This is a genomic window from Taibaiella helva (assembly GCF_003545695.1).
Taxonomy (GTDB): domain Bacteria; phylum Bacteroidota; class Bacteroidia; order Chitinophagales; family Chitinophagaceae; genus Taibaiella; species Taibaiella helva.
Window position 1 is genome coordinate 1 of the sequence record NZ_QUZZ01000012.1, and the last position, 115,343, is coordinate 115,343.

The window sequence follows — 115,343 nt, forward strand, 5'->3', positions numbered from 1 at the left end:
GGTCGTCATAAGTATAGCTGCCGGTAAGCAGCCAGGAGGCGGCATTGTCTACCTTGCGCCAGGTCTTGCCCAGGAGGCCGGTGGTGGCTTCATATTCATTTTTGTTCAGCTCGGTATGCTGGGTATAGCCGTCGGTACTTTTATTGTTGACCAGTACCTGCTTGCCTGCAAGCACCTGGCCGCTAAAGCCGTACTGGCTACTACTATAAGAAGCGTGTATTACATTATTATTCCCGTCCAGGTCCTGGCCGGCGCTGTAGATCGGCTGTCCTTTATCGTTGTAGAAAAGTGCGGTCCTGCGCCAGGCGGCAATGTTCGAGGAGCCGGGGGAAGCCAGCACTTTAACCAGGCTGCCGGTAGGGGCATTCAGGTTTTTAAGCGTGCGCTGCGGGGTTTCCGCGCCGCTGTTGGGATATTGTAATTCGCCGCTCTGCAGCTTGTAGCTGGTCCAGGTATTCCAGAGGTCACCGTTGGGATCGGCTTCCCTGTAATCGTCGTAGTAGTTGTAGCTCCAGATCTCGCAGTAATTTAAGGCTGCGGGATAAACATGATAGAGGTTGTAGTTTTTGGCATAATACAGCACGTGGGTAGATGGATAGGTGGAACCGTCCTCCATCAATACGGCAAACTGCTGCCGGGTTGTGCCGATTGCCTGGCCTTTACCGGTAACGATCGGACGGTCCAGGGCATCATAAAGTGTAAAGGACCACCATCCTCCGGCGCTTCTAAGGTTGCTATCCTGATAAAATACTAACCTGTCTCTTTTATCGTACACAAAGTATTCCCAGCCTTTGCCGGGTACTTTCTGCTCTACCTTGCGACCTTTTTCATCATAACGGTATTGGAAGCAAAATTGATCCAGCACAGTTTGGCTGATGCTGCCATTGTTGTGTGCTGCATCGGCTACGGCCGGCGGAAGGATATAACGGAGCTTACCCATAGCATCGTAGATATAATAGGTCTTGTTCAGGATGCCGCCCAGGGTATAGGGCGCTGTATTGATCACACCAATGGTATCGGTAGCCTGCTGCAGCACCACGCGGCCTTCGCGGTCCTTAAATGTCTTGGAATAGGGAACAATACTGTTGCTGGTTTCACCGGGGATGCGGGTCAGCTCACCAAAGAGCCGGCCGGCGCTGTAGTAGCCGCTGCTCACCGGAAACCCATTGGCATCCAGGCTCCAGCGCCGCACTTCGCCGGCGCCGTTGGTAATGCGTTGCTTCTCGGTACCCCGCAGCTGCCCTACCTGGCTTTTGCCGGGAGCGTAGCTTGTTTCGGTACGCTTACTTGCAGTAGAAGTATTTTCGGTATAGCTGTAGGCGGTGCTGCCTTCGCCGGGATAAAGGTTATTATAATAGTTTTGTTGCTCCGTAAAAGCGCCCGCCCGGAAGCCGAAGCCGGCGGCGCTGTAGGGCAGGTAGCCCACAGGGGTCACCCGGAAGCGGCTGTCGGCCGGGCTCACCAAGCTTTTGCCGGGGGTAAAGTTATGCGTTACGATCTGCATGTTTCTGGCAAAGCCGTCCAGGTACTGGGTGCTGACCTGCACATCGGCGGGCGCGCTGCTGGTCGTTAGTTGTGCGGGGTCTGCGATGGGTACTTTGGGTACGAAGCTGCGCTGGTAGTTGAACAGCCCAGAAGTATTGACGTTGATGGCCGGCGGCACCGGAACGGTATTGGTCTGCGTACCGGTGGGGGCAGACTGGCTCAGCTGCGGCTTGTTGACCGTCTGGGCATAGCTGCCAGGGGCTGCTGCGATGCAGAGCAGCGGAAGAAGAACTGGGATATAGCGATGCAAAAAGGATTGCATAAAATAAAGGATAAAGGGTGAGTGATGGGTTTTTTATTCTGCGCCTTTTACGGTGTACTGGGTCTTGCTGCGGATCTGGCCTTCCTGGTCGCGTACCAGGGTCTGCCGGCCCAGGGCATCGTAGCTGTACGTAGCGAAGCGGCCGTTGACGTCGGTCTCCGAGCTGAGGCCGAAGAGCGGTGCATAGGTCTGGCTGGTCATCCGTGCAGCAGCAGGGTACAGGCGTACTTCATCCAGGTAGCTGTTGGCAGCCGTGCCCGAGAAGCTGACGATCGTACCGCTGGTTTGCGGCGTAAAACGGATGATGTATTGCCGCCAGCTGTTGTTCACGGTGGCTACGGGCGCCGGCAACGTCTGGACAACGCCCCCGGCCGTTACCATCGGAACGGTGCCTCTTGCCCAGAAAGAGAGCACGTATTCTTTACCCTGCTGCAGGGGTTGTGTGCCAGCCATCTGGTTGGAGACATTGGTCACATTGTTCCACAGCGACAGGCAGCTGCCGCCGGTCACACCGCCGGCGGCCAGGGTCTTGGCCGTGTAAGTAAAATTGGTATTATAGGCATTGGTCTCGAAGCTGGTATATGCGATATCGGTATAGCGGCTATTTACGGCCTCTGCAATCTTCTGCCCGCTGATGCTGTCCCAGATCATGGCCTTGTATTGCTGACCTTCGGGCAACCAAGTCTCCAGGGGATTGCCGCGCACATCGAAGCGGGTCACTTCGCTGATACGCGTAAAGTAAGGTATATCATCCTGGCTGTTATAGGCCGCATAGGCCTTCTTGCCATCCGTATTGTAGGCGCCGGAGAGATACTGGGTATAAGTAACCGGCTCCAGGCCGCGGTACTGGTACATATTGCGGGTATAAGGCCAGGTCTGAGCGTTTCCGCTGCTTGAAGGAACACCAAAGCCGGTGAAATAGGCATCCAGCAATACGCCGTTCTGCGGCATGCTACCACTGGTTGTACGCTTCCATCGTTGAGCGGCCATTAGCCTTTCCTGTCCGAAAAAGGGTGTCCAATAGGTACTACCACCAATACTGGCAGTCAGATCGTAATTATACAGGTTGAATTGCCATATTTCCTCATCATTGCTATTGGTAGTGATGGTAGCCTTCAGGTTTTTGTGATCGTCGTATTGAAAGGTAGCTACATCGGTAGTGTAATTGGTATTGTCCAGGTATTTGTAGCTGGTAGAGCGGATCAGCTGCGCCTCTCCGTTAAAGGGCTTGTAAGGATCGGTAACCGGTACCCGGCTGACAGCGAAGTTAATACCTGGTCCGGTCCCGGTATGGGCAGGTACCGAGTTGTCCTGTACAAAGGAATACTTCGTATTCTGCACCGCACGGTCTATCGCAGAAGTAGAATCGATGATGAAGCTGTATTCATTCACAGAACGTTCGACCAGGTTACCATACCGGTCATAATCTTTGATCTCCAGGGGCAGGCCCATTTCCCATTCCCGCAGGTATTGCTTGTCGGCATAGGGAAATTCGAAAAAATGCTTACCGCCGCCGACACGCACGTATTTAGAGGAGGATAAAGCATCTGTAAAATTGGTAAAACGGATATCCCGGCGGGATGCGGTGTATCCGTCAACAATGACTGTAGTGCTAACGAAAGAGTAACCATGATTGGAACCTGCCACCAGGTGATGCGGGCTCAGGTAAGTATTGGTCAGGTAGCCGCCGCCGGGATAGGTTCCGGGATTGTTCACCTCCTGTATGCGCTGGGGATAGTGGAAATAGCCGCCCGTAAGAAAGCGCTGTCCTTCGATATAATTAAAGCTGGTCGTACGATTGTTGCCCTGGTGAAACTCATCCGTTTCAATGATGCTGGTCAGGCAAAGACCATCATTGGCATCTTTGCCCAGGAAGTAGTTGTCGGTAGGCAAGAGACTGCTCAGGGCTGCCGGTGTGACGAGCTGATGCGCGCCGTATACAAAATTTACAGTGCCGCCATAGGCATTGCGGATTGCCGTAAGCACGCCAGCCTTCATTTTACTAACATCTTCGGTACGGTTGGCGCCGAAGGTCATGCTACCCACCCTGGGAATGGAAATATTGGTATCGTTGGTGCTGCCGTAGGGCACGGGTGAACGGCCGTTATAATAGCCGAAGTAATCCTGACCGGCGCTGAAGCGCAGGGGCAGCTCCGTGGGATCGTAGCTGAAAGTATAGAGTGGTTCGCTGACCGTACCATCGCAGCTCAGCATCCTGATGCCATTAAGCCTTAAGCGATGGGAACGGGTAGACGGCACACTGGAAATATTGATACAGGGACTGCCATATGAAAGCTCGCTTGCAGTATTCCCCCCTGTTTTGACAACCGTATAGCTTTGGTCGAGCTGATAGCGGGTACAATTGCCTCCCGAACCGATATTGATTTCCCGCAGGACCATTCCCCCATTATAGTCACAGCGAACTCCTGTAGTGTCGTAGAAAAAATCGGCGGTTACGCCATTGGGGTATTGAATTTTCCGGATATAGGCGGCATACTGGCCCTGATCAACCTGGCCCACGCCTGGTGGCGACGCATAGCTGCCTGTACGGTAGGAATAGGACCAATAAACGGCAGCGCTGGCGCTGCTTCTGGTACTGTAAGTGTAACGGATCTGCTTACCATCTGCCAAAGTAACCCAATCGGCTACCCAGCGGGTGATGTTGTAATAATTGTCGATTGGGCCTTGATTAATATTGCCATCCATTTCAGCATAGAGCTGGCTGCTGGTATAGTCGCCGGCGATAAAATGGTACTGGTTACCCTGCAGGTCGGTGATGAGGAATTCGAGCTTCAGGGGATCGGGAATAGTACCGCCGGCCTGCTGCACTGCTGCGGCATAATCCTGGCCTTCCGACAGGATGGCCACCTTAAAGGCACGGTTGGGATTGGTATAGATCTGCCGGCCGGTACCGATATTGAAGCTGAAAGAAAGTCCGCCGGCATTCACGACAAACTCGTCGCTTTCCCGGTCACGGTAGATCGTCGGATCGTTCACATCGGCGCCCTGGTCGAAAGAAGAAGCCAGGCGCCCCCTGAAGCGGTTGTATTTGGTAGCAGCGCTGGCCCACACCGTATCATAAGGGAAGGCAGACAGCTCGTCAGGCAGGCCTTTGACTTGTCGTGATATCGAGAGTTCGCAATTTAACCCAAAATGAAGGCCAACACTTGAAGAAATTTCATCAACCTTAACCCCCTTGGTATTATAACCAAAAGAAATGCCGAAGCTGCCGGCTTCATTGCTGTAGCTATAAATGGGAATGCTGATGTTGGCGCTGCCGTCGTAAAGATTGGGGGTATACAGGCTGCTCATTCCGCCACCACCTGCGCTACCAGCCCCTATCATTTTACTGTCGGCGTAGTGCCGGCGAGCGGCGTTTTTTCCTGGGCGTGTACAGGATAAGAAAGCATGCCAAAGGCAGACAGCAGCAGGACCAGCACAAGACCGCACTGCCGGTGCAATGAACAGGGTATCATAGTCATCGTTAGGCTTTAAAAGATCTGTTAAGATTTTTACAGCTGCAAAAATGAGAATATTTTACATTTTACTAACAAAAACACAGATTTTTTTTGAAAAATAAGAAAAATAAAACATACAGTATTGTAAACGACAAAAACGGATAGCTGCAGACCATGGCCAGGAAGGCTCCCCTGAAATTATCACGGCTCTGGCCCCAGCTATTTTCACAGCAGCACTCCTTACCTGAGGAAAAGCAGCTGGTACTTTTCCAGCCAGAAGGAAAAGATATTTCAGGACAGCTCATGACCTGATGATCCGGCCGGATAAGGGAATGAAGCATAAGCGCGGAAAGCTTAAGGATGCCTGTGCGGCCATCATAACTTAAAAACGGATTTGGCCTGGAGAAAAACTGCAGCCGGTGGCTAATCCAAAGCGCCGGCATGGTTGCGGAAAACAGCGATCAGCTCGGGCAGGCTGGATACCTGTAGCTTTTCGTAGATTCGCTTTTTGTAAGTGCTTACTGTGGCGATATGCAGCTTCAGGATATTGGATATCTCCAGCAGGCCCATACCCTTGAGCAACAGGCGGGCTACTTCCATTTCTCTTTGCGAAAGGAGGTCCAGGGGATTGTCGGAGCGCTGCTTATGGGCGCTCAGCGCTTTGTGCAGCAGCTTTTCCTTCACCGCATCGCTCATATAGCGGCCTTCCTGGAGCACAGTGAGCACGGCTTTCCGAATCTGCTCGTTGTCGCCATCCTTATGCAGGTAACCATTGGCCCCGGCCTGAAGGTAACGCGGGGCATACAGGTCTTCCCGGTAGGCGGAGAAGATGAGGATCTTTACGCCCGGCTGTATGCTCCTCAGGTCGTCGATCACATGAAAGCCGTCGCAGCCGGGCATATTGATATCACAGATCACCAGGTCCACCGGATCCTTTTTCAGGGTCGAGATCAGCGTATCGTAATCATAAGCCTGGAAGATGACCGCCGCCGGCAGAACCTCCCTGAGGATCAGGGATACCCCGTGCCGCACTACTGCATGATCGTCTGCTATGAGAAAATTGAGGGGCATTGCGACAAAGGTTAGGCAAATTTTCAACTTTTGCTAACGAATCGCCCGCAACCGCGTGTGGCTTTTTTATTACAACATTCCCGCTAAACGGCCGGCGTCGAACGGCCAAAGGGTGACGACCGCTTCCTGATAAGAATCGTCGCTTAAACTGTAACTTGCAACCTTACCTTGACGTATGACACAGCTCCGTTTTTTTAACGAAGAAGAAGGCCCTTCTTTTCCCGGGCAGCTGCTCGACTATTATCCCGGCTTCCTCGGCGAAGAACGGGCGCTGACCCTGCTGGAGCAGCTCCGCCGCCACACGCCCTGGCAGCAGCAATCGATACGTATGTATGGGAAAGTGCTGCAGACGCCCAGGCTTACGGCCTGGTACGGCGATAAAGGCAGCAGCTATACCTTTTCCGGTACCCGCTTCGATCCCCTGCCCTGGACTGTGGAGCTGGCACAGCTGCGCCGGGAGATCGCCGGCTTTACCAGCATGCCGTTTAACAGCGTATTGCTGAACTATTACCGCGACGGCAACGATTCCGTAGCCTGGCACAGCGACGATGAGCCTGAGCTGGGCGACCAGCCCCATATTGCCTCCCTGAGCCTGGGGCAGGCCCGGCAATTCGATTTCCGCCACAAGCAGGATCGCCGGTGCAAGCATTCCCTCCAGCTGACCAGCGGCTCCCTGCTCCTGATGAAAGGCGATCTCCAGCATTCCTGGGAGCACCGCATCCCGAAATCCGCCCGGCCGATGGCTCCCCGTATCAATTTAACATTCAGAATGATCCATTAAGCCACAATATTGTTATCAGGTAAGGTTGCGCCGCTGAGCGCAACAACTACCTGTACCCATGCATTTTGAAAGCTTATATTTTACCGACGATGGCGTGATCCCCAACAGCAGGCTCCCGCTGCTGCTCTACAAGCATGCGCTGGACGAGCAGGAAGAAGCAATGGCCGCAGCGATGGAACAGCTCTTTGCCCGCAATGGCTGGATCAATTCCTGGCGTAACGGCATTTATCCCTTTCATCACTACCACAGCAATACCCACGAGGTGCTGGGCATATACAAAGGCTTTGCCCTGCTGCAGCTGGGCGGCGCCAGGGGCCGCAAGCTCATGGTACAACGCGGAGATATACTGGTGATACCCGCGGGCGTGGGTCATCGGCAGCTGGAAGATGAAGGATTAGGTGTAGTGGGCGCCTACCCCGGTGGCGCCGAGCCCGACCTGCTGAAAGGCGCTCCCGGCGAACGTCCGGAAGCTGACCACCATATTGCAGCAGTACCTTTGCCGGAGAAAGATCCTTATTTCGGCGCTGATGGCGGGCTGCAGCTTATATGGCAGGTGCCTGCTGCCCGATAGTCCTTTTGCGCCGGAGATGCGCTGCGGCATAACCTGCCTTTTTCCCGCCTGAAAGAGATGGGCGTTAAGATCGGATACCGGCTTCAGCCGCGACATCACCGATATCATCATCGAACGGCCGGGCCGGCATAAGACCGGCATACCCGATGTCAGTGTTGCCAGCGACGAAGCAGCCCGGGGCCGCTCCTATCCCGATTGGTGCTCAACATCAATACCCCAGTACTCACCTTGTCCCTTCGATCAACGATGTACCGGACAGGATCAGGGAATATACTTTCGCTGAAGCCTAGGCTTCCCCAAAAAAAATCACCGGCCGGGTACCTTGAAGGACCCGGCCGGTTTGCTTTCGATACGCTCTTCTTTTAATGAAGCTGCCCATCGTTAGGCAGACAGCCGAATATTTTTCTTTGCTTCGAAAGTAATCTTTGCCATCCCGTCAAGCTCCAGGGCCGGGCAGAACGGCCCGGAGCCTGGCGAAACAGCGCTGACTATTTCGTAACAACGAATCGTATAGCCCAGACCTGGTCCTTGCCGGTAATCCGCAGCAGGTAAGCGCCCGAGGCTATCGCTGGCAGGTCGAAGCTTTTCTTCAACTTGCCGTTAACGGTGTTCTCTTTTGTTCTGTAAACCACCTGTCCCGAATAGCTCAGGATATCGAGATTTACAGCAGTTTCCCCTACCGGCCCTTCTACTGTAAAGAAACCTTTGTTAGGATTGGGATAAAGCATAAATCCTGCGCCGCCGGTAACGGAAGGGATACCTGTAGTGCCGTCGCTGATGTGTACGATGATCCTGATCCAGGGAGAGTATTCTCCCGTACTGCACTGTGTACGCACATGCAGGTAATAGTCTCCGTTGATCAGCCCGGTAGCTTTGTAAAATGTATCGTTAGTTACGGTCCAGGAACCCGGATCGGAAGGAGATTGATCAAATTTATATTCGTAACGCAGGGCGCCGGGTACACTGCTCCAGACAAATTTCACAGCGGTAAAGCTTACGTCCATAGTGATCAGCGCAGCCGGTACTGCGCAGGGAATAACCGGAACAGTAACATTCATCATCACAGCAGCATTTGCGGTATCAGGCTGCGCACAGGTCTCACTGCTTTCCAGCGTACAGGATACGATATCGCCGTTGTTTAGTGCAGCATCATTATAGACAGGGCTGTTGGTACCTACCGCAACACCATTCTTACGCCAGCTGTATACCGGGCTGGCGCCGCCGTTTACCGGTGTGGCAGTAAAGGTAACCAGTGTTCCTGCTGTGATGGCTGTGCCCGGCACGGCTGAAATGCTTACGGCAGGCGTTACCGAAGGGTTGACGGTGAGGTTGAGCGTCACTACGCTATCGCATCCGCTGCCGGCGGTGAAGGTTTTTGTCGCGGCGGCAGGGCCGCCGGCCGTCACGACAATGCCATTCCAGGTATAGGGCAGCGCACTGCTGCAGATGGTACGGCTGTCCGTGGTCGCCACGGCGTTGTTCACCGTCATTGTGACCGCATTGCTGATCAATGTCGCAGGACTGGCACAGGCGGCATTGCTGGTGAGCTCCAGGGTGATCACATCGCCGTTGGCCAGCGTGCTGCTGCTATAGCTTGTGCCGGTGCCCACCGGTGTTGTTCCGTTCTTCCACTGGTATACCGGGCTGCTGCCGCCATTGGCGATCGTGGCGGAGAACGTAACATTAGTGCCGCTGCAGATCACATTGCCGGGCGTTGCTGAGATCACTGCGGTTGGCGTAACCGAGGGATTGACGGTAAGGGTAAATACCGGAGTAGAATCTTTTAAGGAACCGGCAGTACAACTGACGATCACTTTATAATAACGGGTACTGGTAATGCTGCCGGTAGCATAGGTAGTGCTGCTGGTACCTATATTGGTCCAGGTCACATTATCAGTGGAAGAGCGCCATTGGTAGGTAACCCCCGATGTGGAAGCGCCGTTCAGCGTGAGCGTGCTGCTCGCCGGGCTGCAGGCGGGGTTGGGGCCGGTAGCTGAAATGGTACCGGGAATGACCGTGCTGCAGCTGGCGGCTATTTTCCGGATACGGTTGTTCAGCTGATCGGCGACATAGATACTACCGGCGCCATCAAGCGCCAGGTTATAGGGCGTATTGAACTGTGCTGTAGCCGCGGGGCCGTCGGCAAAACCGGCAGTACCTGCTCCCGCTACTGTGGTAATGATACCGGTTATCGCATCGATACGGCGGATACGGTTCTCCGGTTGTGTAAAGTAGATATTATTGGCGGGATCAATCACGATACCCAGCGGGTGGATGTTGGCTGCAGTAGCCAATCCGCCATCACCACTGGCGCCTGCCACACCTGTTCCGGCAAAAGTAGTCATGATGCCGGTAAGCGCATCCACCCGGCGGATACGGTTGTTGCCGAAATCAGCAATAAACAGGTTACCTGCATTATCCAGCGCAATATCCCAGGGATTGGTCATATGCGCTGATGTTGCCGGTCCGCCATCGCCGCTGAACCCCAGGCTGGATGTACCGGGAACACCAGCAATGGTATTGACGATGCCGGTAACGGCATCTATTTTTCTGACGGTAGCCTGCGAAGCATATTCGGTATAGTAGATGTTACCGGCGTTATCGAGCACAATGCCCTGGGGATAGCCCAGCTGTGAAGCAGTAGCAAGGCCGCCGTCACCAGTATACCCTCCTGGCGCAGTGCCACCGATACCGGCAATGGTGCTGATGATACCGGTAGCCACAGTTACTTTACGGATACGTCCGCTGCCATCAGTAAAATAAACATTGCCTGCGGCATCGGTAGCAATATCCCGCACATCGGAAATATTGGCCGCGGTGGCTGGGCCGCCGTCGCCACTATAGCCGGCAGTGCCGGTGCCGGCAAAGGTTGTAATGATATTGGTACCCGCAGCCACCTTCCTGATCTTCGTGCCCAATACGCCGAAATACAGGTTTCCCGATGCATCTGACGCCACGCAGGGAGGGAACATGATCTGCGCTGCGGTGGCCAGTCCGCCGTCGCCGGTATTACCGAATGCGCCGGTTCCCGCAACAGTGGAAACAGTCTGGGCCTTGGTGACAATGCTTCCCATGCAGCACAGGGCGATGCTCAGCAATAATTGATTTAATTTCCTCATGGGGCTATTGTTTTTCCTCAGTAAAGATTTGTATTGGTAACCGGCCTAACGTACGAGCGTCAGATCGCCTTTAAGCTTTTCTACCTTGCCCGTAGGATCTTCAGCAGAGAAGGTATAGTAATAAGTTCCGGCATCGCAGAGATTACCGCTCATACGTCCGTCCCAGCCTTTCCCGATCTGGCTCAGGTACGGCACATGGTAGATCCGCTGGCCATAGCGGTTAAATATGGAAAAATCCAGTATCTTATAGTCACGGGTGAATTGCGGTCCGAAATAATCATTCAGCCCGTCGCCATTGGGTGAGAATGCTGTAGGCAAAAAGATCCGGGCCTTCGGAACCACCTCCATATAGACCATCCCGGTATCGATGCAACCGCTTTCACTTTGACCGATCACATAGAACCAGCCGGAGTTTTCCGCGGTAATGATCTGCGTATGAGCGGTGGGATCGGAGAAGCGGTTTTCAGGCAGCCAGCGCAGTACGGTATAGTCCATATCGGCCGAAGAGGTAAGCGTAACTGCGGAGCCGCGCTCTGCAGGCGCCGGGCTATAGCTGAGCGTTAGCCCGAGATCTTCTACACGGACCGTTGCCTGTGCGGTACCGATGCAATTCAGCGCATTCACCGCATAGGCAACATAATTGGTTGTCTGCTGCGGACGAACGGTGATCGCGTTGCCATTGGGAAATCCATTCCAGCTAACGGTAGCCGAAGGGCTCGATGCCATAAGGGTAATGCTGGCGCCACGGCAGATCGTGACATCGGAGGGATCGACGGTAACCACCGGCGTTTCCAGCACATCGAGCCATACTTTACGGTAAACACTATCGCAGCCGGTACCTGTTTTCAGGGTGTCGGTCACCTCCTGGCTCGTGGTATAGGAGGTTCCCTTGTAGGTTACAGATTGACAGCTGCTCACCGTATCCCGGACGGTAACAGGATTGGCCGTATTGATCTGGATAAACACGTGCCGGTATACGCTGTCGCAGCCGAGACTTGTGTGCAGCGTATCCTCCAGCGTAGTGGATGCGGTATAAGTGGTACCGTTGTACACGATCGCATTGCAGCCGCTGATCGACTGGATTTGCGTCACCGGCGTGACTACCGACAGATGCAGAACTTCGATGCTGTCACAGCCTGATGCTGCAGAAAAGGTATCGGCGTAGGTACCGCTACTGGTCAATGGTGTGCCGTAAAAGTTATAGCTATTGCCTTGCAGGATGCAGGCTGCTGAGGTATTGACCACATTGCCTGCGGGATTAGCAAGCATGCTGCTGATCCAGGCAGCGTTAGCGGCGCTGTTCGGCGCGCCGGGCGTTTCATCGGCCGGTGCATTACCTACGGTATAATCTGCCGCACTGGTATACAAGGCACTTGTAAGAAAATAATTGCGGCTGCCGCCGGATGTCGCTTTAAAGATAGTAGCACCGGCCGAATTGCTTACACCACCGTAAGCTATGGCATGAACAGCAGTACCCGGGTTTGCGGGAGATACGACAATGACAGCGTCGCCGGTGTTGGCAAGGCCCACCGTGCTCCAGTCGCCGCCCGCAAGATAGGCAGTGGTTGCGGGATAAGTGTAAGTGAGCGAAGACGGCGAGGCAGGTGTTGTATTCGTATGCTCCAATAGCGTCGATGTGGAAGGAACAATGTAAACATGGTCATTGTTGGCATCCGTCGGATCGTCGGTCTGTATGATCTGCAGGTTTTTATCCCCGCTGTTGTAGAGCAGGATGATGGAACCATAAGGAACGCAGGACCAGTTAGGGTCATTGGTAAAGCGCATATGGCCGATCGCGATCCCTTGTCCGCCACCGGCGCCGCACCAGCCGTTATTATCATCAATGATCCATCCCCGGATATCCATGCAGCTGTCGCCGGAGCAGTTGCGGGTACCGGCAACCACAAGCTCTATGTATTCCCTGCTACCACTATTGCCCTGGGAAAATTCGTTAATGATCAGCTGCGCCCGGGCTTGGTTCACAACAAACAGGCAACACAGGGATAATAGCAAAAGGCGCATAGTCGAGGGTAAATGATGGGTCTTATTGATGGTTTATAAAAACAATGCAAAGGTACTGGCAGGCCAAAGGGAGCGCAATAAGCCAATTGTTATGTATCGCACAATTACATGCGTATCTTACCAACTATCAATAAATTATAGAAATAAACTAACAATTTCTTAATACAAGAGCAACATTTCAAATACCCCTGGTTGCCCTCCAGCAACAACTCGTTCCGGCGGTTGGGCAGCAAGCCATTACCAAACGGTTAATTCTTCAAAGGCTACCCTTTATTCCCACTTCATTACGAATAAGGAATATACATACATAGCGATCGTATTAATGCTCCCCCTTTCTCCGAAGATACCTTTGTCGCTGTAGTATAACTTAACCATCCTAAACTAACGTTCCCCTTTAATGGGTCCCTCAAAAAAGACATTTATGAAAACGCTCTACACAAAAACCGGAAGCATTAAACGCATAAAACTTATCGGCGCTGCTGCAGCGCTGATACTGCTTCCCGGCTTTGCACAGGCACAAAGCACGATCTTATCCTGGAACCTGCTCGCGGCAACGGGCAATGAAACGACCTATAATTCCACTACTACGGATCCGCATCTGGCCACTTCTGTAATGGGCCGGTCCGGTACCGTTGCAGCAGCAACAGGACAGGCCAGCTGCTTTATGAATAACACGTACACACAAACAACGAAGGGAGACCAGGGTATTACTTTTCAGATCACACCGGCCTCAGGTTACCAGGTTTCCCTGAGCACCATCAATTATAAAGTAAGGAATCAAGGCTCTACCGGCGCTTCTGGTCCGCAAGGCAGCTTCCGCTGGCAGTATAGCCTGGATGGCGTTAATTTTACAGATCTCGGTCCCGCCGACTTACCATTACCCGCTTCCAGCGTGCGTGGCGTGATACAAACGCCCATCGATCTTACCGGAGCTTCAGACTTACAAAACACTACAGGCACCATCACCATGCGCCTGGTTGCCTGGAACCTGCTTAGCACTACTGCAATGTTCGGCATCGGCCGCTCCGTTAGCACCGGCACATTAACAGGCCCTACAGATTCCGTTGTTCTTGCACTCGTTGGTACGGTTACGCCCAGCGGCCCCCTTCCTGTAACGTTGCAATCATTCCAGGCCATTGCCGCTCAAAGCAATGCCGATCTGAGCTGGACTACTGCCATGGAAAAGAACAGCAGCCACTTCAACATTGAGCGCAGCAGCAATGGCAAAGACTTTACCAATATCGGTAAGATCGCTTCGAAAAATGAGGCCGCCGGCGCCCACTACACTTATACCGACGCCGGCGCCTTGCTGAGCAGTGACCACCAGTATTATCGTCTTCAATCCGTAGACAAAGATGGCACGGCCACCTACAGCAATGTAGTGCGTGTGAATGCCTACAACGCTGTATCAGCGGCCTTGCTGCTTTATCCCAATCCTGCCACTAAAGCGGTAACCATCGAGACGAACTTAGCTGAAGATGGCCTGCTACAGGTATTCAACACTATGGGCCAGATAGTGCTGGAGCAGAAAATAGAGAAAGCACATCTGAAAACCGAGCTGAATACGGCTTCCTTTGCCAAAGGAACATATATCGTCAGGCTGCGGAACGGGCAGCAGACCAGCACTCAGCAATTGATCATCCGCTGATATTTTTCCTTTCACCTGATCTGAATCATCGCCTCTCTTCAGGGAGGCGATTTCTTTTATTCCGCGCTATAGATGTTGCTCACAAAGGTGCAGCGGCACGAAGAAACAAGCGGCTCCCGCAAGCTGAAAACTTTATAACCAACAGTCACCCTGAGCGTAGTCGAAGGGTGAAAGGCATATCTGCCGGGTTTTACTAAAATGCCATATCCCGATGATTGCATGAAATGTATGGAACCTCGGCATGACAATGGTGTGTAGCTGCCTGCTAACACTCATTTGTAAAAACGCCCCGTTGCCATCCTGAATGTAGCTTGCGCAGCGCGGGGAATGAGGGATTCCGGCCGCTTTGCTTCCCTGATCTTTTTTACAATATTGCTCATCAAGAATAGTAAAGGCACCGAGTATATATTTTTCGCAGCGTCGCAGCGTTTTTTACTCAAGCTTAGTGACCCGGTGAAAACATAAAGAACATCCCATACACTCGTGGCGCCGCCGTGCCGCTGCGAGACTTATGTAACGCTTAATGCCTCGCCATCGTATCTCGTGAGAAAGCAAGAAGAGAGGTTTTGTTCAATGGCATGCAGGAAAGCTAACCGGCAGACAACTATAAAACGAAAGCCCCGGCCAGGAATGGCCGGGGCGAATATCAAAACCTTGATTAAGGCAGCAAGAGAACTTATTTACCTACAGTCACTTTACCAGACTGTACAGCACCGTTGCTGATTACCTGGTAGAAGTACAGACCAGGAGTGAAACCGGCAACATTGATGCTCACTTTATTCTTACCGTTAGCGCTCTGCTCGGCTACGATACGACCGTTCATGTCGAACAGTTTAACAGCAACTTCCTGAGCGGCGGGGAACTCGATGTTCAGCACAGCTTTAACAGGGTTGGGGTAAACTTTAACGTCAGTAGCGTTCAGGATAGCTTTAGCAGCCTCTTGCTGAACTGCAGGGCGTGCCTGAGCAGCACCGCAGCAAGGGAAATCTACGCTGCCGCTGGTCAGGTAATTGAACAGGCTGGCGCTATAGTCACCTACAGTCGCAGGAGAAGTCAGAGCAGCAGCTGTATCAAAGTTAGCGGGGTTAGCCAGCACAGAAGAAGAAGAGATAGCACCAGTGAATTTGAACAGGATCCTGTGGTTGCTACCGGCAGTGAAGTTCAGTGCAGGACCGCCGATCAGACCAGCAGCGCTGGCGAAAGCATTGGCGCCAGAGTTAGTACCGTAAGCGATGCCATGATAGAAGTCAGGAGCAGCGTTGTTCATATCGTTGCAGCCAGGGCAACGAACCTGGAAACCGTCGCCGCTATTACCCAGACCTACGGTAGAAGAGTAAGCAGTAGCAATAGCATAAGGTGTATTCAGACCGTTGGGGTTGCAATAGTTGCCGTTAGCTGAAGAGGGGAAAGAGTTGTAACGCTCGATGTCAGCGTTGGTACCGGGACTGTTTACGTCGATATAATAAACATTGTGACCGCCGATTGTAGCAGTGCCGGTAGGCAGACCGATACAGTTGTCAGCGCCATTGTACAGAACGATGCTGGAACCTACAGGTACAGCAGCCCACTTAGCGTTGAAAGCCAGGCGGAAGTGACCGGTAGTGATACCGCGGCTTGTACCGGCGCCGGCGGGATTGAATACACCGTTGTTATCGTCCAGGATCCATCCGCGAACGTCAACGTTTTCTTCCAGAGCAGAAGAAGAGCAAGGGGCAACAGCCAGTACTACGTACTCGCACTCGCCGCTGGGGCCATTGCTGATCTCAGTTACCACCAGCGCGCCTTTGGGCTCGGTCATAGGATCGGGCTGAGTGCAGGCAGTGTAACGGAAAGAGGTACCGGCAGTAGCTACGCTGGCAATGAAAGTACCGTTAGCAGTAGAGTTCTGAGCACCGGGAGTCTGAGTAGAGACAGTAGCCGTGTCAGCAGTCCAGTTAGCATTTACAGCGGGAGCGCCGCTGGCAGTACCGGCAGTCAGCTTAAATACTTTACCGGCGAAAGTAGTATAAGAAGCGCTGGTAGTGATTTTAGCGCCACCGATACCGCTACCGGTTACAGCAGACATAGCGCTACCGAAAGCAGCACCGGAGTAGAAAGAAGCACCACCTTGCAGGTTGTCTTTGCAACCGGGGCAACGGGTCTGGATACCGTCACCAGTCAGTTCCTGGGCCAGGGCAGTTACGTTGAACAGACCGGGAGCCTGGTAAGCGTTACCACCGCAATAACCGTTGTTAGCGGGGCTGCTGGCAGTAGGAAGATTGCTCTTGTAAGCAACATAGGGGCTCTTACCCACAGCTACATAGATAGCGCCGGATGCAGAGAAAGTTCCGTCAGCAGAGGCCTGCGCGGCAGCGATGTTAGCCAGGTTAGGCAGACCGGCAGCAGCAGGAGCAGCGCTGTTATCAAACAGCAGGATCAGGGTACCGGCAGGTACATTTGACCAGAAGGCGTCGTTTACCAGCATCAGGTGACCGGTAGTGATACCTTTACCCGCCTGGGCAGGACCGCCATTGAATACGCCGCTGTTATCGTCTACGATCCAGTTACGTACGTCTACGCTGGTAGCAGCTGAAGTAGAACCTACCAGCAGCTCGATATAAGGCCCTACGTTACCGGTACCTTTTGAAAATTCGTTTACCAGCAGAACGCCGGGAGTCTGGGCGAAAGAGCCGGTTGAAGCGAACAAGGCCGCTGCAGCAGCTGCAGAGAGAATTAATTTTTTCATTGTGTTTTTTTAGTTTGGTTTCTTTTGTTTGAAAAAATTCCGATAGGATTGGATTATACTTTTTTCAAAAAAATTTGAGGATCGTTGGTGAAAATGAGGATCGTTGGTGAAATGGACACAAAGAAACAAGTAGTCGTTGGTAGCTGGTTGGTCGTCGTATTTGCGCAAATACAGTGTAAAGTTGAAGAATAAAAGCCGTTCGGAAGGCATGCCAGTCTTTGTCAAATCATTAAGTAAACCTTATCCGGAAATTAATTCTGAAGCGACCTTGTGAGAAATAATATTGCGATAATAGGTTGATAACATTGATGTCCGTTTTTCAGGGAATGCGCTTCTGGCCAGGCTTTCACCTGGAATGTCTACATAAAAAAACAGGCTGTCTATTGACGGCCTGTTTTTCATTACAGAGATCGGTTAGCTTAATTTCTGATCATCCTGGTCTGGAACAGGATTCCATTATCATCTAGTATCGTCAGGTGGTACATGCCCTGGGGCAGACCGGAAAGACGCAAAGTATTTTTATTGTTTCCGCTGTGCAGGAACATTTCCTGCTGCAGCACCGGGCGACCGGTCATATCGATCAACCGCAGGGTGACAACGGCGTCTTTCACCGCATCGTGCTCAATGGTCAGCGCATCCCTGGCCGGGTTAGGATAACAGCTGAAAGAACGACCACCATCGAATTCAAGCGAACGGACTACAGAATAAGTCTGTTTACCATCACGGTCTTCCTGCAGAAGACGGTAATAATTGCTGCCGGCCAGGGGCGACTGATCGACATAGCGGTAACGGATAGGCGAGCTGCTGTTGCCGTTCTCTGCAAGTGTACCCACATAGCCGATCGCTGCAAATTGTTTGCCATCGCCGCTCCGCTCTACGACAAAACGGCTGTTGTTGCGCTCAGAAGCAGTTGTCCAGGTCAGTACTGCCTGGCCCTGCTCTTTAGCTGCGTCAAAGGAAGCCAGCTCAACCGGCAAGGGCGTGCCATTAGCATTGTTGGCATGGATAAAGAACTGGCTGAAGGAAGGTGTTGTGAAGGTAACCTTCCAATAGCTCATCGCAGCATCCCATACCACGCTGCCGGGCCTGATAAGACTGGCCGTTCCGCTGCCAAGGGTACCGCCGTCGATCTTGGTAATGACAAGGGTGTCGATACCTGCCTGGTCGTTGGGCGCCTGTGGCAGCAAGGGATAGCCATGCGTGCCCGCGTAAGTATTGTAAGCATCGAAATCGCCCTGGCGGAAATACAGCGTAACCTGGGCCGGGCCATTGTTCTGCGGTACGACTTCATACCAGCGGGCCACATACGGACGATCGCCGAATACCGGCACGCTGTTGATGACGGTTACTGTAGCAGTAACATTGCCCAGGGAATTTGTGGGCAACAGGGAAGCGATCAGGCCGCAGCTGCCGTTGTAGTATGAAGTAGTGGCGCCGCTGGTCTGGCTTCCGGTATTGGATGAAGTACCCGGGGCCGAAGTCCCGGCAGGATAGGTCTGAGCAGTATTGGGCGATACGGTAATCTCTACCGTATCCTTACCGGTACAGCCGATCGCATCGGTAGCGGTAACAATATAGCTGGTCGTTGTGTCAGGGCTTACGTTCTGAATCGATCCGTTCAGGTTACCTGGTTGCCAGGTGTAGGTAAAGCCTGGTGTCCCCCCGGACGCAATAGCGAGCAGCACGCTTGGCGTTCCGGCGCAAACCGAAGTCCCCGGCGCTGTATTGAGAATTATCTGTGTGGCTTGCCCCACAGCAGCGCTACCGGCAGTGTTGCAGCTATGGGCGTCGGTGATGGTACAGGTGTAGATACCGGCAGCAAGACCGGTGGCTGTAGCATTAGTGCCGCCGCCGGGCGACCAGAGATAAGTATAAGGCGGTGTCGCGCCGCTTACAGTCACTGTCGCGGTACCGTTGCTGCCACCGAAGCAGGATACATCCGTTTTGGAAGTGCTTACACTAAATGCGGCCGGCGCGCCTACTGTAGCCGAACGGCTGAGCAGGCAATTATTAGCGTCCCTGATCGTGCAGGTATAGGTACCTGCGGCGAGACCGGTGGCGCTGGCGGCGGTACCGCCACTGGGCGACCAGCTGTAGGTATAGGCGCCCGTGCCACCGCTTATAGTAACCGTTGCACTACCATTGGTACCGCCATTGCAGGAAACGTCCGTTTTGGAAATAGTCCCGGTCAGCGCTGTTGGCTCTGATACTATGACCGACCTTGAGGTCGAACAGGCATTGGCATCGGTGATGTTGCAGGTATAGGTTCCGGCAGCAAGGCCGTTGGCTGTTGCTGCCGTACCACCGCTGGGCAACCAGCTGTACGTATAAGCGGGTGTAGCGCCGGCCACAGTTACCGTAGCGGTACCGGTATTACCGCCATTGCATAGCACGTCCGTTTTGGAAGTGCTCACACTGAATGCAGCAGGCGCACCTACTGTAGCCGAACGGCTGATGGGACAGTTCCTGGCATCGGTAACATTACAGGTGTAGGTACCGGCAGCAAGGCCGGTTGCCGTAGCATTGGTACCGCCGCTGGGTGACCAGCTATACGTATAAGGCGTTGTGCCGCCGGTTATCGTCACTGTTGCAGTACCGTTGACGCCGCCATTGCACGATACGTCCGTCTTGGAAGCGGTGCCCGCCAGCGCTGTAGGCTCCGATACGGTGACCGAGCCTGAGGTCGGGCAATTGTGGGCGTCTTTGATCGTACAGGTATAGGGACCTGCAGTAAGGCCGGTAGCCGTTGCGCTGGTGCCGCCGCTGGGCGACCAGAGATAAGTGTAAGGTGTGGTGCCGCCGCTTACTGTTACAATAGCCGTGCCGTTGGTACCTCCGTTACAGCTAACATCCGTTTTATTCGTTGTAACCGAATAAGCAGCTGGCTGGCCGACCGTAGCGCTACCCGATTGGATACAGCCCACATTGTCCGTCACAGTACAGGTATAGGTGTTCTGAACCAGGCCTGTGGCAGTGGCGGCAGTGCCGCCGCTGGGCGACCAGCTGTAAGTATAAGGTAGCACACCGCCGGTAACGCTGGCCGTAGCCGTGCCATTGGTGCCGCCGTTGCAGGACACATCTGTCTTGGTAACATTGACACTCATATTGCTCACCGTGAGCGTTACGGTATTGGAAATAGCCGTACCGCAGGTGCCCGTCACCACACATTGGTATTGGTAGCCGTTCATGGCGCCGGTACCGCCGGTTATCGAAAGCGTAGCTGCAGTTGCACCGTTATAAGGTGGAGCATTGCTGATATTGGTAAAGCCGCTACCGGTATTCACCTTCCATTGATAGCTGATATTGGTGCCGGTTGCGTTGATACCGAAAGTAGTATTGTTGCCTTGACAAATTGCCCGGTTAACCGGCTGCGCGCTCACAGCGGGAGCATTACAGGTGGCGCAGCTGAAGCTATAGGGAATGGGCAGGGCAAAAGTAACGTTATCGTCTACATTCCAGTTCGCATCATTGAAGATAGCCGTTCTCAGGTTGGCCGGTGAATTGGATACTACCGTACCATTATATACCGCATTATTGACCTCGGGAAGAATAACCAGGGTATTCGAGGTGTTCAGGGTCGAAGGCAGCGTCGATTTGGAAGAGTTGAACTCACATTGGCCCAGGGAGGCATCCCAGCCGCCGTTCATATTGATGCCTGTGATCAGCGTAGGGCTCGTAATGGGTCCCTGGAAAGCAAATATCTCGTCGCCGCCGGTAGCCAGGCTCATATAAATGTTCGGATCGTTAAAGGTGGCCTGCAAAGGACTTACCGATCCTACCGATGCCCACAGGTTCGTCTGGCAGCTGACGGCTACCTGGGTACCGCAGGGTAATGCGGTACTGGTAGACCAGGTAATGGCGCCATCAGTGGCCGCACCGCTGCCGTTGGGCTGTGCCGGGCAGGGGTTCAGCTTTTGAAAGCCGATAATATCAGCGCCGGAACACCAGCCCAGGTCGGTAAAGTTGATCGAGGTTCCTGCTGCAACATTGGTCAGCAGAATGAAAGAAAAGCTGTCGCTGGCGCCGCCGGAGTTATAGCCGACGATAGCAAGATCGCCTACGCCCAGCGCTGTTTGTGCCGAGGCATTAAACCTCAGGCCGCAAAGCAGGAACAGCAGGATGCTTAATGAGTAGTACTTTTTCATAGTAAAGTTGAATTGGTCGTGATTAAATCTGGTATTGGTACGCTGAATTGGTTCATGAGAATTGCATTCCGGGACGTATGCCCCATCCCGCCAGTACAAAGCCGGGCAAAAAACCTTCTTCCGTATAAATGACATCCGCCCGCAGGATCGTATTATCCTTACAGGCGATCTGTAAACCTTTTTCTTCTTCGATGCATATGATGGTTCCTGGTACAGCTGCCTGTCCGTTCCCCGAAGGCAGCACTGTTGCGTAGCTCAGCCCCAGCGTCCATCCGTTCAAACGTGCCGGTGCGCCTTTGTTCCAGGGGTTGCAGGCATTGATCAGCCGTTTTACCGCGGGGGCATCCATATGTTTCCAGTCGATCCATAGCTCCTGTGGCCCGGGCCTGCGGTACCATTTCGCCAGGCTGCTGTCCTGCGCCGACTCCTTTATATTGCCTGCCGGCAATGCCCGCACCAGCGTATCGGCCAGCTGTGCTCCATGGAAGCCAAGCCCCGCTACGATCATACCGAAGGTGGCATCGGGCGCAATGGGCAAGCTGCTTTGCAGCAGTACCGGCCCTTCATCATACTCATCAGTCATCCGGTGAACGGTCACACCGGTAGCAGCAGCCCCATCGCGGATCATCCAGAAAAGCGGATTGGCTCCCCGGTAAGCGGGAAGCGGCGCATAATGAAAATTAATGAAGCCGAAACGGGGGCGGTTCAGCGCGGCAGCGGTAATCTTCCAGGGAAAAGTCTTGACCAGCACGGCATCGGGCTCCTCTGCCGAAAGCCAGCTGTCCAGCTCCTCTTTAAAAGAAGCCTTGGTAAATAAGCGCAACGGTGTATGGTGCTGAAGACACATCATTTTGACCACCTGCTGCACTTCGCTTTCCCTGGCAGGCATTCCCACACCGGCCACCTTTCCCTGCTGCAGCAGCTGGCTCAATGCCGGCAATGCCAGCCTGTCGTTACATAAGATCAGTAGTTTCATCAGGTGCACAAATAATTATTGAACCACCCGGAAGAGATGCCCTCCGGCTGATCCTGCAATACCTGCTGATGATCCACCGCAGTGATCTCTATGGTATCGTGAACCAGCAGCCGGGCTTTGCCTTCTTCGTCGCGCATCATTTCCGTATAGTACAATGGTGCGTAGGCAACGTGCGTCTCAGGATGAATACGCACCGTGCCCCTGGGACTTTCATAGGCGCCGTCATCCAGCAGGGTGGCCAGCGCTTCCAGCTCCTTTCCTCCTTCCTGCAGCAGGATACCGGACAGGATGCCGGCTTCCCAACCTATCAGGTGAAAAATATTGGCCTGCTTATTTTTCCGTGCAGCGATTGTCCGGACAAACGTTTCGTTGTGCTCATTAGACAGCGAAGAGGCCCAGGGTACATGTGCATAGAAACGGGCGTCGGGCAAACGGTAACCGGCCATGTTCTGCTCTTCGGCCATAAAAGAAGAGCAGTAGAATGCTGTATCCCCCGAAAGTCCTTCCGGCAGGTTATTGACAAAAAGAGAAGCCAGGTAGGTGCTGAAGCAGGCCATAACACCGGCGCCCTGTTTTTCTTTCATCGCTTCGACAAAGGGCTGCATGGTAAACTGATCTTCCTTATAGTGGCTGACAAAGTTGTTCACCACGGCGCCGCCGGAAGCTTTGGAGCCCCTGGAATAAGCCCAGGGACCGCTATAGCCGCCATCATAGAACGATGTGGCCATGATCATTTCTTTATGATGATCGCCTGCTTTCCTGCCCGACAGGTAACTCGCATGGATGCCCTGAAGGGAAATATGCAGCGCATTCTTTACCGGCGCCGCCGCTGGATAATTCATGCCGGCATCGAGCACGATAAAGGGTTTGCCGGCTGCTTCAAACAGCGGATACAGCACAGCGGCATTCACTGCAGACAGGTAAGCGATCACGACATCCACGCCATCCTGCATCAGCAGCTTCTCAGCCTTTGCATAGTTGTTTTTACGGTCTTCACCGAAGCCGATATTTTCGGGGATGACCTGTATCGTATCGTTGCCATCCAGACCCAGCCGGAGGCGCAGGCCGTCCAGCAGATCAAAGCCCATGGCCGGATAGTCGGTGGAACGCGGTAACAATATGCCTATCTTTCTTTCCATAATCGGTTCATTGGTTTTTAAAGAACCTGTTGCGGCGGTTACACCGCAACAGGTGGAATGATTAGCCTCTTGCAGGGAACACACCATACATACAGATCACATAGTTCAACCCCAGGAACGAGGGAACGATGCTGTAAGGTACCGACCCGCCGATGTTGGACATCTGCACCGCGCCGGTAAAAGGCTTCATCTGCCCGGTAGATGCGGAAGCATAGCCGGTTCCGTTACCGGCGAAGATGGCGCCGTCGGCAGAGGCCACAGTACCGGTATCGTCGGACGAACGGGGCGTCATGGTCACTTGCAGGGAGTGCACATGCGCCGGCATCTGGCTCAGGGTCATGGTTATATTTTCTGCGCCTGCGCTCTGCCCCAGCGAATAAGGCGACAGCCCGGGACCGCTCCCGGCGCCCACTACTTTGCGGCCACAAAGATTAGGCAGGCCGAAAGTGGTTTGACCATTACCGCCGTATACGGTACCGAGAATGGAGAATAGTGCAGTATTCTGGGCAATGGGAATGATCTGGCCTGCGCAGAAAGCCCAGTTTTTGGGAGCGAAGTTGCCCGCAAATAATGTCGTAAATCCGATTACGCCTTCCATAATTTTTTTGGTTTAAAGATTAGCTCCTGCTGGGGAATATGCCTTCCACGCAGATAATATAATTCATGGCCAGGTAAGGCGAAATGTTGCTTACCGGCGTGCTGCCACCAGCTACGGTAGTTACCGAATTGGAGATCATGGGCGCCATGCTGCCATCGCCGCCGCCTTTGGTATAGCGGTTGGTGAACTCGGCCGGTACATTGCCTACCGGCGAAGCCTGGTTACCGCCGTCGCCCAGTGCACCAGGATTCCCGGTGATTGATACCAGGGCATGGTTGTGCATGGGAAGATTGGAAGAGATCAGCGTCGTGTTCTCGGTGCCCGCCATCTGGCCCAGCACGTAATTGGGCAGGCCGGGGCCCTGGCCTGTACCGATGGCCGACCGGCCACGCAGATCGGGCAAGGCGAAGGTGGTAATGCCATCACCACCATATGTGGTACCGATCAATGCAAACAGGGCCTGGTTTTGCGCAATGCTCAGCAATGCTCCGTTGCAGAATGCCCAGCTCAAAGGCGCAAAGTTTCCCGCAAAAATGGTAACCGTCGCCAGGTATGGATTTATAAACATTTTCCTTGGATTTGATTGGTGAATAATTGGTTGTTGGTTTCGCCTATGACCGCGAAGGGAAAATACCGTACATGCAGATAATGTAGTTCAGGGCCAGGTAAGGCGATTGGCAACTATACGGAATGCTGCCGCCGGCAACACCGATCACAGCGGAATAACTGGGTGCAGCCATGGCCAGATCGGCCGAAGTGCCGTAAGCATTGTTGAGCATACCGGGGAAATTACCACCGGGCTCACCCGTACCACCTGCTGTGGCATTACCATTAAGGGCCAGCTGCACATTACCATTGTGGTTATGCGCCGGGATGTTGTTGATCGTAAGCGTAACGTTCTGGGTACCGCCTACTTCTCCCAGATCATAATAATTGCCGCCGGCCAGCTGGCCTGTGCTCAGGGGTACGCGCCCGCGCAGATCGGGTAGCATGAATGTTGTGCGGCCATCGCCACCATAAGTGGTGCCCAGCAGGGAGAACAAAGCCGTGTTCTGTGCAATGGACAGAAGCTGTCCATAACAGTACGCCCAGTTCCTTGGAGCAAAATCGGCCGCCCATGTGGTTACTACTGCCATAGTACCTTCCATAAGAAATCGTTTTAGGGGTTGAAAAAGTGGTTAAATTTTCGTTTGGTCGGTGTGCAGGATAAGTACCAGCAGCTGCTAATAGAATTACTACAACGACGATCCAAAAGTAGTCCCGTATTACATCATCCATGTGCGCAGAAGTACCTGATTCCCAAAACAGGTATTTTCACCTGGTTATCTAAGAAAAGCAATCCGTAAAGAGCTATTGGGTAACAGGCCGCCGCTGCAGGTCCTGCGCGGGTTTCAGGGTAGCTGATAACAGCGTCCGGAATCAAACGCTGAAAAAACAGGTGTTTTTACGGGTTGTCATGCGCCGGAATAAAGCCAATCTTTGCATGCAGGAAGAATAACTTAAGCATATGCCGGAGAGTGCCCCGGGCTTATATCCGATTAGCTGTTACTTTGCGCCTCTATTCTTAACCTCAAAAATAAATGCTCATGAGCGAATTCACACATCCGCCGGTTCCCGAGGCCGATGCGGTCGCATGGACCACTAACTGGAGAAACTACTACGGCTCCATCACCGGTACCAATCCCGACAATGCCTTGAGGGCTTTTAAAATTCCCCTGGAAGATCTGCAGACACTGGTGGACATGGCCAAAGGCGACGCCAATATCGACTCCGTAAGGGCCTATCTCGCCCTTACCGAAGATCGTGTGGGCGATGTAGTTAACGCCAGCGAAGTCCATATTGTTCTCGTTCCCGTAGCAAAGAACCCGAACATCCTGCCACCCGAGCCCGATCCCGGTATCGATATCCTGCAGGCCACCATTGTCGGAAAGACCGTTTCCACCATCATGGATTTCACCACGCCCTGTCCCGCGCTTTGCGACTTCCAGAGCCCGCTGTACGGTAGGATTAAATAATTATTTGCGCTTATGCCTGGAATATACACTAGTATCATCGTGCCGGGAACCATCCTGCTGCCGGTTACTATTGCTGTAATCAGAAAAGGCTATCGGAACGGCCCGGGCAGAATGATCTTCATCTACCTGCTTCTTGCCGGCTTCTTCAATCTCCTGGCAGCTGTTCTGGCTGCCAGGAGTATTAACAACCTACCCTTCCTGCACCTGTACACGGTACTGGAATTCGGGATCATTACCGCTTTTTTCTATACCGCCTCTTCCACGGCGCGGGAACGACAGCTGATACGATGGCTGTGGGCCCTCTTTCCTGTACTCGCTATCCTGAATATCCTTCACCTCAACTCTATCTATCTTTATAACCTTATCCCCCGCTCTGTCGAAGCCCTGATCGTTCTTATATTATGCATCTATTTCCTGATGAAGAGCCTCAGTTTTTCGGCTGCTCCTGTTCCTTTCTTTAATTTTGCCATAGTGGTAGCCCTGCTCCTGTATTTCTCAGGATCGCTGGCACTGTTTGCCCTGTCTGATTTTATTATCGCCAATAAGACCATCAACCGGCTGATCTGGACAACACATGCTACCTTTGTACTCATCATGTACCTTATTATTGCGGTAGCCTATTATAAAAACGGGAAAGAACAATGATCTACATTTACGTTATCGTGGGAATGTGCAGTTCATTTTTATTGGCCCTGGCTCTTTTGCTTTTTTACCTCCGCTACAAAAAAAACATCTTACAGCAGCAGTTCCAGATCCAGCAGAAGGAGCTGGATTACCAGAAAAAGCTCACCCAGGTGATCATCACCTCCCAGGAGCAGGAACGCAAGCGGATAGGCAAAGAGCTGCACGACGATGTAGGCAATGCGCTGGCATCGCTTCGCCTTTACCTGGACAAGTATATGTACCTGCCCAACCAGGACAATGGTGCTATCAAGGAAGAATACAAGAAAAGGATCGGCTCTATTTTCAATAAGCTCCGCACCATCAGCCACCAGCTTTCTGTTGCCGAGATAGAGCTGTTCGGCCTTCGCGAAGCCTTATTTATGCTGAGCGAGCACATCGAGCAATCGGGCGCCTTCACCATTAACATCGATGAATCCAAAACGAAAATCCCCGAATCGCTGGAGTACGATACCGCGGTAATCATTTACCGGGTATTCCAGGAGCTGCTGACCAATACCATAAAGCATGCCGGCGCTAATAAAGTGGATATCGTATTTGACCTGCACCGGGAGTCGGGCGAGCTCATGATCTCCTATGCCGATAACGGGAAGGGACTTTCTTCCGCCACTTTGCTTCACGGACTGGGATTTAAGAACATTGAAAGCCGGCTACAAACCGTAAACGGCTACTATGATATTGATAAAGAAACCAAGGGTGGATTCAGAATGAATATCTTTATCCCCCAGATGCAGCTGGAACCGGCCTAGCTTAACCACCGACCGGAAACCGAACCAATCTAAATAGTGCCTTTATGAACCAGATCAGTTTAGCCATTGTAGATGACCAGGAACTGTTCCGGCAGGGCATCATCGCCTTGATGAGTAAGATCCCGCAGGTGAAGCTCGTTGCCGATGCCGCTTCCGGAGCCGCATTGCTCCAATACCTGGCCAATACGCCCAACCTCCCCGACATTGTATTGATGGATATGGAAATGCCGGGTATGAACGGCATAGAGCTTAACCGTGCCCTGCACCTGCAATACCCCGACATCAAAGTGATTATGCTGACCCTCTACGACCAGGGACGTTATGTGTTTAAAATGGTTGAAGAAGGGGTATGCGGTTACCTTTCCAAAAGCTGCAGCATGGAAGAGCTGCAGGAAGCCATCACCAAGGTCTATACCTCAGGCTTTTTCTTCACCGACCTGATCAAGAATGCGCTGCAGCAATCGTCCGATTTCAGGAAAAAACAACCGCTGCATTTCAACAGCAATGTCGCCGACCTTACCGTCAGGGAAAAAGAGATTATGAATCTCATCTGCAAGGAATACACCAATACGGAGATCGCAGAGAAGCTGTTCATCAGCCCCCGTACGGTAGAGGGTCACCGGAACAACCTGCTGATGAAGACCGGCAGCAAGAACACTGCAGGCCTGGTGGTCTTTGCGATCAAGCATGGCATCTACGATGTAGTGATCCACTAGCACCGGCTTTGTATGGCTAGGGCAGCTTTATCTGCTCCGGCTCCGAGACGACGATCTCTGCCTTACCCTTGAATTCCTTTACCTTCCCGGTGACACAGATATCCTTACCCTCAAGATATTCTTCCGGCTTGTAGGAAAACCGGCTCCTGTCTTCTCCGAAGATGACAAGCGTAAAGGGGCTGGCCGGGTAAGCCGCCCCCATATTGATCAATGTGGGTGTGCCCTTGGATTGTGCCAGGTACTTGCCGCCGTATACTTTCCCGCATACGGTCACCTCTTTACCGATATACTGATGGGCGTCTTCGGGGCGGATACCGCGCTGCGTCTCCGCTGCTGCAGCCTTGCCTATACCGGATGTAGCCGTACCGGAGAAAAGGCTTTCCAGCAAAGCGCCCAGCCGGAGACCTGCGTACAGCAGCTGCTTCCGTATGAGATCGCTGTGCGCAGCACTGTATACGGCATCTATAGTATTACCTTTAAAGCTGTAGACTTCGGTAAGGTGTGCTCTTGACTCCGTCATCCATTGCACAAAATCAAGCCGGGTCAATGTCCTGACCTGCTGTTTATCCAGGCCGTCTTGAAGCCTCAGGCAGTCTTCGATCGTGATATGCTGCTGCTGTATGATCTGGTCGTCCCATATCCAATGCAGGCTGGAGGGCATACCTTCAAAATCCAGCTTAATGTCGTTGCCGCCCTTATCGGAGCTATAGCCGGTATGCAGCGGCTGGTGCAGGTCGCCCACCAGATGAAAGAGGATCATCAGGTCTTTGCGCGCCTGGTCGGCGCAAAGGGTATTCCGGTGACGCAGCTCACGGCTGGCCTGGGCCAGCATCGTGACAATATTTTCTTCATCGGAGGGGCTGTACGATTGTCCTTCAGGAATATTGATATAATGCCAGGGCTTCATAAAATCATAGTCACGACCGCCGCGCATCTCATCCATCCATACAGAAGCCTGTTCGGGGGAAACATTTCCCAAACATTGTATTACCTGCTGACGGGCTGCATCGCTTAACGAACGCATAGCGATCTCGGCTACGATCTCGTGACCCGTTTTACCCCAGGCCAGGGCCTGCACGGCAGAGAAGAAGAGTCCCATGAAAAAGGCGAAAAAGCAGGCAGGTAAAGGGCGGAAGCAGCCCCTGGCTAATCGTTTCATCCGGTGGTTATTGGTATTATTGGATTGGGCCTAAAGGTAAGTATTGCGCCGTCTTGCAGCAGTTACGTTGTTGTATATTTTTCATTTTCGTAACATGGAAGCTGCAATTCCGTAACATAAGCCGGTAATCTTTGCCGCTCAAATATTTAGAAATTTTACAAAGCGGGAAACCCGGGGTGAAATTCCTTGGTCACACTGCGATCAGGGTTTATCTTAGCTTCATGGAAGAACAATTACAGACCCTGCCCCAGCTCGACGACCAGGAGCTGCGGGTGCTCGGTTCCCTGATCGAAAAATCAAGGACCACACCGGAGTATTATCCCATGACCATCAATGCCCTTACTGCGGCTTGCAACCAGAAGACATCGCGCAGGCCCGTGGTACAATACGATGAGCAAACGGTAGTATTGGCCCTCGACCGCCTGAAACGCAGAGGACTGGTCGCCACCATGACCGGCGGCGGCAGCCGCGTAGTCAAATACAAGCATAATATAGGATTGAACTACCAGCTGCTGCCGGAAGAGCTGGCAGTGCTCTGCATGCTGTTGCTGAGGGGACCGCAGACGCCTGGCGAGCTGAACAGCAACTCAGGCCGGTTGTATGAATTCGACTCTCTTGAAGAAGTACAGGCAGTGCTGGAAAAGCTATCCGGCGCACCAGCGCCCTTCGTAGAGCAGCTACCACGGCAGACCGGGCAAAAGGAAATGCGCTACCGTCATTTAATGGGCGGCACGGCAGACTGGGATGAAACCGAAGCGGGACAGCCCGCAGCTGCAAGAAAAGAAAGCGAAGTGGAACAACGCTTATCAGTAGTAGAGCAGGAACTTGCCGAGCTGAAAGAGCAATTCGGCCGGCTGATGAAAGAGCTGATGGGCTGAGACCGTCATAAAACCGGGCCGCCTCGTCATTGAGGCAGCCCGGTCATTACAGAGATGGTACATCAAGAAATGGTGCTTACCATCTGTCGAAAAAACTAAGCGTTGGATTTAATGATCCAGGCCGCGGGAAGATTGATGCCTTTATCTCCCCTGGTCGCCAACCCGGAGCTCAGCGTGGATTGGTACCCGAACATATAGGTAAGGAAATGTGGCTTAATATTCGCGTAGGTCGTCTGTACGACAAGAGAAGAGGCATCACCGGATATATCTGTATTGTACACAGACATATCCAGTATAGAACCGCCGGGATCACTAAGACAAATTAACGCTTTACCGGGATCCAACGTTACAGAGCAGGCTTCAAAAGAAACACTGTTGGTACCGGTAGTGCTCCAGATGCAGCCATTGTTCCACGAGCCCGGAGCACTGTTGATAATCTTAAGATTATTAAAAACAAGTGACGCATCTTTCAGCTCCATCCAACGTTCTCCGAAGGTTATTGTTGCCTGGTTGCCGGTTATAGACAGCTTTTTATTACGCAGGTAAATAGCTTCGCCATCAAGTACATAGTTCTCCGTATCCAGGATCACGATGGATACCGCTTCAGTCTGTGGCCAGTTAGAGGTGCTGTATACATAACCCAATTGTCCGGTGGTTACCCGTTTCAGCGCTGCAGCCAGGGTCTTTACAGGGTAAATTTCAAGGAATCCGTGATTGTCATCATTACCCGGCAGGTTAGCAGGGTCATTTATATTTCCGCTTGCCTTTACAAACACCGTATTTTTAGCGATTCTGTGTACCAGGTTCCTGTCGGGGAAGTAAGCAGACACAGTGCCCGGTACAGAAATATGGCATTGGTATTGCGAAATGCTGTCGTGCATCGCAAATACCGTATTGCCCTGGTCTACGGTTCCAAAGAAGAGTTCGCTACGAGTACCCGCCCTCAGCGTTTTGCCATTGCCATATCCTGCAGCAAGGTCGAAGGTAGCCTTCGCTGCGAAGGTTACAATGGCTTCCCCGCAGGCTTCTGCATAAAAAGAACTGCAGGCATACGTAGCATTACAAACCGCGACGCCCACGTCCCAATGTTCGGTGATCAGGGATGTAGAAGCAGAGCCATTGCTGTAATTGTTGATGAATCCAAAAGTTTTGGCATCGTATCCGGCCGGAAGATCGGCGCTGGGATCAAAGACCCCTTGCAGCAAAGCAGTCGTCTCAGGGAGTGGTGTCGCGTTCTGTATACGGTCACAATACCCGTTGACGGTACAGTTATTGTTGGAATTCATAGCTATGATCCCAGCCTTGATCGTGATGGTCTGCACATCGACCTCGGTACTGCCCCAGGAGGCTGATAATAACACACCGATATCTGTACCATAAATAAAACAGTTTTTGATCTTGGCGCCGCCACCATTCAGGATCCGGATACCTCCGAACAGACGTTTGTCACCGGGAACAATAATGCTGATATCCCTGATCTGAACATCGCAGCATGCACTAAACGTATCTATTTGTCCTGTTCCGGGAAAGCTACCATAAGGCACAGGTACAAGGAGCCCTGGATTGGACGCCATATACGTATTGGTCTCAATAGCCCAATGATAAGCGGAAGGGAAATCTGCGATCAAGGCCGACCGCTGTTCGACCTCCAAAAATCTGAAGCCTCCGCCAGCTTCCCCTACCAACGCACAATAACCGGGAAGACGAATAGGCGCGGTAATCCGGTACCCATCTTTAGTCGCTGGCAGCAATACGGTATAACCGGCGCCCTGGCTTGATGTAGCGAAAATCGTGCTCTGCGGCGCCAGGGCGCCACTGTAATTGATCGCAGCATGAATAGCGGCGGTATCATCCGCAATACCATCCCCTTTAGCGCCAAACCACTTTACATTAAGCGGCGGGGCGTACAGGCGCTTCCAGCGGCCGGGCGCCGAAGAAGCATTCAATTGGAATATGGTCCCCAGGTCGGGGTCTTCCGCGGAAAGAGCATCCCAATAAAAGGTTCCTCCTCCACCATCGCCGGCTTCATAATAACCCAATACAATGGCCGTTTCATTTCCCGAAGGAGCAGTAGCTGTCAAAGCAGCAATGTTTGTGACTGTCATGATAATATATTTTAGGTTTAGAATAAGGCAAAGATGTACTGCGGGAACGCCGTAGCATGGCAGTCCCCGATAAAAGATAAATGGCTTATTGCATACATATATCCGGAATGTCCGGGCGAGCACCGATGTTTATCTTGTGAGAAAAGGCATGGACAAGTCTCAACGGGCCAGAGCGGACCGTTTTCTGTTTCTGTCGAAGGGGAAAGGTGATTACATGGGCTTTAGTAAGCCGTATCGAGTTGTTGATACATCAAGAAGAAACAGAAATATAATAGCCGTCCGGATCCCGGAGCGAAAATTCCTCCAGCCCTGAATTGGGATTCAGGTGCGGCGCTTCCTCCACCACTGCCCCAAGCGCCTGCGCCTTGCGCCATACAGCATCCAGATCTTCTACCTTAAAGTAGATAATGATCCCGTTACCTGCGGGGATGCCCCGGTCCGAAAGGGTCGGATGCTCATGATCACCCCAGTGATGCAGGCAAAGCAGAACCCGCTCTTCTTTGTTCCGCAATACCTCGAAGGTATCTCCGCCATGGCTGCCGCGGCAGTCCAACAGCTGCTCGTACCATTCTGCGCTGCGCCGCACATTGCTTACCGCAATGATCAATTCCGTGTGCATGACCCCATTTTGTTATCGGAACGAAGATAAAGATGATGCGGAAAAGTTACCGTAAACAGGCGCTTCACCTACCTGAAAAAGTGTGTTCCAACAGCCCGCCGGAAATGTTTGATGTATGGTAATTTTCTTGCATTTTTAAATTATAGACAAGGCTGTTAAACAATAGAAATAGCTTGTTGATCATATCAGCGTTATGGATCAAGCTATCATATTTTAGCCACATGACCCATTTTTTAAATACACAAAGTAATAATAGTAGCAAATAGCTATGCATTTCTTTTCCGAAAATAACATTCGCTATTTTTAAATTTGCTTTACAAAAAGAATATCTGATTGTAAATTTATTAATTTATATTAAAAGAAAGAACAGCAAATTGAAAATATATAAATAATACAATTTTTAATAATTATCATTCCAAGAATTACACCCGGCCTTAAAAAAACTCTATATGCAGTCGTCGTATAATTGCTACAAATCAAAAGCTCGGCTGATGGATATGCATACTAAACCTCCATCGCATGCTATATTATCCCTGGTCCTGAATATTAAATGTTAGAAAAGCATTAACACTCCATCTACTTTTGCATCGCCAATTCAAACAGGCTTTTACCTGGTTTTTGTCGGTGATAAAAGAAAGCACCTGGCATAGACGAATAACTTATACAATACCCTGCCTAAACTAAAAAACGCCGGGTAAGACCAGACCCAGGCCGGTTCCTAAAACCAATCGGACTATCAAATACAAAAATTAACTCATGCGATAGCAGGGGAAGGGAAGCTTTTTGCCTTAATTAAATTAAAACACAATCAAATATAACCATTCCACCTTTGTTATCATTATCCTTTATGAAACCATTCTTTTTACAACAATCGCTTAAGGCAGCCGGGCTGATACTTCCCCTGGCCGCACTGAGCAGCCGGGCTTTGGCCCAGGCGCCATCTTCGCTGAGCTATCCTACGCCCAGCGTATTCATTGCCAATGTGAGCAATGTTTTTCTTTCGCCCAACCTTGCCGGCAATGCTACCAGCTACAGCATTGCACCAACTTTGCCTGCAGGGCTGAGCTTTAATGCCAATACCGGTGTGATCTCCGGTGTGCCCACAGCAGCCAGCGCGGCCAGCGACTATACGATTACCGCTCACGGCGCGGGAGCGCAATCGACCAGCTTCCTGGCCGGCATACAGGTAACCAGCAACTATTTCGACAACAACTATTCTTCTATCAAATTTGGCGGCCCGGGCGTTACCGTGCTTAACGGCGCCGACAGCAGCGTGATCGGCAATACGACCAGCACCACGGTGGGCCGCAGCGTTGGCGATGTGGTGGTTTACCGCAACGTAGCCAACCTCAGCGGCCAGTCGATCGATTGTATCGTTAAGACAGTAGCCATGAACGGCGTCAGCAGCTGGACCGCTTACGACCAGGCTGCAACCAGCGGCAGCGGCTACAGCAACAACGATCCCGGCTTCTTCTCTCCCCAGATCAGGTTTGCCAATGGTTCGACCTCGGGCCCGGGCGGCACCATCCAGTTCAACTTTCAGTTCATCCTGGGCGGGACTTATCGTGTTGCTACCCGCAGCGGCCTTCCGGTGGTGCTGCAGAACGTAAAGATCAACACTTACGATATCGATGGCAACGGCGACGGCAATTCCAACCAGATCAACGAATTCGGCGGCTTCTCTACCAGCGAAGTGGGCAACGCCACCACCCTGCAGACGCCTGCTTACAATGCAGCTACCGGGCTGACCACCTACCGCTCCAGCATTGACGACAACAGCACCAATGCTACTGCCGATGAAACCCGTGTCCGCATTACCTATGACAACATCAGCGATTTCAGCATCCGTTTCGGCGGTGGCGGCAGCGCTTACTTCTTCCTCGACTTCAGCTCGGGTCCCGGCTTCACTACTGCAGTGACCACTACAGCACCCAGCATCGATCTGAATGTAGACCAGCTTGGTGTAAACAATGCCAATGCCGGCTGTGGCAGCAACCTGTTCTTTACGCCTTCCGGCCAGACCAATATCGCCGCTCCCGGCAATCTGAGCCAGCTTACCGTACGCTTCCCTGTAGCTGAAATACGCGACGCGGCCAACGAGAAGTTGATCGTGAACAATGCGACCAACGGCACTATTGCGCTCAACAGCAACCCCAACATCACCAACCTTACGCTCGGCGGCGCTTCGTATACCGTAAGCGGTATGCTGGCCGGCGGTATACGTACTCTGACCTTTACCCGCAATGGCGGCGCCTTCCTGCTGACCGACGCCGAAGCCCTGCTGGATGCCCTGCAGTACAGCAATGCCAGCGCCACACCCACTCCCGGCAGCCGTAATTTTACCGTGAATGTGCGGAATACCGCATTCGAAAGCCCCAATGCCGTATTCACTGCCACACTCAATTGCGTATCCATCGGTGGTCACGTTTATCACGACATCAATGGTATGGCCGACGGCCTTGTCAATGCTACCGGTAGCAGCCAGTTCGCAGCAGGCAGCCTTTACGTGGTACGTATCGACCCCGGCAACAATCATGTGATCGACGTGCAGCCCATCCAGGCCGGCGGCGGCTTCAGCTTCGGCACTGTAACGCCAGGCTCCTATGGCCTGTATGTAAGCACTACATCACCGGCAGCAGGCAGCACCTTTAACGCAGCCACCTTCCCGGCTACTTATAAGGCCACAGGCGAGCACCTCGGCAGCGATGCCGGCGACGACCACCTGACCGACGGCAAGCTGCTGATCACCGTAGGCTCAGCCTCTGTGACCGATGCCAACTTCGGCCTGCAGGTACCTCCTACTTCTTCTGACAATACGATCGCCAATATCCCCAACCCCGGCGGCTTCAACGACTATACGCTTCCAAACGATGCCTTCCCGGTAAACGATGCGGATGGCAAAGTAGACAGTATCGTGATCACCGGTTTCCCGGCCAATGCGAACTATATCAAGATCGGCAATACCGTGTATACCAATGGCGGCATCTGCCCGCCCCAGGTAAGCAGCTGCAACCCATGGCCCGGATCGGTAGCGGTACCGGCCAACAACGGTCAGCCTGTACCGGCTATTTCCGTAGACCCGGCACAGGAAGGCAATACAACTGTGACCATTCCTTTCAAGGCACTTGACGATGCCCGCGACACCAGCAGCGCCAACACACTGGCTTTTCAGTTTGTGGGTAACAGCTATTACAACATCGGCGGTAAAGTATGGAACGATGCGAACGGCAACGGTATCCAGGACAATGGTGAGAACACCGTGAATACTGCAGACAACGGCCAGACGCTCTATGCGCTGCTGATCCAGACCACCCGTACCTATTCCGGCGCACCCACCATACTGATGTCCGTTCCCGTAGATGCGAGCACCGGCTATAGCTTCGGCAATGTGCCCGCAGGTAACGATTACACGATCCACATCGCTTCTCTGGCCGGCGCACCGGTGGCCGGCGCCGCACAAAGCACCGTAACGCCGCACCTGCACCCGGCATGGGCCGGCGTGAGCACGGATGCTGACGGTACCATCAGCAGCTATCTGAATACCAACGATCCTGCTATTACCATTACCAACCTCAACGGCAGCAAAGCCAACCAGAATATCGGTATGGACCGCCTGCCCGAAGCTGCTGATGCTTCTACCTCCGTACACTATCCTACGCTGGGCACCCTGTACACCCTGAACGGCACAGGCGGCAACCCTCCGATCCCCGCTGCTACCGATCCGGAAGACGGCCCCCTGGGTACAGGCAATACGATTGTGATCACCAGCCTGCCGGTACATTCCACACTGGTGTACGACAACGTGCCGGTAACCCTGAACCAACAGATCACCAGCTTCGATCCTGCTAAACTCCAGATAAAGGTAACCTCGGCTACCGTAGGCCAATCCGGAACCTCGTTCCAGTTTACCTATGCCGACGCCGCCCGCGTAACGGACCCTACACCGGCAACTTATGCTATCGATTGGGGCGCGCCGCTTCCTGTAACTATGGGTAGCTTCACCGCCAGAGCCGAAAGCAGCGCCGTACGCCTGGACTGGAACACTTATTCCGAGAAGAACAACCTGGGCTTCGCTATCGAACGCAGCAACGACAGCCGCCACTGGAAAGAGATCGGCTTTACCGGCACTGCTGCCGACGGTGGCAACAGCAACGAGCGCCTGGACTACAGCGCTTATGATAACAACCCGGTTTCCGGCCTCAACTTCTACCGTCTCAGGCAGACGGACAGGGATGGCCGCTATACTTATACCGAAGTACGCCAGGTTGTATTCGGTAAAGAAAACGCCATCAATATCTATCCCAACCCCGCAACAGACATGCTGAACATCGCGGTAAGCGACTGGAAAGACATCGCTGTTGTACGCATCCTGGATATTAATGGCAAACAGGTATTCGAGGCTAAAGAAGCCAGCAACGGCATCTCCCTCGGCAAGCTTGCCCGTGGTACCTATATGCTCCAGGTAGAGCAGGCCAATGGCAGCGTTACCCAATTCAAGATCGTGAAGCTGTAAGCTGAGATCAATAAGACAAAGGGCCGCCCGATTCAACCGGGCGGCCCTTTGCATTTTACGCGAGCCGGTGATAAATTACGTTAACAGTAAGCGCGCTTTTGGAGCCGTTGCAGCGACAATGCCGAAACTGTTTTGACCATTGCTGTAAACATTGGTCGTCCCGGAATGGCAGCGCAATCAAGGAGGCAAGGTATCGCCAGGAGGCATCCGGCAACAGGCTTATCTCCGGCACGCAAATTTCTGCTGGTCTTATTGCATCACAAACTCCAGGTGTTGTTTATGGCTTCCGTTTGAAAGGTTGATGTAATAGATGCCCGGAACAAGCGCGGCGACATTGAGCTCGGAGGCTTTTCCATTGACGTGTCCGGCCGCTACTGTACTGCCGGCAAGGTTAACGATACGGTAGTCGGCTTTGCCGGCGCCTTCGAGCGTGAGGACACCGGTGGTGGGGTTGGGATACAGCTTCAGGCCTGCGTCGCCGGCAATTTCATCGATACCGGTAGTACCAGGCTTGTAACCCATAACACCCGGTTTCAGCTTGGACCAGATGGCGCCGGTACCATCCCACCAGGCCGTAAACATAAAGTTGCCGGAATTGCTGCTGCTGCTGATCGCGATCGGTACTTTGGTAGCGGTCATGCTTACCGGCAGCTGGTTGGCGATATAGTAATCAGGAGCCGAACTGCTGATCATACCTGTGTAAGCGTCGATCGCCTGGGTAACATAGCCCATCTGCGTGTTGAACCAACCGATGTTGTAGTTCCGGTTGCAGACATTACCACCAGGCCGTCCCGCGCCGGCGCATACCGCTACAGCATAATTTTCCGTACCCGGAGGCGTTGCTGCCGTACAGTTATAACCGCCGCCGATCATTGGATTGATCTGGTAGATCTGGTGTGTTGCACCATTGAAGAAAATGCAGCCGATCACCCAGGGCACCATGCCGGAGCCGGAAGGATTATAGGCCATAGACTCGATACGAGGCAACAGTGCGTTGCTGGCACCGGGAGGATTTGGGAGGATGTTGATGGTGGTGCCTCCTACCGGTGGCGCTGTCGGTGGCGCAGCAGCGTTCATCAGCATTTCGGCCTGACATAGTCCGAGAAAGACATCGACGTAAGCCAGGTAAATATGCTGCAGGTTGGTCACCGGGTCAAAAGATACAGCCACATCGGCTCCTGACCCGCAATGACCGCCGGTAGTAACAGCCGTCACCGGAGACAAAGCGCCGGGATTGGAAATATCGCCATGCACTTCGTAAATATTGATCTCAAACGGCGAAACGGTTGGATTGTCCAGCTGGCCATACGTAATAACGAACTTGTGCATGGTAGGCATACCGGATATCGGAGCTGTAAAATCGGCCAGCATGTCGATATGCGGAAAATAGCCCCGCTTTGAAGTCAGCACCACCGATTTGAAGGGCTGTAAGGTGATGGAAGTGGTACCGGCGCCAAGGATAAAATAAGTATCGAAAGTAACGAACTGGCTGCTGTTGAGATAAACGACCGACAGGATATACCTGCCGTTGGTTGGATCGTGGGCGATCACCACATCCGGCTCACTTTCCACGAAGGATGGGATATGCAGGGAAGCTGCGCCGCCGATATCGTTTGTGACTTTAAGATCGACACCGGAATTTGGCGTGTAGGGATCCCAGACAACCGCTTTGATATGATTGCCGCCAGGCAGTTCAAGCATGTCGGCGTTCAGGGTGTAGATCTGCTGCGGGACCGATGCATAGTTGGTTTCCAAAGTGGTGGGAAAAACGGGCACCTGGGCATAGAGTTGGCTACCCATGAACAAGGTACTGCAGGCCAGGAGCAGTTTTTTCAGCCTTCCTGCAAAGTGTTTTGGTTTAATGTGCATAGAATGGTTTTTTTCATGCGTGAAAAAATAAATTCACCATAAATTTAAACTATTAACGATCACTTGCTCCTGCCTTACATACATTATCACGAGCCATAAAAAAAGATCATTCGCACTTTGCTATAACAGCGTTAAAATAAAATCGCGGCTCCGGGAGCCGCGATTTTACTTCTTGTATAATATCTATGCGAACAGAATGTGCATCATCAGGCTTCTTTAGCCTGCCAGTCTTCACGTTGGATCTCATAAACAAAATTAAGCCTTGACGGCTCGCCGTAATAAGCCACCTCTTCTTCCGCAACTTTAACCGCACCCAGCCTGGTGATCGCCGTTTGCGACCGGTAATTGGCCGCACCGATATGGAAACGCACTTTGTCGACGAAATGGAAAATATAATCCAGCATCAGCTTCTTCACCACCGGGTTGAGCCCTGTTCCCCAAAAACGGCGGGCATAGAAAGTATAGCCGATAAAGATGCTGTTGTCTGCTGCTGTATAGTCGTAGAAGCGGCTGCTGCCGACGATGGCGCCCGAGCTTTTGTCTACGATCTTAAAAGCGCCCTTGCTTTGCATCGCTCCTTCAAAGAAGGAACGGAAAACAGGTTCCTGCCAGCGGTCCTTGTTGGGATGCTGCTCCCATATTTTTTCATCTGCAGCGACGGCATACAAGTTATCAAAATCTTCTTCCCGTAAGGGTAGCAGCTGTACCCGATCATTTTCCAATGGAGATTGAATGGAAAAATTCATAAATCAGTATCCTTTTTGAGCGTAAAGATAGCGGTTTGACAAGGCAGGAAGACCGCTCATTAAAAATTGCATAACGCTTAATTGCCATTCTTTAACAAAGTAACTCTTGGCTGGCATATACAACTTTATCTACTTTTGCCCTTCGAAATGAAGTGGCTCACCAGAGCGGTATTCCCGCTGTTGTTCCTGTTGTTTAGCGGATGTTATGGCCTGTATGCACAGGAGCATCGGGACGAGCTGCGTCCTTATCCGCAACAACCTGTCACAACGCCTGTTCCTCCTTGTACCTGCTGCATACAGCAACCGGACATCCGGATTTCCATCGGACAGGTCTTTGCCGAGCGGGGAAGAGATAAGCTCGAAACCGCCGACAACGAGGATGAAGAGGAAGAGGTAACGGCTGTAAAAAAGAACCTGTATACCGACAACTTCTTCACCGCTTATTTTGCCAGGGCGCCCGGGGCCTATATTGCACCCGAAGCAGCACCTACTTCCCGCAATCCGTTTTTCTATTCTTCCCTTCAACGTTATATCCTGCTCCGTGTGATCAGAATATGATTGCATCGCTGCCGGCACGCTCGTGTCCGGCTCTCCCACATTGCCTGTTATTTAACCGCTTCTGCAAGGAAGCTCACGGGATCTGCGTCCTGTGACTACCGCTCATAATTAAACATCCAGAAAATCCCCAGATTGCTAAGCTGAATCTTATGAAGAGAACACTCATGCTGATGAGCTTGTGCGCCTTGCTGTGCCATACAAGCTGTACTTCAAAAAAGGAAGAGAAGGAGCCGGAGACCAAGCTCCTGGTGACGAGTCCGCTGACCATGGACACGTCCATCGTTAACGAATACGTATGCCAGATCCGCTCGATACGGCATATCGAACTCAGGGCCCAGGAAAGAGGTTACCTCGAAAAGATATTCGTGGATGAAGGACAGCATGTCAAAAAGGGCCAGCTGCTGTTCCAGATCATGCCCCGGCTGTACGAAGCGGAGCTGCAGAAAGCGCAGGCCGAAGTCCGCTTTGCTGAGATCGAATACCAGAATACCAAACGGCTGGCCGATAGCAATGTTGTGGCGCCCAATGAGCTGGCCATGACCAAAGCGAAGCTGGACAAGGCTAAAGCAGAATCTGCCCTGAGCCAGGTCCACCTGCAGTTTACAGAGATCAGGGCGCCTTTCGACGGCATCATCGATCGTTTCCTCGTACGCCCCGGAAGCCTGGTGAGCGAAGGCGACCTGATGACGACCCTTTCTGACAACAGCCAGATGTGGGTTTACTTCAATGTGCCTGAAGCAGAGTACCTGGACTTCAAAAGCAAGGTGAGCGCCCAGCATCCTTCGGTAAGCCTGGTAATGGCCAACAACAAGACATTCGGCTATCCCGGCACGGTAGAAACCATAGAAGCGGACTTCGATAATGAGACGGGCAACATCCCCTTCCGGGCTACCTTCCCCAATCCCGACGGCCTGCTGCGGCACGGCGAAACCGGTAACATCCGTATGCTGGCGCCTGTTAAGAACGCTGTGCTCATCCCGCAGAAGGCCACCTTCGAGATCCTCGACAAAAAATATGTGTACATCGTAGGCCCCGACAACCGGGTGAAGGCCCGCGAGATCACTGTGGGCGCGGAGCTGGAGGACCTCTATGCCGTGACCGGCGGCCTTAAGGACAGCGAGAAAATACTGCTCGAAGGCTTGCGTAAAGTGAAGGAGAACGACAAGATCACCTTCGACTATGAAAGCCCGCGCTCGGCAATGGCTCATCTGAAGTTACATGCAGAATAATTAAGCACCTTAAAAAGCAAGACGATGTTCAATAAATTCATAAAAAGGCCGGTGCTCGCGATCATCCTTTCGCTGGTGATCATCTTCATGGGGGTGCTGGCCATTAATACGCTGCCTGTATCGCAGTTCCCGTCCATCGCGCCGCCCATGGTTGTGGTGAACGTGGCCTACCCGGGCGCCAGCGCCGATGTGCTGGTCAATTCGGTGCTGATCCCGATGGAGAAGGCGATCAATGGCGCACCCGGCATGAAGTACATGACCTCGGACGCCACCAGCGCGGGTGAGGCTACTATACAAGTTGTGTTCGACCTGGGCACCGATCCCAACCAGGCGGTAGTGAACGTAAAGAACCGCATCGAGCAGGTGACAAACCGCCTGCCCGAGCTGGTACAGCGCGAGGGCCTTGTGGTAAGCTATACCTCGCCCAACATGCTGATGTATGTGAACCTGTACAGTAAGGATCCCAAAGCGGACGAAAACTTCCTGTACAACTTTGCCGGGGTAAACCTGATCCCCGAGCTCAGCCGCCTTAGCGGCGTGGGCAGCGCCAAGATCCTGGGCAGCCGCCAGTACGCAATGCGTATATGGCTGAAGCCCGACCGCATGCGTGCCTACAATGTATCTACTGAAGAAGTAATGGAAGCCCTGGCCCAGCAAAGCATTATCGGCTCTCCGGGCCGCCTGGGGCAGGCAACAGGCAAGCGCTCGCAATCCCTGGAATACGTGCTGACCTACCAGGGCCGTTACAATACCCCTGAACAATACCAGGACGTGATCATCAAGGCCAATGCAAATGGCGAGATCCTGCACCTGAAAGATATTGCCGATGTGGAGCTGGGCAGTGAGTTCTACGATATCTACTCCAATATGGACGGCCATCCTTCGGCAGCGATCACCCTGAAGCAGACCTATGGCAGTAATGCCAGCGATGTAATCAAGGAAGTGAAGGAAAAGCTGGAAGAGATCAAGGCCAGCTCCTTCCCTCCGGGTATGGACTACCAGATCAGCTACGACGTATCCAGCTTCCTTGATGCTTCTATCGAAAAGGTAGTGCATACCCTGGCTGAAGCCTTTATCCTCGTGGCGATCGTGGTATTCCTCTTCCTCGGCGACTGGCGTTCCACCCTCATTCCCACGCTTGCAGTGCCCGTATCGCTTATCGGTACGTTCATCTTCATGCAGCTGTTCGGCCTTACTATCAACCTCATTACCCTGTTTGCGCTGGTGCTGGCGATTGGTATCGTGGTCGACAATGCGATCGTGGTGGTGGAAGCCGTGCATACCAAAATGGCAGAAGAGCACCTGACGCCTTATAAAGCGGTCAAGCAGGTATTGCAGGAGATCAGCGGCGCTATTATCGCGATCACCCTGCTGATGACGGCGGTGTTTATTCCTGTAGCCTTCATGACCGGGCCGGTAGGTATTTTTTACCGCCAGTTCTCGATTACCATGGCGACCTCCATTGTCATCTCCGGCTTCGTGGCGCTTACGCTTACACCGGTGCTTTGTGCCATGATCCTGAAAAATACACATGGACAGCCAAAAAGCAAGAATCCCATCAACTGGCTGCTCGATCGTTTCAACAACTGGTTCGAACGCCTTACCGGCCGTTATGCCAGCTTGCTGAAGCTCATTGTGAACCGGCGCGTGATCACTTTCGGCCTGCTGCTCGCCTTCTGCGGCGGCATCTGGATCACCTCCGAAACGCTGCCCACAGGCTTTATCCCCAACGAGGACCAGGGCATGATCTATGCGATCATCCAGACGCCTCCAGGCTCTACGCTGGAACGGACGAATGATATTTCCCGCAAGCTGCAGAAGATCGCAGAGCATGTCGACGGTGTGCAGTCTGTATCCGCGCTGGCAGGCTACGAAGTACTGACCGAAGGCCGGGGCTCCAATGCCGGCACCTGTCTCATCAACCTGAAAGGCTGGTCGGACCGCAAGCATACTGCACAGGAGATCATCGAAGAGCTGGAGCAGAAAGCCAAGGTCATTCCCGGCGCTACCATCGAGTTCTTCCAGCCCCCTGCTGTACCCGGCTACGGCGCTGCCGGCGGTTTCTCGCTGAGGTTGCTGGACAAGACCAACTCGGGCGACTACAAGTCTTTCGGAAAAGTCAACGACGAATTCATGGCCGCGCTCAGGAAACGCAAGGAGCTCTCGGGCCTGTTTACCTTCTTTGCAGCCAACTATCCCCAATACGAGCTGCAGATCGATAATAAAGCAGCGATGCAGAAAGGCGTATCTATCGGCAAAGCCATGGATAACCTCTCTATCCTTATCGGTAGTACTTATGAGCAGGGCTTTATCCGCTTCGGCAACTTCTTTAAAGTATACGTACAGGCTTCGCCCGAATACAGGGCTCTGCCTGACGATCTGCTGAAGCTTTATGTGAAGAACAACCGGGATGAGATGGTGCCCTACTCTGCCTTCATGAAGATTGTAAAGACACAGGGACTGAACGAGATCACCCGCTTCAATATGTACACGGCCTCGGCCATCAACGGTGCGCCCGCTCCGGGCTACTCCAGCGGTGAAGCCATCAAAGCGATCCAGGAAGTGGCGAAGAGCCTGCCTCGCGGCTACGGCATCGACTGGCTGGGCCTGTCCAAGGATGAGGTGGGTCGCGGCAATGAGGCTTTGTACATCTTCCTTATCGTGCTGGCCTTCGTATACATGGTGCTGGCGGCGCAATACGAAAGCTTCATTATTCCGTTGGCCGTTATTCTTTCCCTGCCTATAGGTGTATTCGGCGCCTTTGCCCTGCTGAAGGTCATGGGCCTGTCTAACGACATCTATGCACAGGTAGGCCTGGTCATGCTGGCAGGTCTGTTGGGCAAGAACGCTGTATTGATCGTGGAGTTCGCCGTGCAGAAGCACCAGCAGGGCGCGACGATTGCCGAAGCCGCTATCGAGGGCGCCAAGGTACGTTTCCGGCCGATCCTGATGACCTCCTTCGCCTTTATCGCCGGTCTTATTCCGCTGCTGTTCGCTACCGGCCCCGGTGCGCTGGGTAACCGTACGATCGGCGCCTCCTCCGCCGGCGGTATGCTGCTGGGCACGCTCTTCGGTGTGATCATTATCCCCGGCCTGTATTATGTATTCGGCAAGCTGGCATCGGGCCGCAAGCTTATCCGCGACGAGGATGAAGTGCCGCTGACCGAAAACTTCATGCAGCCCAAACGCAAGAAAAAGAAACGCAAGCTGAAGTTTTTCAGCTTCAGATCGGAGGAATAAAACTATTTCATTGAAAAAACCATCGGCATAATGATGAAAAGAAAATATAAGCTGCTGGGTATTGCCTGCTTGTCGCTGGCCTATACGGCCTGCAAGCTGCCTTCCCTGGCAGAAAAAAAAGAAAGCCAGGCAATCCCGGGCAGCTATGGCGGCAACAGTACGCAAGACTCCAGCAATACAGCAGCAATCAGGTGGCGCGACTATTTCACCGATCCCTACCTGGCTGCACTTATCGATACGGCGCTGGTCAATAACCAGGAGCTCAACATCACCTTGCAGGAGATCGACATCTCCCGCAATGAGATCCGCGCGCGTAAAGGCGAATACCTGCCTTTTGTTGGCATAAAAGCAGGTGGCGGTGTGGATAAGGTTTCCCGCTATACCAATATCGGCGCCATGGAGGCCAATACGGAGATCAAGCCCGGCAAGGAAATGCCGGAACCCCTGCCCGATTACCAGATCAGCGCAGTCGCTACCTGGGAGATCGACATCTGGCAAAAGCTGCATAACGCCAAGAAAGCGGCCGTATCGCGCTACCTGGCCACTGTTGAAGGTCGGAATTTTGTGATCACCAGCCTGGTGGCTGAGATAGCCAATTCCTACTACGAGCTGCTGGCCCTCGACAACCAGCAGGAGATCTTGCAGCAGAACATCGAGCTGCAGACCAATGCGCTGCGGATCGTCAAGCTGCAGAAAGAAGCCACCAGGGTAACCGAGCTGGCCGTACGGAAGTTCGAGGCAGAAGTATTGAAGACACAGAGCCTTCAGTACGGGATCAAACAGAGGATAACGGAAACAGAGAACCGGATCAATTTCCTGCTGGGCCGCTACCCGCAACCCATTGCCAGGAGCAAGCAGGACCTGAACAGCCTTACCCCGATGCAGGTCCATACCGGCCTGCCTGCACAGCTGCTGGCTAACCGTCCAGACATCAAACAGGCGGAGCTGCAGCTGGCGGCTGCCAAGCTGGATGTGAAAGTAGCGAAAGCGCAGTTCTACCCTTCGCTGGGTATCTCGGCCTCCATCGGCTACCGCGCGTTCAATCCGTCGTACCTGCTCAAAACGCCGGAGTCCCTGCTCTATTCCATTGCGGGCGACCTGGTAGCGCCCCTGGTGAACCGCAATGCAATAAAGGCTACCTATTACAATGCCAATGCGAAGCAGCTGCAGGCAATATACCAGTATGAACGTACGATACTCAACGCCTACGTCGAAGTGGCAAACCAGCAGGCGAAGATCGGCAACCTGGAAAAGAGCTACGACCTGAAAGCCAAACAGGTAGACGCGCTGGCCCGTTCGATCAATATCTCCAACGACCTGTTCCAGTCGGCCAGGGCCGACTACATGGAAGTATTGATGACCCAGCGCGATGTGCTGGAAGCCCGTTTCGAGCTGATCGAAACGCGGATGCAGCAAATGAATGCGGTAATCAATATTTACCAGGCGCTGGGTGGCGGCTGGAACTAAGCGCTGACACAGCATTAAAAAAAGAGGACCTTCTCCGGTCCTCTTTTTTATGTCGGGCAGCTACTGCTGTTAACGTGCTTTTTCCCAGTCCCGGATGCCTTCGGCAAGTGCTTCGATATCCACATCGGTATTGTGCATATGGATGCTGATACGGATCAGGCCGTTACGGCAGGTAGTAACGATATTCCGCTGCGCCAGGAATTCATGCAAACCCGGCGCGGCATCTATGCAGACAATAGAGGCGCGGTTCCTGGTATCCCGGTCGCCAATCAATTGCACCGGGAGCGTACCGAGCCTGTCCAGGAGAACCTGCGTGAGCCGGGTATTGTGCTGCTCGGTCTGCGGCAGTCCGTACAGCAGCTTTTCTTCTATAGCACGGTTCATCACGGTGAGCCCGAACATATTGGGACTGCCCGGCTCATAATCCGTAATGGATGCTTCCTCCTGCAACCTATCCCCCTCCCAATGAAAGTGTGTACCGGCGTTCCCCCCAAACTTCGGCGGATACCGGTCAAGCAAATCGGGATGCAGGTACATAAGGCCTGTGCCGAAACCGGCATTCATCCATTTGTAATTGCTGGCAATAACAGCATCGACCGGCAGGGCCTGCGCATCGATATCGATGGCTCCGAGACTTTGCGTGGCATCGACAAACAGCAGGACATTGTTTTGCCGGCAGATGGCGCCCAGCTGTGCCAGGTCGATCTTAAAGCCGCTTTGCCACTGCACATGACTGATCACCACGATATCGATGCCCTTCGCCTTAATCGCCGCCTCTATCTGTTCGATACCGATATGAAAGCCGTCTTGCGTATCGATCCAGGTAATAGCGAACCGGTTGCGGACAAAAGGAAGATATAAGGAAGGGAAATCGCGCCGGTACAGGAGTATTTTCTCATCGCCTTTCAGTGCATGCACCAGGGCATTGATCCCAAAGGAAAAATTGGGCAGGAAGGCTACCTGCTCCACCGCCGCATGCATGAGCCTGGCCGCATTCTTTTTAATTTCCGGGTACCGCAGGGCGCGCCATGCTTCGCTGGCGCCGGAGCTGCCGCTTTCAAACATCTGGTACAAAGCCACCCCTGCCTGTCGTACCGGTTCGGAAATAAGGCCGCAGCCGGCAGTATCGAGATAGACGAGCGGAGCGTCCTGCATAAGAACAGATTTTGTAAGCTGCAAATTTAAGCGATAAGCCCCACAACCGCAATCCGGCATAACTACAGGGCCCAAAGGACGGCATCATGCTGATCGCCTGGCCACAGTTCTTCCTCCAATGCTATAAAATAAAAACCCGGCCCCAGAGCAGGAACCGGGCTTACACCAATGGTTATGGTTTATTGGCCTGATTTCACCAGCTTTTCTACGCGCAGCAGGCGGTCATTCTTATCGCTCAGCTGCAGGAAATAAATGCCATTGTCCATGCCGGACAGGGATATCTCTTTCGTTTCGCTCTGCTGGCGGATGAGCCGCCCATCTATACTGCTGATCGCTACACGAACGGCAAAGGGCGCCTGTATGTAAACAATGTCTTTTGCAGGATTGGGGTAAATGCGGACTTGCTGTGCCATTGCCGACAGATCGTCTATGCTGCTCAGGACCATATCAAATATTGCAGAAGTATCCTTGCAGCCGCCCTTGGTCACTGCTACCTGATATTGGCCGTTCTGCGTCACTGTATACGTGCTGTTGGTGGCGCCGGCTATCTCGTCGCTGTTGCGGTACCATTGATAGGTATCGAAGGGCTGCGTGGTGCTCAGCGTATTGCTGGTCCGCACGATCACGGCTTCGGGATTGCCGATGACCACGACAAAGGTGTCGACACCATAGTGACAATAATTGCCGTGGCGCACATAATAAGTGCCCGATGTATTCACGGTGCGCCGGCTGCCGGTGCTGCCATCATCCCAGAGAAAATGATAGGCGCCGGCGGGTGCCTGGAGGACAAGCGTATCCCCGGCAGGCTTACAGGCAGCCGTATCGTGACGGGCATAGGTAGTATCGGCTACATCAGGCTTGACGAAGATACCGCCCATGGTCTCGGCGCCGCTGGAATAAGCGGGGAGTGCTACCGCATGACGGTTGAAATTACAACCCACACCAGCGGTATTGGGGTTTTGAATGCAACCCAGGTAAGCCTGGAAGGGCGCTCCGGAATAGTTGCCGGGGCCGCTGCCTGCGGGATAAAAATAGCCGTTGGTCGTGGAAGTATCACCACCATAGGAAGCAGGCAGGTAGATCTTGCCATCGGGTCCCATCCGCATCACGTTGTTGTAAGAAGAAACAGAATCAGAAAGCAGCACGCGTGAATTTTTAATGGCTGCGGCGCTGCTAAGCGCTGTATTGTATTGGAACAGGGAAGATTCGACATGCAGGTTATCGGGGTTGGCCGGGCTCATGCCACCGGGATTGAGCAGTGAAAGGTACAGCTTCTGGTTATCGGGCGAAAAGCAGAGGCTCATACCGAAGGCAAAGCTTAAGGTATCGATCACCATGGGATTGGTAATGGCCGCTGTAGTCCTGTTGAAATCGAACAGCTCAACGATCGGTACCAGCTCGCCGCCGTTCTGTCCGAAAGCGATCTTGGTACCATTATGCGCAACCGCGATATTGCCCACGAAGCTCAAAGGCCCCATAAAGCCGACCGCCCCGTTGCCGACAGCCGAAGTGACCGGTGTAGTGCTGATGCCGGTATTGCCGATCTCAAACACTTTGAACTCCGTATTGTACAGGTCATGCGTAATGAGCCAGATATTGCAATCTGTGCCCGGAACGGCTTTCATGGCTCCGGAAAGATTGTTTTGCAGCAGCACGTTCTTCTGCCCCGCCACTACATCGCCCAGCCCGTTGTTCAGGCTCATGTCCACGATCGTATACCGCAGCTCATAAGCATTGGTGGTCGCCCCGAGAAAGTCGATGTTTCCGCACATGTAGAAGATATAATACCGTTCAGGATTATCAATTACCGGGAGCACCAGGGCGGCATCTAGCGCGTTACCGCCCGAAAGCCCCGTCCCGCCGGGCATCAGGTGGTGTTCCTTATCCCATATATTGTAAGCATCAGTGTAAAACAACAGATCGCCGTTAGCATCGGCGACCGAAGCTGCGTTTACCGTGATGACAGGCGTAGTACCGGAACTATATTGTCCCTGCATGGCGGAAGTGTCCGGCACGGGAGCATTACTTACAAAATGCAGGCCGCCATACTGGTAAAATTTCCATTGGTTGTTCTCTTTGAGCGTCCAGGCAGGTTGCTGGGCGGGACTCTTGGCCCATAGGCAAAGCAGCAGCAAAGCACATAAACATCTTTTCATCATTTGCATTGTTAAACGGTTTTTGGAATATAGAAAACATTTGATCGGACAGGTTATCGTATCAGTGTTACATTGCCCTCGTAGACCTCGTGGTGAACGGCATCGATCTCAGCGCTGATACGGTAAATGTATACACCCTCCGGCTGCGCTTGTCCGTTAAAACGGCCATCCCAGCCTCTTCCATCGATGCGTTCCGTCTGGAAGACCACCTGTCCCCAGCGGTTGAGGACCTGCATGGAAAACTTGCTGAGCCTTCGGGAAAGAAGCTGCCGGGGAAAGAAATAATCGTTACTGCCATCGCCATTCGGCGTAAAAGCATTCGGGACATCGATAAAGCAATCCTTGCTGACCGAGACGGACTCCGAGCTGGTACAGCCATGCTCATTGGTAATCGTAAGGCTGTATCTTCCCTCATGCCGCACGGTAATTTCTGCTGTCGTCGCCCCGGTGCTCCAGCGATAGCTTCCCCTTCCTGCACCAGCGGCACGATTGGACAAGGTCAGCGGACGTCCCTGCAGACACAGACTGCTGTCGGGACCAAGGTCGACCATGGGCAGCGCATATACCCATACGGTATCGGCAACGGTAATTGAAGGGCATGCCCTGAACTCAGCCGTCATTGACAAAGGCATTTTGCCTGCTGTGGCATAGGCATGTTGTATTGTTTCCGCACCTGTACTCAGCGCAGAGCCATCGCCCAGCTGCCAGTGCAGGCGGCTTATCGTGCTGTCGTAGCCGGGCGACAGCAGGAGGGCTTGCCCCGTACAAAGGCTATCCTTGTCTTTAGCAAAACGAAAATCCGTTACAGGAGCGTCGACAGTAACGCGCCGTGCGATAGTATCGCGGCACAGCGCGCCGGTACCAGCCAGTGTGACCGTATAGCTTCCCGGCTGGGCATAAACATGCGTGGGGCTTAGCAGTACGCTCCCGTTACCATCGCCAAAGCGCCATTGAAAATCCGTAAAGTAAGGTTCGGAAGCATTCTGGAAAGTAATACCAGTCCCGAGACAGATCAGGGTATCCGATACGAAAGCAACGTGATGCTCCTCTTCCGGTATATACAGGTGCAGCAGCGTATCGCAATGAGCAGTATGTATCGCCAGGGTATAGCTTCCGGTTGCAGCATGGAACAGCGTATCAGTAAGCGAACGTATATCCCCGGCCGCATTGCGCCAGATGTAGTGATAGGTTACCGTATCTCCGTTATAAGTGTATACCCATGCTTTGCCGGTATCAGCCCCCTTACAGCTATTCCTTATGCTTAGCTGCGGCAGGATGCCATAAGGAAAGCTGACCCTGAAGGTATCAGTGTGAAATACGCAGGGCGGCGTATGATACCGCACCCAGTAAAGGCCCGGCGCCGTTACGGTAAGGCTTCGGGCGTTGCTGCCGGTGTTCCATTCATATTCCCATCCGGAAGTATCTGCCGCCCTCAGGGTGTATTCCGTTGCGAAGCATCCGGCAGCAGCTGGAGCATAGGTATAGAGGGTATCTCTCGAGAACACAGGTGTTGTATTGTGAAAGCCGAAGTTCATAGAAGTATTCTGCAGCAAGGTCAATCCATCGATAACTACATCGCAGGCCGGGCCGGAAAGATTAGGGAACTTTATCCAGGAGACCTTATCACCTGCGGTAGCAGAATGCTGGAAATAGATACGTCCGTCCGGACCGCATTGCAAGCCCGTATTGCGACCATTGTTGCTGACCTCTGTTCTTGTTGCGGCCGGGTCCGGCGCGGTAACATCGAACTGGTAGATGCTCTGAAAGGAGCTGCCGTAAAGCTTCCGGCTGTCGGGAGAGAAACAAATGCCGTAATAGCCCAGCTGTGGCTCCAGCTGGACCGCATCGTCTATAGCGCCCGTAGCAGCGTTAAAGCGCGCCAGCTCCAGGCCGTTGTTGCCGCCGAATATAGCCTGTTCCGAAGCGGCGATACGCTTCCTGTCGGGAGATACTGCCAGGTAGCCGAAGGAAAGATTCTTGGCGCTCGCCGCATTGGAAATCACCGGTGAGGTGTTCAGACCGGCCGCAGTCAGCTCGAAAGCCTTGTAGCGCGCCTGTCCCCTGACACAGGTCAGTATCCACATATTGCAACGGTCGCCGACGATACCGATCATCTTTTCTGTCAGCCCCGAATCGATGAGTATACCTTTACGCCCGGCTACAACATCGCCCATGCCACCGTTCAGCGTCATATCGACAATGCTGCAGAAGAGCTTTCCCCTGACAGAAGCGGGTTGGTCCACCGCAGTAAGCGAGAAAACGTAGTACTTGTGGCTGCTATCGGGCATGGGTACGATCAGCGCGCCCTGGCTGGTGCTGTTGGTTACGCCCTGCCCCAGCCCTGTGAGGTCGGAACCATTCGGCATCAGGTTACCCATACGGTCCCATACCTGCGCACCATCGGTATAGCACCGCAGGGCGCCATTGTCGTCACATACCGAAGCTGCAGATTCGAGTGTACCTGAAGGGTCCGTATTATCGATCGCCGTACGGATAGCCACCGGGGCGCCGGAGCTGAAGTCGAGGCCGGCATGGTGTCCGAAGGCCCATATCCTGTTGGCCGCAGCATTATATTGTCCCCATGCTGTATTGGTCCCGATGGCCGGCAATAATAAGATCAGGATAACGCCTAAGGACAGTTTAGCACAGCGAAGGGACAGGATCATGGCATGTTTTTGTTTACGGTCCCGGCAACAGGCGGCGCCGGAGATAAGCTATAAATAAAGATGGTTCTGCTTTTTTCAGGTTGTAATCAAAATTAGAAGGGTGCACCAGGGTAAAAAAGAGTAAAAACACTCATTTGACAGAAAGCCTTTTTGGAAAGAAAAATTACTTTTGACCCGGCCATACTTCAGAAAAGATTAAACATGCTCTGGAAAAAATACCTGTGTTACCTTATGCTGGTGTGCCTGCTCCCGCGCCCTTTGCTGCTAAACGGGCAGGAACCGGGCAGCAGGATCAGCACCGGAGAAGACACGCTTCGTGCGGCACGGCTGATGCAGCAGGCTGCTAAAATGCGGGGCACACAACCCGACAGCGCGATAAGGCTGCTGGAGGAATCGTTGAGCATAAGCCGCATGCTTCATCATGAGGAAGGTATTGCGGGCGCCTTGCTCAGCCTAGCCTTCTGCTACCAGGACAAGGGCGAATATGATAAGACCAGGAAGCTGCTGCACCTTGCTTATCCTTATTGCCAACGCCTCTCGGCGCACAACAAAAGGATACTACCGGCTTTGTATAACGGTTGGGGCGGCACTTACAACCTGCTGGGCAACAACGATAGCGCGCTTCATTTTTTCTACAAGGCACTGGCCGAAATAGAACAGCATAACAGCCGCGACAGCACAACGCTGGCCCAGGTATATGATAACCTGGGCACCACATGGATGCAGAAAGGCGCCTATGAAAAAAGCCTGGGTTATATGCAGCAGGCAGAAAATATTGCTACCCGTACCCGCGACACGACTGTGCTGGCTGATATCTATATCAACAAGGGACTGGCCTGGACAGCGCTCAACGATAGTGCAAAGGCCATGCAATATCTCCGCCTGGCCCGGTCGGTGCTGCTCAGGCAGCCGCAGAACAGGAGCATCAAGTTTGTGTATTATGCTATGGGCAACGCACAAAGCGATCTCGTAAAAGCGCTCCCCTACTATCACTCCGCACTGTCATACGACAGCACATCCGGCTTTGCCGCCGGCATGTACCAGGCTATAGGAAGCGTTTACTACCGGCTCGGCGATTACCGGAAGGCGATACCTTATTACCAGAAAGCGGAGCAGATCTGTGAAGCGAAAGGCCTGATCGTTCACCGGGTAGCCAATTACGCTGCCCTGTCTTCCATATATGCGCAGCTGGGCCAGTTTGAGAAAGCCTATCATTACCAGGCAGCCTATGCCAGCCTGAACGACAGCCTGCAGGATGCTGCCAATGCCAAAGAAGTTACCCAGCTCGAGCTGAAATACAGAACGGCCGAACAGGAAAAAGCGCTGGCTCAAAATAAAGTGCTGCTGTATAAGCTGCAAAGGGGCATTGTGCTGATCGCTGCAGGAGCATTGCTCCTGCTCGGCATCGCGGCCGGTATATGGCGCAGTGTAAGAAACAAGCAAAAGCTGCAGGCCGCGCAGATAAGGGAGCTGCAGCAACAGCAGCGGATAGAGCAGCTCCATGCCAAGATGCAGGGAGAAGAGGAAGAACGCAGCCGTATCGCCCGGGAGCTGCACGATGGGGTCAACGTGCTGCTATCGGCTACAAAAATGAACTACGCCGCGCTGGGTAAGGAATACAAAGGATTACCCGACAGCAATACCTATGGCGAGATCATGCAATTGCTGAACCATATGGGCCTGGAGCTGCGGACCATTACCTATAAGCTCGTTCCCGAACTGCTGATCCAGCAGAGCCTGCCTGATGCTATCGAAACCTTCTGCGAGCTGATCCAGAAAAGCAACCGCCTGCACATCGAGCTGCAGACCTTCGGCTCCTTCACTGCGCTGAAGCCGGAATTCTGCTTTGCCATCTACCGTATTGTACAGGAGCTGGTCCACAATATTGTCAAGCATTCCGGTGCTACGCAGGTGCTCATCGCCCTGCTTTACCAGGATGACCTGCTGCAGCTCACCGTCGAGGATAACGGCAACGGCTTCGACGCAGAAAGAACATCGAACGGCCTTGGGCTGGAAAGCATACGCAGCCGCGTAAAAGATCTCGGCGGCCAGGTAAGCTTCAACTCCCGCCCCGGGGAAGGAACCAGCGTAGAGCTCGAAGTAGCCACCTTATCCCATGACCAGCTGGCGCCATAAACCAAATACAACATGAGTATCAAGATCACAATAATAGACGACCACCCGCTCCTCATCAAAGGGCTGCAGAGCATGCTCAGCCATCATCCCGATATCGAGATCATAGGTACCTACCAGGAAAGCAGCAGCTTGCTAAAGGCATTGCAGAACGAACAGCCCGACGTATTGCTGCTGGATATACAAATGCAGGGACAGATGGGCGACGAACTGGCGCCGGTACTGCACCGCCTGTATCCCGAGGTAATGGTGCTGGTGCTGACCAACCTCGAGCACCGTTACTATATCAAATCGATGCTGCAGCATGGCGTCAAAGGTTATGTACTGAAGAGCAGCGACGAGCAGACCCTGCTCGAAGGCATACGTACCGTAGCCCGCGGTCGCGAATATTTCGACCCGGTGATCCGGAAGCAGGTATTGCAGGAGCAAAGCAGCCGCAGCCTGTTCCCATCGCTTACCCGGAGGGAAAAAGAGATCCTGAAAATGCTGACGCATAACCACAGCAGCCAGGAGATCGCCGATCACCTTTCGCTGAGCAAGCGCACGGTAGAGAACCATCGTACCCACCTGCTGCAAAAGCTGGATGTCAAAAATTCGGCCAGCCTTATCCGCAAGGCAATGGAGCTGGGCCTGATCTGAAAATGGCTCAATAAACATTGCGTCTATCTCCCAAATAAAAAGCCGCCTCAGAAGGTGGCTAAAGAGAAGCTAGTGCTTAGCGGCCGCTAATGCCGGAAGTATCTAAGATAGCCGGCAGAAATTCAGAAACCTTGCAATGTTTTATTGCATTTGTCTTGCCCTGCCTTATTCCGGCACTGCAGCGACCAGCCGTTCTGCCATCTTTTTCGCTGTCTCAGCATATTCCTTTTCATACATTGCCATCAGCTCCTCTTTGGGTGTATTTTTCTTTTTGGCCTGTGCCCTGGATTGAACGCTCAATGTTGCGAAGGGAGGTATGAACATACCCAGCGCATTTACAAAATTGCTGATGCTACCAATGATATGCTGCGATCCGTCGGAATCGCCGGTGATGATGATACCTGCGGCCTTGCCCTCCAGCCGGGAGGCTTGCCCTCCATGATCTCATCGTGCAGCTCATCCAGGCGCTCGATCGCTCTTTGGGTTTCAGAAGAATGATTGCCCCACCAAATGGGCGTGGCAAAGATGAGGATATCGGCTGCTGTTATTTTTTCGAGTATTGCGGGCCAGTCGTCGCCTTCGCCCATATTGCTATAAGTACCGGGCAGAATATGGTGCCGCACCAATTTCACGACTTCAAAGTCGACACTTTTCTTTTGTAAATAACCGGTAAAAAATTCCACCAGCGTTTCGGTATGGGACAAGCCCTCACGCTTCAGGGTGCCCAGGAGGACAATGGCCTTCATAACATCGGATGATTGGTTATTGCTCCAAACCTAACAATCCCGGACCGGGTTGGTTGATAATCTTTTGCCAAAGGGTAAAAGCGGACATGAATTCTTGTTCTTATACCAGAGATCGTAGTCAAACTATATTATTCCCTGAATTTCGTGTTTAAAATATAGCGCTTAACCTTCTCAAAAATAGCCCGGTTCCCATTATTGATCCTGCAATTGTCTACTAGCGCAATTTCTTTAAAACAAGGTCCATCCCAAATACAAACATAGGTAGCGTTAATAATACCAAATTCCCTGGTATAGTAGAAAAACCAATTATCAAAATCTTCATTCCACTTACTTTCAAAGTTAGAAGAGAAGGCATAGATGACAATGGACCGACCATTTACAACAAGGGTATCCATTGCGTATAATACTCAATGCTATCGGAAGAAATGATCTGGAATTGAGAAGTGAGCTGGTAATTCACATTGCTGATTGCCGCAAGAACAGAAGAATCCCGGGGTAACTGTTTAAGTGAGTCCAGTTCCTTCATCAATATGGTCTCTATATCCATACCGGATAGCGTATGTTCCCTGACTTTCGAGATAAATGAGTCTACAGTCTCCAAATTGCTGTTAAGGTTTTTATCCAGGCAACCATTTACTCTTACAATAGTATCCGTATTTCCTTCAAGGTATCTAAGCCACGTATGCTGGCATTGCGCCGCTGCTGTCTGATACATCAGGAAAATAAGGAGAGAAAACAAGGCCTTCATTATTACTTTAAAAAGATACGGTTTGTTCATGGAGAAAGAATAATCAAGTAACTTTTATAGATACCTTCCACTAAAGGTTTAAACGCTATAGTTTTCCGAAAAGGAATTTTCTTTCCTATACATCCCACTCATAGCTGAGCCAGTCTTTATTTTCCCGGGCGCCCAACCGTTCGTAAAATTTCTTGCCGGCTTCGTTCCAGGGCGCCACGGTCCATTTAATTTGTCCGCAGTTATGCCGTTCCGCTTCCATGCGTAGGGCATTCATCAATTGCTCCCCGATCTTCTGCCCCCTGTAAGCTTCCACGATATAAAGCTCCTTCAGGTAGATCGCGGGCCTGTTCTGCGCCGTGAAAGGCAGAAAATAATACACCAGCATCCCGGCGAGGGTACCCCGGTCATCGGCGACGATACTGTAAAAGTCCGGCGGACTTTTGCGGAATCCGCGCTCACGCACAATTTCGGGTGTGATGGCGAAAGCCTCAATATACTGTTCAAATATAGCCAGCGCCCTCATCAGGGACCAAAGCTGCTCACTGTCTTTTTCTACGGCCTTCCGGATCGTAACAGGCATGCTTCTTCTTTAAGATAACTCTTTACAGGTAAAAGCGGTACGCTATAGTGCATATCCTACCATTCTCTTCTGATCTTATTGCGATGCATTTCTCCCCAGTCGGACAAGGCATGGAGCACGTCTTTCAGCGTATCGGCATAAGATGTTACCTGGTATTCCACGACCACCGGAGCCTTCGTATGTACAATGCGTTTCACAAAGCCGTTCATTTCAAGCTCCTTCAGCTCGTTGGATAATACTCTTGCCGAGATCCCTTCGACAGCCCGCTGGATCTCGTTAAAGCGCTTGTTCCCTTCGCGCAGGGCTATGATAACACGCAGCTTCCATTTTCCGCCGATCACATACAGCGCATCGCCCACATAGGCAAGCGATCGCACACACTCCTGTGACCCAAGAACAATTTCTTCATTCATAAGTATCTGAATTTTAAAAACTATACAAAAGATTAGCGCTAACCTTTTGTATAGTGCTAATCTTTTACAAGCAAATGTAAATAGTTTTGCCCGCATAAAAATCAAATGATGAAAAAGATATTGCACATTATATCGAGCCCCAAAAACGAAGGGTCAATGAGCATTCGGCTGGGTAACGCGATCGTCGATAAGCTGCTGGCGGCTTACCCCGGCAGTACGGTAACTGAAAATAACCTGACGATCAGCGACTGGCCGCACCTGGATGGCGCTATGGCGTCCGCTTTTTATACCCCGGCCGAACAAAGAACGCCGGAGAACCTGGAAGCGCTGAGGTATTCCGATAAAGCAATACAGGAAATTATGGAGGCCGATATTATCGTCATCGGTGCACCGGTGTACAACTTCTCTATTCATTCATCGCTGAAAGCCTGGATCGATCATATCGTGCGGCGCGGCGATACGTTTAAATACGGTGAAAGCGGCCCCGAAGGCCTGGTCAAAGGCAAAAAGGTTTACCTGGCTATCAGCTCGGGCGGCGTATACAGTGATGGACCTATGAAGCCCATGGATCATGGAGAGCCTTACTTAAGGTTCATGCTGGGCTTCCTGGGGATGACAGACGTTACCGTATTCCGCATCGAGGGACTCTCTGTCCCCGGAGTGCAGGAAACGGCTGTAGAAAAAGGCCTGGCGAGCGTTGCCGTCTAGCGGGCATGGTTATGGCTTTACTCTAAAGTAAAAATACCCCGGTAGCTTACCGGGGTATTTGTTATATACTATCGATCAACCCAGGCTGATCTGTTCTTCAAACACATTGCCGAAGCGGTCTTTGGCCCTCACCCTGATCTCCCTGGCTCCGGCGGAGGGTACCGCGCTGAACAGGTGATCGGTAAGGATCGGCTCGATCCATTTGCGCGCTACCGGCAGGGCATCACCCTGATACAATTCTACCGCGGCCGGGTCGTAGCCGGTATATTGCTCCATAGCGCCTTTGGGCTTTTCATCCTCAAACCACTCCACCGTCCAGCGTTTGTCGTGGTTCCATATGTTGGCGATCACGGCATTGGCCTTCTCCTTATCAGCTCCCGGCTTATACAATCGTATCTGGTGCTGCTTTTCGTAGCCGGTAGCTTTGTAATACCAGGAAATATCGTCGCCATCCACTTCGAATACGCCAAAGCCGTTAGGTGTGCCATCGCCGCACACCGGTCCCGACCACCAGGCGCCGCATACGGTGCCCAGGTTGTGCTCGGTAATGTTGTCCTTTTCCCACACTTCGTTCCAGTGCGTATGCCCCGAAACGATCTGTACCTTATAAGGCTTCAGGAGATCGTATAAAGCTTTCCGGTTGATCACCACACCGCCCACTTCATCTTCCTTTTTCTTGTGGCGCCGCTTATCGCCGGTATTGGAAGGGATGTGCAGGGCCACCACTACGGTGCTGCCCTGCGGCACATAACGCAGGTCTTTTTCCAGCCACTTCAGCTGGGTTTCGGTAAGGTACCCGATATAACGGTGGCCTGCCCCGATAAAGAAGACGTCGTCCAGTACCACATAATGCACCTTGCCCTTATTGAAGGAGTAATAGGAAGGCCCGAATTGCGCTTCGAAGCTTTGCTGGGAATCATCGTCGGTGCGGGCTTCGTAATCCATATCGTGGTTGCCGATCACCTGCCAGAAGGGAACACCGGTCATAGCAACAGCCTTGCGGTAATCTTTGAACAAGTCGAAATTGTCCCACACCAGGTCGCCACAGCCGATACCGAAAACAGGATGATCCTTCAGCGTATGGATATGAGCCTGTGCATCCGGCGCCGAAATGGTCAGCAGCTTTTGCGCGTCCTCATCATTCTTGATCTGGGTGTCTGCCCAAACAACGAAGGTATGCTTGTTGTCGTCCCGGGCAGACCGGGTTAATGAGAAGTCCGCTTTTTGTTGCTTCACACCCTTTTGCAGCGGAGCATAAAACCGGGCGATACCCTGCTCTTGGGGCACTTCATAGCCTGCTGGCAGCGAAAAGAAAATAAAGCGCGCATCATAATGGGCTTCCAATGCATAATTTCCTTTGGCATCGGTTCGGGTAACGGAAAAACCGTCGCTTACGGTTACATCGGGAACCCCTTTCCCTTCAGCGCTGATCCTGCCGCTCACTTTCCGGAAAGAATAATCTTCCGATGCCGTGTTGTCACCGGCAAATACGGCTGTTGCTGAAAAGCCCAGGCCGGCAGAGAGCAGGCCTATGTTCTTGATAAAATTTCTCCTTTGCATAAATCAGGTTATTGAATGGTTATGATGCTTTGCGTATCGTTTGGTTAATGGTCTTCGCTTCCCTGGCGGCCTGCTGCTTCAAGGCGGCAAGGCGCTTGCGCAGCAGGGCGCGGGTCTCGTTCCTGGCTGCCTCGTATTGGATCACCAGCGATTGCAGCGTTCGAAGATGCTGCAGGTATTCGGCCTGCAGCTGCTCCATATGCTGCAGATGCTCTTCGATCTTTCGGTCCATGAGCGCAGCGCCTGCCCCTGTTCTGGCCAGCAGCTCCTTTATTCCTTTACAAAAAGCCTGGTGCTGGGCATTGCTGATCGAAGTCATTACGCGAAGATTTAATGTTATTTCCTGTTATTTTTTAATTGCTGAAGACGGCAAAATCTTCTATGCTCAACCTGCCATTGAATACCGAAGTACCGTTGGTAGGGCCCAGGCCCAGCTTATTGACCCGGAAGCGCACAGGCCCTTTCAGATCGAGAAGGAATATGGCGACTTTCGGCACATCGGAGCCATCACTTATGGCTTCTCCGGTCTGCTGCCAGGTAAGGCCGCCGTCCTGCGAGTATTCCAGCTTAAGGGTACTGCTGGCATCGGTATAATAGGCGCCGTAGGAAAAGGTCACTTTGGAAGCGCCGTTGGGCAGGTCGAAGTTCATTTGTACATAGGCGTCGAAGTCGAGCTGCTGCTGCATGCGGATGCATTGCTTTCCGGCAGGATTGAAACGGTCCCTGCCTGCGGTCGTGCCAAGGATGGCGTAATACAGCTTCCAGTTGCCGGTCTTCATATCGATATTGTTGTCGATCGCCGTCATGTTGTAGCTGCCTTTTGTTGCAGCATCGGGGCTTTCAAAGTCTTCGGGGAAGCCATTGTACAATGGCCCGCTGGCAAAGGTAACGTCGGCTTTTGTCCTCAGATATAAGCGCATGGCTGCCCCATCCTTTGTATTGCCACTGGCATTGTAAAAGCCGGCAATCCCCCTGAAGGTGGCGCTGGCCGGGAGACCATCTCCCGCGAAACCCGCACCGGCAGCTGTAGATAGCAGCAGAGCACTGTCTTTGCCATCGCTCAGGTATTTGTCGCCCGCATAAGTATCGCCCGGTTGCGGCACGGGCTTTACATCGGCCGTTACTTCTACCAGTGTGCTCTCATATTTTGCAAACTCTGCCGTGAGCGCACTAACCGAAACCGGTGTAACCTTAATGGCGGCGCCGGCAGCCAGGCGGTGCACACGGTCCGAAGCTACCTGCTCCAGCATCAACGCACCATTACGATTGACCAGGGAAAGGCCATCGACCTGCACTTCCACTGAATCGCCGGGAACATAGCGCTTCGCCGTTTCCCCGTCCATATTCAGTATAATGCCGGTAGTGCTCCCTCTTGCAGTGTTTTGCAGGATCACATAGCCTGCAGGAAAATTGGCGCCGCTGTGATCCGATATCACGACACCACGAACAGTCGTGGCGCCGGCTAACAATTCGGAGCTTATGATCACATCGCTTCCTTTATAGAGACTGCGCAGCTGGCTGACCGAAGTGAGCGGGCTGGGCGTACCCGTCGCCGGGTTTTCATTTTTCTTGATACAGGAGGCCGTTGCCAGAAGCATTAACAAGGCAAGGCCCGGAAATATGTTCTTCATTGTTTGTTGCTTTAATTAAGGTTTGTTCCACCATACTTTGATATTGATATCGTCACCTCCCATGCGATTTACGGCTTCGCTGTAGTGCGCGCTGTTCACCGATTGCACATATACCGGATACTTGAAGCGGGCCGGCATTTTGCCACCGTTCTGCACACCGGCGCCCAGGGGCAATACCGGGTGTCCTGTACGGCGGTATTCGCTCCACTGCTGGAAATCGGTAAAGAACAAGCTGTAATATTTCTGCACATGGATCAGCTCCATTTTCTGATCCATATTGCCATCTTCTGTCCAGGCGATGCCTTCCCTTGTCAGGTAATCTTCCGGCACTTCTTTGGCCCAAAAGGTAATTGCATTGGTCACACCGGTCTCATAATAATCTTTGGCCGGCTTGCTGATCATTCCTTTCAGCGCCGCTTCAGCCAGCAGGAACTGTACTTCCGCATAGTTCATAATATTGCCCATCAGCGGGTTGTTCTTCAATGCAGCGGGATAGGTAGACATCTGTTCCGGCACCTGGCCTTCAGCATAGCCGCTCGGCACACCCAGGTAAACGCCCAGTGAGGCTTCTGTAGCCCACAGGGCAGCGCGCGGGTCCTTCCACAGGTTCAGGTTGTTGACAAAAAATTCGGAGAGACTCACGGCGCCGTTAAAATCATAATCGCGGTAATTGTAAAACTCCGATATATAGGGTGGTGTGGTGGTAAAACGCAGCACAGCCGATTCGGCGTTACTTTTGATCATGGGGTAATTGACAGCTTCCGTCTCCGCGATCAGGGTAATGGTCGCGGCAGCATTCAGCTCGCTTTTATCCGACACACGCATCAGCAGGCGCAGATAGAGGGAATTGCCAAACTGCCGCCACAGCAAAGGCGCTCCCTGGTACAGGGGATCGGCGGCTTTCTTATCGGCGGCCACGGCTTTATTCAAGGCCAGGTAACGGTTAGCCAGCTCCAGCTTTACAAAGAGGTCGGCGTAAATATCCTGCTGCAGGTCGAAAGCCGGTTCATAGATACCGTCTTTCCCCTTTGCCGCTTCGGTATAAGGAACGTCCCCAAACATATCGGTCAGCTGTGAAGAAACCCATACGTCGCAGATCAGGGCGATACCCATCATCGTCGTATCGTTCACATCTCCCGCTTTCGCATACATATCGCGGAAGTTGTTCAGCTGCAGGTACCAGTTGTTCCACATGAAGTCGGATTCATTCGGCCGGATGAGATAACGGCCGATATCGTTGTTGTTGCTTAAGGGCACATGATCCTGCATGAGGATATTGTTGAGGCGCATCGCACGGCTCAGGTTGCCATTGACCACACTATACAAAGCGGGTGCCAGCAAGGCCTCGGGTGTGGCTATGGTCGAGGCATTGGGATTTTTATTGATCTCCTTGAAATCTTTGCGGCAGGCGCTCGTCATTGCGACGGCGCAAAGCAGCAACAGCACAGGAATATATGTATGTTTCATTGTTCTTGTATTAATAACGTTTGAAAGCCTGTTAGCATACCGGTCAGAACTCGGCTTTAATATTGAAACCATAGCTGCGGGTACTGGGGAATTGACCTATTTCAAATCCCTTATAGATCTGTCCGTCGCCCAGGGTGCCGAATTGCGGGTCATAGGCAGGCCAGTCGCTGAACATCAGCAGATCCCTTCCATAGAGGCCCACGACCAGGCTCCTTATCCCTGCACCCTTCAGCTTATTGCTGCTGATCTTATAGTCCAGCCGTACTTCCCGCAGCTTGATATAATCTGTGCTGAAGGTGTTGGATTCGATATTGGTCCGGTCAAAATGCGACTTATAATAGGTTTGGATGTCGGCCGCGATCACATCATTGGGCCGGTAGCTGCCGTCATCATTGCGGATCACGCCATCGCCCACGATGCCGTTGTACCTGCCGGGCAGGGTCTTGGTCAGCTTGCCCTCTTCGGCCAGCACCGAGTGCGTCAGGGAATAGCCTACACCGCCAAACTGCCCGTCGAACAGAAAGGAAAAGCGGAAATTTTTATAGGTAAATTCGTTGCCCCAGCTGGCGCGCCACTTGGGCGTGGTATTGCCGATATAAATTGCGGTATCGGTCCACAGCGGATAGCCGGATGCATCGTAAACGATCTTCCCATCGGGTGAGCGCTGATAGCCGATCCCATAAAGATCGCCCATAGTGCCTCCGGGACGGGCTTCAATGGTACCGCGGCCTGCAGGTCCCGCCGACATGATATAATTGGTCACACCTTCGGCCAGGTCAACGATCTTATTCCTGTTGGCTGCATAAGTTCCGAAACTGCGCCAGTTAAACCCGTCTTTCTTTTTGCTGACAAAGGGCTTTATATAAGCTTCGATCTCTATGCCTTTATTCTGCACCAGGCCAGCGTTCAGGATGGTCGCATTGTACCCGGCAGCACGATCGATCGGCACACTGATGATCTGGTTGCGGGTATTGTTGAGGTAAAGGGCTACATCCACTCCTACCCTGTTGCGGAACAAGCGCAGGTCGGTACCGGCTTCATAGCTGGTAGTGATCAGCGGACGCAGATCGCTGTTGGCAATGTCCGTAGGGTTGGCCAGGCCGGAAGGGAAGCTGGTAGGGCTATAGGTGTAAGCGGTAAGATAAGGCGTGGTACCACCACTACCCACCTGCGCCCAGGAGCCCCTCAGCTTCCAGAAGCTGACCCACTTCGGCAGATGCGCCATTTCTGTCAGCACACCGCTCAGGTTCACTGAAGGGTAGAAGAAGGAAGAGTGGCCATAGCTTTCAGGCGTGGCCAGCGTGCTGGTCCAGTCGTTGCGACCGGTTACATCAAGAAAAAGGTAATCCCGGAAAGACAGCCCAAACGTGCCATACAGGCTATTCACGGCATATTCGCTCCGGTAAGGCAGCGCCAGGATCAGGTTCTTGCTGTTGGCAAAATTATAGACACCGGGATAAAGCAATTGCTCCGCCCTCATCTCGTCGCTGATAAACTTGTTGTGCATGCGGCTGCCCCCCAATGAGGCATTCAGCACGAAATTCTTTTTGAATACCTTGTTATAGTTCAGCAGGAAATCATAATTCAGCTCCTGGGTAAAGATATTCTGGGTACGGTACATACCGCTGGCAAATTTCTGGCTGCTGAAAGGACGCTGCTGGGAACGTGCTTCGGAAGCCCAGTCCAGCGTGGTGCGGGCCATCAGGCTCAGCTCCCTGGTAAACTGGTAGTTCGCCGTAATGTTGCCGATCACATTGTTGCGGTTCACTTTATTCAGCATCTCGTTAGCGATCAGGTAAGGGTTATCCAGCAGACTGCTGAAAGGCCGCGTCTGCATAATGTTTTCCTGCCCCGGCGCCCAGTAATCTCTGAACCAGTCGAGATTGGCATTGGGCACCAGGCCGCGTATGAAATACATAATGGACTGGTTGTTGTATCCCGTTGTTGGCAGGTTGTCGCTGCTCTTGTTGGTGTAATTGATGTGCGTGGAGATCTTCAGCCGGGGGGTTACATACTGGTCCAGGGCCAGGGCTACCGTATTGCGGGAGTAACCGGTATTGGGCACGATCCATTTGTTGTCGAGGTTGGTATAGGATAAACGTGCGGTAGTCTTATCGCTGCCGCCTTCCAGGGTCAACGTATTGGTAAAGGTCCTGGCCGTCTGGAAGAAATTCTTCCGGTTATTTTTATAAGGTACCCAGGGTGTTCGCACCGAATCGGCAGTGCGGGTAACGGGATTGTACTGGAAATAGGACTGCCCGTCGAACTTAGGTCCCCAGGCCGAGCTGGTGCTGCGGGTGCTGGCGCCGTCGATGGTTTGCCCGTAGGAATACCAGGTATCGCTTCCATCTACCCCCTGCCCGTATTCGTATTGAAAATCGGGCCATTGCAGTATCGATTCAAAAGTGGTATTCGAGTTGAAGGTCAGGCCCAGGCCTTTTTGCTTTTTGCCCGATTTGGTGGTGACGATGATCGCGCCGTTGGCACCCCTTGCGCCGTACAAGGCGCTGGCCCCGGGACCTTTCAGCACCGATACCGACTCGATATCATCGGGATTGATATCGTTCAGGGAGGTACCGAAATCGACCGGAGAATCGCCGTCCAGGTAAGCGCCGCTGCCGTTGCCCGTGATCTGCCCGCTGCTGCCGCTGATCACCACGCCGTCGACCACGATGAGGGCCTGGCTATTGCCCGAAAGCGAATTTTCACCACGCAAGATGATCGCATTGGTACCGGCCGGGCCGCCGTTGGACTTCAGCATATTGAGGCCGGCCACTTTACCTTCCATCGTATTGGTCCAGTTGTTGGACATCGCATCGGTCACATCCTCATTATCAAGACGCGTCACGGAGTAACCCAGGGCTTTCTCTTCCCGCTTAATACCGAGCGCTGTAACCACCACTTCGTTCAGGTCGTTGGAAGCCGGCTTCAGCTTAAAGGCTGTAGCGGTGGTATCGCCGCTGCCGATCCTGATCTGCTGTACCGACAGGTCGTTGTAGCCCATATAGCTCAGCTTCGCTGTATATTCGCCCGGAGAGAGGGCCACCACAAACTTCCCGTCGACATCGGTCTGAACCGCTTGCTGCGCAATGCTGACAATAGCGCCGATCAGTGCTTCGCCATTCCTTTCATCGGAAACCCTGCCATAGAGATAGCCTTTGGACCTGCTTTGCGCTTTGTTCGCTGACAGGCGCAGCAGGATCACTCCATTGTTGATGGTATACTCCAAATGGTATTCCTTTTGCAGGGTTTTCAATATGGCTTCGAGCCGTTCTGCTTTGAACTCGCGGGGCGCTACATTGATTGCTTCAAAGTCTTCCCTGAGAAAGGAAAAAGAATAGCCGGTTTGCTGATCGATGCGGGAAAGCAAAGTCGCAAGCGATTGCGTACGCTCCGTTCTCAGGCTGATCTTCTCGCCCAGGTCCTGCGCCCGAAGGCCTTCCGGCCGGGCACTAAGCCCGAGGCCCAGCGACGCGCCAAAAAGCAGTGGCCGTAACCATGCCCTTTTTGGTAAGTTTAATGTACTTTTGGGATTCATTCATTTTTCAGTTTTCGGATTGAACAATGTGGACGTGTTGGCGCACGTCCTTTTTTTATCGGATATGGACACTATGGTTATCGATGGTGTATTGTAAATGGTTCAGGTAGCAAAGACTTTCCAGCATGTCTTTGAAGGCCTGACGGGGAAAGGAGACAGAGATATGCTTATGCCCTCCCCTTCGGTTGCGCCAGGTAACCGTATAGCCATAACGGGCGCACAGCTTTTCCACCACCTGCTGCAAAGGCATATCCGCGGCATAAAAACCGCCGCTGTTCCAGGAAAAATAAGGGCTCACGTCGGCCTTATACTTGCGCAACATCCGTCCGGCGGCAGAGCAGGCTGCTATTTCTCCCGGTTGCAATATCAATCCGGGAGCGGCTTTACCAGTCATTGTTATTGCTACCTTTCCACGAAGCAGGGCTACCTGTGTCGGTGATTGACGTGTTCCGGTCTCCACATTAAAGCAAGTTCCCAATACCTTGATATCTGCATCGGCAGTATGCACCACAAAAGGATGCGTGGCATCATGACGCACATCGAAGCTGGCTTCGCCGCTTAAAGAGACCCTTCTTTTATTGCCGCTAAAGTCGCTGGTCCATTCCAGCCTGCTGTTGGCGTTCAGCCATACGATGGTGCTGTCGGGTAATTGCACCCGTTTCAGTCCGCCGGGGCCGGTTACTGCGCTATACATAGCCGCTGCACTTTCGCGGTGCAAGTCAGGCCTGCCGGGAAAAAAGAACGCGGTGCGCGCGAGCACGACCAGGATCGCCGCTGCTGCGGCCCATTTCAGGGCTGTAAAGAGAAGCTGCTTTCTCTTGCCCGGGTAATGCTGCCGCAGGAATTGCATTTTGGAAGCTTCTGCCCATGATGGTTTGTAGGCCTCATCTCCTGATCCAATATTATGGTACCAGGATTCCAGCAGGGTCTTTTCGCCAGGTGTGCATTCGCCGTTGAGGTAACGATCCAGCAGCGCCTTTGCTTTTGGGTTATCGGTCATCAATAAAAGAATAACCGGCAGGTGCAGGATGTTAACCTTTCCGGAGTTAAGAAATTGTAACCAATGGAAGGGCAGCCGTCAGGATCAATACCACTTCGGGTTTCCGCGCCACGGTTTTGCGCAATTGATCGAGCGCACGACTGTACAGCACCCTGGCCGATGCCGGGTCCATATCGAGCAGTTGCCCGATCTTATCATAGGAGTAGCCGTTGTGGATGCGTAGGGTAAACACACGCTTCAGGGAAGGGGATAGTAAGGTTACGGCGTGTTCGGCCAGCATTAGCCGCTGATCGGCATACTGCTGCTCGTCTTCACTGTCGCCGATCTCGTGCAACAGATCGTCGAGCTGCTGCAGCTGCACTTTATAGCGACCGGATGAGCGGTAATAATTGAGAATACCGTAGCGCAGCGCATGCAGCAGGTAGAATTCGATCTCTTCGTTCTGCGGTACGGTCTCCCATTTTTCCCACACGTTCAGAAAGACTTCCTGTACCATATCGTGGGCCTTATCCCTATCGGCCGTTTTGGCGTAGGCGATACGGTACAGTTTCGGCCACCAGGCATCGACCAATGTATTGTACATTGATGTCTTTCCCCGTAGCCGTAGCGTCTCTTTCAATTCTATAAATGGTAAACACCGCAAAGAAAGAACTTACGTTTTACGTAAATGTTAAGAAGTGAAGAATGACTGAGGCAAAAGGCTTTCATTTAAATTGTTTGCGACACACACGAGGGTGCGTGCCGGCAAGGCTCAACCCAAAGGCACCATCATTTCCCAGTCATCTCGCCCATTCTAAAATTTAATCTCTGTCATTTTCCCGTAGTAACCAAAATCAACAGAAAAACCGATACTATCGGAAAAGAAAACGCTGCTATAAGCAAATATAGCAGCGTCGAATATGCGAAAACAGTAAGAAAACGATACTATCTGTAACGTAACTATTTCCCAATACAAAACTTCCCAAAAATCGTTCCTAAGATATCCCTGTCCACTTCCACCTGACCTGTAATCTCGCCGAGGTAGTGGAGACAGCGGCGCACGTCGAGGGCCAATAGTTCGCCGCTGATATGGTTGTCCATACCGGCTTCTATGTCTTTCAGGCATTCGGCCACTTTGAGCAGGGCGGCATGGTGACGGGCATTGGTCACGATGGTGTTCTCGGTATTGAGCTCGCCTTCGCTTACCAGGTTGTAGAGCTGCTCTTTTAGCTGATCGACGGCCCTGCGGTTCTTTGCAGAGATGAACAGGATCTCATCAACCAACCCCGCGAATTGCATCCGGGCTTCTTCCTCGCCCTGCTCGTCGGTCTTGTTGGCGACTAAGAGGTAACGCAGGCCTTCGCTGCGCAAGAGGTCGCGTTGCTGTACCAGCTCCTCGGGCGTGGTATCCTGCACATCGAAAAGGTAGACGACGACATCGGCGCTACGCATCTTTTCCAGGCTGCGTCCTACACCTATCTGCTCGATCTCGTCGCTGGTATGCTCGCGGATGCCGGCAGTATCGATAAGGCGGAAGAGCAGACCTTTGATGTTGAGCACTTCTTCGATGGTATCGCGTGTGGTGCCGGCAATATTGCTCACAATGGCGCGTTCCTCGTTGAGCAGGGCATTGAGCAGGGTCGACTTACCGGCATTGGGCTTACCGATAATGGCTACGCTCACACCGTTCTTGATCGCATTGCCGAGGCCAAAGGAAAGAATAAGCTGTGTGGTAGCGGCTTCCAGCTGATCGATGAGGCTTCGGAACTGGCTGCGGTCGGCAAACTCCACATCTTCTTCCGAAAAATCCAGCTCCAGCTCGATAAGCGCGGCGAAGTGGATGAGCTGCTCCCGCAACTGCTTCAGGTCGCTGGAAAAGCCGCCTTTCAGTTGTTTCAGCGCTGTTTGCTGCGCAGCAAAGGAGTCGGCGGCGATAAGGTCGGCCACGGCCTCGGCCTGCGCGAGATCCAGCTTGCCGTTAAGGAAAGCACGCTGGGTATACTCGCCGGGATGGGCCAGCCTTGCGCCGGCCTGGATACAGGCTTCCAGTATACGTTGTAAAATATAGGGGGCGCCATGGCCGCTGATCTCCACCACGTTCTCACCGGTATAGCTGCGCGGTCCATGGTACAGCGATACTACTACCTCATCAATCTCGGCGCCATCAGCTGGCGATACGATGCGACCGAAGTGCAGCGTGTGGCTCTGCTGTGCCGCCAGCTTCTTGCCTTTGAAGATAAGATCGGCGATGGTGATGGCTTCGCTGCCACTGAGGCGGATCACCCCTATGGCGCCGATGCCGGGCGCGGTAGCGATGGCTGCTATGGTCTGTTCGTTGGCTATCATACGATACAAAGGTACGCCGACCATAGCAAGGCGCCAATGCCAGACGGCTGCATCTATCTATTCTATTGCCCCGATAATGACGCCGAAATAACCGTCGGTCTGCAGCCAGCTCATCGCAGGCAGGTAGGTTCGGGAGACGAAGCCATCGAGGAAAAGCGCATTGCGACAGCCTTTGCGCAGGAAATATTCGGCAAAGTCGTTGAAGCTGACTTCTTTTTTCGACATAGCGAACAGCATACGCCCGTCGGGCAATATGCCCACACCGTTGCGCACATTCAGGTTTGCGGAGCCTTTTGTAAAAGCTTTATGGATTTTTCCCTTCACCACGAGCATGGGTCCCGATTGGGTGGCATAACGGATATCCTTACGCGGTATGAATTCGTTAGTAGTACAAACAAATCCCTTTCCATCATTGGTAATATAAAAGACACCATTGGGTGAAAGGTAAAAATTACCGTAGCCTTTCCTGGTGTTCCGTGTTTTCAGGGTCTTGCCCTCTTGTATAAAGAGCCCGAGCGGGTTGCGGTCCTCCATATACATTCCACCGTTCATGGCGAAGACCAGCTTTTGCTTTTTCGCTTCGGTATAGGCTTTAAGCCGTCCCAGGCTACCGATCGGCCTGCCCTGATCATCCTTCCAATAGAGCTTCAGCTGCTGCCCAGCAGAAGGCGTAAAGCTGATCATTTCTGCATCGGAGATCCGGGCGTGGACCAGCAATACCTGCAGGAGCAGGAAAAGCAGGCTAAAGCTTTTGTACATAGGGAGCAATTGACATTAAAGATAAGTCAAAACATTAACGAATTAATTTAAAGCAAACTTTTGCGGGATCAAGAAACATGCTTTACCTTTCCTTATTCAAATCATATCAACGATGTCATCCATATTAATTGCCGATAGTGGTTCCTCTAAAACCGACTGGAGCCTGATCGGGAACAATAAACGTGTAAAACATTACCAGACTTCGGGCCTGAATCCTTTTTTCAGAACGGAAGAAGATTGCCATCGCCTGCTGACGGAAGAGCTGAAGCTGAACCCGGCGAAGGAATCGATCGACCGCATCGTTTTTTACGGGGCGGGTGTGAAAAGCAAGAAACAAGCTTCTTTCATCGAGAATATCCTGAAGAAGCATTTTAGAGTAAAGCAAGCTGAAGCGCATTCCGATATGCTGGCAGCGGCCCGCGCTACCAGCGGTACGGAAAAAGGCGTTTGCTGCATTCTGGGCACCGGCAGCAATTCCTGCTTCTACAACGGCAAAAAGATCATGGTCCAGAACCCTTCGCTCGGCTATATCGTGGGCGATGAAGGCAGCGGCACTTACCTGGGCAAAAGGGTGTTGCAGTATTTCTTCTACAACACCTTTGACGACGATCTCAGGGAGGCCTTCCGCAACAAGTACGGCGATGATCTGTCGGATATCCTGCACAAGGTTTATAAAGATCCCCTGGCCAACCGCTACCTGGCTTCTTTCACACAGTTCCTTATTGAACAGCGGGGCCATTATATGGTGGAGAATATTATCGAAGATGCGTTCATCGATTTCCACCAACGCCATGTGCTCAAGTACCGGGAAAGCTGGAAATACCCGATCCACTTTATCGGCACGGTGGCTTATGAGTTCCGCGATATTATCCGGAGCCTGCATGAGCAATACGGCCTGGAAACAGGACATATCTTCAAGAGCCCGCAGGAAGGGCTGATCAAATACCATAAAGCGGAGCTTTGATAGAGAGCCGGGGCTGTAGAGCCTGCCAACCGTGATGTCTGCCTGTCTCATCGGACATAGATAATGATTTCCTAAAGCAGCCCTTTAATAAATTCATTTTCCTTTTGTTCTCTTGGCCTTGATGCAAAAGAACAAAAAATCAAGGCCTCTGCCCGCTTAGGCGAGTACTGCTCACTTAACAGAAAAAGTGCCAAAAGGCCGCTTCCAGAAAGGAAGCGGCCTTCGTGCAATCAGGACTTTAATTTTATTTGGTGATCACCAGCTTGGCTGTGTACAGCTTGCGCGAATGGATCTTAATGATGTAGGTACCTGCAGGCAGATCCTGGTGCAGCAATGAAAAACGGTTGTTGTTGATGTTCTTCGATTGGTAGATCATTTGCCCGCTGATATCCAGGATATCGACCTGGTCGATGGGATAAGGCGATTCGATCACGCTGCGGTTGCTGCTCTTCACCGGGTTGGGATATATGCTTACGGTATTTTCACCCTGCTCGTTCTGATGGATCTTCACAATCCTGGAATAGGTTTCTTTACCATCGGCAGCGGTCATCTTCAGACGGTAGTAATTCTCACCTTTTGCGGTAACATCGTTCATGTAGCTGTAATGGCCATTCAGCGAAAGATTGACGCGGGTGTTGTAGATATCGCTGTAGGCTTTGCCGTCGGTGCCATGCTGTAAGGTATAGCGTTCCAGCGGGTCTTCTCCGGCTACCTGCCAGCTCAGCAGGTGCGACATACCTTCTACCTTACCGCTGAAGTCGAGCAGGTGCAGGGGCAGCGGGTCGCCCACCATTTCAAAAGAAACACGGTTGGATACCTCGTTATAAGAGTCGTTGGTAAACAGCACCAGGAAGTAGTTACCAGCCTGCTGCGGCATATTGGCCTGGGGAATGTCGCGGTTACCATTGGGCTGGCCGTCGATATAGGTATAGCTCAATAAGGGATCGGAATTGGGATCATCGCCTTCGTTGAAGATACCCAGCCAGTCTTTGGGATTGCCGGGACCATCGATCCAGGTAGCCGAAATGTATTCGCCCAGGTTGTAGGTACTCTTGTTTGTCGTGAGGGTAGTGATGGTGTCGCCTACTGAGAAGTAAGTGCGCGGACCGCCCTCGAAATACTGGTCGCCGAGGAGGTAGACGGCAAAATAATATCCTTTGCCCAGTCCGTTCACGTTAAAGGTACCGGAAGGTACGCTGGTACCCGCCGTGCCGGAAGGCGTAGCCGTCGTATAAGCCCATTTAAGGGACGGCGTTGCGCTGCCGGGCACCATACCGATCTTATAGATGCCGATCCAGTCTTTGGCCAGGGCCGGGGCATTGCTGAAGCTGACCGGTACTGTTTGTCCTACATTATAATTGGCAAGCGTGGTGCTGAGCTGGACCGAAGGGCCATAGTAGAAAGGCTGGCGGGGAGCACCTTCCGTATAGCCGCCATCGTTGAAATAGGCAGCGTAGTATTCACCGGGCTGGCTGAGTGTAAAGTTCTTGGTCCCGCTGGTAGCGTTGGTATAACCCCATGCCGTGGAGTTGACGGATCCGGGTGTCTGGCCTTTCTTATAAATGCCGATCCAGGCCTCGGGATGCGGAGAGCCGTTGGTAAAGGTTGCATGGATCGTTTGGCCGGGCAGATAACGATTTGTATCCAGGACCAGGGCCGGGTTGACCACAACACTGTTGTATACCTTAAAGGAATCGATTGCTGACCAGGCCGACCAGCTTTGGTTGCGGTCCCGGTGACGCAGCCGTACATAATGCCAGCCATTGGGTATAGAACCGACGGGCAGGGTATATGCGTTGATATCTACATCCAGGTTCTGGTCTTTGGTCGTATCGGGCGTGGCGCCGGGCACCACGCCGAAAAGGTCCTCATAATGACGGTAGCTGGCTTTTTCCGTTGCATTGAAGCTGCGGTCAAGGGCCACCTGGAATTCGGTCGAGTTCAGCTGCTCGCCCGAGGGCGATGAGAAGGCCGATCCGGTAAAGGTTAGCGGCAATTGCAGGGAATCAGGAAAAGTGTTGGTAATGGAAGGTGTAGCAGGGATGGCATGGCTGCGGTAGCGGTGGAAAGAATCGATCACCCTGTTGTCGAGGTGCTTGTAGATGCTGCCGATCGAATAGGTGGTCACGTCGATGTTATCGTTCACCATATCCAGGTCTACCAGCTGGTAAGCCCAGTTGGAGATGGTTTTTTGTACATCGTCAAAGTTCTGCTCGGTAGCCATGCCCCAATACTGATCCCAGGCGGTGCCGCCCGAAATGATATTGTAAGCCGGCACATCTTTCATTTGTCCGCGGGCATAGAGGTGGTGGTGCGCGCCTACATGCAGGAAGAACTTGGGCGACTGCATGGCATAAGGCACTACCGAATTGCGGATCCAGGGCGAAATATCGCCTACGTACTGTTCGGCCTGGTAAGGGCGGTGCGCGATGGTAATGATCCATTTTACAGAAGGGTCGGCAGTGGCTGTATCGATCACCTTCTTAATCCAGCTGAGCTGGTTACCGCCTGTGTTTTCGGTATTCATATAGGCGATCACAAGACTGCCGGCCTGGAAGGCGTAATAGTCTTCGGTACCGGAGTAAATGCCTTTATAGTTCATGCTGTCGAGCACGAAGTGATTGTAGTAAGCCTGCATCTGCAGCGTACCATAGGTTTCGTGGTTACCCACGGCCGTCTGTATCGGCAGGTATGGCGACAGGTAACGCGATTTGGACAGATGCACATTCTCGTAGTGATCAAGGGTACCCACATCCACCTGGTCGCCGAGGTTAAGGATAAAGGAAACCGAATCGTTGAAGTTGGGGCCGTAGAGCTCTGTCATTTTTCTTTTGGCCGACATCATCAGCGAATCATAACGGGGCTGTGCCTTGATCTGGTTATCGCCCAGGATAAGGAAACGCAGTCGCCCGCTGGCATTGGGCGCAGCGCCGGGTACTGGAAGGGTACGAAAAGAGCAGACATTGCTGGAATCATTATCGCTCACGACACGGTAATAATATTTAGTCGCCGGCTGCAGATCGCGCAGCTTAACGGTGTGGTAAAAGTAATTGTTGTTGTAGCCGACATCGGTCATCGTTTGCGTGGTGCCGGTAATGGTAGTGGTCAGCGCCACAGGATCGGTGCCGTAACGGACAATGGGGTTCACAGCAGCACCGGTTTTCCAGTTGACCACGATCGAGCCGGGAGTAATAGCCTGCAGGTAAGGGTCTATTGTTTGTGCCCCTGCAGTAAAGGGGAAGAAAAGCACACTGCAATAGAGCAGCAGCTTGTGTACATATTGGTTCATAACCTATTGTTTACAATTGCGCGCAAAAGTAACCGGCCAATGTTGCCTTCGGGTTGATTTTTTGTTACGAATCCATTACTTCCGTGTTAAGAAGCTATATAACACGGAGAAGGGCGGCCGCTGTAGCGACCGCCCTTCTCTGCTCCTTTATGACTAAATCGTTATGATCTGCTTCAGGCGTCGATCCTGATGGTTTTATGAAAGGACTTTCCTTTTTCATCGGTACCCGATATCTGCCACTGCACATTGTCCAGCTGGATCTCGCAGGGTTCATCATTGGCCGAGCGGGTCCTCCTGATCTCCTTCATCCAGCTCTGTATCGTGCGGCTGTTGGTACGGCGTTTGCGCAGCTCCCGGTCTGCAGCATTTTTTATTTTGTTGTTGTTGACCTGGGCGAAGCCGACATTGTTAAGGCCGGTCAGCGCAAAGCTTTGCGCATCGCCGCTGCGTCCCGCAGATAGGTTAGCCCAGCCTGAAGTGTACAGGCCCAGCTCACGCAGATCGACAGTGCCCAGGGACGATTTCAGCACCAGGCGGGACTGGTACCGTTGCTTTACCGTTACATTCCTACCTCCATAAACAATCAGCTTTGAAGCGCCCAGGCGGCCCGATTGCAGGCTGTAGGTAAGGCCGCTTTCCTGCACAGGATTTTGCCTGCGGGGTTCCTTCAGCTTCAGACCGGCCAGCACTACTTTAGCACCACCGAAATCGATCCCCTGACCTGCCGCCTCCGGCTCCTGGCGGGCCACCGGCGTGCTGTCTTTTGCCGGCGCAGCCTTCTGCGGCGCCTGATGCGGCGTATCGGCCGGCTGTGCACGGCGCGGCGCGATATCGGGCACGTCATCCTTCAGGTATTGAGAGTCCGTCTCGGTAATAATGGTGCTGGAATCGCCCAGTACAATAGGTCCACGGTTGCGGCTGCCGTTATTGCTGCCGCAGGATCCCAGGAACAACGCCAGGGCAGTGATATAAATTGTATTGGTTTTCAATGTCGGTCAAAATTTGCGCTAAGGTACTATTTGTAAGGTTTTCCACAAATGGTGGATAGCTTTAACCCCATTTTACCTTCGTTTAGCCATAAAAGCGATACCTTTGATATTATTTTTTTATTAACACGAGTATGAATATCAAAGGCATCCTGGTTTCGGTTGGCGGCGCAGAAGACAAAGGCACAGACCTCGAAGAAGGCGTCATCAGGCGGAACAATCTTAATTTTTTTGAGATCGGCATTTTGAAAACCATCACAGGCCTGCTGCAAGGTCCCGAGAGCCGTATCGAAGTCGTAACTACAGCCAGCTCCATTCCCGAAGAAGTAGGACAAAATTATTCAGATGCCTTTGCCAAACTGGGCTATCACAATGTAGGGCATCTTGATATCCGCGACAGGGAGGATGTGCACAAAGAGGAATTTATCCAGCGCGTCAAAGACTGTTCCTGCCTGATGTTTTCGGGAGGCAACCAGCTAAGGCTTTCTTCCATCTTCGGCGGCACCGAGATCCTGGACATCATCCGTCAGCGTTATGAAGAAGAGCATTTCGTGATCTCGGGCACCAGCGCCGGGGCGATGGCCATGAGCAATACTATGATCTACGAAGGGAATGCTGCCTTGTCCCATCTTAAAGGCGAGGTAAAAATAACCACAGGGTTGGGCTTTGTGCAGAATGTGATCATCGATTCCCATTTCGATAAGCGCGGTCGTTTTATGCGCCTGGCGCAGGCAGTAGCCGCCAATCCCGGTGCGATCGGCATCGGGCTGGGAGAAGACACCGGGATCATTATCCGCGACGGGCACCAGCTGGAGGCTATCGGATCGGGCGGTGTGATCATTATCGACGGCCGCAGTGTGGGGTACAACAATATCGGCGACGCCGAATTCAACCAGCCGATCTCCGTAGAGAACCTTAAGGTGCACATCATGGAGAAAGGTAATGCTTACGACATCAAGACCCGCAAGTTTGAGCCTACCCTGGCCGAGCTGGAAGCCGCTACGGTAGCGAAATAAGCAGAAAAGCAAATTAAACATACCGGCAGTCTGTTTTTACGTGGGCTGCCTTTTTTTGTCTTTAACAGAGGTAACAGGCCGTCTAAAACCAAATAAGCGCTGCCCGGTCTTCCCACGGCAGCGCTTATTTTCCTCCGGCTTGCACTATTTATTTGTCACATTGCTGCTCATCTTGTTCCGGTTCTCCTCAAGAAAAGCTTCCCAGTCGCTCAGCTGCTTTCCTTTCATCACCCTGGGAAATTTATTCATGGCGCCGAATTTGCCGGTATGCCGCAGATAGTCGATGAATACCGAGGTGGGCAAGATCTCAACGAATACTTCTTTCAGCGCCGCAGTACGCTCAACGGCGTAGTCGTCGTTGATGCTGCAAAGCGTCTCATCCACGATCGCCTTTACGGCAGCAGCATCCACAGGATCGTCGCAGCCGATAAACCATTTATGGGCGAATAAATTTTCGTAGGGAAAGCCGGCTACGGTAAATTCTTTAATCTGCACTTTCAGCTGGCGGTTCACCTCGTCGATTGCTTTATTGAGGTTGTCGACAGAAGTATGCTCTCCGCAGAGGCTGAGGAATTGCTTGGTGCGGCCGATGATTACGATCTCGTGCTCTTTCACATCGGTAAAGCGCACCACGTCGCCGATCAGGTAACGCCAGGCGCCGGCGCAGGTGCTCAGCAATACCGCATAGGGGGTATCGGGCTTTACCTCGTGAATAAAGTACGTCTTCGGATGGCCGATCAGCTCGCCGTTATCGTCGAAGTGCTCTTCATCGAAGGGCACAAACTCAAACAGGATACCGGCATTCAGCACCAGCTTGATGCCCGGCGCGCCGGGCCGCGCCTGGAAGCCGAAAGAGCCTTCGGAGGCCATATAGGTCTCGATAAAGGTTACCGGCTGTCCGAACAGCTTTTTAAAATTTTCCCGGTAGGGCTCAAAAGCGACGCCGCCGTGGATATAAATACGCAGGTTAGGCCATATGTCGTGGATTGTATTGAGCTTATAAGTTTTGACGATCTCTTCCAGCACGATCTGCGCCCAGGCCGGCACGCCGCAAAGGGTACCTACGTCCCATTTCGGTGCGTTCTTGACGATAAGCTTTATCCGTTCTTCCCATTGCGGGTTGCGGGATATCTTTTGCCCCGGCTTGTAAAAAAAATTGGACAGGAAGCGCGGCATATTTTTAGCGCTGATGCCGCTCATATCACCTTCATAGTAATCGCCCTGCTTCATCAGCGAAGTAGTGCCGCCCAGCATCAGCACGCCTTTTTCAAAAGTGCCCGAAGGAATATTGAAATTGGTCATGCTGTAAAACTGCTTGAAGCCTACTTTTTTTGTCGAGCGGATCATGTCCTGCGTAACGGGGATATGCTTGCTTGCCGACTCGGAGGTGCCCGAGCTGAGCGCGAAGTACTTTACTTTACCGGGCCAGGTCACATTTTCCTGACCTTCGAGGCATTTGTGCCACCATTGGGCAAACATGCTGTTGTAATTGTGGAGGGGTACCTTTTCCCTGAATACTTTTTCCCAGTCCAGCGATTCCGAAAGCATAGCATCGAAACCGTAATGTTTGCCGAAAGCGGTGTATTGTCCCCGTTCCAGCAGGTAACGTAAGGTGCGCATCTGGTATACCTGCGGTGAGGCGACCTTAATTCTGAATTGCCTGCGTATTCTTAATGATCGCGAAATGAGATTCCCTAATAGAGCCATGAATAATCGGGTATAAGTCCTGTGGGTTTATATATGCTTAACAGACCGGCAAAAATAAGTTATTTGTCGCGGCACCGCTCAATAACACCGGCAGCCCGGCAATGTTCATCTATTTTTAACACACTTTACCAGCAACAATTTCGTACTTTTCAATGTATTACATGCAACGGTCCTTTGTTATAGCATAGGGCCTGGAACAAACTTTCACAAAAGCATTCTCCCTTTTCACTTCGTATCCGGCCACCGTCATGAACAAGATCCTTTTAGCCACCGACTATTCGCCAGCTGCGCAAAATGCCGCCGCGTATGCCCTGGAACTGTCAAAGGTGATAAACGCCTCACTGGAGCTGCTGCACGCCTATGTCATCCCTTTTGCCTATACCGACAGCCCTGTGCCCCTGCTGAACATCGACGAGATCCAGAAGATCGCTGAGGAAAGCATGGAAGCGGAGCTGGCCCGGCTGCGGCGGCTGGCGCCCGACCTGCAGATCCATTCCAGAATATTGCCCGGCGACATTACCGACTGCCTGGCCGAGATTATCGAAGAGCAGCCTCCTACCCTTATCGTTATGGGTACCTCGGGCGACGCGCCGGATTCCATACTCTGGGGCAGCATGGCCGTGAAAGCGCTGCGCAACCTTAAAGCACCGGTGCTGGTAGTTCCCGACCAGGTACAATGGGAACCGGTACGCAAGATATGCTTTGCAGCAGACTACGACCAGGTTTCGGAGCATACACCGGCGGCAGAAGTGATCAAATGGGTGCGGCAAATGGATGCCAGCCTGGATGTGATCCATGTAGACAAACCGGAACAAGCGGTAACACCACCTTTAACACTGGTACAAATGCTGGAATCCCTGCAACCACAATACCACGCCATCATCAACGAGAATATAGAAGGCGGCGTTTCCGAGTTCCTGCAGGAACATGCCATCGGTTGGCTGCTCGTAATTCCCCGCAAATACGGCTTCTTTGAAAACCTGTTCCACAAAAGCCGTACCAAGCAGCTGACAAGGGTAAGCAATATACCGGTGCTGGCCCTGCACCAGGAATAAGCGGGATACAGAATATTCAGATGCAGGAACCAGGATTGCAGATGCAGAAAAAACAGGATTGCTGCGCTTGCCGCAAATAAACTCAGGGAAAAAACAACCTCACTGGAAAGCCACACGATCGTGTGGCTTTTTCGACTACTGCAGGTTTTCTGCGGTGCTGCGCATTAGCTTTGAAGCGCACCAAACAATTAATGATGAAAAAGACAAACCTTTCCCTCAAAAAGCTCAGGCTGAGCAAGGATCATATCGGCAGCCTGGAACAGCTCAATGCTACCGGTGGCCTTAATGCCACCAGTGCCGGATGCCATTCCGTAAACTGGGTCTGCGGCTCTTATGACACCAATTGCTTTTCGGCCTGCCAGGGCGGCTGCGATCAGTCCTTTACCTGCGGCGATACCCAGGCCGTGGATTGTACAGGCTCTACTGTTTTTTCGGTCAATTGTTCTTTTATCTGCTAAACGCAACGATCAAAAAGCCGCTCCCGGTTGATACCGGAAAAAAAATCCCCCGGCCTTACTGCCGGGGGATCATTTTATATCAAAACCTATCTTTCTTTACGCCTGCTGCTGATGTTCCGCTTCATTGCGCACCACTACGACACCATCGAACACATCGATCAGCACTGGCTTTGATTTATCCAGCTCACCGGAAATGATCTTCTTGCTCAGCAGGTTGATAATATCTTTCTGGATCAGCCTTTTCAGCGGCCTTGCACCGAATTGCGGATCGAATCCCTGTTCGGAGAAGTAATCCAGGGCATAGTTGGAAAACTCCAGCTGCAATCCCTGCTGGGCTACCCGCTTCTTCAGGTCTTCCAGCTGTATGCGGATGATACCCCTGATCTCTTTCTTCATCAGAGGATGGAACATGATCACTTCGTCGACCCGGTTCAGAAATTCGGGGCGCAGGGTCTGGCGCAGCAGTCCCATTACTGCATTCTTGGTCGACTCTACTACAGCGTCTACATCATCCTCTTCCTTGATGCTGTCAAAGTTTTCCTGGATCAGATGGCTGCCCAGGTTGCTGGTCATGATGATGATCGTATTCTTGAAATTCACCACCCGGCCTTTATTGTCGGTAAGCCTTCCATCATCAAGCACCTGCAGCAGTATGTTAAACACATCGGGATGCGCTTTCTCGATCTCGTCGAGCAGGACTACGGAATAGGGCTTGCGCCGTACCGCTTCCGTCAGCTGTCCGCCTTCATCGTAGCCTACATAGCCGGGAGGCGCGCCTACCAGGCGGCTTACGCTATGCTTTTCCTGGTATTCGCTCATGTCGATACGGGTCATCATGCTCTCATCATCGAAGAGGAATTCCGCCAGGGCCTTGGCCAGCTCGGTCTTACCCACACCGGTAGTGCCCAGGAAGATAAAGGAGCCGATGGGGCGCTTTGCATCCTGCAGGCCGGCACGGCTGCGGCGTATGGCATCCGCCACCGCTTCGATCGCTTCATCCTGCCCTACTACGCGCTTGTGCAATTCTTCTTCCAGGTGCATCAGTTTTTCTCTTTCGCTCGTCATCATGCGCTGCACCGGTATGCCGGTGGCACGGGCTACATTCTCTGCTATATCTTCCGCATCCACTTCCTCTTTCAGCATCCGCTTATCGGAGAAGGCATCCATTTCCTGGGTCAGCCGGGTAATCAGCTCTTCCTGCTCTTTCACTTTACCGTAGCGGATTTCGGCTACTTTACCGTAGTCGCCGTCCCTTTCGGCTTTCTCCGCTTCCAGCTTCAGGTCCTCGATCTTCGCTTTGGCTGCCTGTATCTTTTCGGCCAGCTCTTTCTCCTCCGTCCACTTGGCCTTGAACGTGTCGCGTTCTACAGAGAGATTAGCGATTTCGGTAGAGAGCAGTTTCACTTTATCTTCATCATTTTCCCGCTTGATCGCTTCCCGCTCAATTTCCAGCTGGCGGATACGCCGGTCGAGCTCATCCAGCTCTTCCGGCATGGAATTCATTTCCAGCTTCAGCTTCGCCGCGCTCTCGTCGATCAGGTCGATCGCCTTATCGGGCAGGAAACGGTCGGAGATATAACGGCTGGATAATTCCACGGCAGCAATGATCGCCTCGTCCTTGATCCGTACATGGTGGTGCGTCTCATAACGTTCTTTCAATCCGCGCAGTATCGAGATGGCATCTTCTTCGCTGGGCTCATTGACCATTACTTTCTGGAAGCGGCGTTCGAGCGCTTTATCCTTTTCAAAGTACTTCTGGTATTCGTTCAGGGTGGTGGCACCTATCGCACGCAGCTCGCCACGGGCCAGGGCCGGCTTCAATATATTGGCGGCATCCATAGCGCCCTCGCCACCACCGCCGGCGCCGACCAGCGTATGGATCTCGTCGATAAACAGGATAATAGCGCCATCGCTCTCGGTCACCTCCTTAATTACAGATTTTAAACGCTCTTCAAATTCGCCTTTGTATTTAGCGCCCGCGATCAGCAGGCCCATATCGAGCGAAAAGATCAGCTTCGATTTCAGGTTTTCGGGCACATCACCGTTCACTACGCGGTGTGCCAGGCCTTCTACAATAGCGGTTTTACCCACTCCGGGCTCCCCTACCAGGATAGGGTTGTTCTTGGTACGGCGGGAAAGAATATGCAGGGTACGGCGTATTTCCTCATCACGGCCGATCACAGGATCGAGCTTGCCGTTCTGCGCCATTTCATTCAGGTTCTTGGCATAGCGCTGCAGGGCGTTGAAGGTGGTTTCCGCAGTCTGCGAGTTCACCGTACCACCTTTGCGCAGGTCTTTGATAGCAGCGATAAGCGCTTTTTCGGTAAGGCCCGAATCTTTAAGGATCTTGGAGGTCTCATCATTACCCCTTAATATAGCCAGCAACATATGCTCCACGCTTACAAATTCGTCTCCGAATTCCTTGAGGGCCGCGCCGGAACGCAGAACCACGTTATTGGCGTCGCGTCCCAGCATCTGTCCGGCATCGCCGCCTGTTTGTTTAGGCAGCTTAGCCAGACTTTCATCAAGCCGGGTATGGATGATATTCAGGTTGGCATTACTTTTTTTCAGCAGGAATTCGATAGGTCCGTCCTTATCCTCCAGCAATGCTTTTAATATATGCCCGGATTCAATAGCGGGGTTCCCGTTATTAAAAGCTTCCTGCTGGGCCTGCTGCAGCGCTTCCTGGGCTTTGATCGTGAAATTATTCAGATTCATTTGTCAATTTTTCCGGTTAATAATAGGCGGAAGGCGCAGCAATAACAATGATCACACCTGCTTTGTTGCCGTTCTTCAACGCCAGCTACAGGAATACTTCAAAAAGCAAACCAATTCGTCTTGCCGGAAAAAGAGACAGTTTTTTTATGACAGGTGGTGACTAAAATACAGCGCTGCCGGAACGGTCCAGGAAATAATTGCAGCAACTGGCAATACCGGCTGCAACATCGACATAAAAATGACAGGAATTCATACAACACTGAAAGACAGCAACAATACCAATTAAGCTCATAAATTAACAACATCTTACATGATCCATTGCCATAATACGAATACCGCCGGGATAACTTCGTAGGACTTATTTTTTAACCATCCAATACACATGATTATGTTCCGATCTCTATTCTTCAAAAAGCCGGCCCTTATCGCTTTGCTGCTCTGCGCCGGCATCCTTCCAGCCTCCGCTGCGATACTGACCATTACGGTGGGCGGCGCGAGCAATACCTTTTCTCCCAGCAGCGCCACTATATTCCTGGGCGATACCGTCCGCTGGCAATGGGCAGGCGGCTTCCATACCAGCACGAGCACTTCCGTTCCCGGTGGAGCGGCTACCTGGAATCAATCGATGACTTCCGCCGCCGGAAATTTCGACTATATTCCATCGGTGACGGGGACCTACAATTACCAGTGTACACCGCACGCTCCGGTTATGGTGGGCACTTTTACCGTATCCCAGCCGCTGCCGGTAAGTATGGAGCCTCTGAGCGCGAAGATCAACACCGAAGGCAGGGTACAGCTGAGCTGGAAAACCCTTTCTGAAACCAACAATAAACAGTTTGCGGTGCAGCGCTCAGCCGATGGTTTCAGCTTCAAAACGATAGGTACCCTGGCCACCAAAGCCCCGGGCGGCTTCAGCCATGAGCCGCTGCACTATAGCTATACCGATAAGGAAATACTGGCGGCCAGGGCCTTTTACCGCCTGCAGCAAACAGATAACGACGGCAGGCAGAGCTACTCCAATGTCTGCTTTATCGCCCGTAAAGGGGCAGAGGATCTTGTACTGCACCTGCACCCCAACCCAACCCGGGATCATGTGATGGTCCACCTCTCAGGTCCCATAGGCGAGGCGGCTTCGATCCAGCTCCTGGACCTGACGGGTAAGCTGCTCGAACAGTTCAGCCTGGCCAAAGACAATAGCGATATGCCCTTGTTCGATCTCCGCAAACGCGCTGCCGGCATCTACCTCATCCGCTATACCGACGACCGCCAGACGCTTACGGAAAAAGTAACCCGCAGCGAATAGACTGGCTATCTGTATAATAAAAAAGGAAGTCAAGTTTTTATCAAAACTTGACTTCCTTTTTTATGGGTCGTATGACGACTTAATGGTTAACCACAATCTTTTTTGAAGTAACTGCCGAACCATTGCTGACAGATACCAGGTAAGCGCCGTTGGCATAGCCGCTGAGGTCGAAAGTATATTCGCCGTTGAAGGCAGATACCTTGTAGACTGCTTTGCGCGCTCCGGTGATATCGTAGATGGTCACGGCAAGATCGGTCGCTTTATCCAGGTTGGTGCGCATCCTCAGGGTACCGTTCACTACGGGATTGGGGAAAATGCTAACGGCATTGTCCAGCTCCGTACTCTTGGTACTGATACCTGTAGCCGGCTGGCTACAGGCGGCTGCTGCTGCGATCGTATTGGTGGTCGTGGTGCCGGTATTGGTAGGATCGAGCCAGGGCTTCAGCTGTGCATTCTGTGCGCCGTTGCCTTCGGGATATTCCCAGTTGCGGCTGATCTTGCTGTACACAGCGTCCTGTGCCATGATCACGTGCTCCCCGTGCTTATTGGTATCGGCATCACAGTACTGGTTGTCGCTGCCACCGCTGAGGTCGCCCACAATACGGCCGTTCACGTCAAAGAGGGCGCTTCCGGACGAGCCTTCCTCGTTGCCTCCTGTGCTAAAGTTTATTGCCCAATGCGTACCGGGAACGCTCCATTGGTTGAAAGTACCATTGGGCGAAATGGCGCTGCCCACTGCCAGCTTTTTGGAATCTCCCCTGGGATGATGGAACCCGATATAGGTGCTGGGAGAAGGCAGCGAAGCAGCGCGGTTCCAGCCGGCAAAATAAGCGCCGTAGGCCACCGGTACTTTGTTGTTGAGCTTTACCAGCAGGAAGTCGCCCAGAATAGGGGCCACATTCTTGTCATAATCTGCGCGGGCCACGAACTGGGCGCCGGCCATCGTTTGCGTGTTCGGCGCTACCGAGTTACCGGCGCAATCCGGTGTTTCAAAGTTAAAATAGAAGATCCATTGGGAGAACGGCAGGCTGCCCTTATTGTTGTCCTCTTCGCAGTGCGTTGCGGTCAATACATAGGGCGTACAATCTCCTTTTGTATTGTTGATCAATGTACCGGTACACAGGCCTACAAAACCGCCGCCCATAGGCATTACGATCCTCACGGTTGCCTTGCGCTGCTGAGGATAGTTCTGCCCCGCGGTGCAGATGGCATTGATCTCGCATACTGCAGATTTGCCGTCGGCAAAATCGGCGGTGGGCTTGGCCGCAGTACTGATATCATCGTTACCCGCATAGGCCTTCAAACCAGCATCGGGATAATACATAACACCAGCCTGGTTAATATGCCAGCTGATCTCTTCAACATTCACATCCTTGTCAATATCCAATTCAAAGTTCACGATACCACCCTGCACTTCCTGTGTGGCAAAGCGGCCTTCTGCATTGTTGTTCTCTGCTGTATAAGCGCCCAGCAGCTGTTTGCCGTTACCATTGCTGATAAAGTACTTTACACCTTCCGGCAGCACAAAGCGATCGTAATACAGCACCATGGAAGGGACATCGCCCATATTTACCTGGGCGCGCCACACCCTGCGCCCGTCAGACAAGGTTACCATAGTGCCGGAAGCCGGGAACGTAATATCGACCGGGGCCAGCACGCCTGCATGATAGGGACCGGGCCGCATACGCGACTGGATGTTGTCTTCCTTCTTTAGCTGTACCAGGTCAGGTGTTTTAGCATATACCGGCGAGAAGGCCTGGTTGCTTACAGCCGCTTCAGTAGAAATAAGACTGAGCGGTAATCCTCCCTTACTGATCTGGGCATGGGCGATAGTGCAGCCCCCCGTAGCCAGGATCAGCGCAAAAATTGTTTTTTTCATTGAATGAAATTTGAAAATAGATTGAGCCGTAGATGTATCAAAGATGAAGTCTCAAAGCTACCTATAATACCGACAGAATTGCTGTTGGTACAGTTGTTTCACATTTTTTTTGCTAAACGATTTGGGCGCCCTTTTTGTTAGTGCCTATATTTGAAGTGATTAGCCAATAATATTTCTTTGCATCCTTTATTTAGCCGGTTGCCGCTTATGCATTTACAACTGGCAATTTCCTGTAAAACGAGCTGCCCTATGCGCCTGTATCTCTTTCTGGTCTTGTTGTTGCTGCCTGTTCTGCACCTGCATGGCCAGAACCTGGAACGAAGTGTGGTCAAAATTTCCGTTACCAAACAAGAATATGATTATAATCAACCCTGGCAGAAGTCCAAGCAATCCAAATCATCAGGCTCGGGTTGCGTGATCACAGGCAACAGGATACTGACCTGCGCACATGTAGTGGAGTTCGGAGAATTTATTGAAGTAAAAAAATCGAAGGATTCCCGCCGCTACACTGCATCTATCGAATTTATCGCTCCCGAGTACGACCTGGCCGTGCTTAGGGTCGACGACGAAAACTTTTTCAATAAAGCAAAGCCTTTACCGATAGGCGACCTGCCCGACATCGGCGATAAAGTAACGGTGTACGGCTTTCCTACAGGCGGCAACGATATGAGCGTTACCTCGGGTATTGTATCCCGGATCGAGAATATCGACTTCAATTATGATAACTATAATGACCTCGGCATACAGATCGATGCCGCTATTAATCCCGGCAACAGCGGCGGTCCTGTGGTAAGGGATACCACGCTTGCCGGCGTGGCCTTCCAGGGTAAGACCTCCAGCCAGAACATCGGTTATATGATACCTACTTCGGTGATCAAAGCCTTCCTGCGTGATATCGCCGACAGCACCTACGATGGTCCTGTTCCCGTATGGCTGCAGTGGCAAAGCCTGGAGAACAATGCCTTGCGTCATTGCTTCGGCATTGCTGATACGGCTACCGGAGTATTGGTCAACAAAGTGCATTTCTGCTCTGCCCTGGCCGGCGCCGTGGAACCCGACGATATCCTGCTGGCGGTAGATAGCCTGGACATCCAGAATGACGGCTCGGTCTATGTCAGCAATGACGTCAAAACAACCTTTGAGACCATTATCAAGAACAAGAACCAGGGCGATACCGTAACCCTGCACGTGCTGCGACAGGGCCTCGATACGGTGATCCGGCAACCGCTCGAGTACAGCCGTTCCAAAGAGCTGCTGGTAGGTAAGGTAGACCTGGCGCCAAAGTATTATATCCAGGACGGCTTTGTATTCATGACACCTTCCTACTATTATTTCCAGGATGAGTCCTACTGGCAATATTACTATCCCGAGCTCAGCTATTACTATTATGCCAAAGTGCTGAACAACCCTGAGATGGAAGAAGTGGTCATTATCTCATCGGTGCTGCCGGATAAATCCAATGTAGGCTACCACGACGTGAACAATAAGATCGTAAGGCAGATCAACGGCTACGATATCCGCAATTTTAACGACCTCATCCGAGCCTTTGAGCGAACGTCGGATTACTACACGATCATAGACAGCGAAGGCAATCGCTATGTGCTGGACGCCACGCACCTCCAGGAGAACAACCAGGAGATCTTTCGCAAATACGGCATCACACAACAGATGCGCAATTAAAAATTATGTTTACAAAAGACCAAAGGAACGTTGCGGCAATAAAAAAGCCCCGTTAAATCGTTAACCGGTGGTTAATGGTTTAACAGTTTCTTGGTAACCCTTCCAGGCAATAACCTGTTATTTTGTTGTGTTCGGTAGCCAATAAACAAATACCGGTCACAAGCATAAAGTAACAATGGGATTCAACCCGGAATTTTTCAAAACGATAATCATTAAACTAAAAACGTTTTCTGCAGCTGTATTTTCTGTTACTTTAATACAACCTGAAGAGAACACAAATCTGGGTATTATGAAAAAAGTATTTTTGTCAATGGCCCTGCTGGGTCTGGTAGCCGTAGGAACTGTAAACGCTCAGGATCAGGATAAGAAGAAGGACAACACCAACAAGCAGGAGCAGCCTGCCGACCTGAAGAAAGATGAAGTAAAGAAAGAAGATCCCAACACCAAAGAGCAGCAGATGAGCAACGATGCTCAGCAGAAAGCGAAAGAGGATCAGCAAAAGCAATATGATCCTAATCAGCAACCCGCCCAGCCCGCCGAGCCCAAGCAAGACACCGCCACACCTCAATAAGAGCAGGTGATAAAGAGCACAGAATACCAAAACCTGTGGTATTCCATGCAAGCACCTCCGCCACAATCCCGTGGCGGAGGTTTTGTTTTAAGGCATACGGTTTCCTGCCGGGTTTTGTATTTTCATGCCGCAATACCAGGGAAATACATGCACAAACATTACTTTTTGATTTTATGTCTGCTACTGGCAGCAACCACAGGCAGGACGCAGGAATACGCTTCACCGGAAAATAAACTTTACTGGAAAAACAGGAAACCGCATGCCGCTTACTGGCAGCAGGACGTGGCTTATACCATCGATGCGCGTATCGATGAAACCACGCATCAGGTCAATGCATCGGAGCTCCTGGTCTACACCAACAATTCCCCGGATACGCTTCCTTTTGTTTTTTTCCATCTGTTCCAGAATGCTTTTGTCAAGGGTTCCTATACCCATGCGCTGGAACAGGCCAACCATATACCCACCCGGCTGGGGCACTACGAAGCGAAGGGGCTGGGCATTGTGGTCGACGACCTGAAGGCTGACGGCATACCGGTAAAAATGGAAATGGACAATACCATATTAAAGGTGTACCTGCCCCGGCCCCTGGCCCCCGGACAGAAGGTGACTTTCAGCATGCGCTTCGACGCCTACTTTGACCGGGGCGGCACCCGTCGCCGGATGCTGATGTACGATGCCTGGGGATTTATGCACTACAACGGATGCCAGTGGTTTCCCAAGATATCGGTATATGATGCAAAGTTCGGCTGGGATACCCAGCAGCACCTGGGCAAAGAATTTTATGGTGATTTTGGCAGCTATAAAGTAAGTCTTGATTTTGCATCCAATTATATTGTAGAGGCCACCGGTACGCTTCAGAACCGGGAAGAAGTATTGCCCGCAGACCTGCGGGCCCGGCTCGATCTCCGGAATTTTGCACAAAAGCCTCTGGAAGAAAAGCCATCAGTGATCATTCCCTATAAAAAGGGCGAGCGGAAGAAATGGGTCTTTTACGGCGAGAACATCCACGATTTCGCCTTTACTGCCGATCCCAGCTACCGTATCGCCACCGAGTACTGGAACGGTGTCGAGTGCGTGGCGATCACACAGGAGCAGCATGCCGCAGGCTGGCAGACCGCCGCAGGCCTGGTGGCAAAGATCATCAAAACCTATTCAGAAGAATACGGGCTGTATCATTATCCCAAAATGGTAGCGGCAGATGCCAGGGATGGTATGGAATACCCTATGATCACGATGGATAACGGCGTTGATCCCCTTTATCATGGTCTGCTGGCGCATGAAATTGCGCACAACTGGTTCTACGGAATGCTGGGCAGCAACGAAACCTACCGGGCTGCGCTGGACGAAGGCTTCACGCAATTCTTAACAGCAGAGTGCCTGGAGCGGATCGACGGGAAGGTATATGTTGAATCTTACAAGAACAACTGGGAGCGGAAATTTTCTGAGCCGCGGCTGGCCAGGGATATAAGGGTCTACAACAGCTATATTACCGCTGCTGCAACCGGCAACGACCACCAGCTCAACACACACTCCGACGACTTCAACGGCGCCCTGGGACATGGCGGGGGCTACCAGATGGTCTATTATAAGACGGCGGCTATGCTGTATAACCTGCAATATGTGCTTGGCGACTCTCTCTTTGCGGCAGCGATGCGGCATTATGTGGACCAATGGAAATTTGCCCACCCTTATTTCGAAGATTTTCGCAACAGCATCATCCAATTCACCAGGACCGACCTGAACTGGTTCTTCGACCAATGGCTGGAGACGACCAAAAGTGTCGACTATGCCGTTACCGGGATCAGGAAGATTCGCGGAACGGATAGCTTCGCCATCCGGTTCAGGCGTAAAGGGGATATGCAGATGCCTGTTGACTTTACCGTTACCGCCCGGAAAGGTGAGCAGCAAAGCTTCACCATACCCAATACCTGGTTTGTAAAAGAAACGCCGGCTGCTGTGCTTCCGCGCTGGACCGGCTGGGGAAAGCTCAACGGGCGCTATACGGCAAGGATATACGCGCCCGGAGGCATCAGCCGGGTAACCATCGATACCAGCCAACGTCTGGCCGACAGGATGATGCTCGACAACTATCGCGGCAGCAATCCTTTTTTCTGCGCGCCGCAAATGATCGTAAAGCCCGACTTCGGGCTGCCTCCCGCTACAGATTGGAAGCACTACCGGCTGTACATAAGGCCCGACCTCTGGTACAATGCGGTGGACGGTGTCAAAGCCGGCATACACATGGAAGGCAGCTACCTGGGCAATATTATGACACTGGACGGTAGCGCCTGGGTCAATACACAGCTGGGCCGCTGGGACCGCTATACCCATTCCGGCGACCGGACCGGCGGGCAAAAATGGCTGAACTATACGCTTAACCTGTCCACGCCGCTCAGCCTTAAGCTACCGCAGGTACGCACCTTCTTACAGAGCCGCTTCCTGGATGGCCTGTGGTACCATAAAGCGGGCATCAGCTGGCAGCCCGGCCAACAGGACCTGGTATCGGTTTTCGGGCAAACCTTTTTCCGCCGCAGGGGCTATACCGATTACCTGCTGTCGCCGCAGGAATGGAACAGCGACGCCGGTCATCCCAATACTTCGGTCAACCTCTCCTACCGTCGCGGGTACAAATACCTCCGGGGAGCGGGCCGGCTGCTGTTGTCGGCCAGGGCGCCGTTCCTGACCAGCAGCTTCAACTACAGCTATGCAGAGCTGGAATGGAATAATACGCACGTATGGCGGCGACTGTTGATCAAAACACGCCTGCTCACCCGCTATGGCGCCGGTAGCAGGATGCCGGCCGAAAGCGCCCTGTTCCTGGCGGGCGCCAGTCCGGAAACGATGATGGACAATAAATATACGCGCAGCATGGGCTTTGTGCCGGCAGGTTGGACCGGTTATTCCCCCTATGAGACCAATCACTTCCAGGAGGGCGGAGGGCTCAACCTGCGCGGCTATGCCGGCTATTTTGCCTTTGACCGGCGCAACGGGGCAGAATATATTGCCTACAGGGGACGCAGCGGCGCCGCGCTGAATGTTGAGATAGACTTCACCAATTATTGCCGCTGGCAGCCCGCGCTTACCCGCAGCTGGCTGGCGCTTGATCTGTACGCTTTCGCCGATGCCGGGGTCATGGAGCTGAGCCGCTATACTCCTGACCAGGACGGCTATCCGGTAAGCACCCCGGCAGAAAAGATATCGGACCTCAGGATGGATGCGGGATTAGGCGCGGCAGCAACGATAAAGAAATGGGGACCATTTGAAAAAGCAAAGCCGCTCACGATCCGTTTCGATATGCCGGTCTTCCTCAGCCGGCCGCCTTACGGTGCGCCGCAATACTGGGGCGCCCGCTGGCTGATCGGCGTATCCAGGGCATTTTAAATGGATAAAATCCTTAACATTCACATTAACACCCGTACCCCGATCAAAAAAAATACTTTTCTATCTTTACGCCCGTTAAAAAAGCCATCCACACAAAAAATATTTTTACAATGCGTGTCCTTTTTTCAATTGCGGTTGGTGTAGGCGCCGTACTTACGGTCTTTTCCGCCAATGCACAAACTTTGTTCACTTATGGCCCCAATGCCGTGAGCAAGGAAGAATTCCTGAGAGTATACCAGAAGAACAACGTACAAAAGAAGCCGGATTTCAGCGCTAAGTCCGTGAATGAGTATGTAGACCTTTACTCCCTGTTCCGGATGAAGGTGAAAGAAGCCGAGCAGATTCACCTGGACACAACTGCTGCCGTGCGCAGCGAGCTGAGCAATTATAAAGGCCAGCTGGCGCGTACTTATCTCTCCGACAAGGAAGTGACCAAAGGCCTGGTGAAGCAGGCCTACGACCGGATGAAGGAAGAAGTAAAAGTGGCGCATATCCTGGTTGCCGTGCGGCCTAATGAAGATACAGCCCGTGCCTACCATAAGATCGACAGCATCTACAATGCCATAGTATCGAAAAAGGCTGATTTTGCTGAAATGGCAAAACAGTACTCCGAAGACAAAGGTTCTGCTGTTAAAGGTGGCGACATAGGATTCATCACTGCCCTGCAGGTTGTCTATCCCTTTGAGAATGCGGCTTACAATACACCTGTAGGACAAGTATCCAGGCCTTTCCGTACACAGTTTGGCTTCCATATCCTCAAAGTGGAAGAAAAGAGAAAGAGCAACGGACAGGTACAGGTAGCACAGATCATGATCGCAACTCCGAAGTCAAAAGGAGAGCAGGGTGTGACAGACGCCAGGAAAAAGATCGGTGAAATACAGGCGATGGTAAAAAGCGGCAAGCCCTTCGATCAGCTGGCCAAAGAATACTCTGAAGATAAATTCTCCAGGGATAATGGCGGCCTTATGGAGCCATTCGGCGTAGGCAAGCTGATGCCCCAGTTTGAATCAGCAGCCTTTGCGCTCAAAAAGCCCGGCGATATTTCAGAACCCGTACAAACAGAATATGGTATCCACCTGATCAAGCTGGTCAGGAAGATCCCACTGCTGCCCTTCGACAGCCTTCAGGATAACATTACCCGCCGCGTCGATAACGACAGCAGGGCTACTATAGCCAAGGAAGCTTACCAGGAGAAGATCAAAAAGCAATTCGGGTTTAAAGAATATCCCGGGCACCTGGAGAAGCTGACTAACGACATCATCACTACCGATGAGCAGCACGACTATAATGCAGAGGATCATAAGTCAGCCAAAGAGACCTTGTTTGAGCTGGGCGGCAAAAAGTATACCCAATATGATTTCGCAGTTTTTGCCGGCAGCTACATCAGGGGGAAAATCATGGGCAATAAGAAAGCAACGGTCAGCGATCTTTATAAAATGTACCAGAATTCCGTGCTGAACGACCTGCAGCAGGAGCAGCTGGAGAAGAACAATGTGGAATACCGCAACCTGGTCAACGAATACCGCGACGGCATTCTGCTGTTTGACCTGATGGATAAGAATGTATGGAGCAAGGCTTCGAAAGATACCGTAGGCCTGGCCAGCTTCTACAAGGAGCACAAGGACAAATACCAGTGGCAGCCCGGCTTTGATGGCACCTTATACCAGGCGGCCAATGAAGCCGACCTGGTAAAGCTCCAGACGGCCGTTAATAAAGGGACGAGCGCTTCGGATGCCCTGGACCAGATCAATACAGCAGAGAATCCTTCACGGATCAGCCAGCAGACCGGCCGCTTCGAATTCAGCCGCTTCCAGGCAGATGCCAGCGCTTTCCCTGAGGGAAAAGCCAGCAGGATCTTTAAAAATGAGGACGGAAGCTTTACCCTGGCCGTGCCCTTAAAGCTTTATCCGAACGCGGAAACAAAATCGCTCGACGAAGCAAAAGGCTTTGTCGTAGCCGACTACCAGGACTATCTTGAGAAAAGCTGGAACCAGGACCTGAAGAACAGGTACCCGGTAAAAGTGGATGAGAAGACCTTGAAAAGCATTATCCGCTAAGCATAGCATTTGTGTTACGATCTTTAAGGAGCTGCCTTTCTGCAGCTCCTTATTTATTTGTAAACTTTATAAAAACAAATTATAAACTGCCTTTGACGACCGGGAATTCTGGATATTTTCGTAGCTTATACCATAAGCCATGCAGGTACAAGCCATCGACCGGGTAAAGACGATCAGCCCTTCGGACTTTCATCAGCATTACCGCATACCCCGGAAACCGGTCATTATCGAAACGCTTTCCCGGGAGTGGCCCGCTCATGATAAGTGGACATGGGATTACTTCAAATCCCTTATAGGTAAAGTCGAAGTACCGGTATACAACAATTCCCGGGCCGGCTCCAGGGTATTGGTCAACGGCGGCGACGACAATATGCTCTTTGGCGACTACATCGATATGATCCGCAGGGGTCCGTCCGAATGGCGGATCTTCCTTTTCAACCTCTTGAAGCATGCGCCGCAGCTCAAAGAAGATTTTACCTTTCCCGCCCACCTGCTCAAAGGCTTCCTGAAGTCCTTTCCCATGCTTTTTGTCGGTGGCGCCGGCTCGATAGCGCACATGCACTATGATATAGACCTGGCCCATATTTTCCATACCCAATTCCTCGGCAGAAAGCGTATCCTGCTTTTGGAGAATAACCAATCGGCGTTTATCTACCGCATGCCCGGCACCGTAGAAAGCACTGCCAGCTTCGTCAGCTGGCAGGATGGGTTAGATACACATCACTTTCCTGCCCTGGCCCTGGCCAAGGGCTATACTGCCGTGCTGGAGCATGGCGATACGCTGTTTATGCCCACCGGCTACTGGCACCACATGGAGTACATGGAAAGCGGCTGCGCTATGAGCCTGCGGGCCATGCCCGAAACCATTGCCGGAAAGCTTAACGGGCTTTATCACCTGATCGGCCTGCGCCATTTCAACAATATGATGATAAAGCTGCACCCCGAATGGTGGTACCATTACAAACGCCGTTCGGCCAAAGCCAAGGCCGAGAGGGCCATACAGCAGCAGAAAGGGGAAGGCTGAGCGACGGGCATCCGGGCTGCGCTTCCTTGCTTATCTTTGCGCGCATGTTCACCATAAGCACCCCCACTGTCGCAGCCTACCCGCAACTATTGTTCCTATGGGAAGCCTCTGTAAGAGCGACCCATCATTTTCTCAAGGAAGAAGACATTCTCTTTTACAAGCAGCAGCTGGCGACTGTCTATTTCCCACAGGTACAGCTCAGCTGCGCTTATAGCGGCCAGGGCGATCTGCTGGGCTTTTCCGGCGTTGCCGGCAACAACCTGGAGATGCTGTTCGTTTCGCCCGATGCCCGTGGTAAAGGCGTGGGCAGATTACTGCTGGAGCATGCCATCAGGGAGCAAGGCGTAAGCAAGGTGGATGTCAACGAGCAGAACGGGCAGGCCCTGGGCTTTTACGAGCATGCCGGCTTTAAGATCACCGGCCGTTCGGAATACGACGGGCAAGGCAAGCCCTACCCCATCCTGCACCTGGCATTATAAAGACAGGCCATTACTTTAGCACGGCCTGCTGCGCACGGCCGTATAGACGACAAAGGCGAAGGCATCACTAACGCGGATAGCAAGTCCTTTTAAAACCAGAGGCCTTTCACGATGATCGCGAAAGGCTTCTGTACATGGATTACAGCAGATCAGTGTATCGGCGCGGCCGCTTCGGTATCGCCGCTGCCCTCGATTACCTTCAGCAATTCGGGGCGTTCTTTCTTTTCCCGGTTCAGCACTCTATTGGCAATGATTACACTGAGCAGCATACAAACCGCGCCGATAAGGAAGTGAATGCCCGGGAAGTGGAACGGCGCCTTGCTGCTGGTAAAATAGGAGAAAGTACCGCTCATGATCAGCGGGCCTATGATGGTAGTAAGGCTCATCAGGCTGGTAAGCGCGCCCTGCAGCTCGCCTTGTTGATTGGCAGGCACATGCCCGGAGATCACCGACTGGAGCGAGGGTCCGCAGATACCGCCGAGGCAATAAGGGATCAGGAAGGCAAACATCATCCAGCTTTGGGTGGCAAAGGCAAACAGCACCAGGCCCAGGGTGTACAGCGACAGGCCGAGGTAAATGCTTTTTTCGTTACCGATCCGGGGATTGATCACCCGGGTAAGCCCCGCCTGCACTGCACCAACCAATACGCCCACCACAGCAAGGGAAATGCCGACCATGCCTTCAGTCCAGTGGAAACGATAGATGGTGAAGAAATTCCAGTTGCCCTGCACGGCCTGCGCGCCCAGGTAGATCAGGAAAAAGCTGAAAGCCAGTCCGCCGATCTCGGGATGGCGGGTCAGGAATTTCAGGGAGCCAAAAGGATTGGCCCTTTTCCATTCGAAGGGACGGCGATGCGCTTTATCCAGTGATTCGGGCATGAAGAAATATCCATAAATGCAGTTGACCAGGCACAACACTGCTGCTGCATAAAACGGCGCACGGATACCCCATGTCGCCAGCAGAGCGCCTAAAGCGGGTCCCAGCACAAAGCCCAGGCCAAAGGCAGCGCCGATCATACCGAAGTTCTTGGCCCTGGAAGTCTCGTCGGTGCTCACATCGGCGATGTAAGCGGTGGCAGTCGTAAAGCTTGCGCCGGTAATACCGGCGATCACGCGGCCCAGGAACAGCCAGCCATAAGCCGGCGCCAGCGCCAGTATCACATAATCGATACCGAAGCCCAGCAGGGAAAGCAGCAGCACCGGCCGCCGGCCGAATTTATCGCTCAGGTTGCCGATCACCGGCGCAAACAGGAACTGGGTAATCGCAAATACTGAAAGCAGCAAAGCCCCGTAAGTGCTGGCCTGGTTGACGGGAATGCGCTTCAGCTGAGCGATCAGGTCGGCCATTACCGGGATAATGAGGCCCCAACCCATAACGTCGATCAGGAGGGTGATGAAAATAAAGCCCATAGCGGCTTTTTTCTGGTTGTTCATAAAGCAGGTAAGTTTGAAGAGGTTTATCCGAAGGGCTGTAGCGAGAGCCGCAACCGGATGCAAGTTGCAACATTATTCCGGCTTGCGCCGGGTGTCGTTGCGACAAATTGCAGGGCAGATACGACTTTGAGCGAATACTCCCGGAGTGTATATCGTTCTCTCATAGGCTTCATTCCGGCAACCGGGATTCTTTACGGTTAAGAGATTATCGGTAAAATCTGTATCTTTGCATCTCCACCCCAACACACAACATGTAGAAAAAATTGCTTTCAACCGATCATGAACCGCAGACCTGAACCAGGTTGCGCTTCCATTATCTCATCCTCAGAAAGTAATTGCTCATGCTTACGTTACAACAGATCACGTATGCGCATCCCAATAAGGATGTGCTGTTCGACCAGCTTAATTTTACCCTAAACAAACAAGACAAGATCGCGCTTATTGGCAACAACGGCGCCGGCAAATCCACGCTGCTGAAGCTTATCGCCGGGGAGCTGCACCCGCTTTCGGGTGAGTTGCGCGCAGAAGCCCGGCCCTACTATATCCCGCAGCATTTCGGCCAGTTCAACGATCAAACGATCGCCGGGGCATTGCATATTACGGAAAAGCTTTGTGCGCTGCAGGCCATCCTTGAAGGCGATGTGCGCGAAGAACATTTTACCGCGCTGGACGACGATTGGGGCATAGAAGAGCGGTGCCGGGAAGCCCTTGCCCAGTGGGGACTTGAAGGACTTGACCTGGCGCAGCAGATGGCTTCTCTGAGTGGCGGACAAAAGACTAAAGTATTCCTGGCCGGCATACAGATCCACAACCCGCAGCTGGTCCTGATGGATGAGCCCAGCAATCACCTTGATGCCCGCAGCAGGGTCCTGCTTTACGACTATATCCACAACACGCACCATACCCTGATCGTGGTGAGCCACGACCGGGTGCTGCTTGATCTGCTTCCTGCAGTATGCGAGCTAAGCAAAAAGGGCCTTACTGCATATGGCGGCAATTATACCTTCTATGCCGGGCAAAAGACAATCGAAGCCCAGGCATTACAGGAAGATGTCAAAGACCGCGAGAAAGCGCTGCGCAAAGCCAGGGAGGTGGAAAAGGAGGCTATAGAACGACAGCAAAAGCTGGATGCCCGGGGTAAGCGGAAGCAGGAAAAGGCCGGTGTACCCACGATCATGATGAACACCCTTAGGAACAATGCGGAGAAAAGCACCTCCAGGATGAAGGACGTGCATGCGGAAAAAGTGGATGCGATCCGGCAGGAGCTGGGCGAGCTGCGCCGCGAGCTTCCAGATAAAGACAAAATGAAGATCGGCTTCGAAGATTCCGCATTGCATAACGGGAAAATACTGGTCACGGCAAAAGAGATCAGCTTCCGGTACGGCAGGCATTCCGTATGGGAACATCCGTTGAGCTTCCAGCTGACCAGCGGGCAACGTATAGCGATCAAAGGCAATAACGGATCAGGTAAAACGACCCTTATACAGATCATCCTGGGCAGCCTGGAGCCGGCCGCCGGCGCTATACAGCGGGCGCCGGCCACTACGATCTACATCGACCAGGACTATTCGCTTATCGACAACCGGCTTACCGTGTATGAGCAGGCGGAACAATTCAACACAGGGCGGCTGCAGGAGCATGAGGTCAAAAGCAGGCTCACCCATTTCCTGTTCCAAACGGCGCAGTGGGCCAAACCCTGCACAGCCCTGAGCGGCGGCGAAAAGATGAGGCTTATCCTGTGTTGTCTTACCATAGGCAAGCAGGCTCCGGATATGATCGTGCTTGACGAACCGACGAATAACCTCGATATCCAGAATATCGAGATCCTTACCGAAGCGATCAACGGCTACCAGGGCACCCTGATCGTGGTCAGCCACGATGCACGTTTCCTTGAGCAGGTTGGTGTCTGCGACGAGATCGTACTCGACTAAGATGATCTCATAGGCAATCCATTCAGATGGCGCCGGCCTGCTCCAGCAGTTGCGCCATCTCTTTTTGTCCTTTTTCGCGGGCATGCTGCAGCGCCGTCACGCCGTCCTTATCGGGCAGGTTGACATCGGCGCCTGCGCGGATCAGCATATCCATGATCTGCAAATGCGCTGCCCCACCTTTACCCAGGATCACTGTTTCCAGCAGGCCGGTCCAGCCCAGGCGGTTGATATGATCGACCGGGAACGATTTGTCTTCCAATATCGCGGCAACCGTATCCACATGCCCTCTTTCACAGGCGGGGATAAGGGCCGAGCCTCCATAGCGGTTATACACACTATAATCGGCGCCGGCCTTCATGCAGCGCCTTACGATATCCGTCAGGCCTTCCGCGCCGGCATACAGGAAAGGTGAGTCAGAGATACTGTCCTGCGCATTTACATCAGCGCCGGCATCGATCAAAGCTGCTGCAGCATCCAGGCTACGCAGCGACAGGGCCAGCAGCAAGAGCGTCTTACCGTCCGCATCCCGCATTTCTTTATCTGCCCCCGCTTCCAGCAGGGCAGCAACCGCTGCGGGATCGTTTTTCCTTATTGCCTGCATCAGCTGTGTACGGTTATCTTCCATAGGTATCTGTTTCTGTTCCGGCCGCAAAGTTAGGCGGCAAAGCGATTGCAGCGCTCGTCATTTTAATGAATACAGAGGGCCGATCTCGACGATCAGCCCTCTGCTCTTGCTGCCGGAAACGGCAGGCTCACTCCGGATCATCGGCCGGCTGCACCAGCTTTTTGATCAGGACGATCTGCCCCAGATGGTAATGGGTATGCTCGATAATACCATGCAGGTTGCGGTAGTAATTACCATAAGGCTCTTTGACGAATAGCTCGCCCAGCCGCTCCTCCGGTAGTTGTTCAATTAAAGTAGCAAATGTCTCCGCATCAGCCCAGGTCTTTTGCTGTAACCGTTCCCAGCCCTCTGCACCGGTGATCGGCTGCAGATCGAAGCTGTACGCATCTTTAGCTTCCAGCGGCCCGCCTTCCAGCACTTTGCGTACGGCATCGATATAGTAATTCATATGATACACCAGTACGGCAATGGTATTGAAAGTATGCACCTTAGTCACCGCCTGTTCCCAGGTGACGCCGGAAAGGGTATCTTTCAGATTAACGGAAGTCCAGTTACCGCCGAAATGTACAGCCTTCAGGTGCTGTGCGATTTGTGCTGAAGCATTCATAGCTATTGCATTTTTTACGGCAATAAATGTACAGCTTCCTTTTTGCACGGGAAAGCAGCGCATCAATGACCGGCTTTCTTATCCCGGTATCTTCCATTTATCCAGCAGCGCTGAGTTAAAGCCGCCTTCCGGCGGGTTGGGCTGCCCTTTGCCGGTCCTGACCAGGTCGTACAGGCTCTTGCGGATATAGTTGGTCCAGGCATCATTACAGATCTCATAACATTCGTACTGCGGCGTCAGGCCCTGGTGGGTAAAGCGCAATTCCGTTCCAGTCTCCACCGGGCTGATCTCAAAAATGATCCGGGTGTCTTTCCACTCCTCCTGGTCGTCGATAAAATTGAAATGGTTATCCAGCACATGCCAGACAATCCTTTCCCCGGGAACGACCTGCTCGAGCCTGATCCTGCTGATGTGCACCTCTTTAAAGTGGTAAAGAAAACAATCGCCCTCTTTTTCCGTGGGGCCTTCTATCGCTTCAGACCACCATCCGCGTACATTGCAGATGGCATCAAAAACTTCCGCCGGTGTCTGACCGGTAATGAATGCAGTGCTGAAATCCTGGTTGTTCATGCCATTATCGTTTTAAGAAGTGGGAGTATGCTTGCGGCAGCAGCGATATGCTTTTCTCCTTACCGCTTTCAAGGGCAAAGCTACGGTCGCGAACAGCCACGCAAAGGGGGCAAAATAGACTTTATGATGGGTTGATCCGGCCAGGATCATTGCCTAACTTTGTCAAAACGCCGTTCTTATGAAAAGGGTGATCATCGTGGTTCCCGAGGGGCCTGTCAATGCGAATACGATCGGAGGCGCCTTCGATATTTTAAGCAAAGCCAACGACTATTGGAAAAGCCAGGGAAATGCCTCCCGGCTGGAGCTCAGCGTTGCCGGCTTTGTGCGCGAGCTGCGGTCACACAATGGCTACCTGGCGATCCTCCCCACCGACATCACTGCCATCAAACGTGCCGACATGGTCATGATCCCCGCGCTCCTGGGAGACTATGAACGTACCATCGAAAAGAACGCGGCGCTTATCGAATGGATCCGTAAACGCTATAAAGCCGGCGCCGAAATAGCCAGCATGTGTTCCGGCGCCTTCCTGCTTGCGGCCACGGGACTGCTCGACGGGCAGAGCTGCTCCGTTCACTGGAACAGGCTTGAGCTGTTCCAGCAGCTCTTTCCGCAGGTTAATGCACAAGCCGGCAAGATCATTACTGCCGCCAATGGTATTTACACCAATGGCGGCGCCTATTCCTTCCTGCACCTGGTCCTCTACCTCGTAGAGCAGCTCTTCGACCGTACGACGGCAATCTTCTGCGCCAAGATCTTCCAGATCGATCTCGAGCGGAGCTCCCAGTCCCCCTTCAGCATTTTCGAAACCCAGAAAGAGCATGATGATGAGCTGGTAGTCAGGGCCCAGACCTATATTGAAGAGAATATTGACGAAAGGATCTCCTTTGAAAAGCTGGCGACCCAGCTGGCGGTCAGCAGGCGCAATTTCGACCGCAGGTTTACGAAGGCCACGGGCAATACACCGGTGGAATACCTGCAGCGGGTCAAGGTGGAAGCAGCCAAGAAAGAGCTGGAGAACGGCCGTAAGACCATTCTGGAAATCATGCTTGACGTAGGCTACAACGACAATAAAGCCTTCAGGGAAGTATTCAAAAGGATAACCGGCTTGTCTCCGCTGGAATACCGGAATAAATACAGCAAAGAAAACGCCCTCGCGTAAGGAATTTTGCGCAGCAGCCCCTGGTAAAGCCTAAGCTTTGTCCCGGTTTATACTTGCCGGCTAGCGTAGTTCTACGGGATCAGGGCGTGTTTATAAGGTATTTAACCTGTCTGACGATTATTTCCCGGAAAAGCCTGTTAGCTTTGTTTTCGGAGCAGGAGCGACCCATTTCAATGCCTGGCCAGACATTCCTGCATTCTTCTTACAAATCAAACCAAACAAGCTATGAATGCCACCGAAATCATTTCCATCCTTATCGCCATCATTGGCTTTGCAGCCATTCTCTGGATCGGCTTAGGCACCAGCATACTGCGCGCAGGGAAAGACAAACCCTACAGCTTCCACCGCTTGCAGACCTGGTTGTGGACGATGCTCATTTGCCCCTGCTTCGCGCTGAACTGGGGATTTGTTAACCCATCGGCGCCGGACGTTAACCTTACAGCGCTGGTCCTCCTGTCGATGTCGGGCGGTACGGCAGCGATTGCTGAAATGGTCAATTCCGTTCACCTGGAGAGCCAACGTAAGCAGCCCGGCATATCGCTCAAGCTGAACAGCGATTCCTCGGGCAGCTTCTGGACCGACATCCTGATGGATGACAGCGGGAACCTGTCTATAGGGCGCCTTCAAAATCTTGTCTTTACGTTTGTCTACCTGGCAGTGTACTTGTCGATGTTCTTTCCCGAAATGAAGTTTCCTGTCTTTGAAAAGACAGCCTATGTCCTGATGGGCATCTCTTCGGGCAGCTTCCTTATCGGCAAAGGCCTGAATAAATAACCAGAAAGGAAAACCTTGCCCTTAAATTCTTCCGGCATTTTATCACCGGAAGAATTTTTATTTGTGTAAAAGGAGGGGGACGAAAATGGGGGTTGGGCAAAATGCCAACATCAGTACCTTAGCATGCGTTATGCCTGGCGCATAGCAATCCTTATTCCATAACCATTTCCAAAACCAAAAAGACAATGAGTGTTCGCCAACGCCTGGGTAACCTCGAAGGTAACCCCGACATTATCATTATCATTTCCGACCAGGAAAGAGCTACCCAACATTTTCCCGACAACTGGGAGCAGGAACATCTTAAAACCCTGACCTTCCTCAAAGAGAATGGCTTCAGTTTCGACCGCGCCTTTTGCAATACCTGCATGTGCTCTCCCAGCCGGTCGACCTTGCTCACTGGTCTTTATCCTGCCCAGCACCATGTTACGCAAACGCTTACGGAAGGCGGCAGGTACTCTCCGGGGGAAGTGACCCTGGACAATACCCTTCCTAATATCGCGCGTATGCTTTTCGATGCCGGCTACGATGTGCAATACCGCGGCAAATGGCATGTGAGCAAAGGCGCCGACGGCGGCGGTCCTGCACCTTCGGATATTGCGATGTTCGGCTTCAGGGGATGGATAGCGCCGGATGCCGGCGAGGATACGGCGCCTGAAAATTTCGGCGGCGGCTTTGCCAATCACGACAAGGCCTATATACAGCAAGGCATCGCTTACCTGCAGTAGGTAAGAGAAAGAAGGGCGAAAGGCGACAAGCAACCTTACTGCCTGGTGCTTTCCCTGGTCAATCCACACGACGTGCTTTGCTATCCCAAAGACTTCCAGTACGGCTACAATGAAAGCTTCCTGAACGGGCCTATCGGTTTGCCCAAGACCGTGAACGAGGACCTTATCGCCAACAAGAAGCCCTCGGCGCAAGTACAAGTCAAAGCTACTGCTGCATTAAGCCTCGGCGCGTTGAACACCTCAGAGAAACAAACCAGCTACATTAATTTCTATGGCAACCTGCTGCGCGTGATCGATACCGAGGTCGGTTTCTTTATCGATGAGCTTTATAAAGAAACGGAAAACGGAAGGCTGGCCGACCAGGCGCTGGTGATCCGCATCGCCGACCACGGCGAGATGGGCATGGCGCATGGCGGCATGCGACAGAAAGCTTTCGTTACCTATGAAGAAGCGCTACGTATACCGATGGTCTTCTCCAATCCTGTGCTGTTCCCGAAAGACGCGCCATATAAGGCTACACAGAACCTGGCTTCGCTGATCGATATCCTGCCTACGCTCGCCGATCTTATCGGCATCGCGCCGCCGCAGGGCTTGCGCGGCACCAGCCTCGCGCCTCTTCTGGAAAAGGACCAGCCTGTACAGGACGCGATCCTCTTTACTTTTGACGATACGAAAGCCAGCGCTGCCGATAAAGCCAGTGTGGTAAAAGCGGCAAACCGCATCCGCAGCGTAAGGACTACCGAATGGAAATACAGCCATTACTTTGATGCGCTGAACGGCTATCCGGACGAATACGAGCTGTATGATCTGCGCCAGGAAAATGCGCTGGAATATGAGAACCTGGCTTACCATCCCGACTTTGCGGAGATCAGGACAAAAATGGCCCTGCTGCTTGAAGAGCAGGTAAGGCAGAAGCTGGCCATTCATCCCGTGCCCTTCGAACAGGAAGCCTTCATGGACTGGTACCAGCGGCAGGATTAAGCCTATCCTTAAATTGCCAACGCGCCATGGATCGGTCCATGACGCGTTCTTTTTTGATTGTCCGGGCAGTTACCAGCTCAGGAGCGCGGCGGTGGGGGTGGCCACCAGATGGTTCCGCTTTGCGTATTGCTGAGCCAGGGCTTGCCCTGGCAGCTTGTGCCCGGATGTGCCGACAGGCAGGCCTTTATCCAGCCATTGCCTTCCGCATGGCTGCTCACTTTCTTTTTGCTGCAATAGGTGGCTCCTGCGTTGTCTGCATACAGCTGGTACGCGGGATAGCCTTCCTTTGCTGCATTACTTTCATGCTGTGTCATTTGGTGTTTTTTAAACGGTAAAAAAATAGAATTGGGCGATCCCCGGCCGCCGGCTTCGGGGCTTAGCCCGGAATGGCCGGCATCGCCTCAAACTTACAACCCGGATCTGCCGGACACCAGCGTAAAAACACCCGTTTCTATATTCAGGGGAAAATGCGTGCCGGCCAAAGCCCGCGCCTGCTGCGCTTGCCGGCCACGGTTACATACCTTCAGGAGGAACTCCCAACAGCACAAAATGTATTTCAGAAAAGCAACCAAAGTCGATATACCGGAAATCGTAAAGATGCTGGCAGACGATAAGCTGAAGCTTCATTTTTAATTTTCCAGGCCACACTGCCTTCTTTTTCAAAAAAAATAAACAAAAAAACAGGAAACTAAAATTTGCACTTATATTTGCAACCAATCAGTTTCTTAATTTAAATTACCATATAAAATGAATCCGAACCTTTCATTTGACTTTACCGTAGACAAGGCAAACCATACAATCCGCATCAGGAGAGCTTTTGCCGGCAGCCTTGACCTGGTTTGGGATGCCTGGACCCTGCCCGAGCTGCTCGACCAATGGTGGGCGCCAAGACCTTACCGGACCGAAACAAAATCCATGAACTTTACAGAAGGCGGTACCTGGCTCTACGCTATGATCAGTCCTGAAAACGAAAAGCATTGGTGCAAGAACGATTATCGTACCATAGCACCGGGAAAAAGCTTTAGCGGGCTGGATGCCTTTTGCGATGAGCACGGCGCCGTGAATACCGCGATGCCGAGAACGTTGTGGACAAACGTTTTCACGGCAACAGACGGCACAACGCTGGTGAACATTACCGCCCTCTACGATAACCTGGCCGACCTGGAAAAAGTGATCGCTATGGGCTTTAAGGAAGGGCTCACCTTGGCTTTGGGCAACCTGGACGAATTATTGCTAACGCTGAACAAATAAGCTACCGCTATGAGAAAACTAAAGCTGCAAATGCAGGTAACGCTCGACGGCTTTAATGCAGCCGGCCCCAACGACGAGCAGCATTGGGTCACCTGGGACCTTGAAGGGATCAGGCAATATGTGAACGGCCTGTTCGACACCTCCGATACCATCCTGATCGGGCGCAAGCTGGCCGTGGATTATATTCCCTACTGGGAAGACACCTTCACCAGGCCGGATGATCCTATGCATGACTTTGCCACAAGGATTGTAAAGGCCAGGAAGATCGTCTTTACCAAAACGCTGGAAAAGTCGCTCTGGGCACGGACCGAGCTGGCAAAAGGCGACCTGAAGGAAGAGGTAAACAAACTGAAACAGCAGGCCGGCAAAGACCTTATCGTGTATGGCGGCAGCTCCTTCGTCGCCTCGCTGATAAGGGAAGGGCTGATCGATGAATTCCATTTCTTTGTTAATCCCATCGCTATTGGTAAAGGACATTCGGCCTTTGCAGCGCTCGAGCAATGGCAGCCGCTGAAACTGGTGAAGAGCATGACCTGCGGCAGCGGCTTGCTCCTGCTGCATTACGAAAAGCAAGACCAGGAATAGCAGCATATTCTCCCTTAAGGACGGCGGCAGCACTACCCTATCCTGCCGCCGTCCGTTGATCTTTTCCGTAAGCTTACAGCTGTACCCCTATATGCTTTGCTTTATGCGAATACTGATCCTTATACTCCTGTCCGGTCTTTTCACAACATACCTTTACGCCCGGGAAAACAGGAAGCCCCCTGAAGCAACAGTTCATAGTATCCGGGGAGACTTTGACGGAGACGGCCGCATAGACAGCGCTACCGTGGTCCATGTAAAAGAAGGACGGGGCAATCCGGTTGAAGACGGCACTCCGGACGAGTACGAGATCCGCTTCCCGGGCAGCAGCACGCTGAAGCCGGTAAAGGCCGGCTGCTGCTCCCTCCGCCTCGTCAATGAAGGCGACCTGGACGACGATGGTGCCGATGAGCTTTCCCTTGTCCAGGCGCCCATGAACGGCTGCACTTATCCCATGAAAACCTGCTCCTTCACACATGGCGCCTGGAGGGATATCGTACCTTTGTTCCTGGTCCCTACCGGCTGCAGCCCCGTGAGCGAAGAAGCACTGCAGCAGCGGGTTTCCGCCGAAAAGGGCAGTATCTATTACCTGGACACCGACGGGAATGATGAAAACGGCGAGCTGATCAGGAAAAAAGTAAGCGCAAGAACAGCAAAGAAGATCAACCCTCCGGAATAATAGATTATTGCGCGCGTGCAACGACAAAGGTCACCAACAGGTAAAATAATTCCGCTGCTATGCAGGATACATAAAGAGTATCTTGTCGTACGCTGCCGGAACCTGGTACAAGATAAGTTCTTACACACTGCCAAATATTCCCCATGAGTTGAGCCTGAGTAGCGGCTGAGCATTTTCTTAGCTGCCCTGGTTTTGCTCCTACGGAGCAATTTATGTTTGTTTATGCTGACGTTACAAACATTTGGCTCCTACGGAGTCCTATAGTGCGGGTAGCTACAGGATCATCCGTAAACTCTCAGTGACCTGTGGAACTGAAGGCCTGTTGTCTTTTAGGCCAATGTAATCAAGCAAAATTTATCCACCTAATTTTATTGACTTTTCTATATCACGTTGTCTATCACACTATTTCCACTACTGTATGTAGTCTTTTTTGTTATTGTAATGAATAAGTAGTCGCCCAATTCGTTTATATATTGGCCTTTGATTTTGTCAAATGCTTGGTCGTCTATGTCGTTTCTAAGTTTTGATAATCCTTGTTTTACTTCGTCCATGTTCGCTAACGATGAGAACGATGAAATTCCGTTCCGTATAGCTTCGTCGAAGTAGCGTGTGGGATTATTTTTTCCAACATATAAAAAACAATCTTGTAGGTCGTCTTTGATAAAATACTTTTCGATGCCGGTAATTTCAAGTTCTGTTTGTTCGATAGCTTCTTGTATATCGACAAGTGAAGGCATTTGAACAATGGAGGAATGAAGCATTTTTGGAAAATAATGATTGAGCCAATATCCCTTCATTTGTTCAGGTGTTGAAGTGAACAACACAAATCTGCCGTTGGCAGACAACACTCTGTCAATTTCAACAAATGCTTTTTTCAGGTCTGTCCAATGATGAATGGTTAAAGTGGCGATAATACCGTCAAACATTTTGTCGTCTGCTGGTATTTGTTCTGCTGTACCTTGTAGCCAATTGATGTCTTGATTTCGGGACCGGGCTTCGTTGAGCATTTTTTCGGAAGGCTCTACACCAATAAATTTAAAATCTTTGTCCGCAAAAGTGATGGTATAATTTCCCGTTCCGCAACCAATATCAAGATAAAGCCTGTCGGTTTTAGGTCTTAAGTGGTAGAGAAGTCTTTCCGCTAAATACGGATCCGCTTGTCTTGTCGAATTATATCCTGTTCCTATTTTATCGTATTTTATGTCCATTGACGTTGGTCGTTAAGACGGCATTTAACTCTAAAAATACGAAATCCGTGAAAACGAGGACTTGCAAAACCGGGAAATATATGCATAAAAAAAGCCTTTCAGCAAAAACGCTGAAAGGCTTTGTCTTTCTGTGGTGTGGGCCGGGATCGAACCGGCGACACATGGATTTTCAGTCCATTGCTCTACCGACTGAGCTACCGCACCTCTTTGTTGAAAGGAGTGCAAAGGTAATCTTTAAATTCTTTCCGCCAAATTTTTTTTCAACTTTCCGAAAACCGCCCCGTGTAAAATCTACATTAATGTACCGTCAAAAAAGCTATCTTTGTGCCGCAAAATTCAAACTCCATTCAATAATCAATTATAAATAAGTCTATGCACTTTATTGTTTCCTCGACTTCCTTGTTGAAAAATTTGCAGCTTGTGGGCGGTATCATCAGCGCCAATGTAGTGCTACCTATCCTGGAAGACTTCCTGTTTGAGCTGGACGGCAATACACTTACGCTTACCGGTGGCGACATGGAAACAATGATCAAGGTGCAGATGGAGATCCAGCGCGAGTTGACCGATACCGATGACAATGCCCGAACAGGCCGCATCTGTATTCCTTCCAAAATCCTGCTGGAATACCTGAAAAACCTGCCCGAACAGCCGGTACACTTTACCATCAACAAAGACGACAGCTCGATCGAGATCTCCAGCAATACGGGTAAATACAAGATCGGCGGCGAAAAAGCCGACGAATATCCCAAGGAGCCGCAACCCAACGACGCGACCTCCTTTACCCTGCCTTCCCTGCGCCTGGGCGAAGCAATCAACAAAAGCCTTTTTGCCACCAGCACCGATACCCTGCGCCCGGCTATGACCGGCGTGTACTTCGAGCTGGCACAGGATGGCATCACCTTCGTGGCCACAGATGCGCACCGCCTGGTGAAGCTGACCCGCAACGACATCAGCTGTCCCGAAGAAGGCGGCATCATCGTTCCGCGCAAGCCGCTGCAACAGCTGAAAAACATCATTCCTTCGGATGAAAGCCCGCTGGAAGTATCGTACAACAGCAGCCACCTGTTTATCCAGAACAATAAGATACGCCTGAGCTGCCGCCTGATCGAGGGCAAATTCCCGCCCTACAAGGCTGTCATTCCGGCCGATAACCCGTTCAACCTGACCATCAACCGCGCGGACCTCATCAGCTCCCTGCGCCGCGTGAGCATCTTCGCCAATAAGAGCACGAGCCAGGTCGTTTTCGATATCGTAGGCAATACGGTCAACATCAGCGCACAAGATATCGACTTCTCCTATGAAGGCAAAGAGCAGCTGAGCTGCCAGTACACCGGCGACGATATGAAGATCGCTTTCAATGCCAAGCTGCTGATCGAGATGCTGAACAATATGGAAGGCGAAGAGATCAGGCTGGAGCTGAGCATGCCTTCACGCGCCGGCATCTTCCGCCCGGTAGAGAAGACCGGTAACGAAGACCTGCTGATGCTGCTGATGCCGCTGATGGTAGGTGTATAGCCCCGCTGCGCCGGTGCATTTTGCGGGGTGGCGCCTGCAGCTGACAATGAATTCCTAAATCGAAATGTTACATAACGAATCCATTCCTTCTCAAAAGAAAAAAATCATTGTACTGGGAAGCGGCCCCAACCGCATAGGCCAGGGTATCGAATTTGACTATTGCTGCACCCACGGCCTGATCGCGATCAAAGAGCTCGGCTACGAAGCGATCATGATCAACTGCAATCCCGAAACGGTATCGACGGACTTTGACATTGCCGACAAGCTCTACTTTGAGCCGGTATACTGGGAGCACCTCTGGGAGATCATCGAGCACGAGCAGCCCGAAGGCGTGATTGTCCAGCTGGGCGGTCAAACCGCTCTGAAGCTGGCCAAGCGCCTCCATGAGAAAGGCATAAGGATCATCGGTACTTCCTTCGACGATATGGATATCGCCGAGGATCGCGGCCGCTTCAGCGACCTGCTGAAAGAGCTGAATATCCCCTACCCCAAATACGGCACCGCTTACTCTACTGACGATGCGATCGAGGTAGCCAACGAAGTGGGCTACCCGGTGCTGGTGCGTCCCTCTTATGTACTGGGCGGACAACGCATGCGTATCGTGATCAACGACGATGAGCTGGAAAAAAGCGTACTGAGCCTGCTGAAGCACCTGCCGGGCAATAAGATCCTGATCGATCACTTCCTCGACCGCTGCCAGGAAGCCGAAATCGACGCCATCTGCGATGGTGAGGAAGTGCATATCATGGGCATCATGGAACATATAGAACCGGCCGGTATCCACAGCGGCGACAGCCATTCGGTATTGCCGGTATTCAACCTGGGCAAGCTGGAAGTAGAAGAGATGGTGGACATTGCCAAAAAGATTGCCCTGAAGCTCAATATCCGCGGGCTCATCAATATACAGTATGCCATCAAGGATGGTAAAGTTTTCGTGATCGAAGCCAACCCGCGCGCCAGCCGTACCACACCGTTTATCGCCAAGGCTTACGGCGTACCTTTCCTCAATATCGCAACCAAGATCATGCTGGGCGATAAGAAGCTGAAAGATTTCACCATTGATAAAAAGCTGGAAGGCTATGCGGTTAAAGAACCCGTGTTCAGCTTCAACAAATTCCCCAATGTGAACAAGGAGCTGGGCCCAGAAATGAAGAGTACCGGCGAGGCCATCCGCTTCATCAAAAACCTGCGCGATCCCTGGTTTCGTACCTTGTACAAGGAAAGAAGCATGCACCTCAGCAAATAAATACTTCTTTTTTCCATGACCGGAAGAAAACCATATTTTTCCCAAAGAGCCCGGATAGCCATTATTCCGGGCTTTTTGCTGTTCCTCGCGCTGGCCGGCTGCACACAGCCGAAGAAAAAAGAGATCGCACCAGCTTTCTATTTTTGGAAAACCAATTTTCGCACCGGCGCCTACGAACAACAGCTGATCCGGGCTACCGGCGTACGGACCCTTTACCTGCGCCTGTTCGATGTGAGCTGGGACGAGCGGCGGCAACAAGCTATTCCGCTGGGCATCCTGCAATCGGACAGCATCAGGGACACAACGCTGCAATACATCCCCGTCATCTACCTGACACAATCCTGTCTCACCCGGCTGAAGGAAGAGGACCTGCCCGGTCTGGCCGCCCGTATCGACACCCTTGCAGGCCAGCTCTGCAGCCGGTATGGTATCGCGCCGGCCGAGCTGCAGCTGGATTGTGACTGGACCCGCAGCAGCGCCAATCTTTACTTCTCGCTGTTGCAGCAGCTGAAGCAACGCCCCTTCTTCAAAGACCGGCTGTTGTCCTGCACCATAAGGCTGCACCAGGTCAAATATGTTTCGGCCAGCGGCCTGCCGCCCGTAGACAAGGGACTGCTGATGGTGTACAACATGGGCAATCTTACCCGTTATGGCGGACACAATTCTATCCTGGATCCGGAAGAAACCCGGCAATACCTGAAACGGCTGGCCTTGTATCCCCTGCCCCTCGATGTGGCGCTGCCAACCTATCATTGGGCGGTGCTGTTTGAACAGGAACAGTTCAAAGGCATTTTATATAACCTTTCCAAAGAGCAATTCGGCCGGGACGAGCTGAAGCCGGTCAAAGGCAACCTGTACCGGATCGGGAAAACGGGCATCAAGGGCGGCTATCGCCTGAAAGCAGGACAGGAGATCCGCTTCGAGCAGCCCTGTACGGAAGACCTGGAAGATATGGCAGCTTACATCGGCAGCCGTATCAGGGACAGCAGCTTCCGGCTGGCCTTTTTCCACCTGGACAGCACGGCCATGCAGCCCTTTCAGGCAAAGGACCTCAACGATATCGTACAAGCATTCTGACATGAGCCTTTCCAGACAAGAAGTATACCGGCACCTCCTAAAGCTGCTCGACGACAGGATCGCTGCGCTACAGCAGCATCGTGACAGCCTGCTGGAAAGCCTGAAGCAGGAAACGAAAAGCACTGCCGGGGATAAATATGAGACGGGCCGCGCTATGGTCCATATCGAGCAGGAAAATGCAGACCGCCAGCTCGGCGCCTTGCTGGAGCAGAGGGCCGCGCTGGAACACCTCAACGGCACACCGGGAGCACCTGTAATGCCCGGTAGCCTGGTGCAGACATCCAAAGGCTGCTTCTTTATCAGCATCGCCCTGGGCAAAGTGGAAATAGCGGGGCATACCGTATATGCTCTCTCTCCGCAATCGCCGCTGGGAAGCTTGCTGCTGGGCACTGTCCCCGGAACTGAAATCAGCCTCAACGGGAACCGTTATACCATCCTAGACATCTTAGGCTAGCCACTGCTAACGGATCAATGTAAGATCGCCTTTAAAGACCAGCTCCTTTTTCCGCACATTACCGCACAGGATGCGGATATAGTAATAGTAGGTGCCATTGTCCAGCGCCTGGCCATTGAAGGTGCCGTCCCAGGTCTTGCCCACATAGGCGCTGGAGAATACCCTTTGCCCGTAACGGTTGTAGATATGCATTTCTTTCAGGTCCATATCCCCTTTGTATTCCACCCTGTACTGGTCGTTGTGTCCGTCGCCATTGGGTGTAAAGGCATTGGGAATAAAAGGCGTGCAGCAATTATTATACAGGATATCTACAGTGGCCGAATCGGTACAGCCATGGGCATCGGTTACCTGCACACGATAGCGACCATTGACCAGCCCGGATATCTTGGCTTCATGCAGGGAAGCATCGTGCTGCCAGGCATACTGGTAAGGCCCGGTGCCACCGCTGACGGTCACCTCGATCACGCCGCCATCATCTACGCCGTTGCAATCGTTGCCGATAAAAGAAGTATCCACTACCAGCCGCGCCGGTTGGCCCAGCGTGACCGTAGTGTCTTTAATGCATTGGTTGCCGTCCTTCACCCTGATCACATATTCACCCGCTCTTTTGTTGTCAAAAGTAGCGCCAGCCTGCCAGTTGGCGCTGCCGCTCAGCTGGTAAGAGAACGGCGGCCGGCCGCCGCTTGCCGTTATAGCCAGCCGGCCATCCCCGCCGCCGAAGCACAGCGGCCCGGTAAGGGTCACCTCGTCGATAAGGATATGCGGGAAGCCGGTCAGTGTGATCGTGGTATCGTGTATGCAACCTTTCGCATCTTTCAGGTGCAGCACATAGCTGCCTTCGGTAAGTCCGTTAAAATTGCCGGAAGCCGCAAAGGGACCGGCGTTCACGGCAAAGCTGTACGGCGGAGTACCCCCCGCGGCCGTAAAGCTGACGCGGCCGTCGGTAAAGCCTTCGCAGGTCGGATCGGTCAGGGTTACGGTTCTGAAGCCCAGCGCGCTGGCCGGTTGCGTCAGCACAATGGTCGTATCCTTCAGGCAGCCGTTATTGTCTTTTAAATGGACCACATGGCTGCCGGCTGCCAGGTTGCCCACCAGGGCGCCCGGCTGGAAAGCGCTGGCATCGGCAGCATACTGGTAGGCGGGTGTACCGCCCGAAGCGCTGACGTTTACGGCACCACCATCGGTACCGAAGCAAGGCACATGGGTAAGCGACAGGTCAAAGGCCAGCGGCGTAGGTTGTCCCAGGGCCACGATCGTATCTTTAAGGCAACCGTTCTGGTCGCGCACATGGAAGACATAAGTTCCCGCACCCAATGCGGTGAAAGCATTGGAAGCGGCGAAAGGCCCGGTCCCCATGGCGAAGCTGTAGGGTGCTGTCGTACCCGAGGGATTCAGCACGATGGCGCCATTGGTATTGCCGAAGCAGAGCGGCTGCGTCAGGGTCAGCGAAAGCGCCATGTGCAGGGAGTCTACGAGCGTGATGGTCGTGTCTTTAATACAATCATGGGCATCTTTGATATGCAATACATGCGTACCGGTAGCCAGACCGCCGAAGGTATTGCTGGCCGAATAAGCACCGGCATTGATGGCATATTGGTAGGGTGCCGTTCCATTGGTTGCCGATACGATAACCTGGCCATTGCTTACGGGGCTGCACACCGGCTTCTTAATGTTCAGGCTCAGGCTCATTCCCGGTGGGTTGGTGATGGTGATGGTTGTGTCTTTGATACAGCCCACGGCATCGCGCACATGAACGGTGTGGCTGCCGGCCGCAAAGCCGCTCAGGGTGCTGGCCGTTCCATAGGGTAAGGCATTGACAGCATATTCAAAGGGCGGATTGCTTCCCGTAGCCGTCACCGTAATGGTGCCGGTGTTGCCGCCGGGACAGAACGGCTGTGTCCAGCTGATCTGCGGAAAAATGCTGGATGTTTGCACAAAAGTGATCGTTGTATCCCGGTAACAACCGCCTGCGCCTGTAACCCGGAAGTTATAGGTGCCCGCCAGAACACTGTCTGTGATAAGGCTCGTAATATTATTGCGGGTCAGCACGGTGGTAGTGCCCTGGTCTACCTTGAGGGAATAGGGTGCATCGGTGCCCAGGGGAGTAATATTGAACACGGCTTTTTTCACACAGGTCGCCGGCGATACCAAAGCGAACTGTATACCGGGCAAAGGCATTACCTGTATGGTATAGGCGACCACCTGCTTGCTCACCAGCGGGCAACCGTCGTCGATGAAAGTAACATAAAAATTATAAGTGCCGGGGGCCACGCCATTCAGGTTCCAGCTGAAAGCAAGCCCCGGCGAAGGTGTGCCGTTGCTGGTGATGCTGGTTACCGCGCCGGCAGGGACGCCCTGGACTGAAAGAGTAACATTGTCGCCATCAGGATCGGTGGTGCTGATGTTGAAGCTGAGCGTGCCTGCATTGCTGCAGGCCTTTATGGTGGTGCCATTCACTAAGGTACCGTTCATTGGGTTAACGATCGTGCCATTGGGCGGATTATTGTTACAATTATTCAGCACTACGAAGGTCATTTCCCTCATGCTGGTACCGACCACGATGCCGCCGCGGTATTCGGTTACTTTTCCCACCACCAGCGCCTTCTGCACCGCATTGGGCGTAAAGCTGAGCTGGCCGGTGAGGTTGCTGAAGGTAAAGGTACCCGGGGCGCACAACAGAGGCGCAGTGGCCGTGGCCGGCGCAATATAGCTGACCGGAGCGCTGACCGTGGCATCCATACCGGGCACCAGGGAAAAAGCAAGGCTGTCGCCATTCCCGTCGACAACGCCCTGGTTGAACTCCTGGGGCTTATTGATACAGAAAAAAGGTGTGGGGATCGTGGTATAAGTGGGAGAAGAGTTTGACGCGGCAAGGTTGTTCAGTGTAGCTTCCAGGGAAATGATCGTGCCCCCGGCGCCCACAACATTGGTAATGCCGGAACTGCGCCCCATCTGATTGAGCATGCCCAGGTTGCCGTTGGCTACGAAACGCCAGTTCGCTGAAGGACCGCTGAGGGTAACATTGGTCGCATAAATAAATTTCTTTACACCTGGCAGGGGATTGGAGGGATTGACGCAAGCGGTGCTGCCCATCTCATCGGGACATACGGGCGATACCTCTACCCCGCTGCCTCCTTGCG

The 115,343-nt window shown here is 52.5% G+C and carries 84 protein-coding genes, 1 tRNA gene and 1 pseudogene (1 of these 86 running past the window's edge); 38 read left to right on the forward strand and 48 right to left on the reverse strand.

What is annotated here, in order from left to right; genetic code table 11:
* From DZC79_RS16940 to DZC79_RS16950, 4 genes are all read right to left on the reverse strand, one after another.
* A partial coding sequence (locus DZC79_RS16940) for a DUF6443 domain-containing protein (RefSeq protein ID WP_232831865.1) occupies positions 1–1,807 on the reverse strand: 1,807 nt, incomplete at its 3' end.
* A gap of 33 nt (positions 1,808–1,840) precedes the next feature.
* On the reverse strand, positions 1,841–5,119 hold the full coding sequence (locus DZC79_RS16945; protein ID WP_118952802.1) for an RHS repeat protein: 3,279 nt from the start codon (positions 5,117–5,119) through the stop codon (positions 1,841–1,843).
* 29 nt (positions 5,120–5,148) lie between these two features.
* Positions 5,149–5,283: a hypothetical protein gene (locus tag DZC79_RS21745; protein ID WP_262607328.1), complete on the reverse strand. Its 135-nt coding sequence runs from the start codon at positions 5,281–5,283 to the stop codon at positions 5,149–5,151.
* 405 nt (positions 5,284–5,688) lie between these two features.
* Positions 5,689–6,336, reverse strand: a complete 648-nt coding sequence (locus DZC79_RS16950) for a response regulator transcription factor (RefSeq protein ID WP_118952803.1) — start codon at positions 6,334–6,336, stop codon at positions 5,689–5,691.
* A 175-nt stretch (positions 6,337–6,511) separates the two neighbouring features.
* Between DZC79_RS16950 and DZC79_RS16955 the strand changes: the two genes are divergently transcribed.
* Entirely contained in the window at positions 6,512–7,117 is a 606-nt protein-coding gene (locus tag DZC79_RS16955) for an alpha-ketoglutarate-dependent dioxygenase AlkB family protein (RefSeq protein WP_118952804.1), read from the forward strand.
* A gap of 58 nt (positions 7,118–7,175) precedes the next feature.
* Positions 7,176–7,688, forward strand: a complete 513-nt coding sequence (locus tag DZC79_RS16960; protein ID WP_118952805.1) for a cupin — start codon at positions 7,176–7,178, stop codon at positions 7,686–7,688.
* A gap of 488 nt (positions 7,689–8,176) precedes the next feature.
* Here the strand turns inward: DZC79_RS16960 and DZC79_RS16965 are convergent, their stop codons facing one another.
* Together DZC79_RS16965 and DZC79_RS16970 are read right to left on the reverse strand one after the other, a co-directional pair.
* Positions 8,177–10,807, reverse strand: coding sequence for a T9SS type A sorting domain-containing protein (locus tag DZC79_RS16965; protein ID WP_118952806.1), 2,631 nt, complete (start codon positions 10,805–10,807; stop codon positions 8,177–8,179).
* A gap of 45 nt (positions 10,808–10,852) precedes the next feature.
* Positions 10,853–12,829: a T9SS type B sorting domain-containing protein gene (locus DZC79_RS16970; RefSeq protein WP_157977226.1), complete on the reverse strand. Its 1,977-nt coding sequence runs from the start codon at positions 12,827–12,829 to the stop codon at positions 10,853–10,855.
* Positions 12,830–13,250: 421 nt separating this feature from the next.
* Between DZC79_RS16970 and DZC79_RS16975 the strand changes: the two genes are divergently transcribed.
* Entirely contained in the window at positions 13,251–14,477 is a 1,227-nt protein-coding gene (locus DZC79_RS16975) for a T9SS type A sorting domain-containing protein (RefSeq protein ID WP_157977227.1), read from the forward strand.
* Positions 14,478–15,153: 676 nt separating this feature from the next.
* Here DZC79_RS16975 and DZC79_RS16980 read toward each other — a convergent pair.
* The 7 genes from DZC79_RS16980 to DZC79_RS17010 form a co-directional block, all read right to left on the reverse strand.
* On the reverse strand, positions 15,154–17,202 hold the full coding sequence (locus DZC79_RS16980; protein ID WP_118952809.1) for a T9SS type A sorting domain-containing protein: 2,049 nt from the start codon (positions 17,200–17,202) through the stop codon (positions 15,154–15,156).
* Positions 17,203–17,621: 419 nt separating this feature from the next.
* Entirely contained in the window at positions 17,622–21,347 is a 3,726-nt protein-coding gene (locus DZC79_RS16985; RefSeq protein ID WP_198666928.1) for a T9SS type A sorting domain-containing protein, read from the reverse strand.
* A 52-nt stretch (positions 21,348–21,399) separates the two neighbouring features.
* Entirely contained in the window at positions 21,400–22,323 is a 924-nt protein-coding gene (locus DZC79_RS16990) for a methionyl-tRNA formyltransferase (RefSeq protein WP_118952811.1), read from the reverse strand.
* Positions 22,323–23,462: an ABC transporter substrate-binding protein gene (locus DZC79_RS16995; protein WP_157977228.1), complete on the reverse strand. Its 1,140-nt coding sequence runs from the start codon at positions 23,460–23,462 to the stop codon at positions 22,323–22,325. Before DZC79_RS16995 ends, DZC79_RS16990 begins: the two co-directional genes overlap by 1 nt.
* 61 nt (positions 23,463–23,523) lie before the next feature.
* On the reverse strand, positions 23,524–24,060 hold the full coding sequence (locus tag DZC79_RS17000; RefSeq protein WP_118952813.1) for a phage tail protein: 537 nt from the start codon (positions 24,058–24,060) through the stop codon (positions 23,524–23,526).
* 19 nt (positions 24,061–24,079) lie between these two features.
* Positions 24,080–24,628, reverse strand: coding sequence for a phage tail protein (locus tag DZC79_RS17005; RefSeq protein ID WP_118952814.1), 549 nt, complete (start codon positions 24,626–24,628; stop codon positions 24,080–24,082).
* Positions 24,629–24,671: 43 nt separating this feature from the next.
* Complete coding sequence (locus tag DZC79_RS17010) at positions 24,672–25,208, reverse strand: phage tail protein (RefSeq protein WP_118952815.1); 537 nt, start codon at positions 25,206–25,208, stop codon at positions 24,672–24,674.
* Between the two features lie 438 nt (positions 25,209–25,646).
* Here DZC79_RS17010 and DZC79_RS17015 point away from each other — a divergent pair, with 438 nt between their 5' ends.
* From DZC79_RS17015 to DZC79_RS17030, 4 genes are read left to right on the forward strand one after another with little or no spacing between them, the layout of a single operon-like run.
* On the forward strand, positions 25,647–26,075 hold the full coding sequence (locus DZC79_RS17015; protein WP_118952816.1) for a hypothetical protein: 429 nt from the start codon (positions 25,647–25,649) through the stop codon (positions 26,073–26,075).
* A 12-nt stretch (positions 26,076–26,087) separates the two neighbouring features.
* Positions 26,088–26,720 (forward strand): hypothetical protein, encoded by a 633-nt coding sequence (locus tag DZC79_RS17020; RefSeq protein ID WP_118952817.1) that lies wholly within the window; start codon positions 26,088–26,090, stop codon positions 26,718–26,720.
* Positions 26,717–27,505, forward strand: coding sequence for a sensor histidine kinase (locus tag DZC79_RS17025; protein WP_118952818.1), 789 nt, complete (start codon positions 26,717–26,719; stop codon positions 27,503–27,505). The genes DZC79_RS17020 and DZC79_RS17025 overlap by 4 nt, the downstream gene beginning before the upstream one ends.
* A 44-nt stretch (positions 27,506–27,549) precedes the next feature.
* Positions 27,550–28,221 (forward strand): response regulator transcription factor, encoded by a 672-nt coding sequence (locus DZC79_RS17030; protein WP_118952819.1) that lies wholly within the window; start codon positions 27,550–27,552, stop codon positions 28,219–28,221.
* A 16-nt stretch (positions 28,222–28,237) separates the two neighbouring features.
* Here the strand turns inward: DZC79_RS17030 and DZC79_RS17035 are convergent, their stop codons facing one another.
* Complete coding sequence (locus DZC79_RS17035) at positions 28,238–29,380, reverse strand: S1/P1 nuclease (RefSeq protein WP_118952820.1); 1,143 nt, start codon at positions 29,378–29,380, stop codon at positions 28,238–28,240.
* Positions 29,381–29,601: 221 nt separating this feature from the next.
* Here DZC79_RS17035 and DZC79_RS17040 point away from each other — a divergent pair, with 221 nt between their 5' ends.
* Entirely contained in the window at positions 29,602–30,258 is a 657-nt protein-coding gene (locus tag DZC79_RS17040) for a YceH family protein (protein ID WP_118952821.1), read from the forward strand.
* Positions 30,259–30,353: 95 nt separating this feature from the next.
* Here DZC79_RS17040 and DZC79_RS17045 read toward each other — a convergent pair whose 3' ends face one another.
* Both DZC79_RS17045 and DZC79_RS17050 read right to left on the reverse strand, forming a co-directional pair.
* Positions 30,354–32,363, reverse strand: coding sequence for a glycosyl hydrolase family 28-related protein (locus DZC79_RS17045; protein ID WP_118952822.1), 2,010 nt, complete (start codon positions 32,361–32,363; stop codon positions 30,354–30,356).
* 250 nt (positions 32,364–32,613) lie between these two features.
* The gene (locus tag DZC79_RS17050) at positions 32,614–32,982 is read right to left on the reverse strand and encodes a VOC family protein (RefSeq protein ID WP_118952823.1); all 369 of its coding nucleotides are present in this window, start codon (positions 32,980–32,982) and stop codon (positions 32,614–32,616) included.
* Positions 32,983–33,829: 847 nt separating this feature from the next.
* Between DZC79_RS17050 and DZC79_RS17055 the strand changes: the two genes are divergently transcribed.
* Positions 33,830–37,495, forward strand: coding sequence for a T9SS type A sorting domain-containing protein (locus DZC79_RS17055; protein WP_118952824.1), 3,666 nt, complete (start codon positions 33,830–33,832; stop codon positions 37,493–37,495).
* A 249-nt stretch (positions 37,496–37,744) separates the two neighbouring features.
* Here the strand turns inward: DZC79_RS17055 and DZC79_RS17060 are convergent, their stop codons facing one another.
* Together DZC79_RS17060 and DZC79_RS17065 are read right to left on the reverse strand one after the other, a co-directional pair.
* Positions 37,745–39,364 (reverse strand): T9SS type A sorting domain-containing protein, encoded by a 1,620-nt coding sequence (locus DZC79_RS17060; RefSeq protein WP_118952825.1) that lies wholly within the window; start codon positions 39,362–39,364, stop codon positions 37,745–37,747.
* Positions 39,365–39,570: 206 nt separating this feature from the next.
* Positions 39,571–40,110: a GNAT family N-acetyltransferase gene (locus DZC79_RS17065; RefSeq protein WP_118952826.1), complete on the reverse strand. Its 540-nt coding sequence runs from the start codon at positions 40,108–40,110 to the stop codon at positions 39,571–39,573.
* A gap of 147 nt (positions 40,111–40,257) precedes the next feature.
* On the opposite strand from DZC79_RS17065, the gene DZC79_RS17070 reads away from it, so the two are divergent.
* From DZC79_RS17070 to DZC79_RS17085, 4 genes are all read left to right on the forward strand, one after another.
* On the forward strand, positions 40,258–40,668 hold the full coding sequence (locus tag DZC79_RS17070) for a hypothetical protein (RefSeq protein ID WP_118952827.1): 411 nt from the start codon (positions 40,258–40,260) through the stop codon (positions 40,666–40,668).
* Positions 40,669–40,817: 149 nt separating this feature from the next.
* Positions 40,818–41,897: an efflux RND transporter periplasmic adaptor subunit gene (locus tag DZC79_RS17075; protein WP_118952828.1), complete on the forward strand. Its 1,080-nt coding sequence runs from the start codon at positions 40,818–40,820 to the stop codon at positions 41,895–41,897.
* A 24-nt stretch (positions 41,898–41,921) separates the two neighbouring features.
* Positions 41,922–45,137 carry an efflux RND transporter permease subunit gene (locus tag DZC79_RS17080; protein ID WP_118952829.1) on the forward strand — a complete coding sequence of 1,072 codons (3,216 nt, stop codon included), beginning with the start codon at positions 41,922–41,924 and terminating at the stop codon, positions 45,135–45,137.
* A 30-nt stretch (positions 45,138–45,167) separates the two neighbouring features.
* Positions 45,168–46,604 carry a TolC family protein gene (locus tag DZC79_RS17085; RefSeq protein ID WP_118952830.1) on the forward strand — a complete coding sequence of 479 codons (1,437 nt, stop codon included), beginning with the start codon at positions 45,168–45,170 and terminating at the stop codon, positions 46,602–46,604.
* A 69-nt stretch (positions 46,605–46,673) separates the two neighbouring features.
* Here the strand turns inward: DZC79_RS17085 and DZC79_RS17090 are convergent, their stop codons facing one another.
* From DZC79_RS17090 to DZC79_RS17100, 3 genes are all read right to left on the reverse strand, one after another.
* Complete coding sequence (locus DZC79_RS17090) at positions 46,674–47,759, reverse strand: aminotransferase class V-fold PLP-dependent enzyme (RefSeq protein WP_118952831.1); 1,086 nt, start codon at positions 47,757–47,759, stop codon at positions 46,674–46,676.
* A gap of 179 nt (positions 47,760–47,938) precedes the next feature.
* On the reverse strand, positions 47,939–49,915 hold the full coding sequence (locus DZC79_RS17095) for a T9SS type A sorting domain-containing protein (RefSeq protein ID WP_157977230.1): 1,977 nt from the start codon (positions 49,913–49,915) through the stop codon (positions 47,939–47,941).
* 53 nt (positions 49,916–49,968) lie between these two features.
* Complete coding sequence (locus DZC79_RS17100; RefSeq protein WP_118952833.1) at positions 49,969–52,581, reverse strand: PKD domain-containing protein; 2,613 nt, start codon at positions 52,579–52,581, stop codon at positions 49,969–49,971.
* Between the two features lie 201 nt (positions 52,582–52,782).
* Between DZC79_RS17100 and DZC79_RS17105 the strand changes: the two genes are divergently transcribed.
* Together DZC79_RS17105 and DZC79_RS17110 are read left to right on the forward strand one after the other, a co-directional pair.
* On the forward strand, positions 52,783–54,717 hold the full coding sequence (locus tag DZC79_RS17105) for a tetratricopeptide repeat-containing sensor histidine kinase (RefSeq protein WP_118952834.1): 1,935 nt from the start codon (positions 52,783–52,785) through the stop codon (positions 54,715–54,717).
* A gap of 12 nt (positions 54,718–54,729) precedes the next feature.
* The gene (locus DZC79_RS17110; protein ID WP_118952835.1) at positions 54,730–55,353 is read left to right on the forward strand and encodes a response regulator; all 624 of its coding nucleotides are present in this window, start codon (positions 54,730–54,732) and stop codon (positions 55,351–55,353) included.
* A 165-nt stretch (positions 55,354–55,518) separates the two neighbouring features.
* Here the strand turns inward: DZC79_RS17110 and DZC79_RS21505 are convergent, their stop codons facing one another.
* From DZC79_RS21505 to DZC79_RS17135, 5 genes are all read right to left on the reverse strand, one after another.
* On the reverse strand, positions 55,519–55,677 hold the full coding sequence (locus DZC79_RS21505) for a hypothetical protein (protein WP_198666929.1): 159 nt from the start codon (positions 55,675–55,677) through the stop codon (positions 55,519–55,521).
* 11 nt (positions 55,678–55,688) lie between these two features.
* Complete coding sequence (locus DZC79_RS17115) at positions 55,689–56,099, reverse strand: flavodoxin family protein (protein WP_198666930.1); 411 nt, start codon at positions 56,097–56,099, stop codon at positions 55,689–55,691.
* 376 nt (positions 56,100–56,475) lie between these two features.
* The gene (locus DZC79_RS21360; RefSeq protein WP_157977231.1) at positions 56,476–56,700 is read right to left on the reverse strand and encodes a hypothetical protein; all 225 of its coding nucleotides are present in this window, start codon (positions 56,698–56,700) and stop codon (positions 56,476–56,478) included.
* Between the two features lie 262 nt (positions 56,701–56,962).
* Entirely contained in the window at positions 56,963–57,418 is a 456-nt protein-coding gene (locus DZC79_RS17130) for a GNAT family N-acetyltransferase (RefSeq protein ID WP_118952838.1), read from the reverse strand.
* A gap of 56 nt (positions 57,419–57,474) precedes the next feature.
* Entirely contained in the window at positions 57,475–57,831 is a 357-nt protein-coding gene (locus tag DZC79_RS17135) for a winged helix-turn-helix transcriptional regulator (RefSeq protein WP_118952839.1), read from the reverse strand.
* Between the two features lie 108 nt (positions 57,832–57,939).
* On the opposite strand from DZC79_RS17135, the gene DZC79_RS17140 reads away from it, so the two are divergent.
* On the forward strand, positions 57,940–58,539 hold the full coding sequence (locus tag DZC79_RS17140; RefSeq protein ID WP_118952840.1) for an FMN-dependent NADH-azoreductase: 600 nt from the start codon (positions 57,940–57,942) through the stop codon (positions 58,537–58,539).
* Positions 58,540–58,614: 75 nt separating this feature from the next.
* On the opposite strand, the gene DZC79_RS17145 is transcribed toward DZC79_RS17140, so the two are convergent.
* The 9 genes from DZC79_RS17145 to DZC79_RS17185 form a co-directional block, all read right to left on the reverse strand.
* Positions 58,615–60,099: a calcineurin-like phosphoesterase C-terminal domain-containing protein gene (locus tag DZC79_RS17145; protein WP_118952841.1), complete on the reverse strand. Its 1,485-nt coding sequence runs from the start codon at positions 60,097–60,099 to the stop codon at positions 58,615–58,617.
* A 19-nt stretch (positions 60,100–60,118) separates the two neighbouring features.
* Positions 60,119–60,418, reverse strand: coding sequence for a hypothetical protein (locus tag DZC79_RS17150; RefSeq protein WP_118952842.1), 300 nt, complete (start codon positions 60,416–60,418; stop codon positions 60,119–60,121).
* A 34-nt stretch (positions 60,419–60,452) separates the two neighbouring features.
* Positions 60,453–61,730 carry a DUF5689 domain-containing protein gene (locus DZC79_RS17155; RefSeq protein ID WP_157977232.1) on the reverse strand — a complete coding sequence of 426 codons (1,278 nt, stop codon included), beginning with the start codon at positions 61,728–61,730 and terminating at the stop codon, positions 60,453–60,455.
* A 15-nt stretch (positions 61,731–61,745) separates the two neighbouring features.
* Positions 61,746–63,197 (reverse strand): SusD/RagB family nutrient-binding outer membrane lipoprotein, encoded by a 1,452-nt coding sequence (locus tag DZC79_RS17160; RefSeq protein WP_118952844.1) that lies wholly within the window; start codon positions 63,195–63,197, stop codon positions 61,746–61,748.
* A 43-nt stretch (positions 63,198–63,240) separates the two neighbouring features.
* Positions 63,241–66,735 (reverse strand): SusC/RagA family TonB-linked outer membrane protein, encoded by a 3,495-nt coding sequence (locus DZC79_RS17165; RefSeq protein ID WP_118952845.1) that lies wholly within the window; start codon positions 66,733–66,735, stop codon positions 63,241–63,243.
* A 55-nt stretch (positions 66,736–66,790) separates the two neighbouring features.
* On the reverse strand, positions 66,791–67,735 hold the full coding sequence (locus tag DZC79_RS17170; protein ID WP_118952846.1) for a FecR family protein: 945 nt from the start codon (positions 67,733–67,735) through the stop codon (positions 66,791–66,793).
* A 46-nt stretch (positions 67,736–67,781) separates the two neighbouring features.
* Positions 67,782–68,318: an RNA polymerase sigma factor gene (locus DZC79_RS17175; protein WP_118952847.1), complete on the reverse strand. Its 537-nt coding sequence runs from the start codon at positions 68,316–68,318 to the stop codon at positions 67,782–67,784.
* A gap of 356 nt (positions 68,319–68,674) precedes the next feature.
* The gene (gene mnmE / locus DZC79_RS17180) at positions 68,675–70,060 is read right to left on the reverse strand and encodes a tRNA uridine-5-carboxymethylaminomethyl(34) synthesis GTPase MnmE (protein ID WP_118952848.1); all 1,386 of its coding nucleotides are present in this window, start codon (positions 70,058–70,060) and stop codon (positions 68,675–68,677) included.
* 57 nt (positions 70,061–70,117) lie between these two features.
* Complete coding sequence (locus DZC79_RS17185; RefSeq protein WP_118952849.1) at positions 70,118–70,819, reverse strand: phosphodiester glycosidase family protein; 702 nt, start codon at positions 70,817–70,819, stop codon at positions 70,118–70,120.
* 112 nt (positions 70,820–70,931) lie between these two features.
* Here DZC79_RS17185 and DZC79_RS17190 point away from each other — a divergent pair, with 112 nt between their 5' ends.
* Complete coding sequence (locus tag DZC79_RS17190; RefSeq protein ID WP_118952850.1) at positions 70,932–71,783, forward strand: N-acetylglucosamine kinase; 852 nt, start codon at positions 70,932–70,934, stop codon at positions 71,781–71,783.
* Positions 71,784–72,027: 244 nt separating this feature from the next.
* Here DZC79_RS17190 and DZC79_RS17195 read toward each other — a convergent pair whose 3' ends face one another.
* Together DZC79_RS17195 and DZC79_RS17200 are read right to left on the reverse strand one after the other, a co-directional pair.
* Positions 72,028–75,072 carry a fibronectin type III domain-containing protein gene (locus DZC79_RS17195; RefSeq protein ID WP_118952851.1) on the reverse strand — a complete coding sequence of 1,015 codons (3,045 nt, stop codon included), beginning with the start codon at positions 75,070–75,072 and terminating at the stop codon, positions 72,028–72,030.
* A 173-nt stretch (positions 75,073–75,245) separates the two neighbouring features.
* A complete protein-coding gene (locus DZC79_RS17200; protein WP_118952852.1) occupies positions 75,246–76,061 on the reverse strand; it encodes a hypothetical protein in 816 nt (271 codons plus the stop codon).
* Between the two features lie 131 nt (positions 76,062–76,192).
* Between DZC79_RS17200 and DZC79_RS17205 the strand changes: the two genes are divergently transcribed.
* Entirely contained in the window at positions 76,193–77,074 is an 882-nt protein-coding gene (locus DZC79_RS17205) for a cyanophycinase (RefSeq protein WP_118952853.1), read from the forward strand.
* Between the two features lie 144 nt (positions 77,075–77,218).
* On the opposite strand, the gene DZC79_RS17210 is transcribed toward DZC79_RS17205, so the two are convergent.
* Complete coding sequence (locus DZC79_RS17210) at positions 77,219–78,781, reverse strand: GH3 family domain-containing protein (RefSeq protein WP_118952854.1); 1,563 nt, start codon at positions 78,779–78,781, stop codon at positions 77,219–77,221.
* A 248-nt stretch (positions 78,782–79,029) separates the two neighbouring features.
* Between DZC79_RS17210 and DZC79_RS17215 the strand changes: the two genes are divergently transcribed.
* Both DZC79_RS17215 and DZC79_RS17220 read left to right on the forward strand, forming a co-directional pair.
* Positions 79,030–79,836 (forward strand): universal stress protein, encoded by an 807-nt coding sequence (locus tag DZC79_RS17215; protein ID WP_118952855.1) that lies wholly within the window; start codon positions 79,030–79,032, stop codon positions 79,834–79,836.
* 194 nt (positions 79,837–80,030) lie between these two features.
* On the forward strand, positions 80,031–80,294 hold the full coding sequence (locus DZC79_RS17220) for a hypothetical protein (protein ID WP_157977233.1): 264 nt from the start codon (positions 80,031–80,033) through the stop codon (positions 80,292–80,294).
* A 96-nt stretch (positions 80,295–80,390) separates the two neighbouring features.
* Here DZC79_RS17220 and clpB read toward each other — a convergent pair whose 3' ends face one another.
* The gene (gene clpB, locus DZC79_RS17225) at positions 80,391–83,012 is read right to left on the reverse strand and encodes an ATP-dependent chaperone ClpB (protein WP_118952857.1); all 2,622 of its coding nucleotides are present in this window, start codon (positions 83,010–83,012) and stop codon (positions 80,391–80,393) included.
* A 388-nt stretch (positions 83,013–83,400) separates the two neighbouring features.
* Here clpB and DZC79_RS17230 point away from each other — a divergent pair, with 388 nt between their 5' ends.
* Positions 83,401–84,315, forward strand: a complete 915-nt coding sequence (locus DZC79_RS17230; RefSeq protein WP_157977234.1) for a T9SS type A sorting domain-containing protein — start codon at positions 83,401–83,403, stop codon at positions 84,313–84,315.
* A 79-nt stretch (positions 84,316–84,394) separates the two neighbouring features.
* Here the strand turns inward: DZC79_RS17230 and DZC79_RS21905 are convergent, their stop codons facing one another.
* On the reverse strand, positions 84,395–84,838 hold the full coding sequence (locus tag DZC79_RS21905) for a T9SS type A sorting domain-containing protein (RefSeq protein ID WP_394342506.1): 444 nt from the start codon (positions 84,836–84,838) through the stop codon (positions 84,395–84,397).
* Between the two features lie 1,605 nt (positions 84,839–86,443).
* Between DZC79_RS21905 and DZC79_RS17240 the strand changes: the two genes are divergently transcribed.
* From DZC79_RS17240 to DZC79_RS17265, 6 genes are all read left to right on the forward strand, one after another.
* Positions 86,444–87,874 carry a S1C family serine protease gene (locus DZC79_RS17240; protein WP_198666931.1) on the forward strand — a complete coding sequence of 477 codons (1,431 nt, stop codon included), beginning with the start codon at positions 86,444–86,446 and terminating at the stop codon, positions 87,872–87,874.
* Between the two features lie 289 nt (positions 87,875–88,163).
* Entirely contained in the window at positions 88,164–88,445 is a 282-nt protein-coding gene (locus tag DZC79_RS17245; protein WP_157977235.1) for a hypothetical protein, read from the forward strand.
* A 165-nt stretch (positions 88,446–88,610) separates the two neighbouring features.
* Positions 88,611–91,826 carry a M1 family metallopeptidase gene (locus DZC79_RS17250; protein WP_157977236.1) on the forward strand — a complete coding sequence of 1,072 codons (3,216 nt, stop codon included), beginning with the start codon at positions 88,611–88,613 and terminating at the stop codon, positions 91,824–91,826.
* A gap of 110 nt (positions 91,827–91,936) precedes the next feature.
* Positions 91,937–93,883, forward strand: a complete 1,947-nt coding sequence (locus DZC79_RS17255; protein ID WP_118952863.1) for a peptidylprolyl isomerase — start codon at positions 91,937–91,939, stop codon at positions 93,881–93,883.
* A gap of 139 nt (positions 93,884–94,022) precedes the next feature.
* Positions 94,023–94,907: a cupin-like domain-containing protein gene (locus DZC79_RS17260; protein ID WP_118952864.1), complete on the forward strand. Its 885-nt coding sequence runs from the start codon at positions 94,023–94,025 to the stop codon at positions 94,905–94,907.
* A gap of 44 nt (positions 94,908–94,951) precedes the next feature.
* Complete coding sequence (locus DZC79_RS17265) at positions 94,952–95,386, forward strand: GNAT family N-acetyltransferase (RefSeq protein ID WP_118952865.1); 435 nt, start codon at positions 94,952–94,954, stop codon at positions 95,384–95,386.
* Between the two features lie 149 nt (positions 95,387–95,535).
* Here DZC79_RS17265 and DZC79_RS17270 read toward each other — a convergent pair whose 3' ends face one another.
* Positions 95,536–96,819 (reverse strand): TCR/Tet family MFS transporter, encoded by a 1,284-nt coding sequence (locus DZC79_RS17270; RefSeq protein ID WP_118952866.1) that lies wholly within the window; start codon positions 96,817–96,819, stop codon positions 95,536–95,538.
* 341 nt (positions 96,820–97,160) lie between these two features.
* Between DZC79_RS17270 and abc-f the strand changes: the two genes are divergently transcribed.
* Positions 97,161–98,750, forward strand: coding sequence for a ribosomal protection-like ABC-F family protein (gene abc-f, locus DZC79_RS17275; RefSeq protein WP_118952867.1), 1,590 nt, complete (start codon positions 97,161–97,163; stop codon positions 98,748–98,750).
* A 22-nt stretch (positions 98,751–98,772) separates the two neighbouring features.
* Here abc-f and DZC79_RS17280 read toward each other — a convergent pair whose 3' ends face one another.
* The 3 genes from DZC79_RS17280 to DZC79_RS17290 all read right to left on the reverse strand — a co-directional run bounded on the left by DZC79_RS17280 (position 98,773) and on the right by DZC79_RS17290 (position 100,552).
* Positions 98,773–99,402: an ankyrin repeat domain-containing protein gene (locus DZC79_RS17280; RefSeq protein WP_262607336.1), complete on the reverse strand. Its 630-nt coding sequence runs from the start codon at positions 99,400–99,402 to the stop codon at positions 98,773–98,775.
* Positions 99,403–99,502: 100 nt separating this feature from the next.
* Complete coding sequence (locus DZC79_RS17285) at positions 99,503–99,982, reverse strand: DinB family protein (protein ID WP_118952869.1); 480 nt, start codon at positions 99,980–99,982, stop codon at positions 99,503–99,505.
* A gap of 78 nt (positions 99,983–100,060) precedes the next feature.
* Complete coding sequence (locus DZC79_RS17290) at positions 100,061–100,552, reverse strand: SRPBCC family protein (protein WP_118952870.1); 492 nt, start codon at positions 100,550–100,552, stop codon at positions 100,061–100,063.
* Between the two features lie 178 nt (positions 100,553–100,730).
* Between DZC79_RS17290 and DZC79_RS17295 the strand changes: the two genes are divergently transcribed.
* From DZC79_RS17295 to DZC79_RS21685, 3 genes and pseudogenes are all read left to right on the forward strand, one after another.
* Positions 100,731–101,711 (forward strand): GlxA family transcriptional regulator, encoded by a 981-nt coding sequence (locus DZC79_RS17295; RefSeq protein ID WP_118952871.1) that lies wholly within the window; start codon positions 100,731–100,733, stop codon positions 101,709–101,711.
* A 225-nt stretch (positions 101,712–101,936) separates the two neighbouring features.
* Positions 101,937–102,485 carry a hypothetical protein gene (locus tag DZC79_RS17300; RefSeq protein ID WP_118952872.1) on the forward strand — a complete coding sequence of 183 codons (549 nt, stop codon included), beginning with the start codon at positions 101,937–101,939 and terminating at the stop codon, positions 102,483–102,485.
* A 185-nt stretch (positions 102,486–102,670) separates the two neighbouring features.
* Positions 102,671–104,191 (forward strand): annotated as a pseudogene (locus tag DZC79_RS21685) (sulfatase-like hydrolase/transferase).
* A gap of 77 nt (positions 104,192–104,268) precedes the next feature.
* Here DZC79_RS21685 and DZC79_RS17310 read toward each other — a convergent pair.
* Positions 104,269–104,505 carry a hypothetical protein gene (locus DZC79_RS17310; RefSeq protein WP_118952873.1) on the reverse strand — a complete coding sequence of 79 codons (237 nt, stop codon included), beginning with the start codon at positions 104,503–104,505 and terminating at the stop codon, positions 104,269–104,271.
* A 433-nt stretch (positions 104,506–104,938) separates the two neighbouring features.
* Between DZC79_RS17310 and DZC79_RS17320 the strand changes: the two genes are divergently transcribed.
* The 3 genes from DZC79_RS17320 to DZC79_RS17330 all read left to right on the forward strand — a co-directional run bounded on the left by DZC79_RS17320 (position 104,939) and on the right by DZC79_RS17330 (position 106,703).
* Complete coding sequence (locus DZC79_RS17320; protein ID WP_118952875.1) at positions 104,939–105,442, forward strand: SRPBCC family protein; 504 nt, start codon at positions 104,939–104,941, stop codon at positions 105,440–105,442.
* Between the two features lie 9 nt (positions 105,443–105,451).
* Entirely contained in the window at positions 105,452–106,027 is a 576-nt protein-coding gene (locus DZC79_RS17325; protein WP_118952876.1) for a dihydrofolate reductase family protein, read from the forward strand.
* A gap of 103 nt (positions 106,028–106,130) precedes the next feature.
* A complete protein-coding gene (locus DZC79_RS17330; RefSeq protein WP_118952877.1) occupies positions 106,131–106,703 on the forward strand; it encodes a hypothetical protein in 573 nt (190 codons plus the stop codon).
* 380 nt (positions 106,704–107,083) lie between these two features.
* Here DZC79_RS17330 and DZC79_RS17335 read toward each other — a convergent pair whose 3' ends face one another.
* Together DZC79_RS17335 and DZC79_RS17340 are read right to left on the reverse strand one after the other, a co-directional pair.
* On the reverse strand, positions 107,084–107,911 hold the full coding sequence (locus DZC79_RS17335) for a class I SAM-dependent methyltransferase (protein WP_118952878.1): 828 nt from the start codon (positions 107,909–107,911) through the stop codon (positions 107,084–107,086).
* A 131-nt stretch (positions 107,912–108,042) separates the two neighbouring features.
* Positions 108,043–108,115 (reverse strand) — tRNA-Phe (locus DZC79_RS17340).
* A 168-nt stretch (positions 108,116–108,283) separates the two neighbouring features.
* Between DZC79_RS17340 and dnaN the strand changes: the two genes are divergently transcribed.
* The 4 genes from dnaN (at position 108,284) to DZC79_RS17360 (ending at position 112,203) form a co-directional block, all read left to right on the forward strand.
* Positions 108,284–109,426: a DNA polymerase III subunit beta gene (gene dnaN / locus DZC79_RS17345; protein WP_118952879.1), complete on the forward strand. Its 1,143-nt coding sequence runs from the start codon at positions 108,284–108,286 to the stop codon at positions 109,424–109,426.
* 64 nt (positions 109,427–109,490) lie between these two features.
* Positions 109,491–110,672, forward strand: a complete 1,182-nt coding sequence (locus DZC79_RS17350; protein WP_118952880.1) for a carbamoyl phosphate synthase preATP-grasp domain-containing protein — start codon at positions 109,491–109,493, stop codon at positions 110,670–110,672.
* Between the two features lie 15 nt (positions 110,673–110,687).
* On the forward strand, positions 110,688–111,749 hold the full coding sequence (locus DZC79_RS17355) for a hypothetical protein (protein ID WP_118952881.1): 1,062 nt from the start codon (positions 110,688–110,690) through the stop codon (positions 111,747–111,749).
* A 1-nt stretch (position 111,750) separates the two neighbouring features.
* Positions 111,751–112,203: a hypothetical protein gene (locus DZC79_RS17360; protein ID WP_118952882.1), complete on the forward strand. Its 453-nt coding sequence runs from the start codon at positions 111,751–111,753 to the stop codon at positions 112,201–112,203.
* Positions 112,204–112,209: 6 nt separating this feature from the next.
* On the opposite strand, the gene DZC79_RS17365 is transcribed toward DZC79_RS17360, so the two are convergent.
* Positions 112,210–115,343 carry the 3' portion of a T9SS type B sorting domain-containing protein gene (locus DZC79_RS17365; RefSeq protein WP_118952883.1) on the reverse strand. It continues 304 nt past the right edge of the window, so the window shows 3,134 of its 3,438 coding nt (coding positions 305–3,438); the start codon falls outside the window, past its right edge; the stop codon is at positions 112,210–112,212.

Excerpts from the sequence above, each read along its gene's own strand:
- DZC79_RS17350 (WP_118952880.1), top strand. The coding sequence starts at position 109,491 with ATGTTACATAACGAATCCATTCCTTCTCAAAAGAAAAAAATCATTGTA.
- DZC79_RS17285 (WP_118952869.1), bottom strand. The coding sequence starts at position 99,982 with ATGAATGCTTCAGCACAAATCGCACAGCACCTGAAGGCTGTACATTTC.
- DZC79_RS16995 (WP_157977228.1), bottom strand. The coding sequence starts at position 23,462 with ATGGAAAGAAAGATAGGCATATTGTTACCGCGTTCCACCGACTATCCG.
- DZC79_RS17220 (WP_157977233.1), top strand. The coding sequence starts at position 80,031 with ATGAAAAAGACAAACCTTTCCCTCAAAAAGCTCAGGCTGAGCAAGGAT.
- DZC79_RS17145 (WP_118952841.1), bottom strand. The coding sequence starts at position 60,099 with ATGCAAAGGAGAAATTTTATCAAGAACATAGGCCTGCTCTCTGCCGGC.
- DZC79_RS17000 (WP_118952813.1), bottom strand. The coding sequence starts at position 24,060 with ATGGAAGGCGTAATCGGATTTACGACATTATTTGCGGGCAACTTCGCT.
- DZC79_RS17295 (WP_118952871.1), top strand. The coding sequence starts at position 100,731 with ATGAAAAGGGTGATCATCGTGGTTCCCGAGGGGCCTGTCAATGCGAAT.
- DZC79_RS17325 (WP_118952876.1), top strand. The coding sequence starts at position 105,452 with ATGAGAAAACTAAAGCTGCAAATGCAGGTAACGCTCGACGGCTTTAAT.
- DZC79_RS17320 (WP_118952875.1), top strand. The coding sequence starts at position 104,939 with ATGAATCCGAACCTTTCATTTGACTTTACCGTAGACAAGGCAAACCAT.
- DZC79_RS17015 (WP_118952816.1), top strand. The coding sequence starts at position 25,647 with ATGAGCGAATTCACACATCCGCCGGTTCCCGAGGCCGATGCGGTCGCA.
- DZC79_RS17130 (WP_118952838.1), bottom strand. The coding sequence starts at position 57,418 with ATGCCTGTTACGATCCGGAAGGCCGTAGAAAAAGACAGTGAGCAGCTT.
- DZC79_RS17240 (WP_198666931.1), top strand. The coding sequence starts at position 86,444 with ATGCGCCTGTATCTCTTTCTGGTCTTGTTGTTGCTGCCTGTTCTGCAC.
- DZC79_RS17070 (WP_118952827.1), top strand. The coding sequence starts at position 40,258 with ATGAAGTGGCTCACCAGAGCGGTATTCCCGCTGTTGTTCCTGTTGTTT.
- DZC79_RS17040 (WP_118952821.1), top strand. The coding sequence starts at position 29,602 with ATGGAAGAACAATTACAGACCCTGCCCCAGCTCGACGACCAGGAGCTG.
- DZC79_RS17090 (WP_118952831.1), bottom strand. The coding sequence starts at position 47,759 with ATGCAGGACGCTCCGCTCGTCTATCTCGATACTGCCGGCTGCGGCCTT.
- DZC79_RS17330 (WP_118952877.1), top strand. The coding sequence starts at position 106,131 with ATGCGAATACTGATCCTTATACTCCTGTCCGGTCTTTTCACAACATAC.
- DZC79_RS17265 (WP_118952865.1), top strand. The coding sequence starts at position 94,952 with ATGTTCACCATAAGCACCCCCACTGTCGCAGCCTACCCGCAACTATTG.
- abc-f (WP_118952867.1), top strand. The coding sequence starts at position 97,161 with ATGCTTACGTTACAACAGATCACGTATGCGCATCCCAATAAGGATGTG.
- DZC79_RS21905 (WP_394342506.1), bottom strand. The coding sequence starts at position 84,838 with ATGGCACAGGACGCTGTGTACAGCAAGATCAGCCGCAACTGGGAATAT.
- DZC79_RS16960 (WP_118952805.1), top strand. The coding sequence starts at position 7,176 with ATGCATTTTGAAAGCTTATATTTTACCGACGATGGCGTGATCCCCAAC.
- DZC79_RS16985 (WP_198666928.1), bottom strand. The coding sequence starts at position 21,347 with ATGAAAAAGTACTACTCATTAAGCATCCTGCTGTTCCTGCTTTGCGGC.
- DZC79_RS16945 (WP_118952802.1), bottom strand. The coding sequence starts at position 5,119 with ATGAGCAGCCTGTATACCCCCAATCTTTACGACGGCAGCGCCAACATC.
- DZC79_RS21745 (WP_262607328.1), bottom strand. The coding sequence starts at position 5,283 with ATGATACCCTGTTCATTGCACCGGCAGTGCGGTCTTGTGCTGGTCCTG.
- DZC79_RS17170 (WP_118952846.1), bottom strand. The coding sequence starts at position 67,735 with ATGACCGATAACCCAAAAGCAAAGGCGCTGCTGGATCGTTACCTCAAC.
- DZC79_RS17050 (WP_118952823.1), bottom strand. The coding sequence starts at position 32,982 with ATGCACACGGAATTGATCATTGCGGTAAGCAATGTGCGGCGCAGCGCA.
- DZC79_RS17030 (WP_118952819.1), top strand. The coding sequence starts at position 27,550 with ATGAACCAGATCAGTTTAGCCATTGTAGATGACCAGGAACTGTTCCGG.
- mnmE (WP_118952848.1), bottom strand. The coding sequence starts at position 70,060 with ATGATAGCCAACGAACAGACCATAGCAGCCATCGCTACCGCGCCCGGC.
- DZC79_RS16980 (WP_118952809.1), bottom strand. The coding sequence starts at position 17,202 with ATGAAAAAATTAATTCTCTCTGCAGCTGCTGCAGCGGCCTTGTTCGCT.
- DZC79_RS17360 (WP_118952882.1), top strand. The coding sequence starts at position 111,751 with ATGAGCCTTTCCAGACAAGAAGTATACCGGCACCTCCTAAAGCTGCTC.
- DZC79_RS17355 (WP_118952881.1), top strand. The coding sequence starts at position 110,688 with ATGACCGGAAGAAAACCATATTTTTCCCAAAGAGCCCGGATAGCCATT.
- DZC79_RS17110 (WP_118952835.1), top strand. The coding sequence starts at position 54,730 with ATGAGTATCAAGATCACAATAATAGACGACCACCCGCTCCTCATCAAA.
- DZC79_RS17045 (WP_118952822.1), bottom strand. The coding sequence starts at position 32,363 with ATGACAGTCACAAACATTGCTGCTTTGACAGCTACTGCTCCTTCGGGA.
- DZC79_RS17190 (WP_118952850.1), top strand. The coding sequence starts at position 70,932 with ATGTCATCCATATTAATTGCCGATAGTGGTTCCTCTAAAACCGACTGG.
- DZC79_RS17160 (WP_118952844.1), bottom strand. The coding sequence starts at position 63,197 with ATGAAACATACATATATTCCTGTGCTGTTGCTGCTTTGCGCCGTCGCA.
- DZC79_RS17005 (WP_118952814.1), bottom strand. The coding sequence starts at position 24,628 with ATGTTTATAAATCCATACCTGGCGACGGTTACCATTTTTGCGGGAAAC.
- DZC79_RS17075 (WP_118952828.1), top strand. The coding sequence starts at position 40,818 with ATGAAGAGAACACTCATGCTGATGAGCTTGTGCGCCTTGCTGTGCCAT.
- DZC79_RS17165 (WP_118952845.1), bottom strand. The coding sequence starts at position 66,735 with ATGAATCCCAAAAGTACATTAAACTTACCAAAAAGGGCATGGTTACGG.
- DZC79_RS17230 (WP_157977234.1), top strand. The coding sequence starts at position 83,401 with ATGTTCCGATCTCTATTCTTCAAAAAGCCGGCCCTTATCGCTTTGCTG.
- DZC79_RS16990 (WP_118952811.1), bottom strand. The coding sequence starts at position 22,323 with ATGAAACTACTGATCTTATGTAACGACAGGCTGGCATTGCCGGCATTG.
- DZC79_RS17115 (WP_198666930.1), bottom strand. The coding sequence starts at position 56,099 with ATGAAGGCCATTGTCCTCCTGGGCACCCTGAAGCGTGAGGGCTTGTCC.
- DZC79_RS17055 (WP_118952824.1), top strand. The coding sequence starts at position 33,830 with ATGAAACCATTCTTTTTACAACAATCGCTTAAGGCAGCCGGGCTGATA.
- DZC79_RS17155 (WP_157977232.1), bottom strand. The coding sequence starts at position 61,730 with ATGAAGAACATATTTCCGGGCCTTGCCTTGTTAATGCTTCTGGCAACG.
- DZC79_RS17010 (WP_118952815.1), bottom strand. The coding sequence starts at position 25,208 with ATGGAAGGTACTATGGCAGTAGTAACCACATGGGCGGCCGATTTTGCT.
- DZC79_RS17060 (WP_118952825.1), bottom strand. The coding sequence starts at position 39,364 with ATGCACATTAAACCAAAACACTTTGCAGGAAGGCTGAAAAAACTGCTC.
- DZC79_RS17025 (WP_118952818.1), top strand. The coding sequence starts at position 26,717 with ATGATCTACATTTACGTTATCGTGGGAATGTGCAGTTCATTTTTATTG.
- DZC79_RS17290 (WP_118952870.1), bottom strand. The coding sequence starts at position 100,552 with ATGAACAACCAGGATTTCAGCACTGCATTCATTACCGGTCAGACACCG.
- DZC79_RS17335 (WP_118952878.1), bottom strand. The coding sequence starts at position 107,911 with ATGGACATAAAATACGATAAAATAGGAACAGGATATAATTCGACAAGA.
- DZC79_RS17035 (WP_118952820.1), bottom strand. The coding sequence starts at position 29,380 with ATGAAACGATTAGCCAGGGGCTGCTTCCGCCCTTTACCTGCCTGCTTT.
- DZC79_RS17215 (WP_118952855.1), top strand. The coding sequence starts at position 79,030 with ATGAACAAGATCCTTTTAGCCACCGACTATTCGCCAGCTGCGCAAAAT.
- DZC79_RS16970 (WP_157977226.1), bottom strand. The coding sequence starts at position 12,829 with ATGCGCCTTTTGCTATTATCCCTGTGTTGCCTGTTTGTTGTGAACCAA.
- DZC79_RS16965 (WP_118952806.1), bottom strand. The coding sequence starts at position 10,807 with ATGAGGAAATTAAATCAATTATTGCTGAGCATCGCCCTGTGCTGCATG.
- DZC79_RS17135 (WP_118952839.1), bottom strand. The coding sequence starts at position 57,831 with ATGAATGAAGAAATTGTTCTTGGGTCACAGGAGTGTGTGCGATCGCTT.
- DZC79_RS17300 (WP_118952872.1), top strand. The coding sequence starts at position 101,937 with ATGAATGCCACCGAAATCATTTCCATCCTTATCGCCATCATTGGCTTT.
- DZC79_RS17175 (WP_118952847.1), bottom strand. The coding sequence starts at position 68,318 with ATGTACAATACATTGGTCGATGCCTGGTGGCCGAAACTGTACCGTATC.
- DZC79_RS17260 (WP_118952864.1), top strand. The coding sequence starts at position 94,023 with ATGCAGGTACAAGCCATCGACCGGGTAAAGACGATCAGCCCTTCGGAC.
- DZC79_RS16950 (WP_118952803.1), bottom strand. The coding sequence starts at position 6,336 with ATGCCCCTCAATTTTCTCATAGCAGACGATCATGCAGTAGTGCGGCAC.
- DZC79_RS17185 (WP_118952849.1), bottom strand. The coding sequence starts at position 70,819 with ATGTACAAAAGCTTTAGCCTGCTTTTCCTGCTCCTGCAGGTATTGCTG.
- DZC79_RS21505 (WP_198666929.1), bottom strand. The coding sequence starts at position 55,677 with ATGTTCATACCTCCCTTCGCAACATTGAGCGTTCAATCCAGGGCACAG.
- DZC79_RS17085 (WP_118952830.1), top strand. The coding sequence starts at position 45,168 with ATGATGAAAAGAAAATATAAGCTGCTGGGTATTGCCTGCTTGTCGCTG.
- DZC79_RS17205 (WP_118952853.1), top strand. The coding sequence starts at position 76,193 with ATGAATATCAAAGGCATCCTGGTTTCGGTTGGCGGCGCAGAAGACAAA.
- DZC79_RS17140 (WP_118952840.1), top strand. The coding sequence starts at position 57,940 with ATGAAAAAGATATTGCACATTATATCGAGCCCCAAAAACGAAGGGTCA.
- DZC79_RS17105 (WP_118952834.1), top strand. The coding sequence starts at position 52,783 with ATGCTCTGGAAAAAATACCTGTGTTACCTTATGCTGGTGTGCCTGCTC.
- DZC79_RS17020 (WP_118952817.1), top strand. The coding sequence starts at position 26,088 with ATGCCTGGAATATACACTAGTATCATCGTGCCGGGAACCATCCTGCTG.
- DZC79_RS17195 (WP_118952851.1), bottom strand. The coding sequence starts at position 75,072 with ATGAACCAATATGTACACAAGCTGCTGCTCTATTGCAGTGTGCTTTTC.
- DZC79_RS16955 (WP_118952804.1), top strand. The coding sequence starts at position 6,512 with ATGACACAGCTCCGTTTTTTTAACGAAGAAGAAGGCCCTTCTTTTCCC.
- DZC79_RS17210 (WP_118952854.1), bottom strand. The coding sequence starts at position 78,781 with ATGGCTCTATTAGGGAATCTCATTTCGCGATCATTAAGAATACGCAGG.
- DZC79_RS17080 (WP_118952829.1), top strand. The coding sequence starts at position 41,922 with ATGTTCAATAAATTCATAAAAAGGCCGGTGCTCGCGATCATCCTTTCG.
- DZC79_RS17100 (WP_118952833.1), bottom strand. The coding sequence starts at position 52,581 with ATGATCCTGTCCCTTCGCTGTGCTAAACTGTCCTTAGGCGTTATCCTG.
- DZC79_RS16975 (WP_157977227.1), top strand. The coding sequence starts at position 13,251 with ATGAAAACGCTCTACACAAAAACCGGAAGCATTAAACGCATAAAACTT.
- clpB (WP_118952857.1), bottom strand. The coding sequence starts at position 83,012 with ATGAATCTGAATAATTTCACGATCAAAGCCCAGGAAGCGCTGCAGCAG.
- DZC79_RS17270 (WP_118952866.1), bottom strand. The coding sequence starts at position 96,819 with ATGAACAACCAGAAAAAAGCCGCTATGGGCTTTATTTTCATCACCCTC.
- DZC79_RS17245 (WP_157977235.1), top strand. The coding sequence starts at position 88,164 with ATGAAAAAAGTATTTTTGTCAATGGCCCTGCTGGGTCTGGTAGCCGTA.
- DZC79_RS17310 (WP_118952873.1), bottom strand. The coding sequence starts at position 104,505 with ATGACACAGCATGAAAGTAATGCAGCAAAGGAAGGCTATCCCGCGTAC.
- DZC79_RS17065 (WP_118952826.1), bottom strand. The coding sequence starts at position 40,110 with ATGAATTTTTCCATTCAATCTCCATTGGAAAATGATCGGGTACAGCTG.
- DZC79_RS17095 (WP_157977230.1), bottom strand. The coding sequence starts at position 49,915 with ATGAAAAGATGTTTATGTGCTTTGCTGCTGCTTTGCCTATGGGCCAAG.
- DZC79_RS17150 (WP_118952842.1), bottom strand. The coding sequence starts at position 60,418 with ATGACTTCGATCAGCAATGCCCAGCACCAGGCTTTTTGTAAAGGAATA.
- dnaN (WP_118952879.1), top strand. The coding sequence starts at position 108,284 with ATGCACTTTATTGTTTCCTCGACTTCCTTGTTGAAAAATTTGCAGCTT.
- DZC79_RS17255 (WP_118952863.1), top strand. The coding sequence starts at position 91,937 with ATGCGTGTCCTTTTTTCAATTGCGGTTGGTGTAGGCGCCGTACTTACG.